This is a genomic window from Stakelama portus (assembly GCF_003171655.1).
In the GTDB taxonomy this organism is placed as follows: domain Bacteria; phylum Pseudomonadota; class Alphaproteobacteria; order Sphingomonadales; family Sphingomonadaceae; genus Sphingomonas; species Sphingomonas portus.
Genome location: NZ_QFZL01000001.1, coordinates 402,426 through 515,393 on the forward strand (window position 1 = coordinate 402,426; position 112,968 = coordinate 515,393).

General features: G+C 63.6%; 109 protein-coding genes, 2 tRNA genes and 1 riboswitch (2 of these 112 running past the window's edge). Of the genes, 46 read left to right on the forward strand and 65 right to left on the reverse strand.

All coding sequences use genetic code 11. The annotated features are described in order from the left end of the window. From fliF to DKB74_RS01785, 3 genes are all read right to left on the reverse strand, one after another. Positions 1-124: the start of a flagellar basal-body MS-ring/collar protein FliF gene (gene fliF, locus DKB74_RS01775; RefSeq protein WP_239987330.1), read on the reverse strand. Its footprint begins 1,433 nt before the window's first position; only the first 124 of its 1,557 coding nucleotides appear in the window; its start codon is at positions 122-124; its stop codon lies beyond the left edge, outside the window. Positions 125-420: 296 nt separating this feature from the next. Further along, the gene (locus DKB74_RS01780) at positions 421-1,179 is read right to left on the reverse strand and encodes a FliH/SctL family protein (RefSeq protein WP_193504337.1); all 759 of its coding nucleotides are present in this window, start codon (positions 1,177-1,179) and stop codon (positions 421-423) included. A 10-nt stretch (positions 1,180-1,189) separates the two neighbouring features. Then, positions 1,190-2,224 carry a flagellar motor switch protein FliG gene (locus DKB74_RS01785; RefSeq protein ID WP_109807054.1) on the reverse strand — a complete coding sequence of 345 codons (1,035 nt, stop codon included), beginning with the start codon at positions 2,222-2,224 and terminating at the stop codon, positions 1,190-1,192. Positions 2,225-2,318: 94 nt separating this feature from the next. Between DKB74_RS01785 and DKB74_RS01790 the strand changes: the two genes are divergently transcribed. Together DKB74_RS01790 and DKB74_RS01795 are read left to right on the forward strand one after the other, a co-directional pair. Further along, positions 2,319-5,117, forward strand: coding sequence for an SBBP repeat-containing protein (locus DKB74_RS01790; protein WP_109806391.1), 2,799 nt, complete (start codon positions 2,319-2,321; stop codon positions 5,115-5,117). Between the two features lie 5 nt (positions 5,118-5,122). Next, a complete protein-coding gene (locus tag DKB74_RS01795) occupies positions 5,123-5,539 on the forward strand; it encodes a flagellar biosynthesis protein FlgB (RefSeq protein ID WP_109806392.1) in 417 nt (138 codons plus the stop codon). A 187-nt stretch (positions 5,540-5,726) separates the two neighbouring features. On the opposite strand, the gene DKB74_RS01800 is transcribed toward DKB74_RS01795, so the two are convergent. The 3 genes from DKB74_RS01800 to DKB74_RS01810 are packed head-to-tail and all read right to left on the reverse strand — an operon-like array spanning position 5,727 to position 7,527. Further along, the gene (locus DKB74_RS01800; protein WP_109806393.1) at positions 5,727-6,149 is read right to left on the reverse strand and encodes a flagellar protein FlgN; all 423 of its coding nucleotides are present in this window, start codon (positions 6,147-6,149) and stop codon (positions 5,727-5,729) included. Continuing rightward, a complete protein-coding gene (locus DKB74_RS01805; protein ID WP_239987331.1) occupies positions 6,146-6,403 on the reverse strand; it encodes a rod-binding protein in 258 nt (85 codons plus the stop codon). The genes DKB74_RS01800 and DKB74_RS01805 overlap by 4 nt, the downstream gene beginning before the upstream one ends. A 38-nt stretch (positions 6,404-6,441) precedes the next feature. Then, the gene (locus tag DKB74_RS01810) at positions 6,442-7,527 is read right to left on the reverse strand and encodes a flagellar basal body P-ring protein FlgI (protein ID WP_109806395.1); all 1,086 of its coding nucleotides are present in this window, start codon (positions 7,525-7,527) and stop codon (positions 6,442-6,444) included. A 105-nt stretch (positions 7,528-7,632) separates the two neighbouring features. On the opposite strand from DKB74_RS01810, the gene DKB74_RS01815 reads away from it, so the two are divergent. The 3 genes from DKB74_RS01815 to DKB74_RS01825 all read left to right on the forward strand — a co-directional run bounded on the left by DKB74_RS01815 (position 7,633) and on the right by DKB74_RS01825 (position 10,129). Further along, a complete protein-coding gene (locus DKB74_RS01815) occupies positions 7,633-8,049 on the forward strand; it encodes a flagellar assembly protein FliX (protein ID WP_109806396.1) in 417 nt (138 codons plus the stop codon). Positions 8,050-8,156: 107 nt separating this feature from the next. Then, the gene (locus DKB74_RS01820; RefSeq protein ID WP_239987332.1) at positions 8,157-9,281 is read left to right on the forward strand and encodes a GNAT family N-acetyltransferase; all 1,125 of its coding nucleotides are present in this window, start codon (positions 8,157-8,159) and stop codon (positions 9,279-9,281) included. Between the two features lie 20 nt (positions 9,282-9,301). Continuing rightward, positions 9,302-10,129, forward strand: a complete 828-nt coding sequence (locus tag DKB74_RS01825; protein ID WP_109806397.1) for a proline dehydrogenase — start codon at positions 9,302-9,304, stop codon at positions 10,127-10,129. 6 nt (positions 10,130-10,135) lie between these two features. On the opposite strand, the gene flhB is transcribed toward DKB74_RS01825, so the two are convergent. The 5 genes from flhB to flgC all read right to left on the reverse strand — a co-directional run bounded on the left by flhB (position 10,136) and on the right by flgC (position 13,174). Next, complete coding sequence (flhB, locus tag DKB74_RS01830; RefSeq protein ID WP_109806398.1) at positions 10,136-11,209, reverse strand: flagellar biosynthesis protein FlhB; 1,074 nt, start codon at positions 11,207-11,209, stop codon at positions 10,136-10,138. A gap of 3 nt (positions 11,210-11,212) precedes the next feature. Then, on the reverse strand, positions 11,213-11,974 hold the full coding sequence (gene fliR / locus DKB74_RS01835) for a flagellar biosynthetic protein FliR (protein ID WP_109806399.1): 762 nt from the start codon (positions 11,972-11,974) through the stop codon (positions 11,213-11,215). A 141-nt stretch (positions 11,975-12,115) separates the two neighbouring features. After that, entirely contained in the window at positions 12,116-12,394 is a 279-nt protein-coding gene (locus tag DKB74_RS01840) for a flagellar biosynthetic protein FliQ (RefSeq protein ID WP_109806400.1), read from the reverse strand. 3 nt (positions 12,395-12,397) lie between these two features. Next, the gene (gene fliE, locus DKB74_RS01845; protein ID WP_109806401.1) at positions 12,398-12,733 is read right to left on the reverse strand and encodes a flagellar hook-basal body complex protein FliE; all 336 of its coding nucleotides are present in this window, start codon (positions 12,731-12,733) and stop codon (positions 12,398-12,400) included. 33 nt (positions 12,734-12,766) lie between these two features. Then, entirely contained in the window at positions 12,767-13,174 is a 408-nt protein-coding gene (gene flgC / locus DKB74_RS01850; RefSeq protein WP_109807056.1) for a flagellar basal body rod protein FlgC, read from the reverse strand. Positions 13,175-13,292: 118 nt separating this feature from the next. Between flgC and DKB74_RS01855 the strand changes: the two genes are divergently transcribed. The 3 genes from DKB74_RS01855 to fliP are packed head-to-tail and all read left to right on the forward strand — an operon-like array spanning position 13,293 to position 14,703. Beyond that, the gene (locus DKB74_RS01855; protein ID WP_109806402.1) at positions 13,293-13,529 is read left to right on the forward strand and encodes a FliM/FliN family flagellar motor switch protein; all 237 of its coding nucleotides are present in this window, start codon (positions 13,293-13,295) and stop codon (positions 13,527-13,529) included. Then, positions 13,529-13,933: a flagellar biosynthetic protein FliO gene (locus DKB74_RS01860; protein WP_109806403.1), complete on the forward strand. Its 405-nt coding sequence runs from the start codon at positions 13,529-13,531 to the stop codon at positions 13,931-13,933. The genes DKB74_RS01855 and DKB74_RS01860 overlap by 1 nt, the downstream gene beginning before the upstream one ends. A gap of 20 nt (positions 13,934-13,953) precedes the next feature. Beyond that, the gene (gene fliP / locus DKB74_RS01865; RefSeq protein ID WP_109807057.1) at positions 13,954-14,703 is read left to right on the forward strand and encodes a flagellar type III secretion system pore protein FliP; all 750 of its coding nucleotides are present in this window, start codon (positions 13,954-13,956) and stop codon (positions 14,701-14,703) included. A gap of 27 nt (positions 14,704-14,730) precedes the next feature. Here fliP and DKB74_RS01870 read toward each other — a convergent pair whose 3' ends face one another. Together DKB74_RS01870 and DKB74_RS01875 are read right to left on the reverse strand one after the other, a co-directional pair. Then, complete coding sequence (locus DKB74_RS01870) at positions 14,731-15,315, reverse strand: DUF922 domain-containing protein (protein WP_109806404.1); 585 nt, start codon at positions 15,313-15,315, stop codon at positions 14,731-14,733. Between the two features lie 250 nt (positions 15,316-15,565). Further along, on the reverse strand, positions 15,566-16,264 hold the full coding sequence (locus DKB74_RS01875) for a helix-turn-helix transcriptional regulator (RefSeq protein ID WP_109806405.1): 699 nt from the start codon (positions 16,262-16,264) through the stop codon (positions 15,566-15,568). Between the two features lie 88 nt (positions 16,265-16,352). On the opposite strand from DKB74_RS01875, the gene DKB74_RS01880 reads away from it, so the two are divergent. After that, positions 16,353-16,751 (forward strand): VOC family protein, encoded by a 399-nt coding sequence (locus DKB74_RS01880; protein WP_109806406.1) that lies wholly within the window; start codon positions 16,353-16,355, stop codon positions 16,749-16,751. A gap of 10 nt (positions 16,752-16,761) precedes the next feature. Here DKB74_RS01880 and DKB74_RS01885 read toward each other — a convergent pair whose 3' ends face one another. The 15 genes from DKB74_RS01885 to DKB74_RS01955 all read right to left on the reverse strand — a co-directional run bounded on the left by DKB74_RS01885 (position 16,762) and on the right by DKB74_RS01955 (position 29,729). After that, a complete protein-coding gene (locus tag DKB74_RS01885; protein WP_239987386.1) occupies positions 16,762-17,400 on the reverse strand; it encodes a PilZ domain-containing protein in 639 nt (212 codons plus the stop codon). Positions 17,401-17,461: 61 nt separating this feature from the next. Beyond that, complete coding sequence (locus DKB74_RS01890) at positions 17,462-17,917, reverse strand: hypothetical protein (protein ID WP_109806408.1); 456 nt, start codon at positions 17,915-17,917, stop codon at positions 17,462-17,464. 12 nt (positions 17,918-17,929) lie between these two features. Beyond that, positions 17,930-18,787 (reverse strand): flagellar motor protein MotB, encoded by an 858-nt coding sequence (locus DKB74_RS01895; protein ID WP_109806409.1) that lies wholly within the window; start codon positions 18,785-18,787, stop codon positions 17,930-17,932. A gap of 1 nt (position 18,788) precedes the next feature. Further along, positions 18,789-19,121 (reverse strand): hypothetical protein, encoded by a 333-nt coding sequence (locus DKB74_RS01900; RefSeq protein WP_109806410.1) that lies wholly within the window; start codon positions 19,119-19,121, stop codon positions 18,789-18,791. Beyond that, positions 19,121-19,648 carry a chemotaxis protein CheD gene (locus DKB74_RS01905; RefSeq protein ID WP_109806411.1) on the reverse strand — a complete coding sequence of 176 codons (528 nt, stop codon included), beginning with the start codon at positions 19,646-19,648 and terminating at the stop codon, positions 19,121-19,123. The genes DKB74_RS01900 and DKB74_RS01905 overlap by 1 nt, the downstream gene beginning before the upstream one ends. 10 nt (positions 19,649-19,658) lie before the next feature. Further along, complete coding sequence (locus DKB74_RS01910; RefSeq protein WP_193504338.1) at positions 19,659-20,048, reverse strand: response regulator; 390 nt, start codon at positions 20,046-20,048, stop codon at positions 19,659-19,661. Beyond that, positions 20,048-21,085, reverse strand: a complete 1,038-nt coding sequence (locus tag DKB74_RS01915) for a protein-glutamate methylesterase/protein-glutamine glutaminase (protein WP_109806412.1) — start codon at positions 21,083-21,085, stop codon at positions 20,048-20,050. Before DKB74_RS01915 ends, DKB74_RS01910 begins: the two co-directional genes overlap by 1 nt. Continuing rightward, positions 21,082-21,924, reverse strand: a complete 843-nt coding sequence (locus tag DKB74_RS01920) for a CheR family methyltransferase (RefSeq protein ID WP_109807059.1) — start codon at positions 21,922-21,924, stop codon at positions 21,082-21,084. Before DKB74_RS01920 ends, DKB74_RS01915 begins: the two co-directional genes overlap by 4 nt. A gap of 50 nt (positions 21,925-21,974) precedes the next feature. Next, positions 21,975-22,466 (reverse strand): chemotaxis protein CheW, encoded by a 492-nt coding sequence (locus DKB74_RS01925; RefSeq protein ID WP_109806413.1) that lies wholly within the window; start codon positions 22,464-22,466, stop codon positions 21,975-21,977. After that, positions 22,463-24,652 (reverse strand): chemotaxis protein CheA, encoded by a 2,190-nt coding sequence (locus DKB74_RS01930; protein WP_109806414.1) that lies wholly within the window; start codon positions 24,650-24,652, stop codon positions 22,463-22,465. The genes DKB74_RS01925 and DKB74_RS01930 overlap by 4 nt, the downstream gene beginning before the upstream one ends. Then, positions 24,649-25,014, reverse strand: a complete 366-nt coding sequence (locus DKB74_RS01935) for a response regulator (RefSeq protein ID WP_109806415.1) — start codon at positions 25,012-25,014, stop codon at positions 24,649-24,651. Before DKB74_RS01935 ends, DKB74_RS01930 begins: the two co-directional genes overlap by 4 nt. Then, positions 25,011-25,499 (reverse strand): STAS domain-containing protein, encoded by a 489-nt coding sequence (locus DKB74_RS19090; protein WP_338062877.1) that lies wholly within the window; start codon positions 25,497-25,499, stop codon positions 25,011-25,013. Before DKB74_RS19090 ends, DKB74_RS01935 begins: the two co-directional genes overlap by 4 nt. After that, complete coding sequence (motA, locus tag DKB74_RS01945; protein WP_109806416.1) at positions 25,474-26,358, reverse strand: flagellar motor stator protein MotA; 885 nt, start codon at positions 26,356-26,358, stop codon at positions 25,474-25,476. Before motA ends, DKB74_RS19090 begins: the two co-directional genes overlap by 26 nt. A 102-nt stretch (positions 26,359-26,460) precedes the next feature. Then, on the reverse strand, positions 26,461-27,300 hold the full coding sequence (locus tag DKB74_RS01950) for a class I SAM-dependent methyltransferase (protein ID WP_109806417.1): 840 nt from the start codon (positions 27,298-27,300) through the stop codon (positions 26,461-26,463). Then, on the reverse strand, positions 27,297-29,729 hold the full coding sequence (locus tag DKB74_RS01955; RefSeq protein ID WP_109806418.1) for an HAD family hydrolase: 2,433 nt from the start codon (positions 29,727-29,729) through the stop codon (positions 27,297-27,299). Before DKB74_RS01955 ends, DKB74_RS01950 begins: the two co-directional genes overlap by 4 nt. Positions 29,730-29,838: 109 nt before the next feature. On the opposite strand from DKB74_RS01955, the gene flaF reads away from it, so the two are divergent. Next, on the forward strand, positions 29,839-30,201 hold the full coding sequence (gene flaF / locus DKB74_RS01960; protein WP_109806419.1) for a flagellar biosynthesis regulator FlaF: 363 nt from the start codon (positions 29,839-29,841) through the stop codon (positions 30,199-30,201). Positions 30,202-30,445: 244 nt separating this feature from the next. Here flaF and DKB74_RS01965 read toward each other — a convergent pair whose 3' ends face one another. Beyond that, positions 30,446-32,401: a methyl-accepting chemotaxis protein gene (locus tag DKB74_RS01965; RefSeq protein ID WP_109806420.1), complete on the reverse strand. Its 1,956-nt coding sequence runs from the start codon at positions 32,399-32,401 to the stop codon at positions 30,446-30,448. Between the two features lie 254 nt (positions 32,402-32,655). On the opposite strand from DKB74_RS01965, the gene DKB74_RS01970 reads away from it, so the two are divergent. Further along, positions 32,656-34,029: an alginate export family protein gene (locus tag DKB74_RS01970; protein WP_109806421.1), complete on the forward strand. Its 1,374-nt coding sequence runs from the start codon at positions 32,656-32,658 to the stop codon at positions 34,027-34,029. Between the two features lie 114 nt (positions 34,030-34,143). After that, the gene (locus DKB74_RS01975) at positions 34,144-34,503 is read left to right on the forward strand and encodes a hypothetical protein (protein ID WP_109806422.1); all 360 of its coding nucleotides are present in this window, start codon (positions 34,144-34,146) and stop codon (positions 34,501-34,503) included. A 16-nt stretch (positions 34,504-34,519) separates the two neighbouring features. On the opposite strand, the gene DKB74_RS01980 is transcribed toward DKB74_RS01975, so the two are convergent. Next, positions 34,520-35,140 carry a response regulator transcription factor gene (locus tag DKB74_RS01980; RefSeq protein WP_109806423.1) on the reverse strand — a complete coding sequence of 207 codons (621 nt, stop codon included), beginning with the start codon at positions 35,138-35,140 and terminating at the stop codon, positions 34,520-34,522. After that, positions 35,137-37,956 (reverse strand): PAS domain S-box protein, encoded by a 2,820-nt coding sequence (locus DKB74_RS01985; protein ID WP_145960874.1) that lies wholly within the window; start codon positions 37,954-37,956, stop codon positions 35,137-35,139. The genes DKB74_RS01980 and DKB74_RS01985 overlap by 4 nt, the downstream gene beginning before the upstream one ends. 33 nt (positions 37,957-37,989) lie before the next feature. On the opposite strand from DKB74_RS01985, the gene DKB74_RS01990 reads away from it, so the two are divergent. The 6 genes from DKB74_RS01990 to DKB74_RS02015 are packed head-to-tail and all read left to right on the forward strand — an operon-like array spanning position 37,990 to position 42,668. Continuing rightward, on the forward strand, positions 37,990-39,459 hold the full coding sequence (locus DKB74_RS01990) for an amidohydrolase (protein WP_239987333.1): 1,470 nt from the start codon (positions 37,990-37,992) through the stop codon (positions 39,457-39,459). Further along, positions 39,459-40,766, forward strand: coding sequence for an amidohydrolase family protein (locus DKB74_RS01995; RefSeq protein ID WP_109807062.1), 1,308 nt, complete (start codon positions 39,459-39,461; stop codon positions 40,764-40,766). The genes DKB74_RS01990 and DKB74_RS01995 overlap by 1 nt, the downstream gene beginning before the upstream one ends. A gap of 60 nt (positions 40,767-40,826) precedes the next feature. Then, the gene (locus DKB74_RS02000) at positions 40,827-41,186 is read left to right on the forward strand and encodes a hypothetical protein (protein WP_109806425.1); all 360 of its coding nucleotides are present in this window, start codon (positions 40,827-40,829) and stop codon (positions 41,184-41,186) included. Positions 41,187-41,230: 44 nt separating this feature from the next. Next, the gene (locus DKB74_RS02005; protein WP_109806426.1) at positions 41,231-41,773 is read left to right on the forward strand and encodes a hypothetical protein; all 543 of its coding nucleotides are present in this window, start codon (positions 41,231-41,233) and stop codon (positions 41,771-41,773) included. After that, entirely contained in the window at positions 41,770-42,237 is a 468-nt protein-coding gene (locus tag DKB74_RS02010; RefSeq protein ID WP_109806427.1) for a hypothetical protein, read from the forward strand. Before DKB74_RS02005 ends, DKB74_RS02010 begins: the two co-directional genes overlap by 4 nt. After that, on the forward strand, positions 42,228-42,668 hold the full coding sequence (locus DKB74_RS02015) for a hypothetical protein (protein WP_109806428.1): 441 nt from the start codon (positions 42,228-42,230) through the stop codon (positions 42,666-42,668). The genes DKB74_RS02010 and DKB74_RS02015 overlap by 10 nt, the downstream gene beginning before the upstream one ends. Here DKB74_RS02015 and gspD read toward each other — a convergent pair. Genes gspD through gspG form a run of 5 tightly spaced genes read right to left on the reverse strand, consistent with a single transcriptional unit; the run spans position 42,662 to position 46,816 of the window. Then, positions 42,662-44,722: a type II secretion system secretin GspD gene (gspD, locus tag DKB74_RS02020; RefSeq protein WP_239987334.1), complete on the reverse strand. Its 2,061-nt coding sequence runs from the start codon at positions 44,720-44,722 to the stop codon at positions 42,662-42,664. The genes DKB74_RS02015 and gspD overlap by 7 nt on opposite strands. 10 nt (positions 44,723-44,732) lie before the next feature. Further along, the gene (locus DKB74_RS02025; RefSeq protein WP_109806429.1) at positions 44,733-45,494 is read right to left on the reverse strand and encodes a type II secretion system protein N; all 762 of its coding nucleotides are present in this window, start codon (positions 45,492-45,494) and stop codon (positions 44,733-44,735) included. Next, positions 45,491-45,853, reverse strand: coding sequence for a type II secretion system minor pseudopilin GspI (gspI, locus tag DKB74_RS02030; protein ID WP_109806430.1), 363 nt, complete (start codon positions 45,851-45,853; stop codon positions 45,491-45,493). Before gspI ends, DKB74_RS02025 begins: the two co-directional genes overlap by 4 nt. Continuing rightward, positions 45,850-46,362, reverse strand: coding sequence for a prepilin-type N-terminal cleavage/methylation domain-containing protein (locus DKB74_RS02035; protein WP_109807064.1), 513 nt, complete (start codon positions 46,360-46,362; stop codon positions 45,850-45,852). The genes gspI and DKB74_RS02035 overlap by 4 nt, the downstream gene beginning before the upstream one ends. Next, on the reverse strand, positions 46,343-46,816 hold the full coding sequence (gene gspG / locus DKB74_RS02040) for a type II secretion system major pseudopilin GspG (protein WP_109806431.1): 474 nt from the start codon (positions 46,814-46,816) through the stop codon (positions 46,343-46,345). The genes DKB74_RS02035 and gspG overlap by 20 nt, the downstream gene beginning before the upstream one ends. A gap of 33 nt (positions 46,817-46,849) precedes the next feature. On the opposite strand from gspG, the gene gspL reads away from it, so the two are divergent. The 5 genes from gspL to DKB74_RS02065 all read left to right on the forward strand — a co-directional run bounded on the left by gspL (position 46,850) and on the right by DKB74_RS02065 (position 51,738). Next, positions 46,850-47,947: a type II secretion system protein GspL gene (gene gspL, locus DKB74_RS02045; RefSeq protein WP_239987335.1), complete on the forward strand. Its 1,098-nt coding sequence runs from the start codon at positions 46,850-46,852 to the stop codon at positions 47,945-47,947. Next, complete coding sequence (locus tag DKB74_RS02050; protein WP_109806432.1) at positions 47,944-48,438, forward strand: type II secretion system protein M; 495 nt, start codon at positions 47,944-47,946, stop codon at positions 48,436-48,438. The genes gspL and DKB74_RS02050 overlap by 4 nt, the downstream gene beginning before the upstream one ends. After that, positions 48,435-49,931: a type II secretion system ATPase GspE gene (gene gspE, locus DKB74_RS02055; RefSeq protein ID WP_109806433.1), complete on the forward strand. Its 1,497-nt coding sequence runs from the start codon at positions 48,435-48,437 to the stop codon at positions 49,929-49,931. The genes DKB74_RS02050 and gspE overlap by 4 nt, the downstream gene beginning before the upstream one ends. Before the next feature lie 175 nt (positions 49,932-50,106). Next, positions 50,107-50,505, forward strand: coding sequence for a DUF421 domain-containing protein (locus tag DKB74_RS02060; RefSeq protein WP_239987336.1), 399 nt, complete (start codon positions 50,107-50,109; stop codon positions 50,503-50,505). A gap of 15 nt (positions 50,506-50,520) precedes the next feature. Further along, positions 50,521-51,738: a type II secretion system F family protein gene (locus DKB74_RS02065; RefSeq protein ID WP_109806435.1), complete on the forward strand. Its 1,218-nt coding sequence runs from the start codon at positions 50,521-50,523 to the stop codon at positions 51,736-51,738. A gap of 56 nt (positions 51,739-51,794) precedes the next feature. On the opposite strand, the gene gspN is transcribed toward DKB74_RS02065, so the two are convergent. Next, positions 51,795-52,487 (reverse strand): type II secretion system protein N, encoded by a 693-nt coding sequence (gene gspN, locus DKB74_RS02070; protein ID WP_239987337.1) that lies wholly within the window; start codon positions 52,485-52,487, stop codon positions 51,795-51,797. Here gspN and DKB74_RS02075 point away from each other — a divergent pair. Genes DKB74_RS02075 through DKB74_RS02085 form a run of 3 tightly spaced genes read left to right on the forward strand, consistent with a single transcriptional unit; the run spans position 52,481 to position 55,001 of the window. Beyond that, entirely contained in the window at positions 52,481-53,545 is a 1,065-nt protein-coding gene (locus DKB74_RS02075) for an ABC transporter substrate-binding protein (RefSeq protein WP_239987338.1), read from the forward strand. The genes gspN and DKB74_RS02075 overlap by 7 nt on opposite strands. Beyond that, positions 53,542-54,105: a type II secretion system protein GspJ gene (locus DKB74_RS02080; protein WP_109806437.1), complete on the forward strand. Its 564-nt coding sequence runs from the start codon at positions 53,542-53,544 to the stop codon at positions 54,103-54,105. The genes DKB74_RS02075 and DKB74_RS02080 overlap by 4 nt, the downstream gene beginning before the upstream one ends. A 35-nt stretch (positions 54,106-54,140) precedes the next feature. Next, positions 54,141-55,001, forward strand: a complete 861-nt coding sequence (locus tag DKB74_RS02085; RefSeq protein ID WP_239987339.1) for a type II secretion system minor pseudopilin — start codon at positions 54,141-54,143, stop codon at positions 54,999-55,001. Between the two features lie 16 nt (positions 55,002-55,017). Here DKB74_RS02085 and DKB74_RS02090 read toward each other — a convergent pair. The 5 genes from DKB74_RS02090 to DKB74_RS02110 all read right to left on the reverse strand — a co-directional run bounded on the left by DKB74_RS02090 (position 55,018) and on the right by DKB74_RS02110 (position 60,674). Then, positions 55,018-55,094 (reverse strand) — tRNA-Pro (locus tag DKB74_RS02090). A gap of 102 nt (positions 55,095-55,196) precedes the next feature. Continuing rightward, positions 55,197-56,510, reverse strand: coding sequence for an FAD-dependent oxidoreductase (locus tag DKB74_RS02095; RefSeq protein WP_109806439.1), 1,314 nt, complete (start codon positions 56,508-56,510; stop codon positions 55,197-55,199). 130 nt (positions 56,511-56,640) lie between these two features. Continuing rightward, a complete protein-coding gene (locus tag DKB74_RS02100; protein WP_161956773.1) occupies positions 56,641-57,906 on the reverse strand; it encodes a GGDEF domain-containing protein in 1,266 nt (421 codons plus the stop codon). Between the two features lie 465 nt (positions 57,907-58,371). After that, a complete protein-coding gene (locus tag DKB74_RS02105) occupies positions 58,372-59,460 on the reverse strand; it encodes an endonuclease NucS domain-containing protein (protein WP_109806441.1) in 1,089 nt (362 codons plus the stop codon). Further along, positions 59,460-60,674 (reverse strand): ComEC/Rec2 family competence protein, encoded by a 1,215-nt coding sequence (locus DKB74_RS02110; protein WP_145960875.1) that lies wholly within the window; start codon positions 60,672-60,674, stop codon positions 59,460-59,462. The genes DKB74_RS02105 and DKB74_RS02110 overlap by 1 nt, the downstream gene beginning before the upstream one ends. Before the next feature lie 350 nt (positions 60,675-61,024). On the opposite strand from DKB74_RS02110, the gene DKB74_RS02115 reads away from it, so the two are divergent. The 3 genes from DKB74_RS02115 (at position 61,025) to adhP (ending at position 64,735) form a co-directional block, all read left to right on the forward strand. Beyond that, entirely contained in the window at positions 61,025-61,972 is a 948-nt protein-coding gene (locus tag DKB74_RS02115; protein ID WP_109806443.1) for a GAF domain-containing protein, read from the forward strand. 139 nt (positions 61,973-62,111) lie between these two features. Then, complete coding sequence (adh, locus tag DKB74_RS02120) at positions 62,112-63,632, forward strand: aldehyde dehydrogenase (protein WP_109806444.1); 1,521 nt, start codon at positions 62,112-62,114, stop codon at positions 63,630-63,632. Positions 63,633-63,700: 68 nt separating this feature from the next. After that, entirely contained in the window at positions 63,701-64,735 is a 1,035-nt protein-coding gene (gene adhP / locus DKB74_RS02125) for an alcohol dehydrogenase AdhP (RefSeq protein ID WP_109806445.1), read from the forward strand. Positions 64,736-64,993: 258 nt separating this feature from the next. On the opposite strand, the gene DKB74_RS02130 is transcribed toward adhP, so the two are convergent. Then, positions 64,994-66,562, reverse strand: a complete 1,569-nt coding sequence (locus tag DKB74_RS02130) for a family 8 glycosyl hydrolase (protein WP_205007831.1) — start codon at positions 66,560-66,562, stop codon at positions 64,994-64,996. Positions 66,563-66,690: 128 nt separating this feature from the next. On the opposite strand from DKB74_RS02130, the gene lepA reads away from it, so the two are divergent. Next, positions 66,691-68,502 carry a translation elongation factor 4 gene (lepA, locus tag DKB74_RS02135; protein WP_109806446.1) on the forward strand — a complete coding sequence of 604 codons (1,812 nt, stop codon included), beginning with the start codon at positions 66,691-66,693 and terminating at the stop codon, positions 68,500-68,502. Here the strand turns inward: lepA and DKB74_RS02140 are convergent. The 3 genes from DKB74_RS02140 to DKB74_RS02150 are packed head-to-tail and all read right to left on the reverse strand — an operon-like array spanning position 68,499 to position 72,996. After that, positions 68,499-69,674, reverse strand: coding sequence for a J domain-containing protein (locus DKB74_RS02140; protein ID WP_145960876.1), 1,176 nt, complete (start codon positions 69,672-69,674; stop codon positions 68,499-68,501). The genes lepA and DKB74_RS02140 overlap by 4 nt on opposite strands. Continuing rightward, on the reverse strand, positions 69,671-71,296 hold the full coding sequence (locus DKB74_RS02145; protein ID WP_109806448.1) for a hypothetical protein: 1,626 nt from the start codon (positions 71,294-71,296) through the stop codon (positions 69,671-69,673). Before DKB74_RS02145 ends, DKB74_RS02140 begins: the two co-directional genes overlap by 4 nt. Beyond that, a complete protein-coding gene (locus DKB74_RS02150; RefSeq protein ID WP_109806449.1) occupies positions 71,293-72,996 on the reverse strand; it encodes an Hsp70 family protein in 1,704 nt (567 codons plus the stop codon). Before DKB74_RS02150 ends, DKB74_RS02145 begins: the two co-directional genes overlap by 4 nt. Before the next feature lie 204 nt (positions 72,997-73,200). Between DKB74_RS02150 and DKB74_RS02155 the strand changes: the two genes are divergently transcribed. Genes DKB74_RS02155 through DKB74_RS18495 form a run of 3 tightly spaced genes read left to right on the forward strand, consistent with a single transcriptional unit; the run spans position 73,201 to position 76,756 of the window. Next, the gene (locus DKB74_RS02155; protein WP_109806450.1) at positions 73,201-73,881 is read left to right on the forward strand and encodes a vWA domain-containing protein; all 681 of its coding nucleotides are present in this window, start codon (positions 73,201-73,203) and stop codon (positions 73,879-73,881) included. Continuing rightward, positions 73,881-74,672, forward strand: a complete 792-nt coding sequence (locus DKB74_RS02160; RefSeq protein WP_109806451.1) for a PP2C family serine/threonine-protein phosphatase — start codon at positions 73,881-73,883, stop codon at positions 74,670-74,672. Before DKB74_RS02155 ends, DKB74_RS02160 begins: the two co-directional genes overlap by 1 nt. Beyond that, a complete protein-coding gene (locus tag DKB74_RS18495) occupies positions 74,669-76,756 on the forward strand; it encodes a hypothetical protein (RefSeq protein ID WP_145960877.1) in 2,088 nt (695 codons plus the stop codon). Before DKB74_RS02160 ends, DKB74_RS18495 begins: the two co-directional genes overlap by 4 nt. Here DKB74_RS18495 and DKB74_RS02165 read toward each other — a convergent pair. Beyond that, on the reverse strand, positions 76,641-76,979 hold the full coding sequence (locus DKB74_RS02165) for a winged helix-turn-helix domain-containing protein (RefSeq protein WP_109806452.1): 339 nt from the start codon (positions 76,977-76,979) through the stop codon (positions 76,641-76,643). The genes DKB74_RS18495 and DKB74_RS02165 overlap by 116 nt on opposite strands. Before the next feature lie 110 nt (positions 76,980-77,089). Between DKB74_RS02165 and modA the strand changes: the two genes are divergently transcribed. Genes modA through DKB74_RS02180 form a run of 3 tightly spaced genes read left to right on the forward strand, consistent with a single transcriptional unit; the run spans position 77,090 to position 79,172 of the window. Continuing rightward, a complete protein-coding gene (gene modA, locus DKB74_RS02170; protein ID WP_420822390.1) occupies positions 77,090-77,875 on the forward strand; it encodes a molybdate ABC transporter substrate-binding protein in 786 nt (261 codons plus the stop codon). Between the two features lie 3 nt (positions 77,876-77,878). Then, positions 77,879-78,568, forward strand: a complete 690-nt coding sequence (gene modB, locus DKB74_RS02175; protein ID WP_109806454.1) for a molybdate ABC transporter permease subunit — start codon at positions 77,879-77,881, stop codon at positions 78,566-78,568. After that, on the forward strand, positions 78,558-79,172 hold the full coding sequence (locus DKB74_RS02180; RefSeq protein ID WP_109806455.1) for an ATP-binding cassette domain-containing protein: 615 nt from the start codon (positions 78,558-78,560) through the stop codon (positions 79,170-79,172). The genes modB and DKB74_RS02180 overlap by 11 nt, the downstream gene beginning before the upstream one ends. Before the next feature lie 26 nt (positions 79,173-79,198). Here DKB74_RS02180 and DKB74_RS02185 read toward each other — a convergent pair whose 3' ends face one another. From DKB74_RS02185 to DKB74_RS02200, 5 genes are all read right to left on the reverse strand, one after another. Then, positions 79,199-81,004 (reverse strand): methyl-accepting chemotaxis protein, encoded by a 1,806-nt coding sequence (locus DKB74_RS02185; RefSeq protein ID WP_109806456.1) that lies wholly within the window; start codon positions 81,002-81,004, stop codon positions 79,199-79,201. A gap of 192 nt (positions 81,005-81,196) precedes the next feature. Continuing rightward, positions 81,197-85,483 carry a DNA-directed RNA polymerase subunit beta' gene (gene rpoC, locus DKB74_RS02190; protein WP_109806457.1) on the reverse strand — a complete coding sequence of 1,429 codons (4,287 nt, stop codon included), beginning with the start codon at positions 85,481-85,483 and terminating at the stop codon, positions 81,197-81,199. Positions 85,484-85,516: 33 nt separating this feature from the next. Beyond that, positions 85,517-85,714 (reverse strand): hypothetical protein, encoded by a 198-nt coding sequence (locus tag DKB74_RS18500; protein WP_145960878.1) that lies wholly within the window; start codon positions 85,712-85,714, stop codon positions 85,517-85,519. Positions 85,715-85,717: 3 nt separating this feature from the next. Next, a complete protein-coding gene (gene rpoB, locus DKB74_RS02195; protein ID WP_109806458.1) occupies positions 85,718-89,896 on the reverse strand; it encodes a DNA-directed RNA polymerase subunit beta in 4,179 nt (1,392 codons plus the stop codon). 253 nt (positions 89,897-90,149) lie between these two features. After that, on the reverse strand, positions 90,150-91,619 hold the full coding sequence (locus DKB74_RS02200) for an acetyl-CoA hydrolase/transferase family protein (protein ID WP_420822391.1): 1,470 nt from the start codon (positions 91,617-91,619) through the stop codon (positions 90,150-90,152). A 230-nt stretch (positions 91,620-91,849) separates the two neighbouring features. Here DKB74_RS02200 and DKB74_RS02205 point away from each other — a divergent pair, with 230 nt between their 5' ends. The 3 genes from DKB74_RS02205 to DKB74_RS02215 all read left to right on the forward strand — a co-directional run bounded on the left by DKB74_RS02205 (position 91,850) and on the right by DKB74_RS02215 (position 96,260). Further along, the gene (locus tag DKB74_RS02205; protein ID WP_109806460.1) at positions 91,850-93,802 is read left to right on the forward strand and encodes a CocE/NonD family hydrolase; all 1,953 of its coding nucleotides are present in this window, start codon (positions 91,850-91,852) and stop codon (positions 93,800-93,802) included. A gap of 125 nt (positions 93,803-93,927) precedes the next feature. Continuing rightward, a complete protein-coding gene (locus DKB74_RS02210; RefSeq protein ID WP_161956774.1) occupies positions 93,928-95,148 on the forward strand; it encodes a hypothetical protein in 1,221 nt (406 codons plus the stop codon). Positions 95,149-95,393: 245 nt separating this feature from the next. Next, positions 95,394-96,260 (forward strand): energy transducer TonB, encoded by an 867-nt coding sequence (locus tag DKB74_RS02215; protein ID WP_109806462.1) that lies wholly within the window; start codon positions 95,394-95,396, stop codon positions 96,258-96,260. A 74-nt stretch (positions 96,261-96,334) separates the two neighbouring features. Here the strand turns inward: DKB74_RS02215 and rplL are convergent, their stop codons facing one another. The 6 genes from rplL to rplK all read right to left on the reverse strand — a co-directional run bounded on the left by rplL (position 96,335) and on the right by rplK (position 100,884). Next, the gene (gene rplL / locus DKB74_RS02220) at positions 96,335-96,712 is read right to left on the reverse strand and encodes a 50S ribosomal protein L7/L12 (RefSeq protein WP_109806463.1); all 378 of its coding nucleotides are present in this window, start codon (positions 96,710-96,712) and stop codon (positions 96,335-96,337) included. A 53-nt stretch (positions 96,713-96,765) separates the two neighbouring features. Continuing rightward, positions 96,766-97,281 carry a 50S ribosomal protein L10 gene (rplJ, locus tag DKB74_RS02225; RefSeq protein ID WP_109806464.1) on the reverse strand — a complete coding sequence of 172 codons (516 nt, stop codon included), beginning with the start codon at positions 97,279-97,281 and terminating at the stop codon, positions 96,766-96,768. Positions 97,282-97,581: 300 nt separating this feature from the next. Then, positions 97,582-97,911 carry a hypothetical protein gene (locus tag DKB74_RS02230; protein ID WP_109806465.1) on the reverse strand — a complete coding sequence of 110 codons (330 nt, stop codon included), beginning with the start codon at positions 97,909-97,911 and terminating at the stop codon, positions 97,582-97,584. 11 nt (positions 97,912-97,922) lie between these two features. Further along, positions 97,923-99,461 (reverse strand): L,D-transpeptidase family protein, encoded by a 1,539-nt coding sequence (locus tag DKB74_RS02235; RefSeq protein ID WP_109806466.1) that lies wholly within the window; start codon positions 99,459-99,461, stop codon positions 97,923-97,925. A gap of 294 nt (positions 99,462-99,755) precedes the next feature. After that, positions 99,756-100,448, reverse strand: a complete 693-nt coding sequence (rplA, locus tag DKB74_RS02240) for a 50S ribosomal protein L1 (RefSeq protein ID WP_109806467.1) — start codon at positions 100,446-100,448, stop codon at positions 99,756-99,758. 4 nt (positions 100,449-100,452) lie between these two features. Next, the gene (gene rplK, locus DKB74_RS02245; RefSeq protein ID WP_109806468.1) at positions 100,453-100,884 is read right to left on the reverse strand and encodes a 50S ribosomal protein L11; all 432 of its coding nucleotides are present in this window, start codon (positions 100,882-100,884) and stop codon (positions 100,453-100,455) included. A 224-nt stretch (positions 100,885-101,108) separates the two neighbouring features. Beyond that, a riboswitch (yybP-ykoY riboswitch) is annotated at positions 101,109-101,287 on the forward strand. An 18-nt stretch (positions 101,288-101,305) separates the two neighbouring features. On the opposite strand from rplK, the gene DKB74_RS02250 reads away from it, so the two are divergent. Then, positions 101,306-101,878: a TMEM165/GDT1 family protein gene (locus tag DKB74_RS02250; RefSeq protein ID WP_109807068.1), complete on the forward strand. Its 573-nt coding sequence runs from the start codon at positions 101,306-101,308 to the stop codon at positions 101,876-101,878. On the opposite strand, the gene DKB74_RS02255 is transcribed toward DKB74_RS02250, so the two are convergent. Further along, positions 101,875-102,264: a response regulator transcription factor gene (locus tag DKB74_RS02255; RefSeq protein WP_109806469.1), complete on the reverse strand. Its 390-nt coding sequence runs from the start codon at positions 102,262-102,264 to the stop codon at positions 101,875-101,877. The two genes, DKB74_RS02250 and DKB74_RS02255, sit on opposite strands and share 4 nt — an antisense overlap. A 99-nt stretch (positions 102,265-102,363) precedes the next feature. Between DKB74_RS02255 and DKB74_RS02260 the strand changes: the two genes are divergently transcribed. Continuing rightward, positions 102,364-102,759 (forward strand): response regulator transcription factor, encoded by a 396-nt coding sequence (locus DKB74_RS02260; RefSeq protein WP_109806470.1) that lies wholly within the window; start codon positions 102,364-102,366, stop codon positions 102,757-102,759. A 2-nt stretch (positions 102,760-102,761) separates the two neighbouring features. Beyond that, positions 102,762-106,001, forward strand: coding sequence for a PAS domain S-box protein (locus DKB74_RS02265; RefSeq protein ID WP_145960880.1), 3,240 nt, complete (start codon positions 102,762-102,764; stop codon positions 105,999-106,001). Between the two features lie 5 nt (positions 106,002-106,006). Here the strand turns inward: DKB74_RS02265 and nusG are convergent, their stop codons facing one another. The 6 genes from nusG to DKB74_RS02295 form a co-directional block, all read right to left on the reverse strand. Continuing rightward, positions 106,007-106,543, reverse strand: a complete 537-nt coding sequence (gene nusG / locus DKB74_RS02270; RefSeq protein ID WP_109806472.1) for a transcription termination/antitermination protein NusG — start codon at positions 106,541-106,543, stop codon at positions 106,007-106,009. 4 nt (positions 106,544-106,547) lie between these two features. Beyond that, on the reverse strand, positions 106,548-106,745 hold the full coding sequence (gene secE / locus DKB74_RS02275; protein ID WP_109806473.1) for a preprotein translocase subunit SecE: 198 nt from the start codon (positions 106,743-106,745) through the stop codon (positions 106,548-106,550). A 283-nt stretch (positions 106,746-107,028) separates the two neighbouring features. After that, entirely contained in the window at positions 107,029-107,283 is a 255-nt protein-coding gene (locus DKB74_RS02280) for a hypothetical protein (RefSeq protein WP_145960881.1), read from the reverse strand. Positions 107,284-107,732: 449 nt separating this feature from the next. Beyond that, positions 107,733-107,987: a hypothetical protein gene (locus tag DKB74_RS02285; protein WP_109806475.1), complete on the reverse strand. Its 255-nt coding sequence runs from the start codon at positions 107,985-107,987 to the stop codon at positions 107,733-107,735. 107 nt (positions 107,988-108,094) lie between these two features. After that, a complete protein-coding gene (locus DKB74_RS02290; protein ID WP_109807069.1) occupies positions 108,095-108,673 on the reverse strand; it encodes a YqaA family protein in 579 nt (192 codons plus the stop codon). An 81-nt stretch (positions 108,674-108,754) separates the two neighbouring features. After that, positions 108,755-108,831, reverse strand: a tRNA-Trp gene (locus DKB74_RS02295). A gap of 292 nt (positions 108,832-109,123) precedes the next feature. Here DKB74_RS02295 and rfbF point away from each other — a divergent pair. From rfbF to DKB74_RS02315, 4 genes are all read left to right on the forward strand, one after another. Further along, entirely contained in the window at positions 109,124-109,894 is a 771-nt protein-coding gene (gene rfbF, locus DKB74_RS02300; RefSeq protein ID WP_239987340.1) for a glucose-1-phosphate cytidylyltransferase, read from the forward strand. Beyond that, positions 109,879-110,970 (forward strand): CDP-glucose 4,6-dehydratase, encoded by a 1,092-nt coding sequence (rfbG, locus tag DKB74_RS02305; protein WP_193504339.1) that lies wholly within the window; start codon positions 109,879-109,881, stop codon positions 110,968-110,970. The genes rfbF and rfbG overlap by 16 nt, the downstream gene beginning before the upstream one ends. Next, positions 110,967-112,322 (forward strand): lipopolysaccharide biosynthesis protein RfbH, encoded by a 1,356-nt coding sequence (rfbH, locus tag DKB74_RS02310; RefSeq protein ID WP_109806477.1) that lies wholly within the window; start codon positions 110,967-110,969, stop codon positions 112,320-112,322. Before rfbG ends, rfbH begins: the two co-directional genes overlap by 4 nt. A gap of 176 nt (positions 112,323-112,498) precedes the next feature. After that, on the forward strand, positions 112,499-112,968 hold the 5' portion of the coding sequence (locus DKB74_RS02315; protein ID WP_109806478.1) for a hypothetical protein. 115 nt of this gene lie beyond the right edge of the window; the window shows 470 of its 585 coding nt (coding positions 1-470); the start codon lies at positions 112,499-112,501; its stop codon lies off the right edge, out of view.

The window sequence follows — 112,968 nt, forward strand, 5'->3', positions numbered from 1 at the left end:
CAATCGCCTGCGCGGCGGAGGGGTCGAGATCGGTGTAGAGAAAGCCCATGGCGGGATTGCTCCCGCGCGTCGCCACGAATGCGAGCGCCGCGAGCAGCGCCAGCGCCACTCCACCCATGATCATCAGCCTTTTGGCTCCGATCTGGTCGACGAATTTCCTGACTGCTTCCAATTCCCGCCTCGTGGCTGTTCGGGGGAGGGCGTTCTGCCCGTCACAAGAGAATTATAGGACGAGGAACGCGGCAGGTTTTGCCGGGGTAGGAAATTTTTGCCGGGGATGTTTCCGATGACGTCGGCGCAAGCGGGCAGGGCGCGCCCCGCGGCGCGTTCCGGCATGCTTGGAACATAGAAAAATCCCGGCTTTCGCCGGGATGTCGCAGTTCCTTTAGAGACGGGCAGCGGCGCTGCTGGCAGCGCGGTTCAGGCGGCGATGTCCTCGTCGCTCAGGCCGGGATCGTCCAGTTCAGCATCGTGAGCGAGCGCATCGGCATGTTCCACCCGGTCCGGCGATCCACCCGAGATGTCCGGGGCGGGTGCCGGCAACAGCGCCTCCAGTTCGGCCATGATCTGCGCGCGGCGTTCGGACCTGTCGAGCGTCAGCCCGCCCTGATCCCACAGGATTTCCGCATCGCCCACAGGGACCCGGTCATCGGGAATGATGTGGACATTGAGGCGGCGGCGGTCGGCCGCCTGGCGCGATTCCAGCCGCGTTTCGATATCGGGGGCAAGATCGGGATGGATGCGCACGCAAATTTCGGTGCCGCGCGACACCTGACGCAGCGTGCGTCCGATGGCGTCGTCGATCGCGATGCCCGGCGCGGTTTCCAGAGCGCGGGCGGCGAGCAATTCGGCGGCGGCAAGCGCCACTTCGGTCGCGTCGCCGGCCATGCTGTCCTGCGCGTCGGCGAAACGGCCGTCGATTGCTTCGATTCCCGCCTGCAGCGCATCGACCGCGCTCAGCAGCGCGGTTTCCCGTTCGGCGCGTGCCTGCGCCAGTCCCGCTTCATATCCTTCGATCCGGGCGCGGGCCTCGCGCGTATCGGCATCACTTTTCGCCAGGGCCAGTTCCGCGCGCAGCGCCGACAGCTCAAGCGACATGTCGGTCTGCGACGTGCCCTTGGTTTCGTTGCAATAGCTGAATACCCGATCAAAGGCGAAGCGTTCGACGTGCAGGTTCATCTCGCCCTCCTCACAGGATCATCGCGTCGTCGCTCTTCGGATCGACGAGCAGGATTTCGCCGCGATCGGCGAGGTTCTTGGCAAGGCGGACGAGCGAGGACTGGGCCTCTTCGCAATCGCGCGCACGGACCGGGCCCATGCCGGCCATATCCTCGCGCATCATCTTTGCCGCACGCTCGGTCATCGCGCCGAAGAACAGGTTCTTCAGATCCTCCGGTGCGCCCTTCAGCGCCAGCGCCATTTCGCGCTTGTCGGCATTCTTGACGATCGTCGCGATCGCCGCCGGCAGCAGGTTGGAGAGGTCTTCGAACGTGAACATGAGCGCGCGGATACGCTCGGCGCTTTCCGGCGCCTTGTCGTCGAGCGCCTTGAGCATCGCTTCTTCGGTGGCGCGGTCGAGCGCGTTGAACATCTCGGCCATCGCTTCGTGCGGATCGCGCTTGCTGGTCCGCGACAGGTTGGTCATGAATTCGGACTTGAGCGTCTGTTCGACCTGCTGGATGACGTCCTTCTGCACGGTTTCCATGCGGAGCATCCGCATGATGACGTCGGTGGCGAAATCGCGCGGAAGCTCGCCCATCACGCGCGCGGCATGGTCGGGGCGGATCTTCGAGAGGATCACCGCCACGGTCTGCGGATATTCGTTGCGCAACGCGCCGGCGAGGATCGTTTCGGAGACGTTGGACAATTTGTCCCACATCGTCCGGCCGGAAGGACCGCGAAGATCCTCCATGATCTCCCTGACCTTGTCGGGCGGGAGCATGCCGGCGAGCAGCCGCTCGGCCGATTCATAGCTGCCGTGAAACGCGGCCATGCTGGAAACTTCGCCGGAAAACTGGACAAGCAGATGTTCGATGACGTGGCTGGGCACCTGGCCGAGCGAGGCGATGGCGGACGAAAGCTCCTTGATCTCGTCGACCGAAAGCTGCTCCCAGATCGGCGCGCCATGATCCTTGCCCAGCGCCAGCATCAGCGCGGCGGCGCGTTGGGTGCCGTTAAAGCGTTTCAGCTCGGGCATTTCGGCGGTCGGCGCCATCATGCTCATAGTCATCGTCCCCTGAAAAAGATTCGATCCCGCGCGCATGCGAGAGCGAACTTCCTTCTATTATAGGAGAAGTGTCAGGAGGTTCGGGCGGGAGATGGCGGTAAATTTTTCGAATTCGATGGTCGGGCTGAGCCTGTTGACGGGAAGCAATGTGTTTTCCAGCGGGTTGACCGACATCACCTTCGAAAGCCGCGCCGTACGCCGCGCCAAGGCGCAATTCACCATGGAGGCGACGACGCCCCCGTGGAAGGAAGAGGCCGACACCAGTCCGCTTTCCTCCCAGGCATCCGCGATCAAGCTGCTCAAAAGCTTTATCGACCGCGCGGGAACCGGCGTCGATTTTCTGCCCGACGATATCCAGACCACTTTCACCACGTACAAGGCGCTCGACCGGCTGCGCATTCTTGCCGAAGTCGCCGCCGACAAGACGACGTCCGACGCCCAGCGCAAATCGTTGCAGACCAGCTTTGCCAGGGGGATGGGCGAGCTTCAGGGATTCCTTGCCACGGCGCCCTCGGACAAGGTCAGCCTGTCCTTCTTTCAGCCCGCGCGGAATGTGAAATCGATCGGCATTCCGGCGCCCGATCAATATAGCATCAAGGGGCCGGCACTGGTCGACCGGCGCAGCGATGCGGTTCCGGGGCTGACCGGTCAGGAGCAGTTTTCGGTCACGCTGACCAAACCGGGCGGCAGCGACACGGTCACCGTCAATCTCGCCACCGGGCCGCAGCCGCCCTCGCTCGACGATGTCGTCAACGCGCTCAACGCCGCGATCGTGGCCGTGCCGCAGACCAATCCCGACGGCAGCGTCAAGACCGACGCCAATGGTGACCCGATCCCGCGCTGGCTTGCCCGGTTCGAAGCCGAAAAGGGGGATGAAGGCTGGGGCCTGACGCTCAAGACGCCGAGCGGTATAGAGCGGGTCACGCTCGATCAGGTCGGCGCGAAGGACTCGCTGATCGTCGCGACCGGCCAGACCGCACTCGATGCGCCCACCGCCACGCAGGTCTTTCGCCTGGACGATCCGGCGGGCGCCGGCAGCCGCACGACTCTTGCCAGCGTGTCGGCGCTCGACCGCCAGGAAACCGAACGCAACGGCCTGTTGGGCAAGACGACGACCGAAACCCGGATCGTCTATGACCAGTTCGGCAATCCCGAGCTGGGCAGCGACGGCAAGGTCAAGCTTGAGAAGATCAAGAAGCCCGACGTTCAGGCCGACACCGATGCCGCGGCGGTCGCCACCGACCGTTTCGGCAACAGCTATGTCGTCGGGACGACCTCCGGCGATCTGGGATCGAACCGATCCGATGGCGACGACAATCTGTTCCTCACCAAGCTGGACGGCGAAGGCAATATCGTCTGGCAGCGAAGCCTGGGGGCAGGGGGATCGTCGCAGGGTGCCGCGGTGCATGTCGCCGACGATGGCAGCGTAACCGTTGCCGGCACCGTGAATGGCGGCTTCGGCGACATGACCACCGATGGCGACATGATGGTGGCGCGGTTCGACGAAAATGGCGACGAGCAATTCGCCACCGTCATTCGCGCAACCGGAGCCGATACGGCTCGCGCGCTTGCCGTGGCCGATGACGGTTCGATCTATGTCGGCGGCAAGGCGGCGTCGGGCGGCGGCGATGCCTTTATCGCCAAGATCGGAACCACCGGCTCCATCGTCGAACGCCGCACGATCAACATCGGCGGCAGCGAAAGCGTCAATGCGCTGGCGATCGACCAGGACGGAAATCTCCTCGCCTCGATCAACAAGAGCGGCAATGCCCAGATCTGGAAGATCGACGGCAATTCGCTCTCGACCGATCTCGGCCAGATCGACCTGGGCCGCGCCGATGCGCGCGTGATCGCGGTCGCCGACGACGGCACCATTGCGGTCGGCGGCGCCACCGAAGCGGCGATGAGCGGGACACAGGTGAACGGCACCGGTGGCGCGCGCGACGGATTCGTCGCGACGATCGATGCCAATCTGACCGGCGCGCGTGTCACGTATCTCGGCACGGCCGAGGACGATCAGGTCGATAGCATCGCGTTCCTGAACGGCGAGCTGTATGCGGGTGGGCGTACGCGCGGCGATCTGGGCGCCACCCGGCGCGGACCGACGGACGGCTTTGTCTCGCGGATCGACATGGCGAGCGGAGCGATCAATTCGACCAGCCAGTTCGGCCAGTCGCTGTTGCGGACCGAACCGGTGCGCATTGCCGCCGATCCGGGCGGCGCGACGACGGGTCTTGCTGCGCTCGGCTTCGGTCGTGGCACGATCAATCCCGAAACGTCCGAACTGCTGACGTCGCAGACGTCGCTGCGCGCGGGCGACAGCTTCTCGATCCGGGTGAATGACGGCGCGGCGCGCAAGATCACGATCGATGCCGGCGAGACGATGAAGACGCTGACCGAGAAGCTGAGCAAGATCACCGGTTCCAAGGCGACCGTCACTACCTCGCGCAGCAATGGCGAACGTTCGCTGCGGATCACCACCAAGGAAGGCAATTCGGTCGATCTGATCGCGGGCGCGGAAGGTCGCGACGCTTTGGAAAAGCTGGGTATTGCCGCGCAGCGCATCGTTACGCCCGAAAAAGTGCCGGACGACGCACCCAAGGTGCGGCCGGGCGGCACCTATGGCCTGATGCTGACCGAGGCGATCAACCTGTCGACGCTCGATGATGCCAAGATCGCGCTCAAGAAGGTGAAGGACGCAGTGTCGATGAGCCAGACCGCGTTCCGTTCGCTTTACTGGGATGACGGCAAGGCGACGATTGTCGATGGCGAGAAAAACTCCGCCTACGGCAAATATTCCACCGCGCGCGAACAATCGCAGCTCTCCAATTATCAGGCGGCGCTCGACCGCCTTTCAAACCCCACTTCCTCCAGCTTGCTAGGATTCTGACGGTCATGAGCAACACGCCCCCGATCCTCGCCGGTATCAAGACCAACATGCATTATCTGGCCGATCGCCAGCGCGTGGTGGCGGAGAATATCGCCAATGGCGAGACGCCCGGATACAAGTCGCGCGAACTGGCCCGGCCCGATTTCGGCGCGCTGGTGGATGGCGGCACCCCCGGCGTGACGCCGCCGCAGGTGCAGCTGACGCCTGCGATGCGCAGCCTGGGCGCGGTCCTCCCTGCTGGAGCGGGCAATGTGATCCGCGATACCGACATCGTCGAGACCAAGCCTGACGGCAACAACGTCACGATCGAGGACCAGCTGATGAAGATGGGCGAGATTCAGGCCGACTTCACTGCGATGGCGAGCCTCTATCGCAAACAGCTCGGCCTGTTGAAGGCGGCGTTGGGCAAGAGCGGCGGCTGACCCGCCACGGCGGTCGCGATACAATGCGCCCGGTGACCAGGCGCGCGATCCGTTCGGAGTTCGTAGCCGCGTAACGTCCCGGTCGCTTCCCATCGGAAAGGCACCGGAAAACCGCCGCGTCGGGCCCGGACCGGCGAACCGCGCATCACGCGCGGGATATGCGCCGATACCCGGTGCCGGTGCGGTGCTACAGTTTCGTGTTGATCGAGATCGGAGCCGGGGCGTCGATGCCCTGCAGCGCGCCGCGCGCGCCATAGGTCTGGCTCTTGGTGCCGGTCAGCCGCTTTGCCTCGGCATTGATCGCCGCCATCATGTCGACCGACAATTCGATCTGGCGCGTCAGGATTTCGGCATTCACCTTGGATGCGTCGCGCAGGCGCAGGCTCGCTTCGGTCAGTGCCTCGCGCGCTTCGCCCACCAGCTTTTCGGTCCAGTCGGCGGCTTCGCGCGACAGCCGTGCGACTTCGCTTTCGATGCGCCCGGCAAGGCGGATCTTGGCATTGGCGATTTCCGGCAGGTCGCGGGTGAACGGCGTGCTGGTCAGCAGCTCGCTTTCCTCTTCCATCAGTGCCGCCAGCGATATCATCGCGTCGCAAAGCGTCGCCGTCACATGCGGTCTCCCTGTTGCAGGCGGATGATCTGGTCCATCACCGTCGTGGCGAGGCCGATGCCGCCGCGCCGGGCGACTTCATTGCCCAGCTTTTCGGCGAGCACGCCGCGAAACACTTCCTCGCCATGGCCGCCCGAAAACTCGCCCGGGCCGCCCGAATTATCGAGCATCAGCTGGAACATCTGCCCCAGGAAGACGGCTTCGAACTGTTGCGCGGTTTCCGCCTGCGGCGAATGCGCCGTCACTTTGGGCATTTGCGGCCCTTGCGAGGGGGGAAGGCTGAGAGGATCCATCATTGCACCACGATTTCTGCCTGAAGCGCGCCGGCGCTTTTCACGGCCTGAAGAATTGTGATCACGTCGCGCGGACTGACGCCGAGCGTGTTGAGCCCGTTGACCAGCGACTGGAGCGAGGGGCCGTCGATCATCGCCAGCGATGCGCCGCCGCCATCGTCCACCGTAACCTGGCTGCGCGGTACGACGGTCGTCTGTCCGTTCGACAACGGGCCGGGCTGCGACACCTGCGGCGTTTCGGTCACGGTGATGGTCAGGCCGCCCTGCGCGATCGCGACCGGGCTGAGCCGCACATCGTCATTCATCACGACCGTGCCCGATGCTTCATTGATGACGATGCGCGCGGGCTGATCGACCTGGATGGGCAGATCCTCGACCTGAGTGACGAGATCGACGATCGATCCGGCAAAGCCCGGCGGCGGTGCGATTTCCACTGTCGCGGGATCGAGCATATGCGCCGCCCCCGGGAAACGGGCGTTGATCGCCCGCGTGACTCGATCGGCCGTTGTGAAATCGGGGTTGCGCAGCGCGAGCTTGAGGCTGGTCGCCGATGCGAGCGCGAACGGTATCTCGCGCTCGACGATCGCGCCGCCGGAAATCCGCGCCGACGTCGTTACGCCGCGACTGACGCTGGCCGCCGCGCCCTGACCGACAAAGCCCGAAACCGCGACCGGCCCCTGTGCGACGGCATAGATTTCGCCGTCGAGCGCGCGGAGCGGCGACACGATCAATATCCCGCCCTGAAGGCTGGTCGCATCGCCCAGCGCAGACACCTGCACATCGATCCGCGAACCGGCGCGCGCATAGGGCGGCAGCGTTGCAGTGATCGAAACCGCCGCGACATTCTGAGTCCGCATCTGGGTGCCGCGAATGTTGACACCCATCCGTTCGAGCATCGCCTGCATCGATTCCTCGGTGAACGGGGAATTGCGCATGCGATCGCCCGTCCCGGCAAGGCCGACGACAAGGCCGTATCCGACCAGCTGGTTGGGGCGAACGTTCTCGACATCGACGATGTCCTTGACGCGGCTTTGCGCCGATGCCGTGCCCGCGGGCAGGGCGGCGGCGAACGCCAGCGCGATCATGACGGTTAGAATGCGATACACGGTGTGTTCCCTGGCCGTGAAAATGCTCTACAATGACTTATAGGATGAACTGCCTGTGGAGCGTGGGAGAAAGGACGTTATTCGGTGCGCGTCGATGGCCTGACCCCGTTGATGGCACGCACGCTGGTAAGCGCGCTGCCCAAGGTCCTGCCCAGCTTCCCGGTAAGCGAGGCGGAAGCCGCAGCCGCACGCCCTCAGCCTCACGCCGCCCAGACGCCCCAGCCGATGCCCACCGTGGCGATGCTGGTCACTCTGTCCGCAGCCGATCCGGCGATCGAGCGCCGTCGCAAACAGGCGAAGAAAGCCACCGAAGGGCTCGACGTCCTCGAAACCGTCCATCGTGAATTGCTTGCGGGTACGCTCGATCAGGGCTCGCTTCGCGACCTTGCCGAATGGGCAAAGGCGATCGACGTGCCGGATGACCCGGTTCTCGCCGAAATCATGCGCGACATCGATCTGCGCGTGCGCGTCGAACTCGCCAAATACGACGTCGAAATCTAGCTCACGACCTAGGCTTTGCCGCGCATATTTTGCGGCCGATCGCGGCGCTCGCCGGCAAATATTTGTTAGGGCCTGCCCGCTATTCCCGGCGCTGGAAAGGGAAGGCGGTGTATCAGGCAAAGATCGATCCTGGCGCATGGGCGGAGGGTCCATCCGAACGCGAAATCGTGCCGGGCAGCATGCCGATCGCGGCATTGTCCAGCGACGATGCGCGGCCTTTCTACTGGCGGGCGCTGGAACGGCAGGCCCGCTGGCCCACCCAGACGCAGGATTTCCTGACCGCGCTGCCGCCATTGCTGACCGGTCAGCAGACGCGGATCGTGCATGTCCGGCGCGGCCGGCGGCTGACGGGGCTGGTGCCCCTGTGCCGGGACCCGGGCTATTTCGCGCGCTGGCGGCTTGCCGGCGTGCGTGAACTTTCCGAACCTGGCGACATCGCCGCTGCTTCCGACGCGGACGCCGCCGGACTGGCACAGGCGCTGCGTCATTTGGGCAGACCGTTGGCGATCGACAGGATCTCCGCCGATTCCAGCTTCATTCCGGCATTGCGCGCCGCGATGCGGGGGCGGGGATGGGTCGTGGTGCGACCCGCGATGCCGTGCCCCGTCATCACGCTCGACGACAGCTGGCGTGATCCGGAGGCGAAGTTCAATTCCGGGCGCCGCTCCGATTTCCGCCGGGCGATGCGCAAGGCGTCGGGGTTCGGCGGGGTGCAGCTGGAAACGCTGTCGCCCGATCTTGCGACGTTCGATGCGCTGTTCGATGAAGCGGTCGCGGTCGAGCATCGCAGCTGGAAACAGGAAGCCGGCACCTCGATCCTTGCCTGTCAGCGGCGGGAGGCGTTTTTCCGCCGTTTCCTGCGCAGCGCCGCCGCCGATGGCCGGGCGCGCATTTCCTTTCTGCGGATCGACGGTGCCGCTGTCGCGATGCAGCTCGCGCTGGTGTGGCAGGGCCGCTACTGGCTGTTCAAGATCGGGCATGACGCCGCGTTCGACAAATGCTCTCCGGGCACGTTGCTGATGCTGCATTGCCTGCGCGACGCGGCAGAGAGCGGCCTGCAGAGCTTCGAACTGCTCGGCGTTGCCGAACCCTGGATCGCGCGTTTCTGGACACGCGAACAGCGCGATTGCGTGCATGTCCGCACCTATCCCGCCAACCTGCGCGGTGGCGTCGCGCTGGCGCAGGATGGATTTCGCTGGTTCCGCCAGAATGCGGTGGGGCGCCGCACGTGAAATCGAGTGCGCTGTGGCGAATGCTGCGGGATATGCGCTATTCGCTGCCGCAGCGTCTGGGCCAGTGCCTGCCCGCGCCCGATATCGGCTCCATGCTGCGCCTGGCCATGGCGACGCGGACGCGGGGCGATGCCGTGACCGTCGGATATTTTCAGTCGGACGCCGCCGCTCCCGACACGATCGAATCTGCCTGCTGCGCGATGGCCGAACGGATCGGTGCGGCGGGGCTCGACGCCTATCTGTCGGTCAAGGCGCCGCCGCTCGGCTTTGACCAAAGCCGGATCATGGCAATCGCGCAGGCGGCCGCCGCATCGAATCTGACGATCCTGTTCGATGCGCATGCACCGAAGGATGCCGAACCGACGCTGGCACTGGCGGAGCGGCTTCTGCCCGAATTTCCGGGAACCGGTATGGTCCTTCCCGCTCGCTGGCAGCGCAGTATCGCCGATGCGCGCCGCTTTCGCGACACGAGCGCGCGTATCCGCGTGGTGAAGGGCGAATGGCCCGATCCGCAAGGCGATCGCGGCACAGACGAAGCATCCTATCTGGAGCTGGTTGCGATGCTTGCCGGACGCGATGCACCGGTGGCGGTGGCGACGCACCGGCCCGCGCTGGCGCAGGCGGCGCTCTCGCTGCTCCGTGACGCTGGAACACCGTGCGAACTCGAACAGCTGCGCGCGCTTCCCCGCCATCGTACCGGCGCAGTCGCACGGCGGATCGGCGTGCCGGTGCGCGTCTATCTTCCCTGGGGGCCGGGCTGGTGGCCCTATGCGATCGAACAGGCAGTAGCCCGCCCCTGGTTGCCGGTCTGGATGCTGCGCGACCGGATCGGTCTTGCGGATCGATAGCCGCGCTCAGCGGCGTTTCTTCGCGATCTTCAGAACATAGCTGATGACTTCGGCCACTGCGGCATAATGTTCGACCGGGATCGGGCGGTCGAGCTCGGCCTGGGCATAGAGGGCGCGGGCGAGCGGGCGGTTCTCGACGATCGGGATATTATGCTCGCCTGCGATGGCGCGGATCTTGAGCGCGATGGCGTCGACACCCTTGGCCACCACGATCGGCGCCGCCATGGCGCCATGGTCATATTGCAAGGCGACGGCGAAGTGGGTGGGGTTGGTGATGATCACGGCCGCCTCGGGCACTTTCTGCATCATGCGGCTGCGCGAACGCTGCATCTGGATCGAGCGGATCTTGCCCTTGATATGCGGATCGCCTTCGCTGTTCTTGTGCTCGTCCTTCACTTCCTGCAGCGACATGCGCATCTTTTGCATGAAGGCGCGGCGTTGCCAGAAGATGTCGAACAGCGCGAGCGCACCAGCGAGCATCGCGACCGGTTGCAGCATCGCATAGACAATCGCAAAGGCGTGCTTGCCGATCTCCGCCGGATCGATACCGACCAGCCGGTCGATCCCCGCCGCATGCGGCCAGGCGATCCACAGCGAAACGCCGCCGACCAGCAACAGCTTGGTCAGCGTCTTGGCAAATTCGACCAGCGCCATCTTGCCGAACAGCCGGCCAAAGCCCTTGGCCGGATTGAATTTCGACCATTTCGGCTTGAGCCGGGCCCAGGAAAGCGTCGGCATTCCGCCCTGTATCAGCCCGCCGATCAACGCGCAGGCGAACAAGGCGCCGAGCACCGGCATCAGCGCGCCCCCGACATGGCCGAGCACGCCGATCATGAAATTCTGCGCACCCTGTGGTTCCAGCCGGTAATCGTCGGCATTGCCCCATAGCCGGACGAACATCGCGCCCAGCGAATGCACCGTCCAGCTGCCGACGCCTGCCAGCACGATCAGCATGCCAACGAATACCGCGGCGTGCTTGACCTCCGGCGCGGTGACCGTCTCGCCGCGTTTTCGGGCGTCCTCCAGCTTCTTGGGCGTCGGATCTTCGGTTTTCTGATCCTTGTCGGGTGCCTCGGACATGGCTCAGCTCCAACCGCCCAGCATCGCGTCGCCCATTTCGGTCGCGAACATCGTCAGTACTGTGCCCAGCGTGACTGCGGTCAGCGCGAGGCCGAGCATGATGTTGAGCGGCTGGGAAATGAAGAAGACCTGGATCGCGGGCGCCACGCGCGCGGCGAGGCCCAGCGCGACGTTGAACACGATGCCATAGATCAGCAGCGGCGCGGCCAGCCCGATCGCCAGCATCATCGAACGACCGGTTGCCGCGATCGCCATCTGTGCGAAATCCTGCGCCGGCGGCAGGCCGCCGATCGGAAACAGCTGATAGCTTTGCACGATCGATTCGATCCACAGATGGTGGACCTGCATCGCCATGCAGACGAGCGCGGCCGCCATCGTCACGAATTTGGAAAGCAACGGCACCTGGCTGCCTTGCCCCGGATCGAACAGCATCGCGGCGGACAGGCCGATCTGCATGCTGATGACCGATCCGGCCATCGATATGGCATAGAACAGGATCTTGACGATCATCCCCATCGCCAGCCCGGTCAGCAGTTCCGCGATCAGCACGGCGGCGAGCGGGCCGTGATCGGCAATCGCCAGCGCGGCTTCGCTGCGCAGCGGCCATATCCCGATCGTCATCCCGAAAGCGATCAGCAACCGGATGCGTCCCGGCACTGCATCTTCGGAAAAGACAGGCAGCAGCATCAGCACCGCGCCGGTCCGCGCGAACAGGATGAAGAAGGCACTGACCAGAAGGGGGAGGTTTTCGGGAACCGCGTCCATGGCGATGGTTCAGTCAAAAAGCGCCGTTCGGACCGAGCCTGTCGAAGCCCGGCTCTTCTCCGATGGTCGGAGAGGAACGGGCGGCATCTTCGACAAGTTCACCGCGAACGCGATGTCCAAAACACGCGCAAGCCGACGGCATCATGCGCCCGCCGCCGATCCGGTGACGATCAGGTCGCTGATCTTGGCCATGAAGTCGGCCAGTTCCTGACCGATCGTCGGCAGCATCAGCAACAGCACGAACCCCATCGCCAGGATCTTGGGAACGAAGGTGAGCGTCATTTCCTGAATCTGCGTCAGCGCCTGAAGCAGGCCGATCACCACGCCGACGATCAGCGACACCAGCAGCAGCGGCCCGACGACCGCAAGCACCAGCATCAATGCCGCCTGGCCGAGTTCCAGAACCTGACTTGCGGACATGGTTCAGATCTGCATCCGCATGATGTCGGTATAGGCGCTGACCACTCGGTCGCGCACGGCGACCATGGTGTCGAGCGCGGTTTCGGCAGCGCCGATCGCCGTCACGACGTCGATCAGGTCGCCCTTGCCCGCAACCTGCATCGCAGAGGCGTTTTCGGCCGCGCGCAGGCTCTGTGCCGTGTCGGTCACCAGTCCTTCGACCATCGAACCGAAATCGCCGCCGCCCTGGGTGCCGTTGCTGGGCGCGAGCGGCGATTTCGCGCCGCCGATGCCACCGGCACCACCAACTCCCAGCGCCCGTCCATAGGCGGACGTCGCGTCCAATGCTCCGATCGACATTGTCGTTATTTCCCTGATGTTTATGAGATTGTATTACTTCAGAAGATCAATCGTCCGCATCGTCAGGCTGCGGGCCGCCTCGATCGCGCTCAGATTGGCTTCGTAGCTGCGCTGCGCCGCTTTCATGTCCGCCATTTCGACCAGGCTGCTGACATTGGGCTTGAGCACATAGCCTTCGCCGTCGGCCGCCGGGTTGCCCGGATCATAGACGCGCTGGAAATCCGACCGGTCGGTCTGGATGCGGTCGACGCGAACCTGCGTACCGCCGGTCGCGCGATCGACTTCGGCGCGAAAGCTTGCGACGCGGCGGCGATAGGGATCGCCCCCCGGCGTCGTCGCCACCGAATCCTGGTTGGCGATATTCTCTGCGATCACGCGCATCCGCAACGTCTGGGCACGCAGGCCCGAAGCAGAGATGCCAAGCGACGTCTTGAGATCCATGAACTTCTCCCGCGCCGCGCATTTGGGCGGCTCAACTCCTTTATAGGCAAAAATTGCCTGGTCGGTCGGTTCGGTCGGAAAAATCATCCTATAATTTTGGACAAAGGAGCCAACGCCCATGTCCATTCTCGACGGCATCACGGTCGAAGCGTCGATCGTGCTCGGTTCGACCGAAGTGCCGATCCGCCAGATCCTGCAAATGAGCCGTGGCGCGATGATCGCGCTCGATTGCGGACAGGAGGATCCGACGCTTGTCTATGTGAACGGCCAGCTGGTCGCGAAGGGCAAGATCCTGGTCGATGGCGACCAGATGTCGCTCGAAGTGGCCGAAGTCGTAAAGAAGTCCGTCAACTGATGGACACGCTTTCGCTGCTGCGCACGATCGGGGCGCTCGGATTGCTGCTTGGTTGTCTGGCCGGCGCGCTCTGGGCGGTCCGGCGCTATGATCTCAAGCTGCCCGGAAGAGTGACGGCGGGGTCGCGCAAACGCGTCGAACTGGTCGAGCGGCTGACGCTCGACGCCAAGCGGTCGGTCGCGCTGATCCGCCGCGATGGCGCGGAGCATCTGATCCTGCTCGCACCCGAAGGGCATCTGGTGGTCGAAACCGCGATCGTCAAAGCGGGCGCGGAACCCGAAGTCGCTCCGGCAGCGCAGCCGCAGGAAGCGGCGACCAACGACAATCTGTCGGACCTTCGCCACAGTTTCGGCCAGCTGGTCGAACAGGCGCGTGGGCGGCTGGCGACGCGCGGCAGGGGATGATGGCGATGCGGATCGTTTCTATGCGTTCGCGCGCCTGCGTGCTCGGCGCGGTTGCGCTGATCATCGGCCTGGCGCTGCCGGTCGATGCGTTCGCAACGGCTGCCGGGCAGCGCACGATCGTCACGCTGGGCGAAGGATCGCTGTCGGCCAAGGCGATTCAGCTCGTCCTGATGCTGACGGTGCTCAGCCTCGCGCCGGGGCTGTTGATGACCGTCACCAGCTTCACGCGCATGGTGGTCGCCTTGTCGTTGCTGCGCACCGGCATCGGCGCGCCGGGCGTGCCGCCCAATCCGGTGATCATCAGCCTCGCGCTGTTCTTGTCCTTCTTCGTGATGGCTCCGACCTTTGAAAAGGCATGGGATCAAGGGGTTACTCCCTATACTGAAGGAAAGATCGAGGAAGCAGAGGCGTTCAGGAAGACCGCCGAGCCCTTCAAGATCTTCATGCTGAGCCAGGTGCGCGACAGCGATCTCGAACTGTTCGCACGGATGGGGGGCAAGCAATATGCATCCCGCTCCGAAGTGCCGCTGACCACGCTGGCGCCGGCCTTCATGATTTCGGAACTGCGCCGCGCGTTCGAGATCGGATTCCTGTTGCTGCTCCCCTTTCTGGTGATCGACCTGTGCGTATCGGCGGTGTTGATGGCGATGGGCATGATGATGCTGCCGCCACCGACTATCGCCTTGCCGATGAAGATCATCTTTTTCGTGCTGGTCGATGGTTGGGCGCTGGTCGCGGGGTCGCTGATCAAAAGCTTCGGTACGGTCTGAAACGATCGACGGCGCTGCGGCAACGGGTCAGGGAAAGGTCGCGCCCTGCATCGCGCCGTGGCGCGTTTCCGCGTCATAGGCGATCTGCGCCTGAGAGATCGCGGCCGCCGCGCTGCGCGCCGCTTGCTGCGCCGTCTCGCAATCGGCTGCGGCGATGGCATCGCGCACGGCGGGAATGCCGCGCTGCGCGATATCGACATGGCCCGCCTCATGCTCGCCCAGGATCGTCAGATAGCTGAGCCAGCGCGCGCGCAGCGCATCCGGGAGCGACGCGTAATTGGTGACGCGGGGAAGCAGGATCGTCGCGCGCATACGCACCTGCGCCCGCTCGAGATCGCAACCGCCCGGCATCGTTTGCCAGCGCCATTGCAAGCGAACCTGCGTCCTGGCGTCCACCGGCTTGCCGTCATGGGTATCGGTGGGGCGAGCGGCATTGATCGCGGCGCGCAACGCCTGCGCGGTATCGCCGGAAACATCATAATATTCGATCACGATATCGTCGCGATCCGCCAGCGCCGGGGGCAAGGGTTGCGGTCCCACGCTGTCCTGCGGCGCGCGAAATCCGGCGAGCAGTACCGCTGCCAGCGCGATGCGCCGCCGATATGCCGACATGCCGATATCTCCCTTCTGCGCCGCGCAAGGGTAGGGCGGTTTGCTTCGGGAAAAAAGATGCAAGTGCCGATGGACGCGCCGAAACCCCTGGCGCGCGTCGACAAATTCCGGTCTGTATCGACGTCTGCTGTGGGAGCGACTGAAGCAGGGCCCAAATGTAGGCAATTGGGGGAAGGCGGTCAGGCGGGCAGCGGGTTCAAGCTACCGATAGCTGTCGTCCCGGAAACGATGATATCGCGGGACACCTTGTCTACTTCCTCTCGGCAAGCTCGGCGGTTCGCCATGCCTGCCAACTGCGATGCAGATCGGCCCTTGATTGCGGGATGGGTTGATCCAGCACTTCGGCAGCCACCATCCGATCGGTGCGGAAATGGCGAAACCCCTGCCGCGCTTCGCACCATCCAATCAGGATGCGCGTGGCCTCGGAGTAACCGAGGACGACCGGCCAGATCGTCCGCCTGGTTTCGTCACCATTTTCGGCGCGATAGATCAGGCACAGTTTCCGTCGTGCGCGGATCGCATCCCTGAGCGTTGCCGGGTCCACCGCCTCAATTACCGGTTCTAGGCGCGGCAGCGCGGCGGTACTCGGTGCCGTGACGAACGGCTGGAGCCGCGCAGGAATGGCTGTTGCGATCTTTGCCAGAACATCCGTCGCAGCGGGCGACAGGATGGCGTCACCGCGCTGGGCAACCCATTGCGCACCCAGAACGATTGCTTCCAGTTCCACCTGGGTGAGCATGAGTGGAGGCATGTCGTATTCGGCCGCCAGCACATATCCCAAACCGGCTTCCCCCGTGATCGGCACGCGCTGCGCGACGAGGTCCGCGACATCCCGGTACACGGTCCGGGTCGAAACCTCCAACTCGGCAGCCAGGGCAGCACCGGTCACTGGCCGCGTCGATCGGCGCATGATCTGGATGATTTGAAACAGGCGATCGGCTCGGCGCACGGGCTGGTGACTCCTGCTGACACCACGGTGTCAGGAGTGCTGCGCTATACGGCCGCCACGTTCAACCTCTCATGTGCAGGACATATTCATGAAATTCGCTTCCGTCCGCCTGATCGCTGCGGACATCGACGCTATGGTCGGCTTCTATGAATTGGTCACCGGACAGACTGCCGATTGGCTCGCGCCGCAATTTGCCGAAATCGTCACTGCGGGCGCGACGCTTGCGATCGGGAGCACAGAAACGGTGGCGGCGTTCGCTGAAGGCAGCGCGGAGCCGAGCGCAAACCGGACTGCCATTCTGGAGTTCATGGTTGCGGATGTGGATGCCGTCTTTGATCGCGTGAAAGGCAAAGGCGAACTGGTGCATGAACCCAAGCTGCTCCCATGGGGCAACCGCACCTTTCAGGTTCGCGATCCCGAAGGTTCCCCGGTCAGCGTCTTCACGCCCTTCACCGAAGCGGCCAAGGCACGCTTCCAGTCGCGATAGGCCTCACGGCCTAGTGGCAGGAAAACCGCTTGCCGTCGTTGGCCAGCCAATCGGCCAGCTCGGCGTAGGGAATCATCGTGCCAAAGGCGATCCCGACCTCGCCTTCGCCTTGCCAGCGCACGGTGAACGGGCGCGGGGGCAGGCCCGGGATCGTGATGACCGAGCAATCGGCAATCGGGTGCGCCGGATCGAGCTGGAGATGGCCGCCGCTTTGCGAGACATCGAGCAGCATCGCGTTGAACCCCTGGGACCCGTTGCTGACCCGCACCCTGCTGCGCGTGGCAAAGCGGGGAGCGCGGGGAATTTTTCCGCGCACCGCGACGGGACGATTTGCCGGTACCAGAATCGTTGCGACATCCACCGGTGCGTGAAGCTGGATTCCGGCGCGCCCGCCTTCGGTCCATACGACCGACCCGTCCAGCCTGTCACCGTTGCGCAACTCGACGGAAACCGCCTCTCCCTGCGCCAGTGTCAGTCTGAATTCGATCATCATGCCGGTGGCCGAAACATTGCGGATGCGGCAGGGCTGATCGGCGCTGCCCTGATGTTCGAGCCGGGCGATCAGCAGCGTGCTGACGCTGCGTTCGCTGCGCCGGCGCCATTCTGTGGCCAGCGGACGGACTGTCTCGTCGCTTTGCGTGGCCGACATCCTGCTCACTTCCGCTCCTGAATAGATTTGGGCTGTTGATGCCATTATAGAGCCGCTCAGGTCAGGCCGGGGCCGCATTCGTAATTGCGACGCGTTTAACTACGTCCTTGCCAAAGGCCTCGGTCGCAGCCTGCTCGACGACTGCGCGAAATCCGTCCATTCCGGGCAGCATGCCGTCGGGGCCGCTGGCGAGCGGCGTGCGATAGGTGCGCATGTTGATTGCGTGGAACAGCAGCGGAAGCCGCGCGGTGACCAACGCGGCCTTGTCCTCGGGCACTTCGAGGCTGATGTCGAAGCTCACATAGCCGCTCAGCCGTCCGTCCTCGAACACCAGCGGTGCCAGGATCTTTTCCGCCGGCACAAAGGCCGTCGGCGCGTCCTTGCCGCTTTCGTCATGGGCTCCCTCTGCCGCGGATGCCGGCGTCGGCGCCACGAACGTCACCACGGCAAATCCGGCTCCGCCGCCGACGAGGGCGCCCAGCACGAGCAGCAACAAGGGAAAGAGCAGCTTTTTCATGCGCGATCCCCGCTAGAATTTGAAACTGGTATCGCTCGGCAGGGCGGATGCCTCTCCGATGACGACGATGGTGATGCGCCGGTTTTCGGCACGGTCGGGCTGGTCGGGATAGACCGGCCTGGTCGCGCCCATCGCGACGATTTCGGAAAAACGATCGCCGGGCAATCCGCCGGCGATCAGCGCGCGGCGCGCGGAAAGCGCGCGTTCGCCCGACAGCCGCCAATTGGCATCGCTGTCGCCGCCGCCGCCATCGGTATGGCCCTCGATCGCGATCTGCCCGCCCGAAGGCGCCAGTTTTTGCGCCACCTGGGTCAGAATCGCGCGGGCATAGGGGTTCAGCTCGGCGGTGCCGCTGCGAAACATCGCCTGTCGGTCATTGTCCATCAGCGTGATCCGCAGCCCATCGCGCGAGGGCTGGATATCCACGCTGCGCTTGCCTTCCGCATCTTGCGGGATCGTATCGATCGCGACGCGCAATTCGGTCGCGAGCACGCGCTGTGCGGAATCGGGGACGTTGGCAGTGCCGCCGCGCGACGTGCCGGCCACGCCCGATTCCATTGTCGGTTCGCCTATGCTCGTGCGGTTGCTGGCTTGCGAGGAACGGCTGCGGCCGCCCTGACCGGCCTGACTGCCCACTACGTTGGTCATCGTCGTCGCAGGCGATGCGCTGGGTGAAGTCGGCGTGAAATATTCCGCCAGCCCCTTCAGTCGCGCCTTGTCCGGATTGGAGATCAGCCAGAGCAGCATGAAAAATGCCATCATCGCGGTCACGAAATCGGCATAGGCGACTTTCCAGGCGCCGCCATGATGTCCGCCGGCGACCTTCTTCACTTTCTTGACGATGATGGGCCGCTCGTTGGAAACGGCCATTTCAGCCTCCCAGTGCGCGGCGGAGGCGATCCTGTACCGCGCCGAGGCGGACATAGCCGATCGCCTCGAGCGAATCCTCGCCATCGGCGATGCGCGTCATCAGCCCGGCACATTCGTCGGCATGCTGGATCAGATAGTCGAAAGTTTGCAACTGCCCCAGGTAATTGGCGGCGAAATGCTCATCGCAGACCAGCACTTCCGCAAGCGCCTCCAGCTTTTCGCGGATCTCGATGACCTCCTTTGCAAGGACGCTGTGCAGTACCCGGGAATAGGGATCGTATCCGGGCAGCGACTGCGCGGGAACGGGCTGCGAGGGTACGGGCAGACAGGACATCAGAACAGCTCCAGTTCGCCGCGATGGGCGGCGGGTTGGGGTTTCGCGACAGGTGCGGTCTCGGCCACCTGCTGCGACACCTTGGTGCAGCGGCTGCGGCCGTCATGCGGCAGAAACTCAACCTTGCGCGCCGACGTGCCGCCGACATCGCAATGGCCGATCGTGATCGCTTCGGTTTCCATGAAGCGGCGGGCGAACGCCGCGTTGGACGAGCCGATCGATCCGAGCCCGGAAATGATGTTGGCACCGCCATAGATATGCGCGCGCAGCTGTGCCCGCGAAGCGCCTTTCCCCATCATTCCGTTGATGAGCAGTTCCATCGCATGAACGCCGTAGCGTTGCATGTCGATGGCGGACAGCGCCTGGCCTTCGCTCGGTTCGCCGAGCAGGAAGTGGTTCATGCCGCCCACTTTCGCGATCGGGTCATAGAGACAGACGGCGACACAGCTGCCGAGCAGGGTGGAGATCATCACATCCGGTTCGGAGACCACTGCGTGATCGCCCTGGATGATGGAGATACGGCGCATCCGGCAATCCTCAGGTCAGCTCGCCAAAGACGCGCTCGATCTTTTCCTTGAGCGCAGCCGGGGCAAAGGGTTTCACCACATAGTTGTTGACGCCCAGCGCCGCGGCCTTCTGCACCACTTCGCGGTCCGAAGACCCGGTCAGCATGATGAACACCGTCTTGCCGATCACGGGATCGGCGCGGACGTTCTGCAGGAACTGCAGGCCATCCATTTCGGGCATATTATAGTCGGAGATGATCAGATGGACCCGGTCGCTGCGCACCGATGCAAGTGCTTCGGGAGCACTCGCCTTGTCGCGCACGTCCTTGAAACCCAGATCCTGCAGGGCGCGTCGGATCATGGCGCGCATGCTGGTCTGGTCGTCCACCACCATCACTTTGATCTGCGATGCAGCTGGCATCAGACATCCCCTGTCAACGTATGCGTGCGGCAGGCCGCGAGGATCACCTCGGGCATGGCCGACAGGCTGAGTTCCTTTTCCACCGCCCCGATTTCCATCGCGGCGCGCGGCATTCCCCAGACGACACAGCTGTCGCGTGCCTGGGCAAGTGTGCGGGAGCCGGCCCGGCGCATTTCCAGAAGGCCGGCGGCGCCATCCGCCCCCATGCCCGTCAGGATCACGCCGACTGCGGCCCGACCCAGCGGAACGAGCGAACGGAACAGGATATCGACCGCCGGGCGATGGCCGCCCACAGGATCGCCGTCCTTCAGCTTTATCCGTCCTCTTGCATATTCCATGTGCCGTTGGCTCCCAGGAGCAATATAGACGGTTCCACGCTCCAGGCTGGTGCCATCGGTCGCTTCGACGACACGAACCGCACAATCTCCGTTCAGGCGTTCGGCAAAACTGCGCGTGAAGGTGGCGGGCATGTGCTGAACGATCAGCACCGGCGGACAATTTTCCGGCAGTGCCGGCAGCAGCGAGAACAGCGCCTCGACGCCGCCGGTCGACGAACCGATGCCGATCACCGCGTCGGACGAAGTGCCCTGACTAGGCGCTGCGGCGCGCGGCAGCGGATTGGGGCCCGCCCGCACCGCGGCACGTGCCGCCGACTTCACCTTGGCGCACAGCAATGCTGCGTCCCGGGCAATGTCTTCGGGCGTCCCGCTCGGCTTGGTCACGTAATCGACTGCGCCCAGGCGCAGCGCCTCGATCGTCACTGCCGCTCCGCGCGCGGTGAGTGTCGAGCACATCACCACCGGCATCGGTCGCAACCGCATGATCTTTTCGAGAAAGGACAGGCCGTCCATTCCCGGCATTTCGACGTCGAGCGTCAGGACGTCGGGATCGAGCGACTTGATCATTTCCCGCGCCGCAAAGGGCTCGGGCGCCATGCCGACCACTTCGATTTCCGGGTCCGCCGACAATATGCGCTTCAATGTCGCGCGCATCGAGGCGCTGTCATCGACGATCAGTGTCCGTACCGGCGCCCTCATCGCGACTCTCCCTTTTGATAAATTGTGTGTCCGCAACTGCGCATCTGTTGCGACGCGGGGCCGATCATCCGTTCCGAATGGCCGATATAGAGATAGGCTTCGGGTGCCAGCTGATCGACGAAGCGCTGCTCGAGCTCTTCCTTCGCGTCGTCGTTGAAATAGATCATGACGTTGCGGCAGAAGATCGCGTCATATTGCGCCTTGAGCGGCCATGGTTCGAACAGGTTGAGCACCCGTGCGGTGACCATCGCCCGCGCGGCATCGGCCATCACATAGCCGCCGTCCGACGGCTGCATCCATGCGTTGCGATACGCTTCCGGGATCGCCTGGACGGCGTTGTCCGGATACCAGGCGCGACGGACGGATTCGACCACCGGCGGCGAAATGTCGGTCGCCAGCAGCCGGATGTCGGCATTGCGAAGCCAGGAAGCCGCCGTTCGATCCGGGCCGAGCAGGCACATGACGATCGTATAGACTTCCTCGCCCGACGAGCATCCGGCGGACCAGATGCGGATCGGCTGGCGCCGCGCCGCTTTTTCCTGCAGCAAGGGTATCAGCGTTTCGCGCAGGTGATCGAAATGATGCGGTTCGCGAAAGAAATGCGTGTGGTTGGTCGTCAGCGCCACCACCATCTTGCCGCGTTCCTCGGCATCGCTTTCGACCAGCCGGACATATTCCGCGAACGAGGCCAGCCCATGTTGGCGAAGCCGCCGCGCCAGCCGCGACTGGACGAGCGTCACCTTCGCCTCGCTCAATGCGATGCGCGCGTCCGACTGCATGATGGCGGCAATGGCGGCGAATTCACGCGGATTGAGTTCCGCATTATGCGCCGCCGACATGACCGCTGAGCCGCCGGCGAGCGCCGCCGTGGCGCTTGCGCCGGCCGGGGTCACGCCGCCAAGTCCAGGTGCTTGGTGAGGCTCAGGGCATCGAGATCGAGGAGCAGGACCATCTGGCCTTCCTGCGACTTGGTGCCATCGGCGCCGCGTGCGGTGATCCGCACCAGCCCGGCGATCACGCTCGGTTCGCCGATTTCGACATCGGGTGCGGGCTGCACTTCCTGGCTGTTGATCGCGACGATGTCGGTCACTTCATCGACCAGGAAACCGGCCTGCTTGCCCGCGATGCTGACGACCAGGATGCACGAGCGCGGATGAATGGCGCTCGGTTCCCAGCCCAGACGCTCGGACAGGCCGACCACCGGGATCACGTTGCCGCGCAGATTGGTCACGCCCTTGATGAACGGCGGGACGTTGGGCAGCGGGGTCGGTTCCTCCCATTCGCGGATTTCGATCAGCGAGGTCATGTCGATCCCGAAGATCCGCTTGCCCAGGGTGAAGGTGACGATCTTGCGGTCGGCAACGGTGTCGTTGTTGCTCATGCTGCCATTCCTTTCGGCGAGAAACGAGTTTGCGTTGGAGAAGCGACCAGCGCTTCGATGTCGAGGATGAGGGCGATCGAGCCGTCACCCAGGATGGTTGCGCCGCCCAGACCGCGGATCGGGTGCAGGTTCTGGTCGAGGCTCTTGATCACGACTTCGCGGCGATCGTCGATCGTATCGACCACCAGGCCGACCTGTCCGGCGGTGTCGCTTTCCACGATCACCACCAGCGAGTCCTCGATCGGCCGGTCGTCGTTGAGGCCGAAAATCTCCGTCGCACGCTTGATCGGCAGATATTCGCCGCGCATGTCGATGACTTCGTTGTTCGGCGTGGTCCGCTTGACCTGACCCGGTTCGGGCTGGATCGTTTCGATGACATGGGCCAGCGGCAGCACGAAGCGCTGACCGGCAAGCCGCACGATCATCCCGTCGAGGATCGCCAGCGTCAGCGGCAGGATCATGGTGAAGGTCGTGCCTTCGCCCGGAACCGACGCGATTTCGACGCGTCCGCCCAGCGCTTCGACATTCGACCGGACCACATCCATGCCGACGCCGCGGCCCGAGATGTTGGAGATCGTGTCCGCAGTCGAGAAGCCCGGCGCGCAGATCAGCTGATCGATTTCCTCGTTCGAAAGCTGCGCGTCGGCGGGGACGATGCCCTTTTCGACAGCCTTGGCGAACACCTTCTCGCGATTGATGCCGCGGCCGTCATCCTTGACCCGCACAAAGATGCGCGCGCCCTTTTGTTCGGCCGAAAGGCGGATCGTGCCGTCGGGCGATTTGCCCGCTGCGATACGTTCCTCGGCGCTTTCGATGCCATGGTCCGCTGCGTTGCGGATCATGTGCGTCAGCGGGTCGCCGATCTTCTCGATAACGCCCTTGTCGACTTCGGTCGTGTCGCCGATCGTTTCCAGATTGATGTTCTTGCCGGTTTCCGCGCCCAGATCGCGCAGCATGCGCGGGACGCGGCTGAACGCCTGCCGGATCGGCTGGGCGCGCAGCGACATGACATTGTCCTGGATCTGGCGTGTCAGGCGCGCCAGCTCAGGCAGCTCGACGCGCTGCTGATCGGCGGACGACAGGCGATCGGACAGGATCGAGTTGCGGATCACCAGTTCGCCGACAAGGTTGAGCAGCATGTCGAGCTTGGCCAGATCGACACGGATGGTCTGCGACACGGCTTCCGACGGCTTGTCGGGGTATTTGGTGCCGACATCCCTGGGCGCATCGGTGCCGGGTGACGGCGAAGCGACCGCAGTCACTTCGGCAATCGACTGGACCACCGACAGCATCTGGTCGAGATCGCCGGCCGGATCGACCTGGGCACGCACGTCGGGCAGTTCCGGCGCCGCAGCCATTGCGACCGCGCCTTCCTCCCGCGTGATTTCGACCACTGCTTCGGGCGAGACGAAATCGAAGCAATCGCGGATCGCGGATTCCTCGACCGTTCCCGGCACGCGCAGCGTCCAGCCGAAATAGGCGGATTCGGTATCCAGATCGCGCAGCCCGGGCATATCGCCCAGATCCACGGCGATGATCTCGCCGCCCAGTGTTTCGACTTCGCGCACGACGAGCAACGGTTCGCCGGCATTTGCCAGATCGCCATTGCCCGGCACGAACCGGACCAGCCAGTCGGCAGGGCCGCCCTTGTCGCCGTCCAGCTGGGCGATATCGACCGTCACCGGTTCGAAACCGAACGGGTCGGCGTCCTCGGCGGACGGTTCGGACGCTTTGGCAGCATCCGGGGCAGGGGCCTGCGCCGAAGGCGCAGGCGCAAGGCCCTCATCCTCGTCGCTCAGGCCGCCGGCGACCAATATGCCGTCCAGGCGCGCGATCATATCGGCGTCCTCGGGGACGTCGGCCTGGCCGGTCGCTGCCGAGACATGATCCGACAGGGTGTCGAACGCGATCAGCATGACCTTTACCAGCGGCAGGGTCGGTTCGATCTTGCCGCCGCGAACCGCGTCGAGCAGGTTTTCGAAGCTGTGCGCAAAATGCGTCAGCGCGACATGGCCGAAGGCTCCGGCGCCGCCCTTGATCGAATGGACCGCACGGAACACGCTGGCGATGGTATCCGCCGAGGTGTCGCCATTCTGCATGGCCGACAGTCCCTCTTCGGCGACCGTCAGGCCTTCCGTGCACTCTTCGAAGAAGATCGCCTGGATTTCGTCGAGTTCATCGCTCACGGGCACACGCGGCGGATCGCCGCCCCCAGTTTCTCGGCCTCGAAAGGCTTGGTGATCCAGCCGGTGGCGCCGGCATTGCGCGCGCGGGTCTTTTTCTCGTCCGAAAATTCGGTCGAGAGGACCAGGATCGGCGTGCCCTTGAAACCGCCTTCGGCGCGGACCGCTTCGATCAGCTCGAAACCGTCCATCTTCGGCATGTTGATGTCGGTGATCAGCAGGTCGGGCTTCACTTCGTGCATGCGCTCGAGGCCGTGTTCGCCGTCATTTGCGCTTTCGATGCGATAACCCTGCGCGGTCAGCGACGCCTTTAGCAGCATGCGCATGCTCGCCGAGTCATCGACAGTAAGGATCAACTTGCTCACAGACTTTCTCCGGACTGAATACCGATGGCGTCGGCCAGACGGCAGCGCGTGACGCGGTCGACGAATGCGGGGCTGGGGTTGTTGATGGAAAATGCATGGCCCGACCGCTCCGCGTCCTGGCGGGCGGCGACCAGCAGCTGAAGCACGGCCTGGCCGACGCTTTCGACATCGCTGGCGTCGATCGCCACCTGACCATCGAGATCGGTCGCGAGCACCATGCGGACCTTCAGGTCTTCGGCGGTGACGGTAGTGGCGTGCGCCGGCAACCGCATCGTGCGGTCGTCGGGGGAAACGGCGGCATTTTCGATACCGTCCGCGGCCTGGGCGACGGGTTCGGCGCCTTCGGTCGCGGCGGCCTCGGCCGCTTCGGGTGCGGGTGTGGCGTCCACGCCTTCGGCAGCGACCGGATCGCCATCGACAGGCAGGATGTCCTCGAGATCGACCAACTGGGGTACGAACTCAGGCGGCTGCTGGGGAGAGTCCATTTTTCGCCTCGTCGAGTGCAGTTTCGAGTTGCTGGAAAGTCGGCGCATAGGCGCTGGGCGTCATGCGTCGGGCTATTTCGATCGCGACCTGCACCGGCACATCCTGTGCATAGGCGACGATCGCGGTCTTCACGATCGAGAAGGGCTTGCTGTCCTCCTCGATGGTCTCGTTGAGCTTGGCGGCGAGCGGGCCGACCACGCAGTAGCTGAGCAGCACGCCCAGGAAGGTACCGACCAGCGCGCCGCCGATCATCGCACCCAGGATCTCGGTCGGCTGGTCGATCGAACCCATCGTCTTGATGACGCCCAGCACCGCCGCCACGATACCGATCGCGGGCAGGCCGTCGGCCATGAGCTGCAGCGCGTGCTGGGGCCCCAGCTCTTCGTGATGGTGCTTTTCGATATCGGCTTCCATCGCCGCTTCGATCTGATGCGGGTCTTCGAAATTGACCGTCATCATCCGCAGATAATCGGCGATGAACTCGACCAGATGGTGATCCTTCACGATCCGGGGAAAGGCACTGAACAGATTGCTTTCGTGCGGGTTGTCCAGATGCGGTTCGATCGCGGTGGCGCCGCCTTTCTTGAAAGTCGAAAGCAGCTGGAACAACAGCGTCAGCAGATCGGCATAGTCGGTCTTCTTCCAGCGCGAGCCCTTGAACGCACGCAGCAGGCCGGCAACCGCCTTTTTCACCGTGGCCATCGAATTGCCGACGATGAAGGCGCCGATCGCGGCGCCGCCGATCGCCATCAGCTCATGCGGCAGGGCGTGGGTGATGATGTCCATCTTCCCGCCAGCCATCATGAAGCTGCCGAAGACACAGCCCAGAATGATTATGAAACCGACTGCGTTTAACATGACTTAGGTGCTTCGTTTCCCTGGATACGATAGAATTATAGGAAGAATTGAGGGGGCGGGGCGGGACGCGAAAACAAAAGCATGTTCCGCGCCCCGAAATGTTCAGGCCGCAGCCCTGCCGCCGATCCGCGAAGCCTCGCGATCCTGGCAATCGATGACCGCCAGATAGTTGCGCAACCGGTTGAGCTCGAGCGTCGCGATCAGGTTGTTGTCGTGCCAGGGATGGACCAGCGCGGCGATGTCGGCCGCCCAGGGCGCCGTGGCGTCGAACAGGATGCCGAGCCCCAGCACCGCCGGGACATGGGCCCAGGCGAGCGAGCGATCGGCCGAGCGCGCTTCGTCCAGAAAATCCTCGACGGCGGTCAGCACGCCGTTGCGCGGACCGCCGGCGCGATTGGCAAAGGCGAACTGGCCCGCGCCGCGAAAGCCCCGGCCGATGCGGATGCCCGGATCGTCCAGCGTCACGCCGCCGTCCCAGCTGTGCGGATGCACCCATTCGGGCGGCAGCGTATCGGGTGCATAATACATGTCGCGTCGGGCGCAGGGCCAGCTGACATCGTGCAGAAAGGCGAGCAGCGGTTTGCCGTCGCGGCGCGCCAGTTCGTCGGCGATGCGCAGTTCGCCCAGCACGGTATAGTAATTGTGATCGCCGTCGATCACCCATGCATCGATATCGTGCAGCCCCGGCATTGCGCGGTGGCTGGTGTCGGCGAGATGCGTGACACAATCCGACGATGCGGCCCATTCGGCAAAGCCGGGCTTGGGCGCAGGATCGATGCTGGTCAGCGACCCTTCATGCTGCGCAGCATGATTTGCGAGCAGTTGCGACATGCCGCCGAATTCGGCGCCGATCTCTGCAATATGACGTGCTTCGGCGGCATTCAGGCAGCCCAGGATCAGGTCGCTGAATTCCGACATCGAATGGATGAGAAGGTTGGTCATGCGGCTACTCCGCTAAGCTGCGATCGGGAACTTGCCTGCGCTGCGGGCGGGCTTGCGCTTGCCTGTTCGCTGCCGCGCTCGGCGATCGGACGAAACACCAGCGCGAGCATCATCGGACGAGCGTCCTTTCGCGGCGGCGGCGGGACCGTCATGAACGAAAAGCCGTCGTCGCAGCGGAACAGGTGCGGCGCGACCTGGTCCATGCCGTGCAGGCCGGGCAGCGCTTCCTCTTCGTCGAATCCGGGACGTTGCTTGTCGCTCATGAAACGCTCGACCGGCATGAAGATCGCGCTGTCGATCTGGACATATTCGAACAGCGCGCCGAACTGGACACCGACCGTGAAACGGCAATCGCCCACCGGGATCGGCGCGACATAATAGCCGTCATGCGTGGCGGTCGCGGTCACCTTGCCGGTTGTCGATTGCGTGCCGTCGGAAACGATGACGGGCAGGGCGATGCTGCGGTCGGCGAAATCGGCATTTTTGAGCTTCAGCCCGAAGCGGCGATGCGCCAGCAGCGAGAGTTTGAGCGCGAGCCCTTCGCCCTGCAGCTCGGCAGGCAGATACATGCGCGAAGCACCCTTCATGTAGAAGAGCCCCCGCTGACGCAGGCCGTGGGACGCGACTGCGCGGTCGAACAGCGAAACCGTCTGGTCGGTGCCCAGATTGACGTCATGCTCGAACTCGCCGAGCACTTCGAGCTCGGGCGCCAGCGGCAGGAACATCAACCGCATCAGCGCGGCGGCCGCGGCCTGGTGCCACATCACCGTGGTCGCGTGCGGACTGGTGCGCAGCACGTCGCGATCCAGCGCCTCTGCAAAGCGCAGACAACCGGCCTGAACCCGCTCGCGCACTTCGCTCTGGCGTGCCTTGATACTCGATCCCCGACGCACGGGCGTGCCGTCTTCGCCATAATCGACCACCGAACCCTGCGCGGCAGTGCTCAGCTGTTCGATCACGGCGACATTGGCACACATCGCTTCCAGCGTGTTGCCGTCATAATCGGCGGCATCGATGAAGCCGCGCTTGTCGAATCCGGTGCGGCATTGTTCGCGCAGCAGCAGGTAGCGGCCCGCGACATGTACGCCCAGCGACTCCTGCAACAGCGCATCGACTTCGTTCTGCGCGCTGCCATTATAGCCCAGGTCGACCAGCATCAGCGTGTCGCCCTTTTCCGGCTGCGCGGCGGCGCGGACATGGTGTACCAGCCGCTGCGCGAATGCGCGGCTCTTGCGCGTGATGACGCGCGTCCAGCGTGGGCCGCGAACGGCCTTCAGAAATGCTGCGCCCGACTGCATGTCGGATGTTTCGCGCGCCAGCGTCGCGATCTCGGCCGGGGTCAGCAACAGCTGCTTTGCGATCGTCGGCATGTCGGTGCCGCCTTCGGCCTCCAGAAAGCGGGCGATGCTTTCCGGAGTGCGCAGATTGGCCGCAGTGGCAGTGTAGCGGCTGATTTCGATCGCATGGGCGGGGGCAGGGTTGCCTGCTGCCGCGTGCATGCGCATCGGCAAATGCCCGTCGCGCATCAAGAAAAGATAATGGACGCGGCCGCCACGTTCGGCTTCGATCGCTGCGGCTTCATCGGCAAGCCAGCGTGCAAAACTGTGAAACACCGGCCCCAGCGTAGCGAAACCGAAACGTTCGGCGCTGTCGGCGATTTGCGGTTCGATGGCGGCAATCGTCGCGCGGTGCGGCTGCGGCGTACCGGCAGAGCCCGCGACTTCGGCATGGAGCATCGCGCCGGCAGCGGCTTCGAGACGCAGGCGCTGGGCACTCGCGTCGCTGAATTGTCGAAGGTGCAGCGTCTGCACGCCAAAGGGCTTTACGCCGTCGACATCGGCCTTGGCATTGTCGCCGATGTGCAGGATTTCCGCCGGCTTCACGTCGACTTGTTTCAGCACGTCGCGAAACAGCCCTTCGGATTTGGAAAGGCCCAGTACCGAGGAGCAGAAGATCCGGTCGATCAGCGCCGCGATCTCCTCGCCCGCAGCCGCCGCGATCAAACCGCGAAGCTGGTCGGCGTCGAGATAGGTGTCGCTGACGATGATGGTGGGAATGCCGCGCCGCTTCGCTTCCTGAATCAGCCGGACAGTGGGCGCGAAGGCGAAACAATGCCGTGCTTCGGCATCCAGTTCCTGCTGCACGGCGGCAATGCGGTCCTGCTTGCGCGCATTGGGCAGCAGCTCGGCATAGATTTCGGCAATCGCAACTTCGTTGCGTCCACGGCGGATTTTCGATGCGTCGCGGGCGCGGTGCTCGGCCCAGCAGCGCTGAAGCTTCGAAGTATCGGCAAAGGCTTCGAACAGATCGGTCGGCGCGTGCGTATCGCGCCACAACAGCGTGTCGAAACAGTCGAGCGAAAGCAGCTTGATGTCGTCGCGCCCGTCGAGCGCGTGCGGCATCGCATGCGGCAGGATAAATTCGGACATGGTTCCTCACGGAAAGCGCGCGCCCTGATGCACGCCTATTTCTTATAGGATGAGTTCAGCCTTTGCGTCGGAACCGTCTAAAATGGTGAGGTCACCGAAGGAGTATTCGATGTCCGTCAATGCTTACCAGGCGGCCCGGAGCCGGGCCGAAACTCCCCGCGCGGCCGAACAGCGCCTGATCGGCGAAATCATCGGCGACATGATGATTGCGCGCGACGCCGGACTGACCGGCGCGGCGCTCATGACGCCGCTGCATCGCAATCGTGAAATGTGGTCGGCCTTCGCCACCGATTGCGGTGCGCAGGGCAATGGCCTTCCCGATGCGCTGCGTGCGCAGATCGTGTCGCTTTCCTTGTGGGTCGATCGCTTCACCAGCGAAGTGATGGCCGGCCGCGAAAGCATCGATGATCTCATCGAAATCAATCGCACGGTTCTCGATGGCTTGCGGGGAACCCAGTCGCTCGCTGCCTGATCGGCCAGCATCCTGCGAAATGAAAGGGAGCGTACCGATGCCGGTACGCTCCCTTTTTTATGTCCGGAGCGGTGCCATCCCCATCGCGCCACAAGCGTGACGCGCAATTGACGCATTCGCACTGCACAAGCGCGCCAGGGCTGGCGGGCTCCCTTTCGGACAGCACAGAGCCCGCCGGCTCCGGAATCAAAAGAGGCCCGGAAGCAATCGCCTCCGGGCCTCGATCGTTGCGGTGTTTATCCGTTCAGAAGGACGTCCAGTCCTCCCCTCCATCGGCGCTCGGCGCGGGGCCGGGCAGTGCCTTGACCGGAGAGCGATATTCGCCCGACGTCTTTGCCGTGGCGGCAGCGGTTCTGGCCGGCGCGGTCGCTTTGTTTTCGACTGCCTTGACGCTGGCATTTGCCGGAGCCGGCTTGGTCGAGCGTGTGGCCGCGGCAACCGACAATGCCGACACATGCGTGTTGCCGACCCGGAATTTCGCGGCGCGCTCGGCGAGTGCAACCACTTCGCTCGACAGGTTGCGGGCGGCTGCCGAGGTTTCCTCGACCATGGCCGCATTCTGCTGAGTCGTCTGATCCATCGTTCCGATGGCGGCGCTCACCTGAGTGATGGCGGTCGACTGCGCCTGGTTGTCGGTGGCGATATTGCCCAGCAGCGCATGGACTTCGCTGACGTCGCCAGAGATGTTCTGGAGCGCGCCATCGACCTTCTGCACCATGTCCACTGCGGCGACGATATCGGTCTGCGTCACGGTCAGCTGATCGCGGGCGCGCTTCGATTCCTCTTCGGCGCGCATCGCGAGTGCGGAAACCAGATCGGCGACCACCGCAAAACCGCGACCGGCTTCGCCGGCGCGGCCAGCTTCGACGGCAGCGTTCATGGCGAGGACTCGCGTCTGGAACGCGATCTTGTCGAGCCCTTCGATCACGCTGTCGATGCCCTTGGCGCTTTCCGATACGCGGCCCATTGCCTGAACCGCTTCGTCCGCGACATTGCGACCGCCGGTGACGGTGGCGATGGCGCCATCGGCGCGTTCGACGGTGCGCTGCGCAGCGGCGGCCGTCGCTCTGAGGCGATCGTCCATCTGCGTGACGGCAGCGGAGGTTTCCTCCAGGCTGGCGGCATTGCCTTCGGTACGGCGCGCCAGATCCTCGGATGCAGCCGCGATTTCCTGCGAGCCGGTGCGGATGGTGGTGGTCGATTCCATCACCGAGCCGATCAGGTCGCGCAGTGCGTTGGTCGCGTCGTTGAAGTTCGCGCGCACTTCGGCATAGGCCGGCGGGAATTCAGGCACGATGGTGACGGTCAGGTCGCCCTGCGACAGCGCGTGCAGCGATTCGCCGAGCGTTTCGACGACTCGCTTCTGCTCGGCCTCAGCCTGTGCCTTCTCGGCGGCGGCAGTGGCCTGCGTCCGCGCATTGTCGCGGAATACGACCACTGCGCGCGCCATGTCGCCGATTTCGTCGCCGCGCTGATTGCCCTGGATTTCGATCGAGGTGTCGCCTTCGGCCAGACGGCCCATGCGTTCGGTCATCGCCACCAGGGGTCCGGTGATCTGCTTGCGGATCAACAGATAGATCATGCCGACGATCGACAGCAGGCCGATCGCGGATACGACGATCAGCGTCCAGATCGTGGCATTGGCATCTTCGCCCAGCGCCACCGAGCTCGCTACCGCGCGTTCGTGCACTGAGTCTGCGATCGCGTTGGCGGCGGCGTCTGCCGCTTCGAACGGCTCTTTCGAATCATGCTGCAGCACGTCTTCGGCATCGCCCAGGCGGTCCTGGTACCACAGCGGCGGGATCTTCGCCGTCTGCTTCTGATATTCCTCCAGCGCGCTGCGCAGTTCGACGAACTTTGCGCGCTGATCTTCTGCCATCAGCTTTTCGAGCGAGGCGACCGATTCATCGATCCTGGCGAAGGTGGTCTTGACGTCGCCGACCAGCGTTTCGAAGTCCGCCCGGTCATGTTCGATCACCGACATCAGCCAGAGCCGCTCGGCGCGATTTTGCGAGGTGGTGATGACACCCGCCAGGCGGATCGCTTCGGCGTCGCGGTCCGACAGCGTCAGTGCCTCTTTGGCGGTAGCGTTCAGCGATACCGCGCCCAGCCCGGCCACAAAAACGGAAAGCAGCGCCAGCAGCGAGATACCGAGAAGGATCTTCGCCGAAATGCGCAAATTGGAAAAGAATGCGAGCATGTTTGGCTCCGGCTTGTTTGGATTGATCAACGAAATGAAGGAATCAGCCGCATTATAGGATATTTGCGCGCTGACTGGCGTGCTTTGGACGCAAATGTCGATCGCCGAAAAATCGGAAGGGCCGCATTATCTATTTGAATCAGAATATTATTCAGGTATTAATCGGCCAGCCGTAGTTTCACGGATGAAGCGTGGAGTTCTGCCTGCTCGGTATGTTCCTATAATTAATGCGAACATCCGACAGGAGAATATGAATGCGTTTCAAGCCCGTTCACCAGGCGCCGATGCTGCGTGCCTCCGCGCTGGCGATTGCAGTTTCGGTTTGCGCCACGACGGCTCAGGCGCAGACCGCTGAAGACGGTGGCACGACGCTTTCGATTGACGCCGATCTGCGCGTTCTTGCCGAAGCGATCGACGGTCAGTTCCGGCCCGGATCGGCGAATGGGGAATTTCTGCTCACTTCGCGGCTTCAGGTGAATGCCGAGGCCGATTTCGGTCCGGTCGCGATCGGTGGCGAACTGCGCGACTCGCGCGCGCTTTCGATCGAAAGAGATTCGGTTGCGGGCAGCAGCAGCATGAATGCGCTCGAACCGCTCCAGGCCTGGATTGCAGTTGATTTCGCGCCGATGGGCGGCGAAGCGCGCCTGAAGGCAGGTCGCTTTACCCAATCGCTCGGATCGGGCCGCCTGATCGGCACGCCGGGCTATGCCAACAACATCGTCAGCTATGCCGGCGCGCAGCTGAACTGGAAGAATGGCGGGACGAACGTAACCGGATTCTGGGCGCATCCGTTCGCCACGCGGCCTTCCAGCGCCGCTGAACTGCGCGACAACAAGGTCGCGCTGGATAGCGTGTCCGACGGTGTGACGATCTTTGGTGCGCATGTCGCCCGCGCCGGGCTGTTTTCCGCGACGTCCGGCGAAATCTATGTCTATCGCCTTGCCGAGCATGACAGGCCCGACAGCGCGACCCGGAACCGGCATCTGACGACGATCGGCGCGCGCCTCTATCGCAAGCCGACAGCCGGCCGCCTGGACTTTGATGTCGAAGGCGCCGGCCAGTTCGGCACGATCCGCAGCAGTTCGGCTGCTTCGAATAGTACCGACATCGATGTCGGCGCAGCCTTCGCGCATATCGAAGCGGGCTGGTCCTTTGCCGGGTCGATGAAACCGCGCATCGCCCTCGAATTCGATTATGCCACCGGCGACGGGCGCGATGCCGGCCAGTTCGGCCGTTTCGACATGCTGTACGGCGCGCGCCGCACGCCGTTCGGTCCGACGGGAATTTATGGCCCGCTCAGCTGGAACAACATTGTTTCGCCGGGCGTCCGCTTCTCGTTCCAGCCGGCGTCCGACCTCGACTTTTTCGCGGCGGTACGCGGCGCATGGCTCGACAGCGAAACCGACAGCTTCGCCAAGACCGGTGTGCGCGACGCCAGCGGCAATGCCGGCACTTATGCCGGAACCCAGGTCGAAGCCCGTGCGCGTTACTGGCTGATCAAGAAGCGGCTCCGGCTCGAACTGGGCGGTGCGGTGTTCGCCAATGGCCGCTTCATGGAAGACGCGCCCAATGCGTCGGGCAATGGGGATACGCATTATGGCTACGCCGCTCTTTCGGCGAGCTTCTAAGCGGTCGTTTCAACGCTGTTCGCTGGCCGCTAGGTACATCCCCGATATCGACTTTCGTCGATATCGGGGGAATACGACGCCCATCGAAAACGCTTGGTTCTCAGGAAACGCGTTGTGGCGGCAAGCGCTCTTTTCGTTCTGAACATTGCCGAGACGGGATTGCGCAGCATTCTCGCCGCGCGGCTGTCGCTTCTTGGCGTCGATGTGATCAGCATTCGCGACCTGGACGATCGGGCGTTGGCGCGGATGGTCCGCAAGCGCACCATCCTCGTGCTCGATGACGATACGCTCGCGCGTCTGCCCGATGGCGATCCGGAACGGCTCCTTGCGCAACCCCGCTGGAGCGACATCATCATCATTTCGCAACGCTCCCCGGACGATGCGAAACATGGCGACCGCATCCGCTATATGCCGCGCGCGGAAGCTGCGGTCCAAATCGTGGAACTGGTCGAGCGCTGGCTGGGCGCCAGCTGACAGGTCGGCTGGCGTTTCAGCTGGTCTCCTTGGGAAACAGTCCTGCGGCAAAGGCAATGCGCAACGCCTCCGAAAGGCTGCGCACTTCCAGCTTCTCCATCAGGTTGGCACGATAGATTTCCACCGTGCGCGGGCTGATATCCAGATCATAGGCGATGATCTTGTTCGACCGGCCTTCGATCAGTCCCTTCAGCACATCGGTTTCGCGCGGCGACAGCTTGTCGATCTTGGCTTGTGCGGACTGGACGCGAGAGGCTTCGACACTGTCCTGATCCAGCCGCGAGAAGGCCGCATCGACGATCGACAGCAACTCCTCGGCTTCATAGGGCTTTTCGATGAAATCGAGCGCGCCTTCCTTCATCGCTTCCACGGCGAGCGTGACATTGCCCTGGCCGGTCAGGATGACGGGTGCGAAGCGGACATCCTCGCCGATCTTCTTCAGAACATCGAGGCCGCTGGAGCCGGGCATGTGAAAATCGAGCAGTGCCACGCCGGGATCGAGTTCGGGCACTTCTTCGAGAAAGGCGTCTCCGGTTCGGAATCCCCGGATCACCAGATCCGGCTGGACCGACAAAAGGCCGTGCAGTGACGCGCGAACGGCATCGTCGTCATCGACGATGTAAATGGTACGAGTCATACTTCCTCCACCTCTCCCACGGTGGGTAGGGTGAAGGAAAATTTCGCTCCGCCCTCCGCCTTGTTCTCGGCGCTTAATGTGCCACCATGTGCTTCGATGATACGCTTACTGATCGAAAGTCCAATCCCCATTCCCGAACCATCCTTTGTAGAAGTGAATCGCGCGTAAAGTTGCGTCAACAATGCGTCGGGGATGCCGGGACCATTGTCGGATACCGATATTTCGACATGATCGTCATCCAGCTTTCGGGAAGTAATTTCTATCTGTCGGCTCGTGTTGCGCGAGGTACGCAACGCTTCCATCGAATTACGCAACAAGTTGACAACCACCTGCTGAATTTGAATCCGATCGGCGAATACCAGTCGCGCCACAGGGTCGAGATCATAGGTTACCTGAATATCGAACTGGCCCGTGCCGAGCAGCACCAGTTCCGCAGCTTCCCGTAATGCCGGCTCGAGCGCTTCGGCACGCATCTCGACTTCGCCCTTGGCCAGGAATTCGCGCAGTCGACGAATGATGAGCCCGGCACGCTGGGTCTGTTCGGCGCCCATGCGCAACAGGTCGCTGACGCGCTCGGTTTCGCCGTCGCTGTCGATCAGCATGCGCGCCGCCGCGAGAAAATTGGCGGCGGCGCTCAGCGGCTGGTTGAGCTCATGGGCAAGATCGGCCGCCAGCTCGCTCATCGCGCTCTGGCGCGACACATGTGCCAGTTCGGCGTTGAGGTCGCTCATCCGTTCCTTGTTCGCCAGCTGTTCGCTCAGATCGCGGTAGAAGACCGTGAAAAGCGTCTGCCCGCCAACTCTTGCGGCGCTGGTCCGGGCCTCAACCGGGATGAGGCGGCCCGATGACGCCTTCGCGGTCAGGGTGATCGCGCGATCGACGAAGTTGTTCGCCCGGCGGAGTAGATAGGGTTCTCCGCTCGCTTCTTCGGCCTCGTCCCAGGTTGCCGACGGGATCAGGAGCGATACATGCTTTCCGATAACGTCTCTGGTCGTATAGCCCCACAGTTTCTCGGCGGCTGAGCTGAACCGCTCGATCTTCCCCTTCGCGTCGAGCACGACCATCGGATCCGGGACCGTGTCAAAGATCGATCGTAACTGCGCCTCGCTTGCGCGCAGCGCTTCCTCGCTTTCTGCGCGCAGGGTTACGTCGAGTATGACGCCGACGATCCGGACAAGCATCCCGTCGGAATCGTAATAGGCGCGCGCCGATCCTTCGATCGAGCGCGGCGAGCCATCGGGCGGAAGAAAGCGGTAGCGATAATTGAAATACTCGGCCTGCTCGTCCATCACATGTCGCAACGTTTCGATAAAGCGCGCGGCGTCCTCCGGATCGACCATGGTCAGCCAGCTTTCGAAGTCGCGGACGCTTCCGGGCTTCAAACCCAGGCGGCTTTCTGCCCCGGGGGACCATTCGAACATTCCGGTGGTAACGTTGAAATCCACAACGCCGAGCTGATGCGCCGCAGTGGCCGCAGCGAGCCGCTCCTCGCTCACCTGGAGCGCCCGAACCGCTTCTGCGGTGGGCGACACGTCGATCACGGTCAAAACCCGCCGCAAATCCCCGTTTCGGCCGGAAAATTGGTTGAGATGTTCGACCACCGAAACTTCGGTCCCGTCTTTACGAACCTCGACGAGTTCCTGGGTGTCCGATGGCGGCCGGTGGGGAAGGCCGGATGACCAGTGCGACTGGCATCGCGACTGGAGCAGCTCATATTTATTCTTTCCAACCGCTTCGGCGCCGGACCATCCGTAAAATTGTTCGCATCCTTTCGGCCAGTGCCGGATGATGCCTTCCTGATCGACGGTGACGATCGACGCATAATCGAGGGTCTGGTTGAGATCGGCCATCCGCTCATGGTCCGTGCCGACGCGGCGCAATGCCCAGATCGAGAAAGCGGCGATGATGAGGACATTCCCGATAACTACCGTCAGTTCGCGCGATGCGGGCGAGAGCAGCGAACGGTTCTCAAGCACCAATTCGATCAGCGATGGCAGTCCAGGCAAAAGCAGCATGACCGGCAGAAGCACGCGTGCCATCCGCCAGGACGGATCGGGTTCCGCCTGACCTGCAATCAGCGTCAGGCGAAAATTCCAGATTATCAATGCGGCAGCGATCGCCAGCGCAGACAATGATCCGGGGATCGAATTGGCGAACAATCCTTGTTCTCCGGCCTTGTGCGAAGACAGGAGCGCCAAGGGTATGGAAATCACCGCAAAGGCGATTGCCGTACTGGCGAAAACGGCCTTGTTCTCATTCCTGATCAGAGCGGCGCGACAGGATGCGAATGCGGAGAGTGTAAGGAGAACGAACAACGCCGTCGGATTTTCCAGCGGCAGGCTGGTAGCCTCATCGACTGCGAGACTTCCGAACAGCCCGAATAACGGAGCGCCGCCGATCACGGCTTGCACAATCGAGAGCAGCGCGATGAACGCGGTAACGATCCAGCAGCCGCAGGCGATACAATGCCGACCGAAAACGAGCGCCATGATGCCCGATCCAAGCGCGCAATAGCCGAGGGCAGTTAATGGACGTATCGCGAGATAGTGGCGGTCCCATTCGTCAGCCCAGGGAAAATGCAGTATCCAACCCATTACCGAAATTAGGCTGCAGAAAACTGCAAATAACGCGCACAGCACGCTTGCTATCACGCCGGCGGGCCATTCTTTGCCGCCTTCACTATTCTCTATGGTTAGTACGTCTTTTGTCGACACGCCTCTGGCCCCTGACCCTGGCGACCTTAGCCTAGCCAAAAAAAGGCAGCTCGGGAAACGGAAAGTGAAGCCCGGTACCGCAGCCTTATTCCGTTGCCGCAATGGCTTGCCATTCCGGGTGTGACGCGCGAGACAATGTCCGGGGCTCCCACCGACGGGGGCGTGTGGGGAGATCTGATCTTGTTGCGAATGACGATCGCGATCGGCGCGGCGGCCACGCTGATGGCATGCACGCCGGACGGTGGCGGAACTCAGAGTGCGGGCAGCACGACCGCTTCGTCTTCATCGGCCAAGGACGTGCAGCGTTATTCGCGCGATCCCTATCCCTCCACCTATCATCGCTATCCCGGCGCGCCCACGCTGGTGACCAATGTGACGATCTTCGATGGCGAGGGTGGGCGGATCGAAAACGGGTCGATCCTGTTTCGTGACGGCGTGATCGTGGCGGTCGGCACCGATATCGCCGCCGAACCCGGCGTGACCGTGATCGACGGGACGGGCAAATATCTGACGCCCGGCATCATCGATGTGCATAGTCATCTGGGCGATTATCCCTCGCCATCGGTCGCCGCGCTTTCCGACGGCAATGAAGCGACCAGCCCGACGACGCCCGAAGTCTGGGCCGAGCATAGCGTGTGGCCACAGGATCCGGGCTTTGCGCGCGCGCTGGTCAATGGCGGGGTCACCACGCTTCAGATTCTGCCGGGCTCCGCCAATTTGATGGGCGGGCGTTCGGTCACGGTAAAGAATGTCTATGCGCGCACGGTGCAGGGGATGAAGTTCCCCGGCGCGCCCTATGGCCTCAAAATGGCGTGCGGCGAAAATCCCAAGCGCGTCTATGGCAGCCGCGGGCGAATGCCGTCGACGCGGATGGGCAATATCGCTGTCGATCGCGAAACCTGGGCGCGCGCGGTCGAATATGATCGCAAATGGGACAAATATGAGCAGGAAGGCGGCGACAGTCCGCCGTCGCGCGATATTGCGATGGATACGCTGCGCGGCGTGCTCGACGGCGAAATCCTGGTCCAGAACCATTGTTATCGCGCCGATGAAATGGCCGTGGTCATGGATATGGCCAAGGAATTCGGATATCATGTGACGGCGTTCCATCATGCCGTGGAAGCGTATAAAATCGCCGATCTCCTCAAGGAAAACGACACCTGCGCCGCCGTCTGGGCGGACTGGTGGGGCTTCAAGATGGAAGCCTATGACGAAACCGACGCCAATCTGGCGATCCTGGAAAATCAGGGCGCGTGCGCGCTGATCCATTCGGACGACGAAAACGGCATCCAGCGCCTCAATCAGGAAGTCGCCAAGGCGCGCGCCGCCGGCAGGCGTGCGGGTATCGATATTTCCGAGGAACAGGCCTGGACCTGGGCGGCGATCAATCCGGCGCGCGTGCTGGGCATCGCCGACAAGACCGGCAGCCTGAAGCCCGGAAAGATGGCCGACATCGTGCTGTGGAACGGCAATCCGTTCAGCGTGTACACGCGGCCCGAACGCGTCTGGATCGACGGCGCGCTGATGTATGACATGAACGACCCGAGCCGCAGGCCGGTGTCCGATTTCGAGCTCGGCCAGCCGGGCGGGGGGAATTTCAATTGATCCGGCGTCTTCTTTTCGCGGCTGCGGCCATCGCCGCCGCGCCGCTCGCTCCCGCTGCCGCGCAGGATGTGGCTATCGTCAACGCAAAGCTGGTGATCGGCACCGGTGACGGCCCCATCGAGGGCGGTACCGTCATCGTTCGTGGCGGTCGCGTGGTCGCTGCGGGACAGGGGATTGCCGTGCCGGCGGGGATGGAAACCATCGATGCCGGCGGCAAATGGGTAACGCCGGGCATCTTCGCCGGCTTCACGCGGCTGGGCATCGTCGAAGTTTCCGGCGTCAGCCAGACGAACGACGCTGCCGCAGGGGATTCGCCGTTCCACGCCGCGATCGACGTGGCGCCGGCGGTCAATCCGCGCACGTCGTCGCTCGCGCTCAACCGTGCCGAGGGGATCACGCGCGCCGTGGTCGCTCCGGATACTGGCAGCAGCATGTTCGCGGGGCAGGGGGCGATCATCGACCTTGGCGCCGATATGGACGCCGTCACTGTCCCGCGCGCATTCCAGTTCATGGAATATGGCGAAGCCGGCTCGCGCGAAGCCGGTGGCAGCCGCCCGGCGGCCTATGCCTTTCTGCGCAATGCGTTGATGGAAGCGCAGGATTATGCCCGCAACCCGGCAAGCTTTGCCGATCGCGGGCCCGACGCCTTTCTGACCCGGCTCGACGCCGCGGCGCTGGTGCCGGTGGTGCAGGGCAAGGTGCCGCTGATGGTCCATGTCGAGCGCGGTTCGGACATTCTGGTGATCCTGGGCCTGCGCGAGGAATTTCCGCGCCTCAAGCTCGTGCTGGTGGGCGCGACCGAGGGCTGGACCGTCGCGCCGCAGATCGCGGCAGCCGGAGTGCCGGTAATCGCCAAGCCATTGGCCGACCTTCCTTCCTCGTTCGAAAGCCTTGCCTCGACTCAGTCGAATATCGGCCGAATGCAGGCGGCGGGCGTTACCGTCGCGATCGGCACGATCAACAATGACGAGAGCCATCAGGCGCGCTGGGTAAAGCAATATGCGGGCAATCTGGTCGGCCTGTCGCGCGTGTCCGGCGCCACCGGGCTCGACTGGGGCCATGCATTTGCCGCGATCACGTCCGGCCCGGCCGAAGCGCTGGGCATGGGCGACCGGTTCGGTTCGCTGCAGCCCGGGCGCCATGGCGATGTGGTGATCTGGGACGGCGATCCGCTGGAAATCGGCAGCACGGCCGTTGCCGTCTATATCGACGGGGTCGCCCAGCCGCTGGAAACGCGCCAGCAATTGCTGCGCGACCGGTATCTGACTCCGCCGGACGGGCAACTTCCGAACGCCTATCGCCGTTGAACAGGTTAGGAGTCGCGCCGCATCGTGCATATGCGCATGCGGCTATTTGGGAGTGAAGACATGACACGCTGGATATTCGCCGCCACCGCCGCCGCTGCACTGACGCTCGGGGGCTGCGGGGAATCGCCGGAAACCAACACCCTGCCGTCGGAAAACGCTGCAGTGGCCAATGATGCGATCGACAATGGCATGGCGACCAATGTGCAATCCGCCATTATCGAAATGAACGACAATACGCGCAATGTCGTGCTGGTCCGCGCGCTGATCGACGCCGGGCTGCAATGCCAGGGCGTGACCGAATCCGAACGCGTTTCGGATCGCGATGGCCTTCCGACCTGGCGTGCGACCTGCACCGACGGGACGCAGCATCTGGTGTCTTTCACCGCCGACGGGACGGCCTATACCGTCAGCCGCAACTAAGGCTGCGATACCGCTGAGACCGGAATTGGGCTAAGCGCCGCTGCATGGAGCTCTGGCCCGATTCCGAACCCGCGCCCCGGCGCGAAAGCCTGGTGAGCCAGCTGCTCGCCGGGCTGCGGGCGCGACGTTCGCCGGACGGAGCGTTGCGTGCGGAGCGGCCCGATTGGCGTTTTGCTGTGTTGGCGGGTCTGGCGATAGCAGCCGGACCGTTGGCGCTGTGGCTCAGCGCCGCAATTTCCGGCGCGTCGATCGAACGTTCCAATCAGTCGCTGCGCGCGCAGCTTGCCCCGCGTGCCGAAAGCAAGGCGCGCAATCGGGTCAGCCGGCGCGAGATCGCGCTGCTTGCGCAAACGCCCGGACTGGCCGCGACGATCGATGCGCTGGCTCGCGCGGTTCCCGCCAATGCCAATGTGCTTCGGCTCGCGCGCGCGCATGAGGGTGTTCTGGAAGTCGATATCGCTACGCCCGATCCGGACATGTTGCTGGCGACGCTGCGCAGGCATCCATTGCTTGCGCAGCTGAAAGCGGTCGGGCAGCGATCGAGCGATGGCATGGTGATCGTGTCGCTGGCCGGGCCATCGCGATGAAGCCTTCGCCGTTGCTGTTCGGCGTCGCCGGCGGGCTGATTGTCGCCGCTCTGGCTGTGCCTCAGGCGCTGCATGCGCTTGATCGCCTGTCGCGCGCGCGAACCGAACATGCCCGCCTGACTGCCCAGCTCGCTGAACCGGAAGTCCGGCCGCTGTCGCTTGTCGCGCCGCCCTGGCGCGCGCCGCAGAATGACGCCGGGGCGGCGGCGCGTGCCATCGCAAAGCGGCTGCGCAGCGCGGCAATGGCCAATGGTTTGCTGGTGGAACAAATCGCACTGCGCCGCGCACCGCAGGGGCTGGCTGCGGTCGCGGTGCAACTATCGGGTTCGGAAAAGTCCATCATCGCCTTTGTCGACGGCATTTCCCGGGAACCACCGATGATACGCTTTCGTAGCTGGGAGATCGCGCCGGGCGAGGGCGGCGGTCTGCGTTTTTCCGGCATCGCGGTGACGGCATGGCAGTGAAAACAGGCCCGCTCTGGATCGCAGTTGCAGGCATGACCCTGTTCGGGCTTGCAGCGCCATTGTTTCTCGCGCGTGGCGAAGACACGCCAGTGGCTGGCGACCGGGAGATTGCAGGCCCCTTGTCGCTGGAGCGTCCCGGTGCATTTGGCGCGCTGTATTCGCGCACCTTGTTTGCGGCGGCGGGCGATGATGCGCTTCCCGCCGACGCGCCCGATCTGATCGGCATTGTCGGGCGGCTGGGCGACGGGGCGGTTGCGCTGGTCCGGCTGGCCGATGGATCGAGCCGAACGATAGGGATTGGCGAAAGCGTCGATGGCTGGCGGCTCGATGCGCTCGCGATCGATGCGGCGTCGTTCACGCGCGGCGGGCGTCAGATCCGCGTCGCGATCGCAACCGACGACGTGTCGCGAGCCGAAGAACCGCCTCAGTAAATCCCGTCGATTTCGACTTTCAGTCGCGGGGCGGGTGGGCGCAGCAGCATCGAATGATGCTCGCGATTTTCCTGCTCTTCGGCGCGCAGCCGGGCATAGCGATCCGCCGCCGCTGCCGAAGCATCCTCGCCATTGCGCAAAATGGTGGGCTTCAGGAAAATGAACAGCGTCCGTTTGTCGTGGCTTTCCTGTCGCGACCGGAAAAGCTCGCCGATGATCGGGATCTGGCCCAGGATCGGGACCGCCGAAATCACCTGCTGATAATTGTCGGACGTCAGACCGCCGAGCACGATCGTGCTGCCATTGTCGGCCAGTACCGTCGTCGTCACCGATCGTTTGTTGGTGATGATGTCGGAGGCGCTGCTCAGTTGTACGGGAGAGATTGACGAGGCTTCCTGCGTCACGTCGAGCCGGATCGTGTCGCCCGCGTTGATCCGCGGCAGCACGCGCAGCGTGATGCCGACATCCTTGCGTTCGATCGTGGTATAGGGCGTCGCACCGGAATCGCTGGTCAGGATCGATCCGGTTACGAACGGCACTTCCTGTGCCGCGACGAATTCGCCCATGCCATTGTCGACCACCGTGATCTGCGGCGTCGAAAGCAGATTGGCGCGCGTCGAGGTCGCCAGCGCCTGTACCAGGATCGAGAAATCGTCGCCGATCGCCACATTGCCGCTAAAGCCGTCGCCCAGAAGCCGGCCGGCCGGCACGCCCAGCAGAGACAGGATCGTGCCGAGCGAGGGGCCGGGCGTGCTGAACGACGTGCCGGCGCCTTCGATATCATCGAGCACCGCGCCGCTGGTTCCCAGCTGCACCGCGAGCGATTCCGCATCGTCGCCGGTGATTTCGGCAATCGCCGCTTCGATCAGCACCTGCGGACGACGCACATCGAGCTCGGCCAGCAACTCCTCGATAGTGGCCATCATCGCGGGGGTGCCGCGCACGACGATGGCGTTGATGTCCGGCGCGGGCTGCACGGTCACGTCGGGCGTCGAAAAGCCGGCGGGCGTTTCGGTGCGCGTCGCGGAAATCTGGCCCGAACCGGCTTGCGTGGCGGTATCCATGCCGTTGGTATCGGCGCCGGTGGCTGAAGTAAGGTTGGAAAGCGCGCGCGTCGGGCTGATCCGTGCCGAACCATTGCCCGACAGGCTGCGCGCCACCGGATTGGTCGCTTCGGATTCGATGCCCAGCGTGCCGCGCAGCACCTCTGTCACGCTTTCGGCATCGGCATAGGAAAGGCGAAAGACGCGCGTCACCGGGGTCGCGCCACCCGGTTCGTCGAGCGATGCGGCGATGCGGCGTGCCTCCGCCACTGCGGCGGGCGTGCCGCGCACGATCACGACGTTGCTGCGCGTGTCGGCGGCAATCCGCGTGGCGCCGACCGTCTGTTCGCCGTTGCCGCCGCCCATCACATTCTGCAGCGATTCAGCCACCTGGGCGGCATTGCCATAGCGCAAGGATATCGTCGCAAAGCTGGAGCCGCCATCGCCGTCGAGCTGGCGTACGATGGCTTCGATCCGCCGGACATTGTCGGCATAATCGGTGACGACGATGGCGTTGGGACTGGTCAGCGGTTCGACGCTGCCGAAATTGGCGACCAGCGGCCGGACGACACGCGCAGCCTCTCCGGCGGGCACATTGGACAGGCGGATCATCCGCGTCGTCAGTTCCTGCCCTGCGGTGCTGCGGGTCGGGGCGCCGCCGTCGCGCACGGCGTTCGCCTGCGGCACGATCCGCCATGCACGGCCCGAACGCACCGCCGCGAATCCGTTGGCGCGCAGCACCGACTGGAACAGCTCCCATACCCCCGCACGCGTCAGCGGCTGGGCAGAGGTGACGGTCACCACGCCTTTGACCGCAGGGTCGAGGATCAGCGTTCGCCCGGTGATCCGCGAAATCTGTTCCGCAACATCCGCGATTTCCACGCCGCGCATGTTGATGACGATGTCCGCCGCGTCCTGCATCGGCACGGTTTGTGCCATCACGGTTGCGGGGGGCGTCAGCAACATGCCCATGGCCGCCAGGAAATGCGTGGAGATGCGAATCGAATGCACGGAAATTTCCCTAGCGGAGAGGCATGGTGACGGTCAGCCGGTTACCTTGGCGGATCACTGTGACGCTGGCGTTACCATTGGCCTGTGCCGCCTGAATCGCGGCGGCTGCGGCAGCGGGATCGTTGAGCGCCGCGCCGTTGATCGATTCGATGACGTCGCCGGGCATCAGCCCGGGCGGCGGGCTGTCGCCGATATGCAGGCCGTCCGCTCCCGGCGTCGCGTCGAAACGCTGTAACAGGCTGGCCGCATTGGCGGGCTGCGCGGGCGCGGCTGCCGCGCCGCCTTGCGGCTCCTGTGCGCCTTGTGCCTGACGCTGCTCGGGCGAAAGCGTCGGATCAGGGAAGGTCAGAGCCTCGATCCGTCCGGCATTTTCGATCACCACCCGGTCGCGCAGGATGCTGCGGATCGTGCCCTGGCTCACGCGTGCGCCGACCCCGAAACTCTCGACCGGTCCGCCTTCGACCGAAATGAAGGCGGTCGAAAGCGATGCCGGGACAGCCGCGACCACGCCCTTGAGTTCGAGCGGCAGCGATGTGCGCTGCAGCGCTTCGACACTTGCCTTGCCGAACGGAGCCAGTGCCAGGGCGGGTGCGATGTCGGTCGCCGGGGCAGCCATGCCCGTGGGAACCGTGATCGCTCCGGTGCCCGCATGCCCGGCGATCCGCCAGGTCAGTCCGGCAAGTGCGAAGGCGACCGAAATGACGACCGCGCCGGTCAGCAGATCGAGTGTCGTGCGCGCCTGACGCGGGGAAAGGGCGATTCGCGGACTCATCGACGCTGTGCTTCAACGAAGCCATCGAGCGTTGCAAGCGGCGCTTCTTCGCCCGGAGCGCGCACGGCAATCCGTACGCGCTCGATTGCGCGATCGTCGGTGGGTTCGCGTTTTTCGGTCACCAGCCACTGCTGGTTGAGCATCTCCACTAGCCCGGGCATGCCGCGCGCGCCGAGCGACAGTTCGGCGAGCCGGTTTTCGGCAACCCACATCGCCGTGGCGCGCCGTTCCAGCGCGCGGGTCGAATCGATGTGCGATTCCACGGTTCGCGTGAGCCCTACCGCCGCGATTGCCAGGACCGACAGCGCGACCAGCGCCTCGATCAGCGAAAAGCCGGAATGTTCGGGCCCCGCGCTCATGACCCGGACAGCGCCGCAGGTATTGCAGTCGCCGTCAGACCGTCGAACGTCACGCGCCAACGCTGATCGCCGCTTTCGATCGTGGCCAGCAACGGCTGTCCCGCACCATCGACGCCCAGCACCACCGGCGGTTTGACGTTCAGCGTCATCACGATCCCGCCGGGCAGTTCGTGAAAGCCAAATGCCCCACCGGTCCGCGCTACCAGACCGTCGGAGCCGTAATCGGCAAAGCCGTAGCCATGTTTCTCGACAGTGAAGGCGATCATATGATCGCCCAGCATCGCATCGTCCGCCGCCGCCTGAAGCTGGGTCGCCAGCCGCCGCGCCTCGGTTTCGACATTGGGCGCGCGCGTGACGCTGCCGATACCCAGCGATACGGCACCCGCCGCGACGCCGATAATCGCCAGCACGATCAGCATTTCGATCAGCGTAAGCCCGCGCTCACGCACGGGCACGTTGCCGCTCGGTCGATTGGAAAGCCGGGCGGGTTCAGCCTTCGATATCGGCATCGACGCCTTCGCCACCGGGCTTGCCGTCGCGACCGAGCGACTTGAGCGTGAACCGCGATCCTTCATTGGTATAGAGGAAGGGGCGTTCCCATCCGTCGAGCGCGGGGGAGGAAAGATAGCCGCCGTCCGCCCATGCGGGCGGCACCGGCGGCGTCGCGGGTTTTTCGACAAGCGCCTGCAATCCCTGCTGCGTGGTCGGGAGCATGCCGTTGTCGATCCGGTACATCTTCAGTGCCGCCGACACCGTGGTCATATTGGCTTTGGTGGTGGTGACGCGCGCCTGATCCGGCCGGCCCATGACATTCATCGCGATGATGCTGCCGACGATCGCGATGATCACCAGCACGACCAGCATTTCGACGAGTGTCAGTCCATCTTCCCCCGACGGCGAATCCTTGCGGACAATGCGTGCGGCTGTCAGGCTGTCACAAAATTGTTGGAAAACTATGCGCATCGCTGTCCCATGCGTTCGGTCGATGAAAATATGATGACATCCGACAAAGCGGTTTCAGCGGTGCCGGGTCGTGCCGACGGCGTGTGGAGCCTTGCCGGCGGCGTGCCCAGCATAGTCGAGCCCGAGGGGCCTGCAACCTTGCTGGTGCCTGCCGAATCGGTGCGAATGCTGGCGGTCGATCTGCCGCTCGCCTCGCCAGCGAAACGGCGCGAGGCATTGCCCTTCGCGATCGAAGACCGAATCGCCGATCCGCTCGACAAGGTGCATCTCGCGCTCGGCGAATCGGTCGGCGACAAACGCTATCTGGTCGGTGTCGTGCGCCGCGAGGTGATGGAACGCTGGGTCGCGATCGCGCACGAACATGGCCTTGGCCATGCCGCGATGGTGCCCGACGCGCTTGCGTTGCCGCCGGTGTCACCGGGCGAATGGTGGATCGATATCGACGACGGACGCGCGGTGGTGCGCACCGATGAAGGCGGCTTTGCCTGTCCCGTCGGGCTGCTCGGGGCCGCCTGGGAAGCGGCTCGACGCCCGGCCATTGTCCATAGCGGCGAACCGATTCCCGAAGCGATGCAGCCCGTTCGACAGGGGACGATCGACCGCGAAGCGATGGTTGCACAGCTTGCCAGACCCGCGCTCGATCTGCGGCAGGGCGCATTTGCGCGCGGCGGGGCAGGCGGCCGTTTCTGGCGTCGCGCGGCGCTGATCCTCGCAATCGGTGTGGCGGCGCATGTCGTGATCGCGCTGGGCGATACGCTGATGCTCCATGTGATCGCGGATCGCCGCGAGGCCGAAACCCGGGCGCTGGTGGCGCAGATGGCGCCGGGGACTGCGCTGGGCGACGATGTGGCAGGCGCCGTTGCCGACATGCTGCCGGTGACTGGTACGCGCGCCGTGCCGCAGAGTTTTCTGCCGATGCTGTCGCGCATTTCCGGTGCGCTCGCACCGGTCGGCGGGGGGCTCACCATGCAGGCAATGGCATTTCAGGCGGATATACTGACGATGGATTTCGCCCCTGCCGAGGCCGGAATGGCGGCGCGCATTGAAACGGCGCTGCGTTCCGCCGGTGTCTCCGCCAATGTCGCACAGGCGGCCGATGGCACGATCCGCATCACTGCGCGCGCCGCATGAGCCGGTTGCCTATCTCTGCGATCGAACCGACCTTCGCCCGCATCGGGACGTGGTGGGATGGCCTGAGCAATCGCGAGCGCTGGATGGTCGGTGGGCTGGGACTGTTCCTTGCTGCGCTCATCGTCATTTATGGCATCGTAAAGCCGCTTCAGGCCGCCCGCGCCGATGCGATGCAGCAAATCCGCACCTATGAAACCCTCAACGCGCGCATCCGCGCCGCCGGAACGCTTTCCGCAACCCCGCCCCCCGCGATTCAGGCGGGGGCGACAACCGATATATTGACGGCGTCGGCGCAGCGTTTCGGCATCGACGCTGCAGTCGCGCAAACGCCCGAAGGCGCCCGTGTCGAAATCGTGCAGGCGAAGTATGACGATATCCTCGCCTGGATCGCCGATCTCGCGACCGGCAGCAGCCTGAACCTGACGCGCCTCGACATGAAACGCGGCGCCGCGCCGGGGCAGGTCAGTGTCACTGCGGAATTCGCGCAATGAACGAAACGCTGCCCCTTTCCGGCGACGGCGCGGAACCGCGCGCGCTCCCTTATGGCTTTGCGCGCAGGCAGGGGGTGTTGCTGCGCTCTGGCGCGGACGGCGGCCCCGAATGCGTCCACCGCCCGGATGCCACGCTCGATGCGCTGCTCGAAGTACAGCGCGTTGCGCCCGGGGTGCGGTTCATATCGGTTGCGGAAGACGCCTTCTCCGCCGCGCTCGCCGCGGCCTATTCGGGCGTTGGCGGCGGCTCTTCGGATATCGACCTTGGCGATATGGACCTTGCCGCGCTTGCCGACAGCGCCGCGACGATCGACGACTTGCTCGACACGCGCGACGATGCGCCGGTCATCCGGCTGATCAACGCGCTGCTGCTCGAAGCGATCAAGGAAGGCGCGTCGGACGTGCATATCGAAACGCAGGAAAAGCGGCTGATCGTCCGCTTCCGCGTCGATGGCGTGCTGCGCGACATGATCGAGCCGCCGCGCGCGCTGGCGCCGTTGCTCGTCAGCCGTATCAAGGTGATGGCGAAGCTCGACATTGCCGAAAAGCGTGTGCCGCAGGATGGGCGCGTCACGCTGCGCATCGGCGGCCATGATGTCGATGCGCGCGTGTCGACCATTCCGACCCAGCATGGCGAGCGCGTTGTCCTGCGCCTGCTCGAACGCGGCAGCATGAAGCTGGAACTCGGCGGCCTGGGCATGAGTGAACGCGACCGCGAGGTCTTCGGTCGCCTGCTCGAACGCCCGCACGGCATATTGCTGGTCACTGGCCCCACCGGCTCGGGCAAGACGACCACGCTCTATACCGCGCTTACCCGGCTCAACGATCGCAAGCGCAATGTGATGACGGTCGAGGATCCGATCGAATATGAACTTGCCGGCGTCGCGCAGACGCAAGTCAATCCGCGCACCGACATGACATTCGCGCGGGGGCTGCGCGCGATCCTGCGTCAGGACCCCGATGTGATCATGGTCGGCGAAATCCGCGACCATGAAACCGCGCAGGTTGCCGTCCGATCGGCGATGACCGGGCATTTCGTCCTGTCGACGCTGCACACCAACAGCGCGGTCGGATCGGTGACGCGCCTGATCGACATGGGCGTCGAGCGTTACCTGCTCGCGCCGATGGTGGTGGGGCTCTGTGCCCAGCGGCTCGTCCGTCGCCTCTGCCCCGAATGCCGCCGCAAGGACGAAGCAACCGAAGCCGATGCGGTGCTTCTGGGCGGCGCGATCAAGCCGGGCAGGCAGCTGTGGCGCGCAGTCGGTTGCGACCAATGCCATGGCGATGGCTATCGCGGTCGCGCAGGCATTTACGAAGTCATCGCCGTCGACGAGAAATTCCAGTCGATGATCCATGACGGCGCAAGCGAAGCCGAACTCGAGCGCCATGCGCACGCCGATAATCCCAGCCTGCTCGACGATGGCATCGCCAAGATCCGCGATGGCACGACCACGGTCGAGGAAGTCGCCCGCGTCGTCAGGGACGAAGGGTAAGAGATGGCATACCATCTGCCCGGTTCATTGCCGTCGCGAAAGCGTGCATAGCCGCTATATGTTTGATCTTGCACCACTCCCCGAATCCGCATTGCGCGGCGCCTTGCTTGCGCTTCTGGCTCTGACGTGGATCGTTCTGGTCGTTCGATGCGTCGGGCTGCGGGCTTTTTCGAAGATGACGGCGTTCGATTTCGTCGTCACGCTGGCGGTGGGTTCGCTGGTCGCGACGGCGGCTTCGGCGAGCGGCTGGAACGCTTTTGTCCAGGCGCTGGTCGCAATCGTGCTGCTGCTTGGCGCACAGGCGTTGCTCGCCCAATTGCGGCGCTATTCGAAAACTGCGGAAAAGGCGCTCGGCAACGAACCGTTGCTGCTGATGCGGCATGGCGAGTTTGACGAAACGGCGATGCGCAAATCGCGCGTGGCCCGCAGCGACATCATCGCAAAGCTGCGCGAGGCCAACGCACTCGACCTGTCGCGCGTGCATGCGGTCGTGCTGGAAACCACCGGCGATATTTCGGTGCTGCACGGCGATCAATGCGATCCGCTGCTGCTCGAAAACGTCCGAACCTGCTGACAATGGGGAGCGTCGATGCCGGCCTATGCCTATCGCGCCGCCGATAAATCGGGCGCTTCGAAAAAGGGAGTGATCGAGGCGGTCAGTCCGGCGGCCGCGCGCGCGTCGCTGCGCGAACAGGGATTGTTGCCGGTATCGGTCGAGGCCGCCGCGCAGCGCAGCCGTGGCATAGTGCTGCCCAGCTTGCGCGGGCGCGGTGTCAGTTCGCGTAACCTCGCCACGCTGACGCGGCAGATTGCGACGCTGGTCGGTTCTGACATTTCGGTCGAAGAGGCGCTGCGGCTGGTCGCCACCCAGTCCGAACAGCCTGCCGTCAGCAGCCTGCTGCTCGATGTGCGCGCGGCAATCCTCGACGGGCGCAGCTTTGCAGTGGCGCTCGGTCAGCATCCCCGGGCATTCCCCGAATTCTACCGCGCTTCGGTCGCGGCGGGAGAGGCGTCGGGCAAGCTGCCCGGCGTGCTCGAACATCTCGCCCAATTCGTCGAAAATCGACAGGCCAATGGCCAGAAGCTTCAGCTGGCATTGCTCTATCCGGCGCTGCTCGCGACGGTTTCGTTCGGCATGATGGTGCTGCTGCTCGTCTATGTCGTTCCCGATATCGTGCGGGTGTTCGTCAGCCGCGGCGCGGACCTGCCGTTCCTGACGCGCGCGCTGATCGCGATCAGCTGGTTTCTTCAGAATTTCGGGCTGTGGCTGCTGCTTGGTATCGCGGTTGCGGCGTTGGTCGTGGGTCGCTGGTCGCGCGTGCCGAAGAACAAGCTGACGCTGCATCGGCTGTTCAACGAAAAATCGCCGCTGCGACGCTTTTCGCGCCAGCTCAATGCCGCGCGCTTTGCCGGCAGCCTCGCGACGCTTGTCGGCAGCGCGGTGCCGTTGGTCGAGGCGCTTCAGGCGGCGGCAGCGGTCACGCCCAACCATCATGTCCGTGAAAAAACGCTCGGCGTCGCGATGCGGGTGCGCGAAGGGATGAGCCTGCGCGCGGCGATGCAGGAATCGGGCGTATTCCCGACGATGCTGACTGCGATCGTCGCATCGGGCGAAGCGAGCGGCAAGCTCGCACCTGCATTGTCCCGGGCTTCGGGCGAGCTTGAGCGCGAACTCGACGCGCAGGTCTCGACTCTGGTTGCGCTCGCCGAACCGCTTGTGCTGCTCGTGATGGGCGGGCTGGTGCTGATGATGGTGCTGGCAATCCTGTTGCCGATCATCAACCTCAACGATCTGGTGACGATGTGAGGATCCGGCTCGCTACGATCACCCGGGCTGCATGCCGACGGGCTGATCGGGTCGGATCAGAATTGCGTCTCGATCGTCGCACCGGGCGGGATGCCCAGAAAGGGCAGGGTGCTCGCGCCCTCGGGCGTGGCAGTGATTTTCATGCTGCCGTCGTCCTGCAACACTGCCGAGATCAGCGCGTTGCGCCGCTGCGTAGCCGGGGTGAGGCGAAGTCGCGATTCATTTCCGATCGCCTGCGCATCGAAATAGAGCGCGGGGACCGGGCTTGCGGGTGCTGCGCTGCGCTGACCCCGGCAACTGCCCGGATCGGTGATGGCGGTTCCCTGAATCCGCTGATCCGAACCGCCGATCGCGATGCGATCCATCTTCACCTGCATCGTGAAATCGCAGCTAAAGGGCAGGCTGGCGCCCGCCAGTTGCAACAGGCTGGCATGCGCCGAACCGCTCACCTGATCGAGCACGACACGGCCCGGTCGCATCAGCATGCGCCCGCCCAGATCGGTGCCGGGTCCGGTGGCGGTCCAGTCGGCAGCGAAGCCCAGGCTGGTCAGCGAGCGCAGCGGCGCGAAGTGCCAGCGCAGCGTGCTGCCGCCCGCAATGCCCACTTCGCCGGACCACAAACTGCCCGACACGCCGGTGCGCCAGACATGGTTCTTGAACACCACGCTTGCCGGCATGGTGACCAGCATTGCCACGGCATAGGAGACTATGCCGAGCACAGCGAACAGGATAATAGAGCGACGTGCCACTGAACCTTCGCCTGGATGTGCCGTTGAACCGGCGCCGGCTGCTGCGCGCGACAGGATCGGGAATCGCAGCATCTGCGGCATTGGCATCACTCCCCTCATTCGCGGCAGGTCGCGAGGACCGACGACCGCTGGCATTGCTGCTTCCGCTCACCGGCCAGCATGCGGCGCTGGGGCTTAGCATGCGGCAGGCGGCGTTGCTCGCCGAAAGTGCCGACATGGTACAGGCATATGACACGGGTGGGACAGCCGAAGGCGCGGCGGCGGCGGCGGCACAGGCGCTGCGTCGCAACCCCGGTGCGATCCTGGGGCCGCTTACCGGGCCCGAAGTGCCCGCAGTCTCCGGCACGGTGAATGGGCGCGTGCCGATCATATCCTTTACCAACGACGCGGTTCAACGCGCGCCGGGCAGCTGGGTTTTCGGAATAACCCCGTCTCAGGTGACCAGCGCGATCCTGCGCTATGCGCGCGGTCGCGGGGTGCGCTCCGTCGCTATCGTCGATGACGGGACGCCCTGGAGTGCCGCTTCGGCGGTCGAGGCGGGGCGGATGGAATCCGAGCTGGGGATGCGCGTCGCGGTGGTTCAGCCTTCATCCGGGGCGCTTTCCTTCGCGCCGGAAGACGCCCCCGATGCCGTGCTGCTTCCCGGCAGCGGCGAACCGATGCTCGCGGTCGCGCGGCGGTTGCGCGGTTCGGGAATTCAGTTGCTCGGCACGGTGCAGGCGATCGACAATCGTCCCGACGCGCTGGAAGCGCTCGACGGCGCCTGGATCGCCGGCCCGGATCCGGAAAGGTTCGGCGATTTCGCGACCGAATATGAAGCGCGCAACGGCGGCAGTGCCGGGACGATCACCGCGCTTGCCTATGACGCCGCCAGCATCTGTCACGCGCTTCGCCAGCGCGATGCGTTGAGCGGCGAAGGTCTGCTCGCCAGCCAGGGGTTTCGCTGCGTCACCGGCGCGGTGCGGTTCCGCACCGACGGCAGCGTGGCGCGCGACTTTGCGATATTGCTGGCATCGCATGACGGCTTTGAAAAAGTGGCGGCGAGTTCGGGAGCATGAACGCCTATCCGCGCGGAGCCGGGCGCGAGTCGGGCTTCACGCTGATCGAAGTGATGATCTCGCTGGGCCTGTTCGCGCTGATCGCGGTAGCGGGCCTTGCGATGGTCGACGGCATATTGGGCGTGCAGCGGCGCACCGAAGTGCGGCTGGACCGGCTGACACAGCTTCAGCGTACGACCTATGTCGTTACGGACGATCTTGACCAGATCGCACGCGGCCCGATCGCCGGCGATGCGACGGGGATCCGCTTTACGCGGGCGGCACCGGGGATGGGCGGTGCGCCGGTGACGCTCGGCTATAGCCTCAGCGGCGATACGCTGGTGCGCACCATCGGCGGCATGCCGCAATTGCTGTTGCCGGGCGTCACTGCGGTGCGCTGGCGATATTGGGACGGCGAATGGCACGACAGCTGGCCGCTCGACGCGGATCATGCCCAGGATTGGCCGCGTGCCGTGTCGGTCGACCTGCAACTCGCGGGGCAGGGACCGGGCAGCGGCACGCTGCGCCGGATCGTAACCTTGCCTGCCCGGGTCGCGGAAGATGCGGGGCGCGGCGAATGACGCACCGGCGCCGTAAGGCCGATCGCGAGGAAGGTATGATCCTTGTCAACGTGCTGATGTTCGTCGCGATCGCCGCGGCACTGGTATTGCTGCTCGTCAGCCGCGAGGAACTGGCGCTCGATCGCGGCTTGCGAATGCGGGAGGCATCGCGCGCGCTCGCGATTGTCCGCGGCGGAGAATTGTCGGCGCTGGTCGCGCTGCGCCGCGATGCCGAGGAACAGCACGTTGCCGCCGATCACCGCAAAGAGGCCTGGGCACATCTTTCCGAAAGCGGCGCGCCGATCGAAGGCGGCAGTTTCGACCTGGCCATCGCCGACGCGCAGGGCCGGTTCAATATCAATATGGTGCGCAGCGGCGCGGTGGCGCCGGTTATCCTGTTCCGCAATATCGCCGCCTATGCCGGTGTTACGCCCGAACAGGCGCAGCGGCTGATCGAACTGATCGTGGCGACGGGACCGGTTACCGATCTGCGCCCGCTGCGCATGGCGGGCGTCGATCCGAAGGCGGCGGCGGTGCTCGAACGGCTGGTGACCGCGCTGCCGGGTGAGACGACGATCAATCTCAATGCCGCCGATCCCGCGCTGATCGGATTATTGTTTCGCGATGGTGCCATCGCCGGGCAGCTGCTGGCGATCCGCGACCGGCAGGGGTTTCTTACCGACGCGGATCTTGAGCGGTTGCAAGTCGAGATGCCGCGCGGCGCATCCTTCGCTTCGGATAGTTTCTGGGTCCGCACCCGTGCGACGATCGGCGGGACCAGCCAGCAGGAAGCGACTCTGATTCGCCGGCGCAGGACCGAGGCGGGGAAGGTCGAGGCGGTGCCGGTCGAGCGCTGGCGCGGTGCGGCGATCCCGCCCGATGCACCGCAGTTTTCCGCCGCCGCGGACGTGCGCTGAAAGCGAAAAAGGAAAATGGTCGGGAAGAGAGGATTCGAACCTCCGGCCCCTGCCTCCCGAAGACAGTGCTCTACCAGGCTGAGCTACTCCCCGACGGAGAACCGGTCCTCTTTTCGCTTTCGGGAGCGAACCGGCTTGAGCTTGGAGCGGCGCCTATAACGGTGCGCGGGGCGGTGCGCAAGCGGTTCGTGCTGGTTAGTCGGCAGCGGCGCCTCTTGCGGCCAGCATCGCGTCGATTCGCGTGAATTTCTCACGCGGGGCGCCGTCCCGGGCAGCGGCGATTTCGGCGGTGTCGATCTTTTGCCAGTCGCGAAAGGTGACGACATCGATGCCGCGTGCGGCAAGCAGCGAATCGAGGCCCGGTCGTCCGGGCTTGCCGCTTCCGCCGGTCAGGTCCTCGCCGATCTTTTCGGCAATGGCATAGCCATCGGGCTTGTTGGTGCCGATCGTGCCGGTCGGTCCGCGCCGCGCCCAGCCGACCGCATAAAGGCCCGGCGCGATCCGCCCTTCGTCATTGGCGAAGCGACCCTGTTTCTCGTCATAGGGCACGCCGGGAATCGCAGGCGTGCGATAGCCGATGCAACTGACCACCAGCCCGGCGGGAATTTCATAGGTTTCACCACTACCCTCGGCACGTCCGTCTGCCGTCAGGCGGGTGCGTTCGACGACGACGCTGTCGACCTGGCCTTGCCCGCGAATTTCGACCGGGCGGGCGAAGAAATCGAAGATGATGCGGATCGGCTTGTCCGAAGCCGCGCCCGTCGCCGCATAGCCGCGCAGATGGCTGACCGATTTGCGCTGACCGGGATCGAGCGCGTCGTCGCTTTCCACCGGCGGAAAATCGGCGGGATCGACCACCGGGGTGGCGCGGGAAAGATTGCCGAGCTCGCCCAGTTCCTTGGGCGTCATTGCGATCTGATGCGGTCCGCGACGACCGAGAAGGGTGATGGTATCGATCTTCGCCGCGCGCAATGCGGTCAGCGCGTGCTGGACGATGTCCGACCCGTCAAATTCGCTTTCGGCCTTGGCCAGGATGCGCGCGACATCGAGTGCGACATTGCCGTTGCCGATCACGACCGCGCCGGGGCCGTGCAGGGCGGGGGCGAGGTCGGCATGATCGGGATGGCCGTTATACCAGCCGACAAAGGCCGCCGACCCGACCACGCCGGGCAGATCGCTGCCCGGGATGTCGATCGTGCGATCCGCCGGGGCGCCGGTGGCAAGCACCACGGCGTCATACAGATCCTGCAGCTCGGCGACGGTGATGTCCTGACCCACGCTGACATTGCCGACGAAGCGGACATTGTCGGTCAGCGCGACGGCTTCATAGCGGCGCGAGACATTCTTGATCGATTGATGATCGGGCGCGACGCCGGTGCGGATCAGGCCGAAGGGAACCGGCAACCGGTCGATCACATCGATGCGGCAATCCTCGCCAAACGCCTTCTGACATGCTTCGGCGGTGTAATAGCCTGCCGGGCCCGAACCGATTACTGCGATATGGCGCATGCGCCTCTCCTCGAATCTGCGCGCAGCCTAGCCGCCATTCGAAAGAGGGCAAGCGATACCGCCGGAAAGGCGCCGGTCCGTATTGCCGCAACGGTGAGCGGGGTCCGAGCCGCGCTCCGGTGGCGCAATGTTATTCGGCGGCCATCAGCGATGCGGGGCGGCCGGTGATCGACGCGGCGACGACGCGGTTCCGGCCCGCCTCCTTGGCCTGATACAGCGCTTCGTCGGCGGATTTCAGAGCGTCTTCGGGCGTGCGGTGCGTTTCCGGAATCGCCGCCACGCCAAAGGATGCGGAGATCGACGCGTCATAGCGCGCGGAAAGGGTTTCGATCCGTTCGCGCATAGCCTCGGCCTTTTCGGTCGCCTGGCTGAGGCTGCAATCGGGCAGCAGCACCACCAGCTCTTCGCCGCCATAGCGGCAGGCGACATCGCTGCTGCGGAGCGATGCGATCAGCGCGCTGGCCGCGTCGCGCAGCACGGCATCGCCGGTGGCATGGCCATGTTCGTCGTTGAGTTTCTTGAAATGATCGAGATCGACCATGATGATCGACAGCGAACTGCGCGTGCGATCGGCGACGGCAGAAAGCCGTTCGAGCGCATCCTGCATATAGCGGCGATTGTAGAGGCCGGTCAGCGGATCGCGCAGCGCCTGATGCCGCAGCGTTTCGCGCAGCCGGATGCTCGACACGGCGAGCGACATCGCATCGGCCAGCGCCTCGGCAGTCGCTTCGATTCTTTTCAGCGCCGAAATGTCCTGACTGTCCGGCGGCGTCAGCTTCAGCAGGCCCTGAATTTCGCCATGGGCCAGCATCGGGATTTCGAGCACGGGCAGGTGCGAATGATGGTGTTCGCAACAAATGGTGCCGCGCCCTTCGTGATTGAGGTGGTGCTTGCCGCGTTTCAGCGCCCAGCAGCTTTCCGGCGATAGCGCAGGGGAAAGCGGCGATTCGTCGGGCCAGCTCCAGCAAATGGTCATTTCCAGCCGGTCGCGCGAATTGTTGAAGACATAGAGGCCGCCGCCAAAGCCATCGAGCAGGTTTTCCGCCGTCGCCCGAAGCACGGTATAGGCGTCGCCCGCTCCGCGCGCGCTCTGCAGCATGTTGGTCATCTGGAGCAGCTGTTCGACATCGCGGCGCTGGCGATCGGCGTATTGTGCAGCCAGGGTGCGTGCATTCACCAGCCGCTGACCCATCGGTTTGGCAATGGCGACGCATATCACGATGGCGATGACAGTGGTGAATTCGAACCAGATCAGCGTGGCGTCGAGCGGGCCATAGACGAGCAGTCCGGTGAGGCGGAACAGGATCAGCAGGACCGCCGCCAACATCACCAGCCGCGGGAACCAGTCGAGCCGACGCTGAAGCGTTTCAAGCTCGGAATTCGATTGCGGCAACATCATCGACGCATTCTGATGAAACAGCGTTAAGACTCCGTATATGGCGAGGTTAGGAATGCGCCGGAGCAACCGGGCGGCAGCGCAGCCGGGCCAGGGGGCGGGACGGAGCGACCTAACCCGAAAACCGCAATTTTACGTGCAAAGTTCGCACCGGTTCGCACCCCAACGCGCGTGCGCACGCCCGCACATGCGCGCGCGAGAGGATCGGGCGCGGGGTCGGGGGAAACATCGGGGTGGAACGTATCAGAAACATTTGTTGTAGGACAGGGGTTGGGAGGCGGCGGGTTTGCGCCCTAGTTTCTGACGTTCCCGTCAAATTTCGACGAACCCAAAACGGGACATTGCTCGGAAAATTTCTATTACCTCAATAAAGGGCGCGCCCCTCCTAGCTGAGCACGCAGGAGGGACTGCGGATTTGTTTTAACGGCTAACAACAAAATGCTGCACCTCGCAAACAGGACCAAGTCAGTTGTACAGATTCCAACGTTCTCTAAGGCGTTCGACTGTGGTGCGCCATTTTGGTGTTGTGGGCTTGCAAACGGTGTTCTGGTTCCCGAACATGCCGATCTCATTGATCGCGGCTTCGATCGGAACCGAGCGGAGCCATTTGACTGGGACGAAATACTCCATGCGTTCGGGGTCCTCGATAGCCTCCCGATGGTACGTGCCCCCTCGCAAAACATCCGCCGCCGGTTGCTCCACGCCGTCAACATCAATCTTGAACTCGGTTATCGGTTCACGTGGACCTACAACTTCGCCCACGCCCACAAAGCCGTAGCCAGGTGCCTTCACCCAGACGTGGTCGCCCGGAGAGAGTAGGTTGAGGGTATTGCTATACCACGTCCCGCCGCCGCCACTGATGAAGCCGTACTTTCGCCCTTCAGACCAATCGCGCGTCTCACTATGGCCAAAGCAGGCATAGAACTGCCCGTTCCAAGGCTCACGCTCCCTCGGACCTCGCGAAGTCGGCGTAGAAGCGCTGACCTGCGTGTGGACCGGATCGACCAGCCAAGTTCTGCTCAGCAGTTGCTGCCCGCCATGATCGAACACCTGGAAGCAAAGAACATTGATGGCGATCCCCTTGTCACCGAGATAGCGCACGATCCTCTCGCTACTTTCGTCGAGATGCGTTGCGACGATGACAACCTGATGGCTTTGGTTGAGTTCGTCCTCATCGAGTGCCTGTCCAAAGCGAGCGCGGAAATCGGCCGCCAGGTCCCGGCCTGGTGCGAAGCGATCATAGATCGCGGCGATGTCATCAGCTTCCAGATCTTCGACCCAGCATGCATAGTCTAGCGCCTGAGCTACCACCTCTCGGGGTGTCCGATCGCGTTTGAGTTCGATGAGAACGAGTGCACCATCTGGGGCAACTGCTAGAAGGTCGAGCCTTCCCGTCACCGTCCGCTCCTGACGCCCTATAAGCATCCATTCGTCGGAGAGAATGCGAGGGGCAGCAATGATCATATCCTCGAGCAGACGCTCGGAGGGAAACGTCGCTTCGGGAAGCGAGGATGGCTGATCGGAGACTGTCCAAAGAGCGGTACGTTGGGGCATTAGGTGTGTTGCCTCCATTCCAAGGCAGTGTGCGAATGCTCGCTCACATGAACGAAAGTCCTGCCTTCTGCCTGTACCGCGCGGATCACGTACTCTGATGGATGATCGTAGCTATTGGGTCCGGCGGCGGCGGCGAATTGGGAGGCATTTGGCAATGCACTGAAGAGCGTAAGGCTGAAGTTTGCGCGTGAACCATGGTGAGGCAGAGCAAAGACGTTCACTTTGTCTAGAAGGCGGCGATAGTGCTGGATGAAGGCATCTCGGCGTCGAAAGACGTCCAAATGCATATCACCCGTGCAGAGCCAGCCTACTGCGCCACGATGGCGTTGACGCGAGAACCGCGAAAATCGGTAGTGACGGTCAGTCCAGGAAAACCAGGCGCCGCTCTTAACCGGTCCAGCATACAAGGCCATCGAAACCAGATTATGATCCTTCCAGATCACGTCGTAACACTCTTTGAGCTCGGTTCTCAGTCTCTGGTCCGCCAAGATGACTTGCAGAAAGTCTGCATCGGAGTGCTTCCCGCGAAAGCGCTTGATGAGTTCCGCTTCGAAGGCGGCCAACGCTGATTTCGACGGTCTGTGCGCGTGGGGAGACAATATCCAGTCCAACGGTTGGCCCGCCCAAAGATGCAATGTTGCCCCGTCCTCCAGCCGCTGCACCGTTGGATTTTCCGGATAATGGGCAGTCCCGTCACCGTCGGGTGGAGCGACAGGCTTGCCAACCCATTTGGATTTTATTGGTCCATCACCTCCGCCATCGCCAACTTCAGGAATGAAAGGGCCATCACCGCCTTCATCGTCGTCGTCCCTCGGCTCGATAAACGTGATCCGCTCAACGCCACGCTCGCGAAACCAGCCCTCGATGTCATCCAGAAAGGTTAGAAATCCACCTGTCAGCGCCCCCATTGCGGCATCATGCGCTACGGCAACGATCCGGTCGATGTCGCGAAGGTAAGGCAACACGACCTCCTCCACGCGGGCTTTCGCCAGCAGGCTGTCGATCCCGTTGACGTGATCGCTGTCCAGATGAGACAGGAAGAGCAATTGCAAGTCACCCTGCGCGGCGACAATCGCAATCTCACGGTCGCGTGCGTGGGTCTGGTTAGACCCGCAATCGTAGGCCCAATGCAGGCTTCCCCCTTGAGTTTCGAGAAGCCCGCTCATCAACCCACCTTGGCCGACGGGGTGCTGGATCATTGTCACGTTCATCATGCTCAACCTCCGCCGCACAGGCATGTGATCGCATTGATCAGACTGCAAATCTTCTGACCGATCCACTGGTAACGGCCTCGGACTGCTCACAGCAAAAGCAGCCTGCTATCAACGCGCCTTTCGTTCTTTTGGTCTCTAACGACTCTGGGATAAAAGTGGCTACTTTCTGCGGCCCAGAACCGCAAAGCGGACCTACCGCTGACGGCCCAGTTCCCGGCAATCACATCGCCGCCACATATCTAGCGCCTGTACGCCTGCTGAGCGCGTGTAATTTTTGCTGACCGTTGCGAGATCCGGACCTTGCTGTCCCGAAACTCGTCAACCGGCGTGAAATGGATTAGGCTGGGGGGATGGCAGCCCAGCACGAAGATTCCGTGGAGGCGGTGTTGCACTCGTCCTCGAGTGCCGCAAAGTCGTTTGTCGCGGCCAGCTGGTGTCGATCGGGCCTCAAACACGGGCTCGATGCAGGCGATGCGCGGGCGCCCGAGCTGATTTCGGGCGCCGACCTTACGCAGCGGCGACAGCGTCACGAATTGATGCTGGAAGTGGCGCGCCCGCTGCTCGACCAGTTGTTCCAGACCGTTGCGGCCACCGGTTGCGCGGTAATGCTGTCGGATAATGACGGCGTCATTCTCGAAGCGCGCAGCAGCGCGGGCGATCGCGCAATGTTCGACACGGTCGGGCTGACGCCGGGCGGCGTCTGGAGCGAGAGCCGCGAGGGGACCAACGGGATCGGGACCTGCCTTGTCGAAGGCCGGCCGGTCATGATCCACCGCGACCAGCATTTCGCCAGCCGTAACATCGGTATCAGCTGCATGGATGCGCCGGTCCGGGATGCGGCGGGACAGCTGGTGGGGGCGCTGGATATCTCCAATTGCCGCGACGATCACACCGCCGCGATGGGCGCGCTGGTCCAGAAGATCGTTCAGGATGCCGCGCGCAGGATCGAAAGCGGCGTGTTTCGCCGGTATTACGAAGGGCATCGCATCATCGACGCGAACCTTCCCGGTGGCGATGCGGCATTGCTGGCGGTCGATCGCGACGATCTGGTCATCGGCGCCACGCATGCGGCGCGCCATCGCTTCAGCCTTACCGATGCGTGCCTGACCGGGTGCCGCAGCGCTGCCGAAATCCTGGGCGGCGAAAGTGCGGCATCGTTTCGCGACTCGGAACGCGCGGTGTTGCGACGTGCGCTGGCGCAAGCCGATGGCAATGCCACCCAGGCTGCCAAAACGCTCGGAATCGGTCGGGCGACGCTGTATCGGCGGATGGAAAAGGTCGGTCTGGCGCGCGGCTGACGAGCCGTTCTTCCAACCTGTCTCGATAGCGAGACAGTTTCGCGCCGCGTCGCGCGGGCGCCTCTTCTCAGCGTCGCGCTTTCGCGAAACCATCCTCCTCAAGACCGGAGCATCCGGCGATCTTGATGAGGATGAACTGATGGACATGCAAACCAATCCGGCGGCATCGATGACCGCGCCCTTTGCAGAGAAGTATGACAACTTCATCGGCGGCAAATGGGTGGCGCCCAGGGACGGGCGCTATTTCGACAATATCTCCTCGATCACCGGCAAATCGGTCGGCAAGATTGCGCGCAGCCAGGCGGTCGACATCGATGCCGCGCTAGACGCCGCCCATGCCGCGAAGGATGGCTGGGGCCGCACCAGCGTCGCCGAGCGCGCGCTGGTCCTGAACCGGATCGCCGACCGGATGGAGGACAATCTCGCCAAGCTGGCGGTCGCCGAAACCTGGGACAACGGCAAACCGCTGCGCGAGACGATGGCCGCCGACATTCCGCTGGCGATCGACCATTTCCGCTATTTCGCGGGCTGCATCCGCGCGCAGGAAGGCGGCATTTCGGAGATCGACCACGATACGGTCGCCTATCATTTTCACGAGCCGCTGGGCGTGGTCGGCCAGATCATCCCGTGGAACTTTCCGATCCTGATGGCGGTGTGGAAGCTCGCCCCGGCGCTGGCGGCGGGCAATTGCGTGGTGCTCAAACCCGCCGAGCAGACCCCGGCATCGATCATGGTGCTGATGGAACTGATCGGCGACCTGCTGCCCGCCGGAGTGGTCAACGTGGTCAACGGGTTCGGTGTGGAAGCGGGCAAGCCGCTCGCCAGCAGCAGCCGGATCGCCAAGATCGCCTTTACCGGTGAGACCACAACCGGCCGCCTCATCATGCAATATGCCACCGAGAACCTGATCCCGGTGACGCTGGAACTGGGCGGGAAGAGCCCGAACATCTTCTTCGAAGACGTCTGCCGCGAGGATGACGACTATCTCGACAAGGCGATCGAAGGCTTTGCGATGTTCGCGCTCAATCAGGGCGAGGTGTGCACCTGCCCCAGCCGCGCGCTGGTCCATGAGAGCATCTATGACCGCTTCATGGAAAAGGCGATCAAGCGCGTCGAAGCGATCAAGGCGGGCAATCCGCTCGACATGGAGACCATGATCGGCGCGCAGGCCTCCTCCGAACAGCAGCAGAAGATCCTCTCCTATATCGACATCGGCAAGCAGGAGGGCGCGCAGCTGCTGACCGGCGGCGAAGCGGCGCGGTTCGAGGGCGAGATCGCGGACGGCTACTACGTCAAACCCACCGTGTTCCGCGGCAACAACCGGATGCGCATCTTCCAGGAGGAGATCTTCGGGCCCGTCCTCTCGGTCACGACTTTCAAGGATCAGGACGAGGCGCTGAGCATCGCCAACGACACGCTCTATGGTCTGGGCGCGGGCGTGTGGAGCCGGGATGCCAACACCTGCTATCGCTTCGGCCGTGCGATCCAGGCCGGGCGCGTGTGGACCAACTGCTACCACGCCTATCCCGCCCACGCGGCGTTTGGCGGTTACAAGCAGTCGGGCATCGGGCGCGAAAACCACCGCATGATGCTCGACCACTATCAGCAGACCAAGAACATGCTGGTCAGCTACAGCGCGAAGAAGCTCGGCTTCTTCTGAGGCGGCGGCGCGGTGCGGCGGACATTCGCTGCACCGGCCCCAAACCATAAAAATTCAGGAGAGATGTCATGAGCAAGACCATGAAAGCTGCCGTCGTGCGCGCCTTCGGCGAACCGCTGCGGATCGAGGAGGTGCCCGTTCCCGAAGTCGGCCCCGGCACGATACAGGTCGCGATCCAGGCCTCGGGCGTGTGCCATACCGATCTGCACGCGGCGGAGGGCGACTGGCCGGTCAAGCCCGAACCGCCCTTCATTCCGGGGCATGAGGGTGTCGGCTTCGTGTCCGCCGTGGGCAAGGGCGTTACCCATGTGAAGGAAGGCGACCGGGTCGGCGTGCCCTGGCTCTACACCGCCTGCGGCCATTGCGTGCATTGCCTCGGCGGGTGGGAAACGCTGTGCGAAAGCCAGCTCAACACCGGCTATTCGGTCAATGGCGGGTTCGCCGACTATGTGCTGGCCGACCCCAATTATGTTGGCCACCTGCCCGACAATATCGGCTTCAACGAAATCGCCCCGGTGCTGTGCGCAGGCGTCACGGTCTACAAGGGGCTGAAGATGACCGACACCAAGCCGGGCGATGCGGTGGTCATCTCGGGCATTGGCGGGCTCGGCCATATGGCGGTGCAATATGCGGTGGCGATGGGGCTGAACGTGGTGGCGGTGGACGTCGACGATGCCAAGCTTGACCTCGCGCGCAAGCTGGGTGCAAAGGAGACGGTCAACGCCCGGACCGACAATGACCCTGCCGCTACGGTGAAGCGATTGACCGGCGGCGGCGCGCGCGGCGCGCTGGTGACCGCCGTCAGCGAGAAGGCGTTCGAACAGGCGGTCGGCATGATCGGGCGCGGCGGGACTGTTGCGCTCAACGGTCTGCCGCCGGGCGATTTCCCGCTCAACATCTTCGGCATGGTGCTGAACGGCATCACCGTGCGCGGCTCCATCGTCGGCACCCGGCTGGACCTTCAGGAATCGCTGGACTTCGCCGCCGATGGCAAGGTGGCGGCGACCATCTCCACCGCCCGGCTGGAGGACATCAATTCGGTGTTCGACCGGATGCACAAGGGCCAGATCGAAGGGCGCGTGGTCCTCGACATGACGCAGTAAGACCAGGCGACATACCGAGCGAGACGGCGATCACGCTGGAGGGCCGAGCGCTCCACCGCGTGATCGCCTGTGCGCGGATCGGGGCTGTTTCGGCAATCTGGCGCAAGCCCCGGCGCCCTATGGCATCGCGGCGGACGCGGTCATGCTGCTCTTCGAGACGGTTCGGGAACGCATCGCGGAGTTTACGCCGGCCGATGCGGTCTGACGGCGCCACGATCCAGCCGGATTACGGGCGCGAAACCGCGCTGGAGGCCATGTCTACATTTCGGCCAGGTCGATCATCGCGAGAAGTTTGAGCGTGTTGCCGAAATAATCCCCATCCTCGACCGGAATCGCGACCATTGCAGCCCATAGGGCATCCATCCACGCCTGATCGGCCTCCGCATCGCCGCTGCCGGCAATCGCCCCGGCCGCGAACATGGATATCCAGCCCGGCTCGCCGGTCCACTGGCCGTCTGTCGGGATGCTGCCGTCCAGCCGATAGGTTGACGCGATCCTGGCGGGATCGCCCCCGGTCAGGGTCCGGATCCAGAAATTGATGCTTCTGAGACTTTCGCCGGCGCGGGGATCGCGGCTGCGCCTGTAGTCGGCCGCCAGCCGATAGGGGTAGCGCAGCGCATTCCAGGAATAATAGCCGTCATAATCGCCTTCCAGAAAGCCCGGATCGGCGGGGCGCGGGTTGTCCGGCATACCGACCATGAAGTCCGGGACGAGGCCCGTATTCGGCGCGTAGTGGGCGGAAATATCGCTCCAGACCGCATATCCCGCGCTGCGGATCTCGTCCCATCGGCCGGCATCGCTGCCGCCTGCTTCGGCAAAAACCGTGAAATTATAAGGCATGAAGTCCGACGATCGCGAGGCGACGTCGTAGACATCATAGGTTGCCCAGTCGCCCAGTTTGACGAGGTTGTGAACGGTAATCTCCCGTTCCAGAATGGCTTGCCTGACCTCGGCCGCGTCCGCCGCATATCCGCCCCATCGCTCGTCGGCCAGATAAAGCGCCAAAGCGATATCGAGGTCGCCGTCGCTCGCGGTGGAATCGCCGTCGGGCGCGTCGTTGCAATCGCGGGTCTGGTTCCATGCCATAAGGCCGGGGCCGCTTGCGGCTGGATGCAGCCGGAAGAAGGCGAGCATTTCGTCGAAGAGCATTTTCGAGCGATTGTCGCGATCCGCCATCCGTGCCAGGGCGAGCATGCCATAGCCGTGGGCTTCCGACACGGTCAGCGTATTGGGTGCGCTGTCCCCATAGGTGTCGCGGCCGTCGCCTGCCGTGTCGACATAGGCGCCGCCGCACCCTTCGCGAAGATAGACGCGCTTCCAATCCTGCCAGAAGCTGTCCAGCGCCGCCCTGCGTTCTGCGAGGGTTGCGGTGGGGTATATGAGGGTCTCTGCCGCCACGGGCGGCGGGGATGGTGGAGGGGGGGAGGGCGCCGGTGGCGTGTTGGCTGGCGGGGTGGGCGTAGGCGATGCGCTATCCTCTCCCCCGCACGCCGTTATGCAAGAGAAGGCGAGCAGTGAATATCCCAATCGCGACCAGAGCTTTGTCTTCATATGCATTGTATCCTGCACCCTTTCCGAGCCCGCAAACATCCTCGCTGATGGTCCAATACTATGCCGATGGGCGTGGCAAGCCCTGCTCCCCTGTGGCCGCCGCCCGGCGCCATCGCTTTTCCCACGGGCAGGTTGCGGCATGACCTGACGTCGCTCGCCGAAGCCGCCCTTGTCGGCATGCCGCACGACATCAAGGGGCAGGCCGACCAGATCGGCGATATCTCCACGCTGGCCGATCCGGCGGTGGTGCAGCAGCTGCGCGAAGGGATGCAGCATCCGGATTGAGCGCGATTCGGGGGCGCGGCGTCCCCGACTCGTCCGGCCCGACTCGTCCGGCGCGGTTCGCCATCGGCCTGCTACCAATTCCTCTCCCCAAGCGCCTGCACCCCTGCTAAGCGCGCGCGATGTCCACTGAACGTTCCAAGATCCGTAACTTTTCGATCATCGCCCATATCGATCATGGCAAGTCGACGCTTGCCGATCGCCTGATCCAGCGTACCGGCGGGCTTACCGAGCGGGAAATGAGCGCGCAGGTGCTCGACAATATGGATATCGAGCGCGAGCGCGGGATCACCATCAAGTCGCAGACGGTGCGGCTGGAATGGAAGGGCTATACGCTCAACCTGATGGACACGCCGGGGCATGTCGACTTTGCCTATGAAGTGTCGCGGTCACTTGCGGCGTGCGAAGGCGCGCTGCTGGTGGTCGATGCCGCGCAGGGTGTCGAGGCGCAGACGCTGGCGAATGTCTATCAGTCGATCGAGCATGACCATGAGATCATCCCGGTCATCAACAAGATCGATTTGCCCGCCGCCGAACCCGAAAAGGTGAAGGCCGAGATCGAGGATATCATCGGCCTGGACGCGTCGAACGCGGTGCTGGCGAGCGCCAAGAGCGGGATCGGCATCGACGAGGTTCTCGACGCCGTGATCGAGCGGATTCCGGCGCCCGGCGGCGACGCGAATGCGCCGCTGAAGGCGATGCTGGTCGACAGCTGGTACGACCCCTATCTGGGCGTCGTCATTCTGGTCCGCGTGATGGACGGGGTGTTGAAAAAGGGCCAGCAGGTCAAGTTCATGCAGGCCGGGACGATGCATCTGATCGATCGCGTCGGTTGTTTCCGGCCCAAGCTGACGCAGCTCGACGAACTGGGGCCGGGCGAGATCGGATTTGTCACCGCGCAGATCAAGGAAGTCGCGCAGACCATGGTCGGCGACACGATCACCGACGCCAGAAGGCCGACCGACAAGCCGGTGCCGGGGTTCAAGGAAGTCCAGCCGGTGGTGTTTTGCGGCCTGTTCCCGGTCGATGCCAATGATTTTGAAAAGCTGCGTGAGAGCATTTCGAAGCTTCGGCTCAACGATGCCTCGTTCAGTTTCGAAATGGAAACGTCGGCGGCGCTGGGCTTTGGCTTTCGCTGCGGATTCCTGGGGCTGTTGCACCTCGAGATCATTCAGGAGCGGCTGACGCGCGAATATGACCTCGACCTGATCACGACCGCGCCGTCGGTCGTCTATCGCCTGCAGCTGAGCAAGGCGGCGGGCGAGGCGGAGGCGCAGGTGATCGAGCTGCACAATCCGGCCGACATGCCCGATCCCAACCGGATCGAGGAAATCGAGGAGCCGTGGATCAAGGCGGTCATCTATGTCCCCGACGAATATCTGGGGTCGATCCTGAAATTGTGTCAGGACCGGCGCGGCATCCAGAAGGACCTGACCTATGTCGGCGGGCGCGCGCAGATCACCTATGAACTGCCGCTCAACGAAGTCGTGTTCGATTTCTATGACCGGCTGAAATCGATCAGCCGCGGCTATGCCAGCTTCGATTATGAGCAGATCGGGCTGCGCGCGGGCGATCTGGTCAAGATGAACATCCTGGTCAATGCCGAGCCGGTCGATGCGCTGAGCATGATCGTCCACCGCAGCCAGGCCGAGGCGCGCGGCCGCCATATGTGCGAGCGGCTGAAGGACCTGATCCCGCGCCACTTGTTCAAGATCCCGATCCAGGCGGCGATCGGCGGCAAGGTGATTGCGCGCGAAACGATCGCGGCGCTGCGCAAGGACGTGACCGCAAAATGCTATGGCGGCGACATCACCCGCAAACGCAAGCTTCTGGAAAAGCAGAAGGAAGGCAAGAAGCGGATGCGCGAATATGGTTCGGTGAGCATCCCGCAGGAAGCGTTCATCGCCGCGTTGCGGATGGGGGACGAGAGCTAGGGGGCTTCTTTTTCGGGCGCCTGCCCGCGGCGGTCACGCCTCATCGCTTCGATGGTGGAGTCGCGGCTTTTCCGGTCGCCCGATAGCCATTGCGGAATTGCCGGGTCGTATTGACGCGGCAATGGCGGCGGCGGCGCTGCGAGGACGGTGATCGGATCGTCGTCGTTTGCCAGGGGCTCCAGCAAGGGCGCTTCCGGCACGACGTCGCTGTCCCAGTCGGCATAGGGCGAGCGCGGGGTGTCCCTCGGGTCCAGCGGGGCCTCGGCTCGATAGGGGCTCTTGTGCGGGTCCGCGTCCGGTTTGTTGAAATGACCCAGCACCATGCTGAGCAATATTAACCCCATCCACCAAGCCTGGAGGGGTACGCGCTTCCACCAGGGTTCCTCGCTGCTTTCGAGCTTCAGTTCCCAACTGCCGACGCGGGTCATGTCCAGCTCGGAACGGAGCATAGGATACCAGCTGTCGATCGTATCGAGCAGCGCGGCGATTTCATGGCGCGGGACCCTGCCCAGCCGGCTGCTGCCGTCATGGGGCGTCGATAATTCGGTCCATGCGCGGTGAAACGCGCTGCCCGGCTCCCTGGCGGCGTCGGCAAAGTCCAGGTCGTTCAGCCGCTCGACGAGATAGGTCGCCGCCATATCCTGCCGATAATCGTCCTCGTGGTTCTGCCACCTGAAGAACGTGACGACAGGGCGCACCAGCGGTTTGGAATAGGGAAAGGCGCGCGCGACGACATGGCCGAATATCTGAGCCGCCCGGTCGAATATATCGATCTTTTCCAGTCGCGGATCCTGTTGGATCGTGAGCCACTGGCGCCGCATCCACAAGGCGGTTTCCGCATCGGGAAGCGCTTCGGGGTCGGCTTTCGACAGCGCATCAATCAATGCCGTCGCAACCTGGTCGTAATAGGCGAAATCCCCCTTAGCGGTGTCTGTTGCAGGCGCTGGGCTGCCGGCTGGCTCGCTGAGCTCAGGCACCGGCTCCATTCGATCCCGATCGTGCGGGGTGCCGGCAGACACTGTCTCGAACGCAGCGCGCAATTGGCGAAACGCTTCCGGGTCGCTGTCCGGATCGATGGCTTTCAGCGCGGCTGCATAGGCGCGACGTATCTCCTGCTTGCTGTCGGTGGGCGCGATACCGAGCAATCTCCACGCGGCGCTGCGCGTCATCATATCAGATGCGGCAAGGATTCGGCGTCATGCTCCAGCGCATAGCGTTCGAGCGCGATCCAGGTTTCGCAAACACGACTGTCCATTCCCCGTCCGGAAAGGGCGTCAACTACTTGGGATTCGCTCAGCTTGAGGTCCGCCATCAGAAAGCTCAACTGCTCGTCCGGCAGATTGAAACCTGACGGGAAGTCGGTGTTTTCAACCTCGGTCGTGGCTAGTGCGCGCGCAATCAGACTCCGCTGGCGACGTTCGAATTCCAAGGGGAAGGCCAGGTTCGGTAATTCGGTGCCCGGGCGGTTGACGAACATCGCGGCACATGCCGCGGGGTTACCGTTGCGAATGAATTCGGCGCGATCGATTTTCAGCTGGACCATCTCGCGCTGAAGGTCGGGGGCTGCGAAGGGGGCGACCTTGCGATAGCGATCGAAAAATGCGGCGAAGAGCTTTCCCTGCAACAGCCCGGTGCCACCGCCCTCACGCAAGGCGTCACTGCGCGAATCTCGCGCGATTGCCAGCAACGCAGGATGATCGAACAGGTCGCTGAAACTCAGTTCACCACCGAACAGTTGCTTAAGCGCGTAGTCGATATCGGCTTCTTCGTGCATCGGATCGAGCTGACGATCCGCCATCGGATAGGGTGGCGGCAGATTGATATGTGTCGACGGATCGACTGGACCCGGATCGCTATCGCGCCCGAATATGGCGATGCCGAACAACAGCAGCACCAGCCCGATCGCAATGACATGTCCCGACCAGTTGCGGCGATTGAGGCGTTTCTCCCAATATGCCACGCGCTCGGTATCGAGCAGCGGTTCGAGGCGGCTGTGATCGTGGCGCAGCTTCCCCAGTAATTCGCCGACCTGCGTCCGGCTGACCGAGCCCGCCCATTTGCTGTCGAGCGTTCCGCGCAGATCGCACCAGGCGCGGTGATATTCGTTGCCGCGAGTCGAAATGGTTTCGAGGAAGAAGGTGTCGCTGCGGCAGGCGAGCAGATATTCCACCACCGGCGCGCGATGCACCGTGTCATGGTCGTAGCGCCAGCCGAAGCGCTCGACCACCGGATCGACCAGCGGCGCGGAGAAGGGAAAGCTCTGCGCCACCAGATGCGCGATATTGGTTTCCGCCGCGGCATAATGGCCGATCTGTTCGAGCCGCGGATCGTCGGCGATCAGACGCCACAATGCCAGCATCTGCTCGCTTTCCTCGGGCGTTGCCAGCCGCGGTTGTTCGCGCTCGGCAAGCAGCATCGCGGAAAGTTCGTTGCCAGCCGCGTCGATCCTCTCGCTGCTGGGCGGGGCCCAGGGGCTGGCGGGTTTCGCATCGGGTCGTGGGGCAGGGTCGGGCGGCGTGTCCGGCAACGGGCCGCTCGGTTCCGCCGGGGCGGCGCCCCCGGTTTCGGGCGCCATATCGGCTGGCAGATCGGCCCCATCCTCCCGCGCATCCTCGTCGTGCCATTGCGCTTCGGCCATGGCGTGATCGAGCGCGGCGCGCAGCGCGACGAAGCCTTGCGTATCGTTTTCGGTGTCGATCGCCTTCAGCCTTGCGGCATAGGCGCGGCGGATGGCGCGTTTGTCCGACGTCGGTGCGAGCCCCAGAACCGCCCATGTGCCGCGCAGCGTCGTCACAGGAAACGCTCGCCTTCGATACTGTCGAGCGCGGTCGTGAGCTGTTCGCGCACTTCCGCGATGGTGCGCGGGTCCTGGGTATCCAATGCCGCTTCGAATTGCAGCAGCCAGCGGTTCACCAGATCGCGCCGGTCGCCGATGAAGCTTTCATAGCAGCGCTGCGCGCGTGCGATCACGGCGGCGTTGACCGCTTCGTCGCGGGGATAGACCTTGAGCTCGGCCAGCGCGGCGCGGCGTTCGGCCAGTTCGGATTCCGAAATCGCGCCCTCTTCCTCGACGATCACCAGATTGCGGGCCTCCCCGGTTTCCGGCTCCTTCACATCGACTTCGAGCAGGCCGCTCGTGTCATAGGAGAAGCGGCATTCGACCACGACATGGCCGGCGGGGCGTGGCGGCACGGGAATCCGGATCTCGCCCAGCTTCACATTGGCGGACACCAGGCGCGATTCGCCCTGATAGATGCCGAATTCGATGACGCGCTGATTGTCCTGCAGCGTCTGATAATGGCCGACGCGGCTGGTGGGGATCACCGTATTGCGATCGATGATCGGCGAAAACAGCCCGCCATGAAGATTGCCGCGGGCATCGCGTTCGGTATGTTCGACGCCCAGCGTGAAGGGGCAGACATCGGTCAGCCGGATCTCGTCGAGCGCCGAATCGCGGGCCAGCAGCCCCGCCTGAACCGCCGCGCCCAGCGCGACGGCATGATCGGGATGGACCGTGTGGTTGGGGAAACGGCCGAACATGCGCGTAATCGCGCGACGGACGACCGGCATCCGCGTGGCCCCGCCGACCAGCACGACTTCACTGAGCGAATCGACGCGAATGTCGCTGTCGCGCAGCGATCGCAGAACCGGTTCGCGCAGCCGCGCGATCAGCGGTTCGACATGTTTTTCGAATTCGTCGGCGGTTACCTCGGTCGAAAATTCATTCTCGCCCTGCACAATGGTGAAGGGCGCCGAAGCGCCATCGGTAAGCGCGCGCCGCGTACGCTCTGCAGCGGCGCGGAGCAGTTCGTGCAACTGCCCGGTTTCCACGCCGGTCAGCTTGCGGTCGGGGTCGATCCGGCGACGGACCAGTTCGATCAGCGCTTCGTTGAAATCTTCGCCGCCGAGCCGGTTGTCGCCCGCGCTCGCGCGGACTTCGACAATGCCTTCAAACACTTCGACGATCGAGACGTCGAACGTGCCGCCGCCCAGATCGAAGACGAGAAAGGGTTCCTGTTCGCGCAGGTGCACGCCGAACGCCAGCGCGGCGGCAGTGGGTTCGTTGATCAGCCGCTTGATCTCAAGCCCGGCCAGTTCGCCCGCGCGGCGCGTTGCGCGGCGCTGCCGGTCGTTGAAATAGGCGGGGACGGTGACGACCGCACCGGTCACTTTTTCTCCGGTATGGCTTTCGACATCCTCCTTGAGGCTGCGCAACACCAGCGCGGAAAGATCCTCGGCGGAGAAATTCTGCTTGCCGAGCCGGACGGTCGCCTGCGTGCCCATGCGGCGCTTGAAGGCAGTCGCCGTGTCGTCGGGATGCGTCGGCTGGCGGTCGCGGGCGGCCATGCCGACGAGCAGCGACCCGTCGTCGCCCATGCTGACCGCCGACGGCGTGAGCAGGTCGCCCAGTGAGTTCGGAATCAGTTGCGGCGCGCCGTCCTTCCAGATCGCGACGGCGCTGTTTGTCGTACCCAGATCTATGCCGATGATCATGTCGTCCCCCGGCAACTTGGTAGCGAGGCGCGAATAGCCACGCCAGACCCATTTTACACTTGCCGTTAGCGGTCGTGCATCGCGCCCGATTGCCGCGGATCGCGGCGCCTCCCGGCGCTTCTTGCAGGCGGGGGCCACATGTTTCATACTTCGCCTGCTGTCGATTCCGGGAGGGGGTTTCCGGGTCGATCGCGGGAGGGCGCGATGAATTTGATTCCCGACGTGGCGCTTGCTGAAAACAGCAGCCAGCGTCTGCCATGCGTGGTGGTTCTCGACGGTTCGACATCGATGTCGCAGAACAATGCCATTGGCGCGCTCAACGACGGCCTCCGGCTGCTCGAACAGGATCTTAAAGCCGACGATGTCGCGCGCCAGCGGGTGCGGATCATGGTGCTGCGCGTCGGCGCGCCGCAGGATGTCGAAGTCGTCACCGACTGGACCGACGCGATCGAATTCGAAGCGCCCGAGATCGAAGCGAACGGCATGACGCCGCTCGGCCTTGCCGTGCGCCGCGCGCTCGACGAGATCGAGGACGAGAAGGATCGCTATCGCGAGCACGGCATCCCCTATAACCGGCCCTGGCTGTTCATCCTGACCGATGGCGAGCCAACCGATGCCGATTGGGAAACCGCCGCCGCCGAATGCCGGGCCGCCGAAGAGGCGGGGCATGTCTCTGCATTTTGCGTGGGCGTGGGCGACGCCAATATGGACAAGCTGGGTCGCTTTTCGCAGCGCCAGCCGCTGGCGCTCAAGGGGCTGGCGTTCCGCGAATTCTTCCTCTGGCTCAGCCGATCGGCCCGTGCCGGATCGAAATCGGCGCCGAGCGACACGATCCAGATGGCGGCGCCGCAGGATTGGGCCGTGGTTCCGGGCCGGTCCGACTGATGCTTGCGGCACCTGCCTGGCGCATGGCGGGTACGTCGATCACCGGTCCGTCGCATATGCAGACGGGCACGCCGTGTCAGGACCGCTATCGGCTGCACGTCACGCAATCGGGTGCGCTGATCGCGGTGGTGTCGGATGGCGCCGGTTCGGCACGGTTCGGCGGGGAAGGCGCGGCGTTGCTGTGCGACCGGCTGGTGGCGCGGCTCGACCGGCATCTGCGCGCTGGCATCCGCAAGCCGATCACGCGGGCGAGCCTGATGGGCATTTGCCGGGCGATATGTGAGGGCGTCTCCGAAGCGCGCGAAGCGGCGCTGGCGCTGGGCGAGGAACAGGGCGTCGGGCTGGAGGCGTTTCACGCGACCTTGGTCGGTGCGGCGATGCTGCCACGGCAAGGCGGGATTTTCTTTCATATCGGCGATGGTGCCGCGCTCGCGATCGGCGGCGATGGCGAACGCTGGCAGATGTCGGGGCCGCGCAACGGCGAATATGCCGATACGACCTATTTCTTCACCGAGCCCGACTGGCGGCGCAACCTGCGCTTTTCGCTGATCGATGAAGGCTATGACACGATTTTCGTGATGACCGATGGCGTTACTGATCTGGCGCTGTCGGCGCGGCAGGGCGCGCATGAGCCGTTCATGCCCTTCTTCCGCCCGATCGGCCGCTATCTTGCCGGAGCGACGCGCGAGGAAGGCGAGGAGGCGCTGAGCGCGACGCTCGACAGCAGCGCGGTGCGCGAACGGACGTCGGACGACAAGACGCTCGTCTGGGCACAGGTGGCCGGGACATGACCGAAGTCTATCTGGGCAAGGGGAGCAAGCGGCGGTTGCTCCATCTGGGCAGGCTGCTGGGCGAAGGTGCGGCGGGCAAGGTCCATTCGATCGCCGAAATGCCAGGATCAGCGGCGAAGATCTATCATGGCGAAGCCGAATGCCGGCGATATGAAGCCAAGGTCGATCGCATGCTCGCCAACCCGCCCGAACTGGCGGCGGCGGTGCATGAGGGCAAACGCTATCCCCAGATCGCCTGGCCCGAAGCGAAGCTGTACGACAAATCGGGCCGGTTCATCGGCTTTGTGATGCCGGAAATCGATTTCCGGCGATCGACCAGCCTGGTCAATCTGTTGCAGAAGAACAGCCGCCGGGTCGAAAAGCTGTCGGACTATTATGGCTATCGCGTGTTGGTGGCGCGCAACCTGGCTTCGGTGTTCGCCGAACTGCATCGCGCCGGCCATCACATGATCGACATGAAGCCGGCGAATCTGCGCTTCTATCCCTCGGTCAGCTGGATGGCGGTGGTCGATACCGACGGGTTCAGCATCGGCGGGGACGGGCGTATTCCCGCCGAACAGGTGAGCGATGAATATATCGCGCCCGAAAGCTGGAAGACGGCGCCCGCCGAACTGGGCGAGCAACAGGATCTGTTCGCGCTGGCGGTGATCATCTTTCAGTTGCTCGACAATGGCGTGCATCCCTTTGCGGGCAAGCCGAGCGCAGGGGCGGGCGCGCAGCCCGCCGATCTGCAGACGCGCATTCTGAAGGGGCTGTACGCCTATGGCGCCACACCGCCGGACGATGTGGTGCCGAGCGCGGCGAGCATTCACAAATCCTTCCGCCGCGCGACGCGGACCTTGTTCGACCGCGCGTTCCTGACCGGCACCAGCCGTCCTTCGGCCGCCGAATGGCGCGACCATCTCGACACGCTGATTTCGCAACTGGTTCCCTGTGCGTCCAAGCCCAACGAACATGCCCATTTCGGCATGGGATGCGGGTTTTGCGCGCATGACGCCCGCATCACGGCATCGGCGCAAAAGCCCCGTCGCCGCCGTGCGGAGCGCGCGAAGCCGGTGCAGCCCGCCGCTGGTTTTGCAGTGGGGCCGGGCGGGCGTGGTACCGTGCCGATCCGGCAATTGCCGGTGCTTACGCCCCCGCTGCGCCGCCCGGTGCGACCGCGCGGCATTGGCGTGCTGGGCAGTGTCATGGCGCTATGTCTGGTCCTGTTGGGGACGATGTTGCTGGTGCCGCAGGACTGGTGGGCCATGGCGCATAACGGCGGTGTGGCGGTACGCGGATATGCCGATCCGGCGATCGAGCGCGTGGCGAGCTTCGAAATTCCCGACGATCCGCGCTATCCGGTCGACCGTTTCGATGGCGGCCGCGAATATCTGGTGATGCCCGGCGACGGCACGCTGACCGCCGATCTGCGCGACGGGCCGGGCGAGCAATATCCGCTGGTCAATCGCCTGGGCATGCACGAAAATGTGATCGGCCGTGCAAGCGCGCGCGGACCGGATGGCCGGCTCTGGATCTGGATCGTCCGGGAAAGCGACGGGTCTCCCGGCTTTGTGCAGGAAACGGCGCTGGTCCCTCAGGAAACCGGATTCGCCACCGACATGACCGATTACGGATCGCTGTGCGGCACGCCGGGATCGGGGGCGAAGGCATCGCTCGATTGCGCAGTCGGTCGCGCTTCCGGCCTTGGTCGCAAGGTCGCCGAGCAATATCGCAGCGCGATTGCATCCTCGCGCGGCTATGACCGGATTTCGCTGACCGAAAACCGGCGGAACTGGGGAAACGACCTGCGGCAATGCGCAAGCACCTTCGATCCGGAGCCGTGCCGGATGCGAGTCAACCGGCGACAGGTGGACCAGTTCAAACGCGCCGGGGCGGCCGGCGAGATCGCCGATGCCGCGCCGACAGATGCGACGATATGGACCCCGAAACAGGACGCCGACCAGTCCAAATCGGACGGCGCGATGCTCAGTCGGGTGGTAGACTGTCCGAAATGCGACGATAGTCGGCCGTTGTCGTTAGCGAGTCAGCGTGCCGCTCTAGCGCGCGATAGCTATTCAGAACCGCCCAGCCTCGCTCCGTAACGCTGGCGCCGCCGCCGGGGATGGTTTCGACCAGCGGCGCGGCGAAACAGCGATTGCAGGTATCGACCAGCAGCCACGCGCGACGATAGCTCATGCCCAGCGCACGGGCGGCGGCGGAGATCGAACCGGTGCGGTCGATCGCCTCCAGCAACGCGGCTTTGCCCGGTCCGAACGCGATATCCGGACCGGCATATATCTGGATCTTGAGCTTCAGCCGGGCGATGGCGGCCTCCTGTCGACGGAGCCTGAGCTATATACAGCAGAATATAGCCTGGCTATGCGGGCGACGATGGAAAGCGGCTTGCGAAACGCGCGGTGAAGGCGCGCAGACCCATGCGGATGGCGTCGATCGCTGTTGCGGTCACGATCGCCATTGCCGCAATCGTCGCGCTACTATGGTCGCCGCAGCGGAGCCGGGAGGGGCCGGTCGTGCTGGCGGCGGCGAGCCTGCAGGAAGCGATGAGCGAAGCTGCGGATGCCTGGGCGGCGCAGGGGCATGCGCGTCCGCGCCTCAGCTTCGCGGCGTCCTCCGCGCTTGCGCGACAGGCGGCCAATGGTGCGCCGGCCGATCTGTTCGTTTCGGCCGACGAGGCGTGGATGGACGATCTGGAACGCAGGGGGGCGATCGCGCCCGGCACGCGCGCGACGTTTCTGGCCAATCGCCTGGTCCTGATCGCCGGCGTCGGGTCCGCCACGTCGGCCGACGGCGCAGGTGGCAGCGATATTGTCGCACTGCTGGGTGCCGACGGTCGGCTTGCCATGGCCGATCCCGATGCGGTTCCGGCGGGGCGTTATGGCAAGGCCGCGCTGCGCCATATCGGCCAGTGGCAGGCGCTGGAGCCGCGCCTTGCCCGGGCGGAGAATGTGCGCGCGGCGCTGGCGCTGGTCGAACGCGGCGCCGCGCCGCTGGGCATCGTATATGCGACCGACGCCGCCGCCGCGGACAAGGTGCGCGTGGTCGATACCTTTCCCGAGGATAGCCATCCCCCGATCCGCTATCCGCTGGCACGGCTGCGCGCCTCGACCAATCCCGATGCCGAGCCATTTCGCCGATTTCTGATGTCGCCCGACGCTGCTGCCATTTTCCGGCGCCACGGCTTTGTGCCGATGGCGGGCTGAGCGATGGACAGCGGCCAGTTCTGGACGATCGTCGTCCTGTCGCTTCAGGTGGGTGGCGTGGCGATCCTCGCGACGTTGCCGATCGCCTTTGCGCTCGCCTATCTGCTCGCGCGCGGGCGGTTTCGTGGCAAGCTGCTGCTCGACGGAATCGTGCATTTGCCGCTCGTCCTGCCGCCGGTGGTGACGGGATGGCTGCTGCTGTTGCTGTTCGCGCCATCGGGGCCGTTCGGCAAAGTCACCCAGGCGCTGTTCGGCGCCACCGTGTTGTTCCACTGGACCGGCGCCGCGATCGCAGCGGGCGTGATGGCGCTGCCGCTGATGGTGCGGGCGATGCGGCTTTCGATCGAAGCGGTCGACCGCCGGCTGGAGGATGCGGCGCGCACGCTGGGCGCCGATCGCCGCCGGGTTTTCGCGACGATCACGCTGCCGCTCAGCCTGCCGGGCATATTGGCGGGCGCCGTGCTGGGATTTGCGCGCGCGCTCGGCGAATTCGGCGCGACGATCACCTTTGTTTCGAACGTGCCGGGCCAGACCCGGACGCTGCCGCTCGCGATCTATTCGGCGCTGCAACTGCCCGATGGCGAGGGAATGGTGTGGCGGTTGGCGGCCGTGTCGGTGCTGCTCGCGCTGGCGGCTCTGGTTGGCTCTGAATTGCTTGCGCGGCGCGCGGGCAGGGGGCTGCATGTCCTTTGACATCGCCGTCGCATTGCATCGGGGCGATCGCGAAATCGCGTGCCGGATCGCGGCGGGCGAGGGGCTGACGATCCTGTTCGGCCCTTCGGGTGCCGGCAAGACCAGCATATTGCATATGGTGGCCGGGCTGTTGCGCCCCGATCGCGGCCATATTCGCGTCGGCGACAGCCTGTTGTTCGATGCCGAGGGCGGAATCGACGTGCCGGTGGAGGCGCGGCGATGCGGCGTGGTGTTTCAGGAGCCCCGGCTGTTCCCGCATCTGCGTGTCGCGGCGAATCTGCGATATGGCATGGCGCCGGACGTCGATCTGGCCGATCGCATTGCGGAACTCGATTTTCTGGGGATCGGGCATTTGCTCGACCGCTGGCCGCGCACCTTGTCGGGCGGCGAGGCGAAGCGAGTGGCGATCGGACGCGCGCTGCTGTCCGATCCGCAATTTCTGCTGCTCGACGAGCCGCTATCCTCGCTCGACCCGGCGCGGCGCGAAGAGATCATGCAGGTGATCGAGCGGTTGCGCGACGTCGTGCGCCTGCCGATCCTGATGGTGACGCATGATCGGGAGGAAGCCGAAAGGCTGGGGAGCCGCATCATCGCGATGGCGTGACGCGGCTCCGGTCGCAATTGGTCGGTTCAGGCGGCGTAAGCGTGCCCGGCGGATGTTTCGGCGGGGCTGCCCCGGCGGGCCGTCCTCGGTGCCGAAGCCTTGTTCCCCTGGACCGAGAAGCGTGCAGCCTGACGCGCCAGCGCTTCGGCTTCCGAAAGCAGGTTCCGCGCCGCTGCCGAGGTTTCCTCAACCATCGCCGCATTTTGCTGTGTCGCGCGATCCATGGCGCCGATCGCGGTGCTGACTTCGCTGAGCGCGGTCGACTGGGCGCGATTATCCTGTGCCATCGTCGCGACCTGGCCATGGACTTCGCCGACATTCGTCGAAATATCGGCAAGCGCGCCATCGACCTTCTGCACCATGTCCACTGCGGCGACGATATCGGTCTGCGTCACGGTCAGCTGATCGCGGGCGCGCTTCGATTCCTCTTCGGCGCGCATCGCGAGCGCGGAAACCAGATCGGCGACTACCGCGAAACCGCGACCGGCTTCGCCTGCACGACCAGCCTCGACGGCAGCGTTCATTGCCAGCACGCGCGTCTGGAACGCGATCTTGTCGAGCCCTTCGATCACGCTGTCGATGCCCTTGGCGCTTTCCGACACGCGGCCCATCGCCTGAACTGCTTCGTCGGCGGTGGTCCGCCCGGTGGAAACCACTTCGATTGCCAGATCGGCGCGTTTGCGTGTCGCTTCGCCCGCGCCGGCATTGGTCCGCAGGCGCTCGTCCATCTGGGTGGTCGCTGCGGCAGTCTGTTCGATGCTGGCGGCATTGCCTTCGGTACGGCGCGCCAGATCCTCGGATGCAGCCGCGATTTCCTGCGAGCCGCCACGAATGCCTTCGGCGCGCAGCTTCACTTCGCTCACCAGCTCGGCGAGCGATTCCACAGCGGCATTATAATTCTTGCGCAGCGCGTGAAAGGCAGGCGGGAATTCGGCGTCGATCGTGGCGGTCAAATCGCCTTCCTGAAGGCGCGCCAGCGCCGCTTCGACAGTGGTCAGCACATTGCGCTGGCGTTCCGCCTCGGCGCTGCGGATCGCGTCGGTTTCATGCTTTTGCGCAGCGGTGGCGCGAAGATGCTCCAGCGCGCTTGCCATGGCGCCGATTTCATCGCTGCGATCGCGTCCGGGGATATCCGTCGCGGTATCGCCATCGGCGATGGCGGTCATTGCCGTGCCCATGCGCGAAAGCGGACGGAACAGCGACCGGCAGGCAAAAAAGGCTGCGGTCCCGATCACGAGCGCGACGATGATCGAAACCAGCGCCATGCGGAAGCTGAGCGCGCGCAGTTCGGCGATCAGATCCGCCTTGGCAAGGCCGACATAGAGCACGCCGATGGTTTCTCCGGCGGCGTTCTTGATCGGGTCATAGGCAGTGAAATAGGGCTTGCCGAGAATATCGGCCTGGCCGCGAAACGGTTCGCCACGCCGCAGCACCGCATCGAATGTCGGACCGGCGGCCAGTTTGGTGCCCACGGCGCGGCTGCCGTCGTCCTTCATCACATTGGTCGAAACGCGGGTATCGCCGCTGAACACCGTGGCAGTCCCGCCGACCAGCTGCTTCACCTTGTCGACCGGCTCGTACCAATTGTTGAGCGCGCGATCGCCGACATAGAGCGTGTCGCCGTCGCGGCGAAATTCGGCGCCATATTGGTGGATCACTTCCCATGCGACCCGCATATTGGTTTCCTGCTGCGCCTCGGCCTTTCGCGTCGCATTCGCCGCGGCGAGATTATAGGTCACCAGAAAGCTTGCGATTGCCAGGACTGCGATTGCGAGGAGCGTAAGAAGCGTCGTTTTCGCGGCGAGCGACAAACGGTTCAGCCAGTTCAACATCGATGGAGGGCTCCGACCGGGAAGGATTGCGGTGCGCGTGCGGACGCGCGTCAGTCCCAATTATAGAGCGGTCCGGGGCACCGGGCCGGGTCGAAACGGCCAAAATACGCCATTCGGGCAAAGAAAAAGCCGCCGCCCGGATGACCGGACGGCGGCTTTTCTGTTTCGTTCAGGCCCGAAGGGCCCGGGCGATCATTCCTTGTTGAGGTAATCGCCCGCGGCGGCATCGCTGCCGTCGCCGGAAACTTCCACCTTTTCCAGCGCATCCGAAGTGACGCGAGCGTCGTTCGGATCCTGCGCCAGTTCGGCGGCATGTTCTTCGGCGGCGCTGTTCGGTGCGATCAGCGCTTCCTGCAGCTTCTTCTGCTGGGCACGCAGCGCCGCGTCGCGCGACGAAGCGGCAATGCGCATCCGGTTCATGCCCGCGCCGGTACCCGCCGGGATCAGCCGGCCGACGATGACATTTTCCTTCAGACCGATCAGCGTGTCCTGCTTGCCTTCGACCGCCGCCTGGGTGAGCACGCGGGTGGTTTCCTGGAACGAGGCGGCCGAGATGAACGAACGCGTCTGCAGCGAAGCCTTGGTGATGCCGAGCAGCACCGGCTTGCCCTGCGCGGGCATCTGACCCGGCGAGAGCTTTGCATTGGTTTCGTCCATTTCGTCGCGATCGACCTGCTCGCCCGGCAGCAAGGTGGTGTCGCCAGCTTCGGTGATCTCAACCTTCTGCAGCATCTGGCGAACGATCACCTCGATGTGCTTGTCGTTGATCTTCACGCCCTGCAGTCGATAGACTTCCTGGATTTCGCTGACCAGATATTCGGCCAGCGACTCGATGCCGAGCACTTCCAGAATGTCGTGCGGATCGGGGCTGCCGCCGATCAGGTTGTCGCCACGCTTGACATAGTCGCCTTCCTGAACGTCGATCACCTTCGACTTCGGCACCAGATATTCGACGACATCGCTGCCATCCTCAGGCTGGATGCCGATCTTGCGCTTGGCCTTATAGTCCTTGCCGAACACCACACGGCCCGAGACCTTCGCGATGATCGCGTTTTCCTTGGGCTTGCGCGCTTCGAACAGTTCGGCGACGCGCGGCAGACCGCCGGTGATGTCGCGGGTCTTGGCGGACTCGCGGGCAACACGGGCAAGCACGTCACCGGCCTGAACCGTGGCACCGTCCTCGACCGAAATCACCGCACCCGGCTGCAGCATGTACCGACCGGCTTCTTCCGCGCTGTCGCCCGTCAGGGTCAGGCGCGGACGCAGATCTTCCTTGCTGCGGGCGGCGCCGCGGTAATCGGTGACGACGCGCTGGGTGATGCCCGTCGCTTCGTCGGCCTGTTCGGTCAGCGTCTTGCCGTCGATCAGGTCCTGATACTTCACGATACCGGGGTTTTCCGTGATCACCGGCGCGGTGAACGGATCCCATTCGGCCATGCGGTCGCCGGCGGACACGATGTGACCGTCGTCGAACAGGACATGCGCACCATAGGGAATCTTGTGCACCGCCAGTTCGCGGCCTTCGGTGTCGAGGATCGCCAGTTCGGCCGAGCGCGACAGAACCACGCGGCGGCCACGCTGATCGACGATCATGCGCACGTCGCGGAATTCCACCTTGCCGTCGACCGGAGCTTCCAGATTCGACTGTTCGTTCAGCTGTGCCGCGCCGCCGATGTGGAAGGTACGCATGGTAAGCTGCGTACCCGGTTCCCCGATCGACTGCGCCGCGATGACGCCGACCGCTTCGCCGATATTCACCGGCGTACCGCGGGCGAGGTCACGGCCATAGCATTTGCCGCAGACGCCGATCTTGGCTTCGCAGACCAGCGGCGAACGGATCTTCATCCCCTGGACGCCGATCGCTTCGATCTGTGCGACCATGGCTTCGTCGAGCAGCGTGCCGACCGGGATGACGACTTCGCCGGTCTTGCTGTCGACCACGTCCTCGGCCGTGGTGCGGCCCAGAATGCGTTCGCCCAGCGAGGCGATGGTGCTGCCGCCCTGAACGATCGCCTTCATTTCGAGGGCGCGTTCGGTGCCGCAATCCTCTTCCATGATGACGCAGTCCTGCGACACATCGACCAGACGGCGGGTCAGATAGCCCGAGTTGGCGGTCTTCAACGCCGTATCCGCGAGGCCCTTACGAGCGCCGTGGGTGGAGTTGAAATATTCAAGAACGGTCAGGCCTTCCTTGAAGTTCGAGATGATCGGCGTTTCGATGATCTCGCCCGACGGCTTGGCCATCAGGCCGCGCATGCCCGCGAGCTGCTTGATCTGCGCCTGCGAACCACGGGCGCCGGAGTGCGCCATCATGTAGATCGAGTTGATCGGCTTTTCGCGGCCGGCATCGGGGCCGTCCTCGTACTTTTTGACGGCCTTGATCTCGTCCATCATCGCGGCCGCCACCTGGTCGCCGCAACGGCTCCAGGCGTCGATCACCTTGTTGTACTTTTCCTGCTGGGTGATCAGGCCGTCCTGATATTGCTGCTCGTAATCCTTCACCAGCGTGCGGGTTTCGTCGACCAGACCATCCTTGGCGTCCGGAATGATCATGTCGTCCATGCCGAACGAGATGCCGGCCTTGAACGCGTGCTGGAAGCCGAGCGTCATGATGCCGTCGGCGAACAGCACCGTCTCTTTCTGGCCGGTGTGGCGATAGACGGTGTCGATGACGTCGCCGATTTCCTTCTTCGTGAGAAGACGGTTGATCGTGTCGAACGGCACACGGTGCGACTTGGGCAGCTTTTCACCGATCAACATGCGGCCCGGCGTGGTTTCGACGCGCTGGAAGTAGGTATTTCCTTCCTCGTCGGTCTGCGGGACGCGGGTGGTGATCTTGGTGTGGAGCGTCACGACGCCGTTGAACAGCGCCTGATGGACTTCCTCCATATCGGCCATGATCATGCCTTCGCCGGGCTCTGCTTCCTTCTCCATCGAGAGGTAATAGAGACCCAGGACCATGTCCTGCGACGGCACGATGATCGGCTTGCCGTTGGCGGGGCTGAGGATGTTGTTGGTCGACATCATCAGCACGCGCGCTTCGAGCTGGGCTTCGAGCGAAAGCGGCACGTGGACGGCCATCTGGTCGCCGTCGAAGTCGGCGTTGAAGGCCGAGCAGACGAGCGGGTGCAGCTGGATCGCCTTGCCTTCGATCAGCACCGGTTCGAACGCCTGGATGCCCAGACGGTGGAGCGTCGGCGCGCGGTTCAGAAGAACGGGGTGTTCGCGAATGACTTCGTCGAGAATGTCCCAGACTTCCTTGCGTTCCTTTTCGACCCACTTCTTCGCCTGCTTGAGAGTCATCGACAGACCCTTGGCATCGAGGCGGGCATAGATGAACGGCTTGAACAGCTCGAGCGCCATCTTCTTGGGCAGGCCGCACTGGTGCAGCTTGAGTTCCGGACCGGTCACGATGACCGAACGGCCCGAATAGTCGACGCGCTTGCCGAGAAGGTTCTGACGGAAGCGGCCCTGCTTGCCCTTGAGCATGTCGGACAGCGACTTGAGCGGACGCTTGTTGGCACCGGTGATGGTGCGGCCGCGGCGGCCATTGTCGAACAATGCGTCGACTGCTTCCTGCAGCATGCGCTTTTCGTTGCGGACGATGATGTCCGGCGCGCGCAGCTCCATGAGGCGCTTGAGGCGGTTGTTACGGTTGATCACGCGGCGATAGAGATCGTTGAGATCCGACGTCGCGAAGCGGCCACCGTCGAGCGGGACGAGCGGGCGCAGTTCGGGCGGGATCACCGGCACGACGTCGAGGATCATCCATTCCGGGCGGTTGCCCGAATCGATGAAGCTTTCGACGACCTTGAGCCGCTTGATGATCTTCTTGGGCTTCAGCTCGGACTTGGTGACTGCCAGTTCTTCGAGCAGTTCCTTGCGCTCGCCTTCAAGGTCGAGATCCATCAGCATGATCTTGACCGCTTCGGCGCCGATACCGGCGGAGAAGGCGTCTTCGCCATATTCGTCCTGCGCGTCGAGCAGTTCGTCTTCGGTCAGAAGCTGGAACTTTTCGAGCGGGGTCAGGCCCGGTTCGGTGACGATATAGCTTTCGAAATAGAGCACGCGCTCAAGCTGCTTGAGCTGCATGTCGAGCAGCAGGCCGATGCGCGACGGCAGCGACTTGAGGAACCAGATGTGCGCGACGGGGGCGGCGAGTTCGATATGGCCCATCCGCTCGCGGCGGACCTTCGACACGGTGACTTCGACACCGCATTTTTCGCAGACAATGCCCTTGTACTTCATGCGCTTGTACTTGCCGCACAGGCATTCGTAATCCTTGATCGGACCGAAGATGCGCGCGCAGAACAGGCCGTCACGTTCCGGCTTGAACGTGCGATAGTTGATCGTTTCGGGCTTCTTGATCTCGCCGAACGACCAGGAACGGATGCGGTCAGGCGACGCAATGCCGATCTGGATCTGGTCGAAGGTTTCCGGCTTTGCGACCGGGTTCGCGAAATTGGTCAGTTCGTTCATATTCTTTCGTCCCTCTAGAGGGTGAATTTTCCGTCAGCGCTTCAGGAGCAGCAGAACCGTGACAATGAGGGAGATCAGCGCCAGCGCGCATCCCATGACGATTAGAGTAAGGTTATCAGCACGATAGCCGCTTGACACCACACCCAAACCGGCAGCCACAGAGACCAGTCCGAACGCCCATTTCGGCATTCGCCGCGACGGAAACATTTCGGTCTGAGCTCCGTTAGCCATTGCTTACTCCGCCGCCTCGGCCATGCCGTCTTCGTCCGCTTCGTCGACGCTCTTCAGCTCGACGTTGAGGCCCAGCGACCGCATTTCCTTGACGAGCACGTTGAAGCTTTCGGGGATACCGGCTTCGAACGTGTCGTCGCCCTTGACGATCGCTTCATAGACCTTGGTACGGCCGATCACGTCGTCCGACTTCACCGTCAGCATTTCCTGGAGCGTATAGGCGGCGCCATATGCCTGGAGCGCCCACACTTCCATTTCGCCGAAGCGCTGGCCGCCGAACTGCGCCTTACCGCCCAGCGGCTGCTGAGTGACGAGGCTGTACGGCCCGATCGAACGCGCGTGGATCTTGTCGTCGACCAGATGGTGCAGCTTGAGCACATACTTGTACCCGACGGTCACCTTGCGGTCGAAACGGTCGCCGGTGCGGCCGTCGAACAGGTCCACCTGACCCGACTTGTCGAGACCCGCGAGGGTCAGCATGTCGGCAACGTCCTTTTCCACCGCGCCGTCGAACACCGGAGTGCCCATCGGAACGCCCGAACGGACATTCTGCGCGAGGTCGAGCAGTTCGTCGGTCGAACGGGAGTCGATCTGCTCGACATAGCTGTCGCCATAGACCGTCTTGAGCATTTCCTTCACCGCTTCGGGGGGCTGGCCCGCCTCAGGGTTCGGATTGGCTTCGCGCCATGCGTCGAGCGCATCGCCGATCTTGCGACCCAGGCCGCGCGCGGCCCAGCCCAGATGGGTTTCGAAGATCTGACCGACGTTCATGCGCGAAGGCACGCCGAGCGGGTTCAGCACGAAGTCCACCGGAGTACCGTCCTCAAGGAACGGCATGTCCTCCTGCGGCAGGATGCGGCTGATGATGCCCTTGTTGCCGTGGCGGCCGGCCATCTTGTCGCCCGGCTGCAGCTTGCGCTTCACCGCGACGAACACCTTGACCATCTTGAGCACGCCCGGCGGCAGCTCGTCACCACGTTCCAGCTTTTCGCGGCGATCCTCGAACTTGTCGCGGATCTTCTTCACCGCCTCGTCATACTGGCCCTTCACGGCTTCGAGGTTCGCCTGCATCGCATCGTCTGCGACGGCGAACTTCCACCATTCGTGGCGATCGACGCTTTCGAGCAGATCCTCGTCGATTTCCGCGCCCTTCTTCAGGCCCTTGGGAACCGCCGTCGCCGTCTGGCCGAGCAGCATTTCCTTCAGGCGCGACCAGGTGGCGCGGTTGAGGATCGTGCGTTCGTCGTCCGAGTCCTTCTTCAGGCGCTCGATTTCCTCGCGCTCGATCGCCATCGCGCGCTCGTCCTTGTCGATGCCGTGGCGATTGAAGACGCGAACGTCGACGATCGTACCGGCAACGCCCGGCGGCAGGCGAAGCGAGGTGTCGCGCACGTCGCTGGCCTTTTCACCGAAGATGGCGCGCAGGAGCTTTTCCTCCGGCGTCATCGGGCTTTCGCCCTTCGGCGTGATCTTGCCGACCAGAATGTCGCCCGGCTCAACCTCTGCACCGATATAGACGATGCCCGCTTCGTCGAGGTTGCGCAGCGCTTCCTCGCCGACATTGGGAATGTCGCGGGTGATGTCTTCCGGCCCGAGCTTGGTGTCGCGCGCCATCACTTCGAATTCATCGATGTGGATCGAGGTGAACACGTCGTCCTTCACGATGCGTTCGTTGATCAGGATCGAGTCTTCGTAGTTGTAGCCGTTCCAGGGCATGAACGCGACGAGCACGTTGCGGCCCAGCGCCAGTTCGCCGAACTCGGTCGAGGGACCGTCGGCGATCACGTCACCGGCCTCGACGATTTCGCCGACCTTCACCAGCGGACGCTGGTTGATGCAGGTCGACTGGTTCGAGCGCTGGAACTTCATCAGCGTATAGATGTCGACGCCGCTTTCGCTGGCATCAACTTCGCCGGTGGCGCGGACCACGATACGCGTCGCGTCGACCTGGTCGACCACGCCGGCACGCTTTGCCGCGATCGCCGCGCCCGAATCGCGCGCGACGGTTTCTTCCATGCCGGTGCCGACGAACGGCGCTTCCGCCTTCACCAGCGGCACGGCCTGACGCTGCATGTTCGATCCCATCAGCGCGCGGTTGGCGTCGTCCTTTTCCAGGAACGGGATCAGCGATGCCGCGACCGAAACCAGCTGCTTGGGCGAAACGTCCATCAGCGTGATCTGCTCGCGCAGCGCCATCAGGAATTCGCCGCCCTGACGCGCCGAAACCAGTTCCTCGACGAAGCTTCCGTCTTCGCTGAGCTCGGCCGACGCCTGGGCGACAGTGTGCTTCTGCTCTTCCATCGCCGACAGATAGACGACCTCATTGGTCACCTTGCCGTCGATGATCTTGCGGTACGGCGTTTCGATGAAGCCATATTTGTTGACGCGGCTGAACGTCGCCAGCGAGTTGATCAGACCGATGTTCGGGCCTTCCGGCGTTTCGATCGGGCAGATACGGCCATAGTGGGTCGGGTGAACGTCGCGGACTTCGAAGCCTGCGCGCTCACGGGTAAGACCGCCCGGCCCGAGCGCCGAAACGCGACGCTTGTGCGTCACTTCGGACAGCGGGTTGGTCTGGTCCATGAACTGCGACAGCTGCGACGAGCCGAAGAATTCACGCACGGCAGCCACGGCGGGCTTGGCGTTGATCAGGTCGTTCGGCATCACCGTCGACACATCGACCGACGACATGCGCTCCTTGACCGCGCGTTCCATGCGCAGCAGGCCGACGCGATACTGGTTTTCCAGCAGCTCGCCCACCGAACGCACGCGGCGGTTGCCGAGATTGTCGATGTCGTCGACTTCGCCCTTGCCGTCCTTCAGATCGACCAGCGTCTTGACGACCGCGAGGATATCCTCGGTGCGCAGCGTGGTGACCGTATCCTCGGCATCGAGGTCGAGGCGCATGTTGAGCTTGACGCGGCCGACGGCCGACAGGTCATAGCGTTCCGGATCGAAGAACAGGCCGCCGAACAGCGCTTCTGCGGTTTCGAGCGTCGGCGGTTCGCCGGGGCGCATGACGCGATAAATGTCGCTGAGCGCCTGTTCGCGGTCCTCAGCCTTGTCGACCTTGAGCGTGTTGCGGATCCACGGGCCGGTGGTGACGTGATCGATGTCGAGCAGTTCGATGCGATCGATACCCGCCTTGTCGAGCTTTTCGAGGTTTTCGGGCGACACTTCGTCGCCGGCCTCGATATAGATCTCGCCGGTCTTCTCGTTGATCAGGTCATAGGCGCTGTAGCGGCCGAAGATTTCCTCGGTCGGAATCAGCAGGTCGGTCAGGCCGTCCTTGCCGGCCTTGTTCGCGGCGCGCGGGCTGATCTTCTGACCCGCGGCAAACACGATTTCGCCCGACTTGGCATCGACGATGTCGAAGGTCGGCTTGACGCCGCGCCAGTTTTCCGGCGCGAACGGGATCTGCCAGCCGCCTTCGCCACGGACGAAGGTGACGCGGTTGTAGAAATAGTTGAGGATCTCTTCCGAATTGAGGCCGAGCGCATAGAGCAACGTCGTCACCGGCAGCTTGCGCTTGCGGTCGATACGGACGTTGACGATGTCCTTGGCGTCGAATTCGAAATCCAGCCACGAACCGCGATACGGGATCACGCGCGCGGCGAAGAGATATTTGCCCGAAGCGTGCGTCTTGCCGCGGTCATGGTCGAACAGCACACCCGGCGAGCGGTGCATCTGCGACACGATGACGCGTTCGGTGCCGTTGATGAAGAAGGTGCCGTTCCCGGTCATGAGCGGCATGTCGCCCATGTACACGTCCTGCTCCTTGATATCGAGGACCGAGCGGGCTTCGGTATCGGGATCGACTTCGAACACGATCAGGCGCAGCGTGACGCGCATCGGCGCGGCATAGGTGATGCCGCGCTGGCGGCATTCGTCGGTGTCGAACTTGGGCGGTTCGAGTTCGTAATTGACGAAATCGAGCTCGGCGGTGCCGGCGAAATCGCGGATCGGGAACACGCTGCGCAGCGTCTTTTCCAGGCCCGAGACATAGCCGATCGACGGATCGGAGCGCAGGAACTGCTCATAGGATTCGCGCTGAACCTCGATCAGGTTCGGCATTTCGACGACTTCGTGAATGTCGCCGAAGATCTTGCGGATGCGGCGCTTGATCGTGCCGCTCGAGCCTGAGCGCATTACCGCGCCGTTTTCGATCGCCTTGGATGCCATGGAGTGTGTTCGCCTCGCTCGGTCAAAAATTCGTGCCCGTTTGCTGTCGGGGGCAGGGCGCAGTGCCATTCCAACGCGAAAAAGCCGCAATTCTCCCGGTTTTCAGGAAAACAGCAGCTTCAAGCGACTTGTTGGAACCCCCAACCGACAATTCCTATGATCCGCTGCGCAACGGCGGCTCATTTCCCGTCAGATGGAGTTGAAAGGGCCATATAGGGGGAATGTTGGATTTCGTAAAGGGGGCGATGGCGTTTCAGACGCGCATCGACCCGGTTTCGATGAACCGTTGGTGCCATGCCAGCGCTTCGCCGCACAGCATCGGCGTCTGTTGTCCGAACGATCCCTTGCGCGCGCGGTCGTAATAATCGCGCAGCATCGGGCGATAGTCGGGATGCGCGCAATTTTCGATCACCAGCTGCGCGCGCTCGCGCGGGGCGAGGCCGCGCAGATCGGCCAGCCCCTGTTCGGTGACGATCACCTGAACATCCTGATTGATGTGATCGACATGGCTGACATGCGGCACGATTGCCGAAATCGCACCGTTCTTGGCAATTGAGGGCGTCAGGAATACCGAGATAAAGGCGTTTCGCGCGAAATCGCCCGATCCGCCGATGCCGTTCTGGATGCGCGATCCCATGATGTGCGTCGAATTGACGTTGCCATAGATATCGGCCTCGATCATGCCGTTCATCGCGATACAGCCCAGCCGGCGGATCACTTCGGGATGGTTGCTGATTTCCTGGGGGCGCAGGATCACCTTGTCGCGGTAGCGCGCCAGATCGGCATTGAGGCCGAGCTGCGCCTCGGGGCTGAGCGAGAAGGCGGTGGTCGACGCGACGCGCAGCTTGCCCGATGCAAGCAGCTCCAGCATCCCGTCCTGCAGCACTTCGGTATAGGCGGTCATGTCGTCGAACGGGGAGTCGATCAGCCCGGTCAGCACCGCATTTGCGATATTGCCGACGCCCGATTGCAGCGGCAGTAGCGAGTGCGGCAGCCGCCCGCGTGCGACTTCATGGCGGAAAAACTCGATCAGATGCCCGGCGATCGCCTGCGCACAATCATCGGGCGGCGCGAACGGCGCGTTGCGATCGGGCGTGTGGGTTTCGACGATCGCGACGATCTTTTCGGGATCGCAGCGGAAGCGGGTTTCGCCGATCCGCTGATCCGCGCGCACGATCGGGATCGGCACGCGATTCGGGGGCAACGCAGTGCCGTAGTAAATGTCGTGCATCCCCTCGAGCGCCAGATTCTGCCAGCTATTGACCTCAAGGATCACTTTCTGCGCGCAATCGATCCAGGTCTTGTTGTTGCCGACCGAGGTGGAGGGTATCAGCGATCCGTCTTCGCAAATGCCGGCGACTTCGATGATCGCGGTATCGAGCGGGCCCAGAAACCCTTCCCACGCCATCGGCGCGACCTGGCTCAAATGCATGTCGAAATAGTTCATTTCGCCGCGATTGATCTTCTCGCGGGCGATCGGGTCCGAATTATAGGGCAGGCGAAACTCGATGCCGTCGCATTTCGCCAGCGCGCCATCGAGTTCGGGACCGGTCGACGCGCCGCTCCAGATACGCACCGAAAAGGGATCGCCCGCGTCATGCGCGGCTTCGATCCGCGCGGCGAGCGCGAGCGGAATTTCCTTGGGATAGCCCGAGCCGGTGAAGCCGCTCATGCCGATTGTCGAACCCGGCGTAATCAGCGCGGCGGCGTCGTGCGCCGACATCACTCGGGACCGGAGGGACGGGGCGGCGATACGGCTTGCGCTCACGGGCTATCCTCTTGTGACTTGTGCATCTCTTAAAGGCGGCGGGGCAGGGGTGGAATGCGCATTTGCTCATGGCGGATGCAAAAAGGTAAATCGCAAGATACACTATATCACGCGTTGCGCTTTGCCGTGGATCGGGCGTAGCATCGCGCCGACGCCGTCGGCCGGCTGCAAAAGGGGAACTATCGATGAAATCACGCTTCTTGCTGATCGCGAGCCTGTTCGCGATGACAACGACGCCGCTGTCGGCGCAGACCGTCGATTCGTCGATATGGCCGCAGGGCGGGGATATCCCCGCCGATTTCTCGGTGCCGACCGACCGCTATGATTATGAGCGGCGCGAAGTGATGATCCCGATGCGCGACGGTGTGAAGCTCTATACCGTCATCATGATCCCCAAGGGCGCGCATGATGCGCCGATCCTGCTGACGCGCACGCCCTATAACGCGGCGGGCCGCACGTCGCGGATGGACAGCCCGAACATGTTGTCGATGCTGCCGCAGGGCGACGAAGTATTCGTCCGCGACGGCTATATCCGCGTGTTTCAGGACATTCGCGGCAAATATGGGTCGGAGGGCGAATATGTCGTGACGCGCCCGCCGGTGGGGCCGCTCAATCCGACCGAGACCGATCACACCACCGATGCCTGGGACACGATCGACTGGCTGGTCAAGAACCTGCCCGAAAGCAACGGACGGGTCGGCATGCTCGGCTCTTCCTATGAAGGCTTCACCGTGGCGATGGCGCTGCTCCATCCGCATCCGGCGCTGAAGGTCGCGGCGCCCGAAAGCCCGATGATCGACGGCTGGATGGGCGACGACTGGTTCCATTACGGCGCCTTCCGCCTCGCCAATATCGGCTGGATCGCCGGTCAGACGGGATATAAGGGCCGCGGCTCCGAGCCGCCCCAGGGCATCTGGGAGGATTATGACCAGTTCCGCCGCGTCGGATCGGCGGGCGAGTGGGCAAAGCGGTCGGGGTTCGACCAGCTGCCTTTCTGGAACCGGATGAGCGAGCATCCGGCCTATGACGAATATTGGCAGGGGCAGGCGCTCGACAAATTGCTCGCCAAAAATCCCTCGCACGTCCCGACCATGTGGATTCAGGGGCTGTGGGATCAGGAGGACATGTACGGCGCGATCCACAGTTTCGAAGAACTGCAAAAGGCCGGCGCCACCGACAATAATTATATCGTCATGGGCCCGTGGCGGCATAGCCAGGTCAATTATGACGGCTCGTCGCTGGGGCCGCTCAAATGGAAAGGCGATACGGCGACCGAATTCCGGCAGGATGTGCTCCTGCCCTTCTTCAATCGCTATCTGAAGGATGGTGCGCCCGCTTATCAGCCGCCGCGCGCGCTGATCTACAATACGGGTGAAAATCACTGGGATTCGCTGCGGCAATGGCCGCTCGCCTGTCAGGAGGATTGCGGCGCGAAGCTGACGCCGATCTATCTGCAGAATGGCTGGGGCCTGTCCTTCTCCAGGCCGGGCGGGTCGGGCGAAGACAGCTATGTCAGCGATCCGCACAATCCGGTCCCCTATATCGCGCGGCCGCTCAATTTCGGCGATCGCCAGCGCTGGACGACATGGCTGGTCAGCGACCAGCGGCATGTCGACGGGCGTCCCGACGTGCTCGTCTATACCTCGCCGGTGCTCGACAGCCCGGTGCGGGTGTCCGGCGCGCCGATCGCCGATATCCTGGCCAAGACGACCGGCACCGACATGGATGTCGTCGTCAAGGTGATCGACGTCTATCCCGACGAAGTGCCGTCGAACATGGAAATGAGCGGCTATGAGCTGCCGATCGCGCTCGACATCTTCCGCGGTCGCTATCGCAACAGCTTCTCCAATCCCGAACCGATCCCGGCGGGGCAGGTGCAGCGTTATCGATTCCGCCTGCCGACGGTGAACCATGTGTTCCAGCCGGGGCACCGGATCCAGATCCAGATCCAGTCGAGCCTCTTCCCGCTCTATGACCGCAATCCGCAGAAATATGTCGACAATATCTTCTTCGCCCAGCCGGAGGATTATCAGAAGGCGACGATCAGCGTCGAACGCGGCGCGGCGAATGCCAGTGCGGTGTGGCTGCCCGTCGTTCCGGTCGATCAGTCGGCCGAAGTCGCTCCGGGTCCGAAATAAAAATCGGGTATTTGTTGCGTGAACGGCAGATGAACGCGGTATTTCATCGCTCCCTGCCGTTCACTTCATCGTGGTTTTGAGTAATCACGGGAACTGTAGCAAGGGGATCGTATTGTCCCCTCGCTATGAACAAGACGCGATATTATGCACAGACGGCTGCGGTGGCGTTTATTGCTGCACTGGCCGTTTCCGCCCCCTCGGCTCAGGCCCAGGATGCTTCGTCCACCACGACGCAGAGCCCGCCCGCGACGCAGTCTGTGCCGGTACCGGCGGTTTCGCCGTTGCCGCAGATTCCGGCGCCGCGGATAAGCCAGCCGTCCCAGCCCGCGACTACGCTTTCCGCGCCGACGGTGCCGCAGAGCGCGCCGAGTCCCGCCACCGTATCGTCGCAGGCGCTCCCCAGCGGCGTGGGTGATCCCGAATCCGCTACCCCGGTGAATCAGGCTGCTGTTGCCCAGATCGAGGAAGAGCGCGCTGCAGCGGCGCAAGCTGCGGCAGAGCGCCGTGCGGCGGCCCGCGAAGCTTCGCGGACATCGGCGACGGCCAGCACCGCTGCTGCTGCGCCTGCGACGTCGGTCGCGAGCGAAACGGCCGCTACCAGCGGTCCCAACCTCGCCGACAGAGCGCTGACGCTCGACGCGGGTGCCGGCTCGGTCGCGCCGCTGAACCAGAGCATTCAGCAGCAGGTCGGTCTGGAGCAGGCGCAGCCCGCTCCGGCTCCGGCGCCGGCTCCGGTGGCCGATCAGGCCTCGGCGGCGAATGACGGTATCGGCGACGACGTCGCACTGTGGGGCGGTCTTGCACTGATCCTCGGCCTGGGTGGCGTAGGTGCCGCTGCGGCGATGCGCCGCCGTTCGGATAGCGCCGAAACCACCCCCGTGGTCGCCAAAACCGAGCCCGTCCGCGAACCGATGCCGGCACGCGACAGCGAACCCGTAGCTGCCAGGCCTGCGATGGCGCGCACGACGCCTGAACCGGTGGTGCGGGAGCCTGCCCGCATGGCGCCGTCGGCGATGCCCGCTGCTGCGGTGGCGACAGGGTCGGCCGCCGGGATGGGCCGCCACCAGATCGCGGCGATGCGCGGCCCGACGTCGGACAACCCGTTCCTGACGCTGCGCAACCGGATGAAGCGCGCGCGCTTCTATGACCAGCGCGAACGTGCGGAAGGCATGGCGCCGGTCGAACACCGCGCTGTGGAGCAGGCCAGGGCTCCGGCGGCGGCCAAGGCCACGGCGCCTGCGCGCAAGCCGATGGCGGATCCGGTCGCTCGCGCAAAGGAGAAGATCGGTTCGATCACCGATGCTGCCGCGTGGCAGATCGGCGGAAAACCGTCCTATTCGAGCTAAGTCACAGCTCTACCGCGCTACCAGTTGCGTATCGTAGCGCAGGGGAGGGGGCGATCCGGTCAGGGATCGCCCCTTCTTTTTTGCGTGAACATCGCCGAGCCCGACAAGGATCGCACGCCAAGGTTCGGCCTAAAGGCACAATAAATCGGATATGGATTTGTAAAATAACCCCGATAGTATTTACGAGAATTCGCTTTCAGCGGTGAATAGCCGCGAAGCGATCCCGGGATGACAGGGGGGTATTGATGCATTTCGGCGTGATGATGGGATTGTCGCTCGCTATTTTGGCCGGGCAACCGGAAACTGCCCGCGATCCGGAGATATTGCAGCGCGCCGGGCCCTGGAACCTGCATTATGACGAGGATGCCTGCTATCTCATCCGCAGCTTCGGCGAGGGGCGCGACCAGGTCACCATACGCATGGCCAAATACGGCTTTGGCGATACGTTTGATTTGCTGCTGGTCGGCAGCCGGTTTCGGGATGGATCGGTATTTTCCGACGTCCGACTGGCCTTTGGAACCAATGGAACGCCTTTTGAAAAAGGCGGCATTTACGGGACCGCCGGCGATTCGCGGATGGTGATGCTGAACAGTGTCCGCATGGACGGATATAGCGGCGATGCCGACGACGAAGAGGCTCCGCCGATCACTGCCGAGCAGGAAGCGGCGATGGATCATATCGTCATGTCGGGCCGGCATTGGGGCGCCATCCAGCTGCAAACCGGGCCGCTCGACAAGCCGATGGCAGCATTGCGTCAATGCGTCAGCCATCTGGTCGAAAAGTGGGGATATGATCCGGAAGTCATTACCGGTCTGTCGCGACAGGCGAGGAAAGCGCCGGGTTCGCGCGACTGGCTACTGTACACCGATTATCCCGATTCTGCGCGCATGCGCGGCCAGAACGGCTCGATTCTCGTCCGGCTCGATGTCGATGCAACGGGCAAGGTGACGGGATGCAAGCTGCTGGAAAATGCCGGCCTGCCGCAATTTGGCGAGATTACCTGTCGCCGCATCGAGGAGCGGGCAGTGATCGAACCTGCACTGGACGCCAATGGCAATCCGGTTCCGGATTTCATTATCCAGCGGGTCAACTGGCAAATGGGCCGCTCCTGACCCGGATGCACGAAAAAGGGCGGCCCGTTTCCGGACCGCCCTTCTTTTCGTAGCTCGCAACGAGCCGTACGAGCTTACTTGAGCTCGACGGTGCCGCCGGCTGCTTCGATCTGAGCCTTGATCTTTTCGGCTTCGTCCTTCGACACGCCTTCCTTGACGGCCTTGGGAGCGCCTTCGACCAGCGCCTTGGCTTCGGTGAGGCCGAGACCGGTGATCGCGCGGACTTCCTTGATCACGTTGATCTTCTTGCCACCGTCGCCGGTGAGAACAACGTCGAATTCGTCCTTCACTTCTTCAGCAGCCGCAGCAGCGCCGCCGCCAGCCGGGCCAGCAACCGCAACCGCGGCAGCAGCCGAAACGCCCCACTTTTCTTCGAGCATCTTCGAGAGCTCGGCAGCTTCGAGAACGGTCAGCTCGGAGAGCTGGTCGACAATAGCATTCAGGTCAGCCATTTTGATTTCCTTCGAAAAATCAGATTAATTCAGGGTAATTGGTCGCAAGCCGCTTATGCGGCGTCCTTCGCGCCATAGGCGCCGAACACACGCGCAAGCTGACCCGCCGGTGCCTGGGTGACAGAAGCCAGCTTCTGCGCCGGAGCCTGGATAAGGCCGACGATCTTGCCGCGCAGTTCATCCAGCGACGGCAGCGAAGCGAGCGCTTTCACGCCTTCCACGTCGAGCATGGTGCTGCCCATCGCGCCGCCGACGATTTCGAGCTTGTCGTTCGTCTTGGCGAATTCGTTGACCACCTTGGCAGCAGCCACGGGGTCGACGGACGTGGACAGCGCCGTCGGACCGGTCAGCAGGTCGGAAAGACCTGCGTAATCGGTGCCCTCGAGCGCGATCTTGGCAAGGCGGTTCTTGCTGACCTTGTAGCTCGCACCGGCTTCACGCATCTTGTTGCGCAGGTCCGTCGACTGGGCGACGGTCATGCCAAGGTTGCGGGTGACAACCACCACGCCAACCTCGTTAAAGGTGCGATTCAGCTCGGCAACGGCTTCGGTCTTCTGGGAACGATCCATGCCGGTCTCCTCAATATGGGCCCCGAAAGGCCCGGTTGCGTCGAGCGACGGGCGACATGCCCGAAGCCCTCGTCCGAGGGGCATGATCGTCAGCGCCAGGGTTTCCCCGGGGCAGACCCGAACGCGACCATCGCTGGCAGCGGCCGGAAAAATCCTTCCCCGTCTCGGCGAGAAATCAAGACCGGCAGATTCCGGTCACTCGCTGTCTCGGACGGATGCCGACGGAGCAAGCTCCATCGGCGAAGCGCGCCAATTAGCGGCGCACCCGTGAAAGTCAAGCGAAACGCGCGTTAAAAGCGCCTAGTGGGCGGGAGCCTCGCTCCGGTCGACGCGCGACGTCATGCCGGTTGCGGCGGCGTCGTCGAGCATCATTTCATCCTCGCGCAGACCCGTGCTCGTGTTGCCGACGGGTGCGGCGGCGGGGGGCGTCGCGCTTGCCGTCGGTTCCGCCACCGGTTCGGCTTCCGGTTCGACGAAATTCGCCATCGGCGTATCATAATTGATCGTTTCGACCACTTCGCCGGTGCTGTTGTCCGGTTCGGTGACATCTTCGGTCTTTACCGAGCACCCGGCGAGCGAAAGCGCCGCGACGAGCGCGAGCGGAGCAGTCCTGAGCATCAGTTTCGTCATCACCCTTCTCCTCAGCGGTCGGCGATCTGTTGGGCCTGGGCGCGGCTTTCGATCTTGTCGGCAAGCTGTGCGTCCCAGCCATAGGGATCGTCGAGAAAATACATCGTCCCGTCAGAGCCGACATAGGACGTCCAGTAAAGCAGAAATACCGAGACCGGAGTCTTCAGCGGCGCGCGCACCGTTTCGCCCGACGCAATGGTCTCGTCGATCTTTGCGACCTGCCAGTCGGGATTGTCGGCAAGCAGCAGCCGCGCCAGCGCCGCCGGTCGCGACAGGCGGACACAGCCATGGCTCGCCAGACGATCGGTCCGGTCGAACGCGGCCTGTGCCGGCGTATCGTGCAGATAGACGGCATAGGGATTGTCGAAATCGAACTTGTAGCGACCAAGCGCGCTTTTCGATCCGGCGCGCTGTTGCAGCCGCGTCTGGCCATTGCCCAGTTCGATCACGCGGAAATCATTGGCCGCGAGATAGCCGGGGCGCGCCCGCTCCTTGGGCCAGAGTTCGTTGGCCGCGATCGAGGAGGGCACATTCCACGGAGGATTGAGCACCACGCTGGTGATCGTCGAAGAAAGCATCGGCGTTTCATGCCCCGGCGATCCGGTGACCACGGTCATCGATCCGACCGGATCGTCGCCCTTGAACAAGGTCAGCACTGCCGCGGCGATGTTCACCTGAATACGGTTCACCGGCAATTCGCGCGGAATCCAGCGCCAGCGCTCCATATTCGCCATGATCTGGCGAATGCGATCGCCCACCGGCACGTTGATCGCGCGCAAGGTGGCAGGCCCGACGACACCGTCGACGGCCAGACCATAGCGGGCCTGGGCACGCTTCACCGCTTCGGCAAGGTCCGCGTCGAACAATTTGGGATCGGCGGGGTCTTCCGCGGTCAGCGTGGCGACGGTGATCACCTGGCTATCCTCGATCGCCAGCCGCTTGCGCAGTGCCTCGACGCGCGGATCGCTGTCGCCCTCGCGCAGCGAAGGGCCGGTCGCCACGGCCTGCCATCCGCCCGCCGCTTCGATCGAGCGATAGCGGGCAAGCCCGTCGCGCAATGCGTCATAGCCGGCATAGGGCGGCGGCAGCGAACGGATCCACTGCGCCAGCCGATCCTCGCGCACTGCCGCGACGAAACCGGGAAGCGGGTCATATTCGGCCGGACGCAGGCCCCAGTCGGATTCGAAATCCTCGGGCGCCAGACGGCCGCTATGCACTGCCTTGGCATAATCGAGCGCGGCGCTGACCAGTGCCGGACCGCCGCTGGGCAGAGGCGGGGGCTCGCTGTAGCGCAGCCCCTGGGTCAGATAGCGTTCGGCCAGCAATCCGGCGAGTTCGGTCTGTTGTCCGGCGGTGAGCGTCGGCAGTGCGACCGGCGCGGAAGCAGCCTGTTGTCCGGGCAGCGGTTGCACGATCGGGCTCGGCGCTGCGGTCGGCACCGGAGAGGGGGCAGGCGATGGCGTGCCCGATACCTGCGCGGCGGCAGGTACGGCGCCAAGTGCGAGTGCAGCCGTGGCCGCGATCCAGCGAATGCGCACGGATCGGGTCATTCCAGTCTCCAATTCACTACTCCCTCGATCGGCCGTCGTGGCGGCTGCCCGGCCGTGCCCTGTCGAACCTATGCAATATCCAGCCTGAACACGCCAGCGAAGGCGCGCTTTTTCCTTTTCGGCCGATGGCGGTGTTCAATCCCGGTCTATCGCAAAAACAGATTGTTTTTAACACGATAGGCGGGCGTTCGGTTCCCGGATCGCGTGCCGGGCCCGGATCGGGACATGAAAAAAGGGCCGGGGTTTCCCCCGACCCTTCGTTCGTTGCTTTCAGTTCCTCCCCGAAAGCTCGTTTCAGGCAGCGCCGACTTCCGCGACGTCCACCTTCACGCCCGGGCCCATCGAAGACGACAGAGCGACCTTGCGCAGATACTTGCCCTTGGCCCCCGAGGGCTTGGCCTTGACCACGGCATCGACCAGCGCATCGAAATTCTTGCGCAGATCGTCGTTCGAGAAGCTGGCCTTGCCAATTCCCGAATGGATGATGCCGGCCTTTTCGACGCGATATTCGACCTGACCGCCCTTGGCGGCCTTCACCGCTTCGCCGACGTTCATGGTCACCGTGCCCAGCTTCGGGTTCGGCATCAGGCCCTTGGGGCCCAGAACCTTACCCAGACGGCCGACGACACCCATCATGTCGGGGGTCGCGATGCAGCGATCGAAATCGATGGTGCCGCCCTGAATGGTTTCCATCAGGTCTTCGGCGCCGACGATGTCCGCACCGGCTTCCTTGGCTTCATCGGCCTTGGCGCCCTTGGCGAACACGGCGACGCGAACGGTCTTGCCGGTGCCGGCGGGCAGCGTGACGACGCCACGGACCATCTGGTCGGCGTGACGCGGATCGACGCCCAGGTTCAGCGCGATTTCGATCGTTTCGTCGAACTTGGCGGTGGCGTTGTCCTTGACCAGCTTGATGGCTTCATCGACGCCGTGCAGCTTGTCGCTGTCGATCGTCCAGGCCTTCTGCTTCTTGCTTACCTTAGCCATGGGATCAGCCCTCCACCACTTCGAGGCCCATTGCGCGGGCGCTGCCTTCGATGATGCGGGTCGCCGCTTCGATATCGTTGGCGTTCAGATCCTTCATCTTCAGCTCGGCGATTTCGCTGAGCTTCGATCGGGCGATCTTTCCGGCGGAAACCTTGCCCGGCTCCTTCGAACCCGACTTGAGGTTCGCGGCCTTCTTGATGAGGAAGGTTGCCGGCGGCGTCTTCGTGACGAACGAGAACGAACGGTCGGCATAGACGGTGATGATCGTGGGGATCGGCATCGCCTTTTCCATGTCGCCGGTGGCGGCATTGAAAGCCTTGCAGAATTCCATGATGTTCACGCCGCGCTGACCCAAAGCGGGGCCGATCGGCGGCGAGGGGTTTGCGGCGCCCGCGGGCACCTGCAGCTTGATATAGCCGGTAATTTTCTTGGCCATCTCTACTCACTCTGTTGCTGGTGTTGGCGTCGCGGAAATCCGCGCCGCAGCACCGGTTCAAGTTTAGCGGTCCGTGCGGCCGTCCCGTCGGGGCGACCTCCCGCAAATTCCATTGCGCCGCAAATTCCTTTGCAATGCCATGGAAGCGCGCGCCTGTAGCGTAAGCCGTTGCCAAGTGCAACTGCGCGTCGATACTTGCGATTGCGCGGATCGCGGACTAAACGCAAGGCGTCATCTGGGGAGTAGCCAGTCGTCCGCAAGGACGGGCTCCGTCGTCAACATACTCGGTCGAGAGGCCGTGGCGCGGAGAGGGCGGCATTGTCCGTTCAGGCGAGACCAAATGGCATTGCACCTTCGCCCCGGCCGGGCGGAAGGCGCGATGCCGTTTGTTCGCCTGTCGCCCGGCCCGGAGATTTTTTGCATGGAAGCCTTTCTTACATCGACGGCGGTCGTCGCGCTTGCCGAGATCGGTGACAAGACGCAGCTGCTCGCGATTCTGCTCGCGACGCGGTTTCGCAAGCCGGTGCCGATCATCCTCGGCATTCTTTTCGCGACACTCGCCAACCATTTCCTCGCCGCGCTGGTGGGGCACAGCGTCGCGTCGATCCTGCAGGGCGACTGGTTTCGCTATCTGATCGCGGCGTCGTTCATCGCCATGGGGCTGTGGACGCTGATCCCGGACAAGATGGACGAGGATGACGCGCCGAAGGCATCGCGTTTCGGTGCCTTCGCGACAACGCTGGTCGCGTTCTTCCTCGTCGAAATGGGCGACAAGACCCAGGTTGCGACGGTGGCGCTCGGCGCGCAGTTCGACAATCTGTTCTTCGTCACTGCGGGCACGACATTGGGAATGATGATCGCCAATGTGCCGGCGGTGTTCCTGGGCGAAGCGTTGCTGAAGCGCGTGCCGATGCGCACGGTCCATCTGGCCGCCGCGGGATTGTTCATCGTCATCGGCCTTTGGGTGGTCGCCGAAACGGCGGGGCTGATCTAACGCACCAGCCGGTGCAGCGCGCCTTCTTCCAACAGTCGTTCGACGCAATCGACGAGTTCGGTCGTGTCGAACGGCTTGGTCAGATAGGCGTTGGCACCGGCCTCTATCGCCGAATCGATGTCGCGTTCGCGGCGATGCCCGGTCAGCATCAGGATCGGCATCAGATAGGTCGCGCTGCTTCGCCGCAAGCGGCGCAATATTTCGATTCCCGGCATGCCCGGAAGCGCGCAGTCGAGAATCACGAGATCGGGCGGTTTGAACGCGATCGTCTGCAACGCCAGCGCGCCGTTCGGGATTACGCCGACCAGATGGCCCGCTCGCGTCAGTGCTGCGCTGAGCGGCACCGAAATAAGCTCATCGTCCTCGACGGAAATAATACGCGCCATGAAATCCGGATCTCGTGTCGCCGCGCAAGAGGTGCGCCGCTCCCTCTATAATAGAAGGAACGAAGGCACCCCGTGCGTGCCTGTAACGGGAGTTGCCGCATGGCCCGGATCATTATGGCCGAAGACGACGAACTGGTTTCCGGCGTGCTGCAGGTCAAGTTGATGGCGGCGGGACACGCAGTCGGCGTGGTCGACAACGGCACCGACGCGCTGGCGGTGATCAGTGCGAAGCTGCCCGATCTGGTAATCCTCGACTGCAATATGCCCGGCATGCCCGGGGTCGAACTGGTCCGCGAAATGCGCCGGTCCGACCATATGTGGAACATCCCGGTGATGATGCTGACGGGGCGACGCAGCCGGGCCGACATGACCGCCGCGATGTATGCCGGGGCGGACGAATACGCCACCAAGCCGTTCGATCCCGACGACATGGTCTTCCGCGTCGAGCAATTGCTCGAAAGCTTCCGGAGCGGCGGTCCCGAACGACGCGCGTGACGATGGCCACGACATTCCAGCGGCCCGCCGAAGCGCGTGCATTTTCGCTCGCGCGGCTGGCGGTGCCCTTCGCGATCGCGATCGTTTACGCAACGATTGCCTGGGTCATGACGCTATTGTCGGGCCGTACCGAGCGCGTGGATGTCGTGTGGCTTCCCAATGCGATGCTGCTAGGCATCATGTTCTGGCGTCGGCTGGAGGGCATGTACTCCATCGCGATCCTGTGCCTGATCGCCAAAACGACCAAGAACCTGCTGATCGGCGACGATTTCCTGACGGCGGCAGGATACAGCACCGCCAGCATCGCCGAGGTTCTGATCGCGGCGCGTCTGGCCTGTATCCTGTGTGCGGGGGCGCCGCGATGGAATGATCTCACCCAGCTGTTTCGCTTCGGGATCGCAGCCGGGGTGGTGGCACCGGCGATTTCCGCCACCGTTGCCGCACTGGCGCTGGCGCAACCTCTCGGAAGTTTTGACTCGCATGTCTGGCTGGACTGGTTCACCACCGCTGGTCTTGGACTGGCGATGGGAACCCCGATCTTTGCCATCCTGATCGAATCGGCGCGCGGGCTCCACCGCGTCCCAGGGGTGACACTGGAACGATGGCTGCTGATCCTGGGTGGCGTGATTGTCGGCACGCTGGTGATTTTCACACAGACGCAATTCCCGTTGCTGTTCCTCGCCGGACCGCTGGCGCTGGTCGCGGCGTTTCAGCTGGGCGCGGCCGGGGCGGCATCGGCAACGCTGGTCATTGCTCTGATCGCCGCACTGGCGACGTCGCACGGCTATGGACCTATCCAGCTGGTCCACGGCACGCTGCATGACCGGGTGCTGGTGCTTCAAAGCTTTCTGCTGACGATATTCCTGTCGGCACTGCCGGTGACGGCGGCGCTATCGGCCCGTGCGCGTCTTGCCCGGGAGTTCGCCGAGAGCCGGGATTTCGCGCAATCGACGCTCGATGAGATCCGCGACATCATTTTCCGTACCGATGCCAAAGGACGTTGGACTTTCCTAAATCCGGCCTGGGAGCGGATCACCGGCGCTCCGGTCGATCAATCGCTCGGTCGCCCGATCCGCGAATGGATGCCCGAGGATACCGAACTCGACCGCACTTTCGTCGAACAGGTGATTCAGGGAGAACAGATCGAGGCGCGATTCGACCAGAGTTTCCGCTATGCCGATGGCAGCACGCGTCAGGGCGAAGTGCATGTCCGCGCATTGCATGATGCCGATGGCGCGCTGATCGGCACGATCGGCAATATCCGCGACGTTACAGAAGAGCGTATGGCCGCGCAGGCGATTGCCGAGGGGCGAAGACGTCTGCAGACGCTGGCCGATGTTTCACCGGCGGGCATCCTGCGAACCGATCCCGAAGGCGGGCTGACCTTTGCCAATCCTGCATGGGAACACGTGAGCGGTCTGCGCTTCGTTGAGGCGCAAGGCGTTGGCTGGGCCCGGGCATTGCATCCGGACGACGCAGGGCGCGTGCAGCAGGAATGGGGCGAAGCCGTGCAGGCGGGGCGGAACTACACCGGCGAATTCCGCTTCGTCTGGCGCGACGGAACGGTGCGCTGGGTTGCCGCATCGGCAGCGCCCGAAGTCGATGAGCAAGGCAATCTTGCCGGATTCGTTGCCATCACGCTCGACATCACCGATCGCAAGGCAATGGAGCGCGATATCGAGGCTGCGCGGGCGCAGGCCGAGGAAGCGGCGCGGGCCAAGTCACGCTTTCTGGCGAATATGAGCCACGAGATCCGCACGCCGATGAACGGCGTGATCGGTTTCACCGATATGCTGCTTGCCGGCGAACTGAGCGACGAGCAACGCACCCGCGCCGAGGCGGTGGCCGGTTCCGGCAAGGCGATGATGCGGTTGCTAAACGATATCCTCGACCTGTCGAAGATCGAGGCGGGGCAAATGACGATCACGCCTGAGCCCTATGAGATCGCGCGCGTCCTTAATCACACCGCAGCGCTGTTCGAACCGGTAGCCAGGACCAAGGGGTTGGCGCTCCGGACGGAGCTTTCCGCCGATCTGCCGCCGTTCGTCCGTGGCGACAGCCTGCGTGTGCGCCAGATCGTGGCGAACCTGATCGGCAATGCTGTAAAGTTCACCGAGCGCGGCGGTGTGACGCTGAGCGCAGAAGTCGAAACTGGGCGAGGGGAGGCGTTGCTTGCCATATCCGTGAAGGACAGCGGGATCGGCGTGCCCCCTGAGCGGCAGGCAGCGGTTTTCGGGGAATTCACGCAGGCCGACGACGGCACCGCGCGCGTTTATGGCGGGACCGGCCTGGGCCTGTCGATCAGCCGCAGACTCGCCGAATTGATGGGCGGGACGCTTACACTGGAAAGCATCGTCGGGCTCGGTTCGGTCTTTTGTTTGCGCCTTCCGCTGGAAATTGCGGAGGGAGAGGCCGGGGCAGCGCCACATCCGCTCCATGCGGCCCCCGAAATACCCGAAGCTATCCCGGCGCGCGTGCTGGTGGCCGAGGATCACGATATCAATCAGCAGCTCGTGACAGCGATGCTCGAACGGCTGGGGGCAACGGTGACGCTGGTGAAGGACGGCGGCGAGGCAGTCGCTGCGGTTGTGCAGGCGCACGCCGAGGGTGCGCTTCCCGATCTGATGCTGATGGACATGCAGATGCCGGTACTCGACGGGCTGGAAGCGGCGCGGCGTATTCGGGCGTCAGGGATCGACAGCGAAATGCTGCCGATCGTGGCGGTCACTGCCAATGCCTATGGCGAGGATGTCCGTGCCTGTATCAATGCCGGGATGCAGGCACATGTCGCCAAGCCGTTGCGGCTCGACGCGCTGGCGTCGGCATTGCGTCGCTGGGCGAAGGCCCCCGGTGCCACGCCGATACATGCGGATGTGGCGTCACCTGCAGGGCAACGCGAAATCGATCCGGCGCTGGCACCCATGTGGCCGAAATTCGAAGCTTTATGCGAACGTTGCGCTCAGGCCGCGAACCGGGTGGCAGAGGCGCTGCCCGATGCCTCTCAAGAAATTCGCGAGGAACTGTATCAGGCGATGCACAAGCTGGCCGGATCGGCGGCGCTTTTCGGTGAAACCGAGCTGGGAGATGCAGCGCGTGCCGTGGAGGACGGGGTGCGGGGAGAGACCGAAAACGGCGATGCCGGCCTCCCGCTGGAGACCGGCATAGCGCATTTCATGGCCGCGCTCGTTCGGATGCGCGGCAATTTAGACCCGGACGACGGACGCGGGCGGCCCATCGGCTGAGCAGGTTACTTGCTGAGTTCGACCTGTTCGAAATCGAGTTCGACCGGCGTCGCGCGGCCGAAGATCGAAACCGACACCTTGACCTTGGCCTTGTCGAAATCGAGTTCCTCGACAATGCCGTTGAAGCTGGCGAAGGGGCCGTCGAGCACCTTGACGCTGTCGCCGATCTCGTAATCGACATTGATCTGCTGCTTGGGCGCGGCCGCGGCTTCGTCACGGGTGTTGAGCATCCGCGCGGCTTCCGAATCGGGAATCGGCTGCGGCTTGCCCGAAGAGCCCAGGAAGCCCGTCACCTTCGGCGTGTTCTTTACCAGGTGATAGATGTCGTCGTTCATCGACAGCTTGGCGAGGACATAGCCGGGCATGTGCTTGCGCTCGGACTGAACCTTCTTGCCGCGACGCACCTCGGTCACGGTTTCGGTCGGGACTTCGATATCCTCGACGAGCTGTTCGAGGCCCATACGCGACGCTTCCGACATGATCGCGTCGCGAACCTTGTTCTCGAATCCCGAATAGGCTTGGATGATGTACCAGCGGGCCATGATATTACTCCGCGAGGCTCAAAAGGCCGCGCACGATGACATCGAAAATCGTATCGACGCCGAAAAAGAAAATCGCGAGCAGCGACGTCATGATCATTACCATCACCGCAGTCATGATCGTTTCGCGCCGCGTCGGCCATACGACCTTCGCCGTTTCGGCGCGTACCTGACGCATGAATTCGACGGGAGAGGTTTTCGCCACTGTGTCACTCGCTCGTTAGTTTCTCCGGCGCGGGACACAGGGCCGCTGCCCGTCCCTTCGATCAAGGGAACCGGTGCGGCCCATCCACGCTGTCGGATTGGGACCGGTATCTAGCGAGTTGCAGTGCCGCCTGCAAGCGGGGATGGGGTTTCGTTCCGCAGCAGCCGATCCTGTGCCGGGCGCGCGGGGTGATCGCCATCCGGAATCGCGGATATCCGACAACGAAAAAGCGCGCCGACAGGGCCGACGCGCTCTTTGGTTCTGTCAGGATCGGCTGAAACCCCTAGGGGCTTTCGGGTTCGTCATCACCGAAGATGTTGATCGCGCCGGTGACTTCGAGAATCCCCACCACCACGACAACGGCACCGAGGGCGTATAACGGCGAAAACCCGGCGATCTGCTTGTTCGATTTTTCTGCGGTCGTCGATGCCCGTGACAGCGACAGGTTGCTGGCGTTGACCGCCTGCGCAACCGGTGCCGCCGCGATCATTGAAGTTGCAGCGGCCAACGCTGCGATTTTTCCAAGTTTCATGGCCACGTCCTTCCCTTTAAAATGGTGGATTGGTCGAAACGATTCAAACGTTACAGCAATATCCGGCCATCTCAAGCAATGTTGTTGCGGCGCGGTATAGAAATACTGTCAGCAGAGCGCTGCCTGCGACGGGCCGAGCGATATGGGTTTGACCCAGTCAATCGAGCTGGTCTTCGACGCGTTGCTATAGTGGACTGCCGATTCGTTTGCGCAATATAGCGACTGGAAGTACGCTGAATCGGCTGGCAACTATCGCCGGAAGCACGAACAGCGGGAAATTGAACGCGCAGGCCCGTTCGCGCATCTGGGATATGCTGACCGGCAGGGGTCCGTCATGCTTACCGGGCGGCGCGACCCGCACGAATCGCGAACCCGGATCTCCCGAAGGACCTGACACAAAAAGAAAGCGCGCCGGAATGACCGGCGCGCTTTCCGAAACCTGAATTCACGAAATACTAGGGGCTGACAGGCTCCGGCGCAAGATCCGTTTCGTTGTCATCGGTCGTTACCTGATAGATGGTGTAGCCGACGACAATGCCGCCAACGATGATCGGAATGATGACCGACCCCGCAAAATCATTCTTCTTGCTCTTGGCGCTGGTCGAAGCACGCGACAGGCTGAGCGAGCCCGCGTCGACGGCCTGAGCGACCGGAGCCGCAACCACCATTGCCGCAGCCGCTGCAAGCGCCAGTTTCTTTCCAAATGTCATAACCGCGATCTCCCTTTTTCGTCGCAGAATCAAGCCGCAGACAAACTGTTTCGTCTTTCGTTAATCGAAGCGTGTGCCGTAATCAACCCGCTTGTTGCAATGCGAAATTAAAATAATGTAACCAGTGCGAAACCAGCGACGAGCAGTGCCAGAAAGCCCCATGCGAACAAATCGAGACGCTTCTCGATGAACGCCTGAACCGGCTCGCCATAGCGTTTCAGCAACGCCGCTATCAGAAAGAAACGCGCGGCGCGGGTAACGGTTGCAGTCAAAATGAACAAAGGGAAGCTGAAGCCGGCGATGCCGCTTGCGATCGTCACGATCTTGAACGGAATCGGAGTCAGCCCCTTCAGCAGGATCACCGCCGCGCCATATTCCTGATACCAGTGGCGAAAGCTCTCGATCTTGTCGGTCATGCCGTACACGCCGATCAGCCACTGGCCGACGCTGTCATACAGCGCATATCCGATGAAATAGCCCAGAATGCCGCCCAGAATCGATGCGATCGTACATATGGTGGCGATGAAATAGGCCTTGTCGCGCCGGGCGAGGATCATCGGCACCAGCATCACGTCCGGCGGGATCGGAAAGAATGAGCTTTCGGCGAAGGAAACCGCCGCCATCGATGCCGTCGCGTGCCGATGATGCGCGAGACGCAGCACCCAATTGTACATTCCCCGGAACATGAACTTCCCTTTTGCGGTCGCGCCTTCATCCCATACAGGACGCGTGGCGCGGTTCAATCTCGGAAACGGCGATGCGGAAGATGGCAGGGGCGCTCGGATTCGAACCGAGGGCCTTCGGTTTTGGAGACCGACGCTCTAACCAGCTGAGCTACGCCCCTGTGCGGAGCGCGCATGTAGCGTCCCGCCCCGCGCTCGGCAAGCGTACATGCGCATCGATGGGCCGCAACGGCGATAATCGCTTGCCCGGCCATGGCGGCCTGCCTAATCCCCGGACGTCGGGCGAGGGCGTATATTGTGCCGTTCCGCGCCATGACCTGTTGCGTTTCGTCGCCGAATCAGCCGATTTCGGTCAATCGACAGGGTGTCGCTGATGTCCCCGAAGTCCATGCGAATGACGCGGATGCCGATGACGTGGATACCAATGCGCGGGCCGCGCCGAAGGAGCCCATCGTGACCAAGGCAGTGATATTGGCGGGCGGCCTGGGCAGCCGAATCGGAGAGGAAACCTCGATTCGACCCAAGCCGATGGTGGAAATCGGCGGGATGCCGATCATCTGGCACATCATGAAGATATATTCGACGCACGGCATCCGCGATTTCGTCGTCTGCCTTGGGTATAAAGGCTATATCCTCAAGGAATATTTCGCGAATTACTTCCTGCACACCGCCGATGTCACGATCGACCTGGAGAAGAACTCCATGGAGGTGCATCGTAACTGGAACGAAGGCTGGCGGATCACGCTGGTCGAAACCGGTGCCGACACGATGACCGGCGGCCGGCTCAAGGCGGTGCGCAACTATCTCGATCCCGACGCGCCGTTCTGCCTGACCTATGGCGACGGCGTTGCGGCGATCGACATCGCCGCGCTGATCGCATTCCACAAATCGCATGACGGGATGGCGACGGTTACTGCAGTGGCGCCGCCCGGACGGTTCGGTTCGCTCGAGACCGAAGGCGACCGGGTGACGAGCTGTCGCGAAAAGCCGCCGGGCGACGGCGGGCTGATCAATGGCGGCTTCTTCGTGCTCGATCCCGGCGTGATCGATTATATCGACGGACCGGATACGATCTGGGAGCGCGGCCCGATGGAGCGGCTCGCCGCCGACGGGCAACTCTATCGCTATCGCCACGATGGGTTCTGGCAGCCGATGGATACGCTGCGCGACAAGCTGTATCTTGAGGAACTCTGGAAGACGGAAGCGCCGTGGAAATCCTGGTAGACAGCGAATTCTGGCGTGGCCGCCGGGTGTTCCTGACCGGCCATACGGGGTTCAAGGGCAGCTGGCTGGCGCTGTGGCTGGCGCGGATGGGCGCGCGGGTAACCGGGTTCGCGCTTCCGGCCGAAGACCCCAGCCTGTTCGATCAGGCGCAGGTCGGCGAGCTGATGACGCATGTCGAAGGGGATATTCGCGACCTGGCGGTGCTGGAAGCCGCGATGCGGGCGAGCGAACCGCAAACGGTGTTTCACCTTGCCGCGCAGCCGCTGGTCCGCAAATCCTATGAGGATCCGGTCGGCACCTATGCCGTCAATGTTCAGGGCACGGTGCATGTGCTCGATGTCTGTCGGCGGTTGCGCGGGCTTGAATCGGTGGTCTGCGTCACCAGCGACAAATGCTATGAAAATCGCGAATGGGTATGGCCCTATCGCGAGAACGACCCGATGGGCGGGCACGATCCCTATAGTTCCAGCAAGGGTGCGGCCGAACTGGTGATCGCGGCCTATCGCCGTTCCTATTTTCAGGCTGCCGACAGCGCGGGAATCGCTTCGGTTCGCGCGGGCAATGTGATCGGCGGCGGGGATTGGGCGCAGGACCGGCTGGTGCCGGACATCATCCGCGCGCTGATCGCAGGCACCCCGGTACATATCCGATCGCCCCAGGCCGTGCGCCCGTGGCAGCATGTGCTGGAGGCGCTGGGCGGCTATCTGGCGATCGCGCAGCGGCTGGCACAGGGCGAACGGCAATTTGCCGATGCATGGAATTTCGGCCCCTCGGACAAGGATGTCCGCACTGTCGGCTGGATGGTCGAACGGCTGGTGCGCAGCTGGGGCAAGGGAAGTTTCCTGCTCGACGAAGGGCCGCAGCCGCACGAGGCCGAGCTGTTGCGCCTCGACAGTTCGAAAATCCGCGCCGCGCTCGACTGGCGCCCGGCGATGAACGTCAAAACCGCGCTCGATTGGGTGGTGCGGTGGCACCAGTCGGTACGCGACGGCGCCCGCCCGCGCGAAATCTGCCACGAACAGATCGACGAATATCGCGCGCTGATCGCGCCGAACGAGAAAGAGCCCGTCCGATGACCGATCTCGCTGCGCTTCGCGATGCCGCGAACGGCCTGTCCGAAGCCGAATTGCGCAAGCTGATCGTCGATCTGACCGGGCAATATGCGCGCGATTTTCACGGGGCGAAGGACTTCGTGCCCGGCGAAAGCCCGGTGCCGGTTGCGGGCAAGGTCTATGGCGACACCGACATGCAGCTGCTGGTCGAAAGCGCGCTCGATTTCTGGCTGACGACGGGCCGGTTCAACGCCGAGTTCGAAGCGAAGCTGGCGGAGCGCATCGGCGTACGCCATGCGATCACCGTCAATTCGGGCAGTTCGGCCAATCTGGTCGCGTTCAACACACTGACCTCGCATTATCTGCGCGCCGATGCGATCAGGCCGGGCGACGAAGTCATCACCGTCGCCACCGGATTTCCGACGACGGTGAACCCGGTGCTGCAATATGGCGCGGTGCCGGTGTTCGTCGATGTCGATATCCCGACCTACAACATCCAGCCGGAGATGATCGAAGCGGCGGTGACCGACCGGACGCGCGCGATCATGATCGCGCACACGCTCGGCAATCCCTTCGACCTGGCCGAAGTGATGCGCGTTGCCGAAAAGCACAATCTGTTCGTGGTCGAGGATTGCTGCGACGCGCTCGGTTCCACTTATGACGGGCGGCATGTCGGCACCTTCGGGCATTTGGGTACGCTCAGCTTCTATCCCGCGCATCACATCACGATGGGTGAGGGCGGGGCGGTGTTCACCGACAAGCCGCGTCTCAAGCGCGTGATGGAATCGATGCGTGACTGGGGCCGCGATTGCTGGTGCGCGCCGGGGCAGGACAATACCTGCGGCAAGCGGTTCGCGCGGCGGCTAGGCGATCTGCCGTACGGATATGACCATAAATATACCTACAGCCATTGCGGCTATAATCTGAAGATCACCGACATGCAGGCGGCGGTCGGCGTGGCGCAGCTCGACCGGGCCGACGGCTTCATCGACGCGCGGCGGCGCAATTTCGCGCTGCTGACGCAGATGCTGAGCGATCTCGAAGACGTGATGATCCTGCCAAAGGCTACGCCGGGCAGCGATCCGAGCTGGTTCGGCTATCCGATCACGCTGCGCGAGGGGCTTTCGTTCACGCGCGACGAACTGGTCCAGTATCTCAATGCGAAGAATATCGGCACGCGGTTGTTGTTCGGCGGCAATCTGACGCGCCAGCCCTATATGAAGGATCGCAACTGGCACGTGGTCGGCGATCTGGCCAACGCCGATATCATCACCGAACGCTGCTTCTGGATCGGCCTCTATCCGGGGCTGACCCCGTCACATCTCGAATATGCCGCCGGCGCGATCCGCGATTTCATTGCGGGGAAGCGCGGCTGAGTTCTGGAAGTGCCTTACGTGTGTGCCGCCGGTCGGTGAGGGCAGGTTCCATAGTTGTTTGAACGGCAGCTAACCCCTCCCGTATGAAAGCTTGCCGTTCCGGATGCGAAACAATTGCAGACGCACTATGAATCGGTTCTATTTGTCCGACGGACCGTTTACATTAAAGTGAGATTATGGCCGCGCTCAAAAACCGGCTCAAGGCAGCTGCATTGGGCTTTGGCATTACGGTTGCGCCGTTGGCCATTGTCGCAATAGCGCAGTTCATTTTCATGCCACAGATTGTCGCGGCTGGGGAAGGTCTGGACAGTAACGATAAGGCTCTGGCGCTTTCGTATCAGCAAATGTTGTGGTTTACCGCGCATACTATTGTAGCGATACTATTCGCGATTTACTGGTTTCTGGTGGCTTTACTCGGGAAAGGGCAAATCCTGAGATGCAGGGCAGCTAATAGAATTCTGAATTTTTGCGTCGTCGCGTATCTGACGATAACTCTATACTCGATTTTGCTCTGGACCGACGGCGAAGGGGCCGTATGCTCTTTTCTAGGTATTTCTGACACGGACGCACTCCCCTATGTCCTCGACGCCATGTCATCATGCGATAGTTTCTTTTTCGATATCACCCAATTTTTAGGGTTCGGCCT

What these genes read in the sequence shown, in the direction of transcription:
- DKB74_RS01855 (WP_109806402.1), top strand. Translation starts at nt 13,293, where the DNA reads ATGTCCATTCTCGACGGCATCACGGTCGAAGCGTCGATCGTGCTCGGT.
- DKB74_RS01825 (WP_109806397.1), top strand. Translation starts at nt 9,302, where the DNA reads ATGCTGCGGGATATGCGCTATTCGCTGCCGCAGCGTCTGGGCCAGTGC.
- nusG (WP_109806472.1), bottom strand. Translation starts at nt 106,543, where the DNA reads ATGGCCCGCTGGTACATCATCCAAGCCTATTCGGGATTCGAGAACAAG.
- DKB74_RS02255 (WP_109806469.1), bottom strand. Translation starts at nt 102,264, where the DNA reads ATGGCGCGTATTATTTCCGTCGAGGACGATGAGCTTATTTCGGTGCCG.
- DKB74_RS02140 (WP_145960876.1), bottom strand. Translation starts at nt 69,674, where the DNA reads ATGATGACGCGCAGCGCCGCGTGGAGATTGCTCGGTATCGCGCCCACC.
- DKB74_RS01965 (WP_109806420.1), bottom strand. Translation starts at nt 32,401, where the DNA reads ATGCTCGCATTCTTTTCCAATTTGCGCATTTCGGCGAAGATCCTTCTC.
- DKB74_RS19090 (WP_338062877.1), bottom strand. Translation starts at nt 25,499, where the DNA reads ATGGACTCTCCCCAGCAGCCGCCTGAGTTCGTACCCCAGTTGGTCGAT.
- DKB74_RS01925 (WP_109806413.1), bottom strand. Translation starts at nt 22,466, where the DNA reads ATGAGCAACAACGACACCGTTGCCGACCGCAAGATCGTCACCTTCACC.
- DKB74_RS01980 (WP_109806423.1), bottom strand. Translation starts at nt 35,140, where the DNA reads ATGACTCGTACCATTTACATCGTCGATGACGACGATGCCGTTCGCGCG.
- DKB74_RS02000 (WP_109806425.1), top strand. Translation starts at nt 40,827, where the DNA reads ATGACACGCTGGATATTCGCCGCCACCGCCGCCGCTGCACTGACGCTC.
- rplL (WP_109806463.1), bottom strand. Translation starts at nt 96,712, where the DNA reads ATGGCTGACCTGAATGCTATTGTCGACCAGCTCTCCGAGCTGACCGTT.
- adhP (WP_109806445.1), top strand. Translation starts at nt 63,701, where the DNA reads ATGAGCAAGACCATGAAAGCTGCCGTCGTGCGCGCCTTCGGCGAACCG.
- DKB74_RS02155 (WP_109806450.1), top strand. Translation starts at nt 73,201, where the DNA reads ATGAATTTGATTCCCGACGTGGCGCTTGCTGAAAACAGCAGCCAGCGT.
- DKB74_RS02060 (WP_239987336.1), top strand. Translation starts at nt 50,107, where the DNA reads ATGACGGCGTTCGATTTCGTCGTCACGCTGGCGGTGGGTTCGCTGGTC.
- DKB74_RS02080 (WP_109806437.1), top strand. Translation starts at nt 53,542, where the DNA reads ATGAACGCCTATCCGCGCGGAGCCGGGCGCGAGTCGGGCTTCACGCTG.
- DKB74_RS01910 (WP_193504338.1), bottom strand. Translation starts at nt 20,048, where the DNA reads ATGCCAGCTGCATCGCAGATCAAAGTGATGGTGGTGGACGACCAGACC.
- rplK (WP_109806468.1), bottom strand. Translation starts at nt 100,884, where the DNA reads ATGGCCAAGAAAATTACCGGCTATATCAAGCTGCAGGTGCCCGCGGGC.
- DKB74_RS01955 (WP_109806418.1), bottom strand. Translation starts at nt 29,729, where the DNA reads ATGTCCGAATTTATCCTGCCGCATGCGATGCCGCACGCGCTCGACGGG.
- DKB74_RS02235 (WP_109806466.1), bottom strand. Translation starts at nt 99,461, where the DNA reads ATGACCCGATCCGTGCGCATTCGCTGGATCGCGGCCACGGCTGCACTC.
- DKB74_RS02105 (WP_109806441.1), bottom strand. Translation starts at nt 59,460, where the DNA reads ATGCCCCAACGTACCGCTCTTTGGACAGTCTCCGATCAGCCATCCTCG.
- DKB74_RS02025 (WP_109806429.1), bottom strand. Translation starts at nt 45,494, where the DNA reads ATGAGTCCGCGAATCGCCCTTTCCCCGCGTCAGGCGCGCACGACACTC.
- DKB74_RS01795 (WP_109806392.1), top strand. Translation starts at nt 5,123, where the DNA reads ATGAGCAACACGCCCCCGATCCTCGCCGGTATCAAGACCAACATGCAT.
- DKB74_RS02215 (WP_109806462.1), top strand. Translation starts at nt 95,394, where the DNA reads ATGCATTTCGGCGTGATGATGGGATTGTCGCTCGCTATTTTGGCCGGG.
- DKB74_RS18495 (WP_145960877.1), top strand. Translation starts at nt 74,669, where the DNA reads ATGACCGAAGTCTATCTGGGCAAGGGGAGCAAGCGGCGGTTGCTCCAT.
- DKB74_RS02115 (WP_109806443.1), top strand. Translation starts at nt 61,025, where the DNA reads ATGGCAGCCCAGCACGAAGATTCCGTGGAGGCGGTGTTGCACTCGTCC.
- DKB74_RS01785 (WP_109807054.1), bottom strand. Translation starts at nt 2,224, where the DNA reads ATGAGCATGATGGCGCCGACCGCCGAAATGCCCGAGCTGAAACGCTTT.
- DKB74_RS02100 (WP_161956773.1), bottom strand. Translation starts at nt 57,906, where the DNA reads ATGTTGCCGCAATCGAATTCCGAGCTTGAAACGCTTCAGCGTCGGCTC.
- DKB74_RS01880 (WP_109806406.1), top strand. Translation starts at nt 16,353, where the DNA reads ATGAAATTCGCTTCCGTCCGCCTGATCGCTGCGGACATCGACGCTATG.
- motA (WP_109806416.1), bottom strand. Translation starts at nt 26,358, where the DNA reads ATGTTAAACGCAGTCGGTTTCATAATCATTCTGGGCTGTGTCTTCGGC.
- DKB74_RS01990 (WP_239987333.1), top strand. Translation starts at nt 37,990, where the DNA reads ATGTCCGGGGCTCCCACCGACGGGGGCGTGTGGGGAGATCTGATCTTG.
- DKB74_RS01895 (WP_109806409.1), bottom strand. Translation starts at nt 18,787, where the DNA reads ATGGCCGTTTCCAACGAGCGGCCCATCATCGTCAAGAAAGTGAAGAAG.
- DKB74_RS01810 (WP_109806395.1), bottom strand. Translation starts at nt 7,527, where the DNA reads ATGATCGCGCTGGCGTTCGCCGCCGCCCTGCCCGCGGGCACGGCATCG.
- DKB74_RS01915 (WP_109806412.1), bottom strand. Translation starts at nt 21,085, where the DNA reads ATGAGGGCGCCGGTACGGACACTGATCGTCGATGACAGCGCCTCGATG.
- adh (WP_109806444.1), top strand. Translation starts at nt 62,112, where the DNA reads ATGGACATGCAAACCAATCCGGCGGCATCGATGACCGCGCCCTTTGCA.
- DKB74_RS02290 (WP_109807069.1), bottom strand. Translation starts at nt 108,673, where the DNA reads ATGTTCCGGGGAATGTACAATTGGGTGCTGCGTCTCGCGCATCATCGG.
- DKB74_RS02265 (WP_145960880.1), top strand. Translation starts at nt 102,762, where the DNA reads ATGGCCACGACATTCCAGCGGCCCGCCGAAGCGCGTGCATTTTCGCTC.
- lepA (WP_109806446.1), top strand. Translation starts at nt 66,691, where the DNA reads ATGTCCACTGAACGTTCCAAGATCCGTAACTTTTCGATCATCGCCCAT.
- DKB74_RS02150 (WP_109806449.1), bottom strand. Translation starts at nt 72,996, where the DNA reads ATGATCATCGGCATAGATCTGGGTACGACAAACAGCGCCGTCGCGATC.
- fliP (WP_109807057.1), top strand. Translation starts at nt 13,954, where the DNA reads ATGCGTTCGCGCGCCTGCGTGCTCGGCGCGGTTGCGCTGATCATCGGC.
- DKB74_RS02130 (WP_205007831.1), bottom strand. Translation starts at nt 66,562, where the DNA reads ATGCTGCATCCCTTCGCGCAGCTGCTGCACCACCGCCGGATCGGCCAG.
- DKB74_RS02200 (WP_420822391.1), bottom strand. Translation starts at nt 91,619, where the DNA reads ATGTCGGCGCACGACGCCGCCGCGCTGATTACGCCGGGTTCGACAATC.
- fliR (WP_109806399.1), bottom strand. Translation starts at nt 11,974, where the DNA reads ATGGACGCGGTTCCCGAAAACCTCCCCCTTCTGGTCAGTGCCTTCTTC.
- gspG (WP_109806431.1), bottom strand. Translation starts at nt 46,816, where the DNA reads ATGCGCATAGTTTTCCAACAATTTTGTGACAGCCTGACAGCCGCACGC.
- DKB74_RS02015 (WP_109806428.1), top strand. Translation starts at nt 42,228, where the DNA reads ATGGCAGTGAAAACAGGCCCGCTCTGGATCGCAGTTGCAGGCATGACC.
- DKB74_RS01970 (WP_109806421.1), top strand. Translation starts at nt 32,656, where the DNA reads ATGCGTTTCAAGCCCGTTCACCAGGCGCCGATGCTGCGTGCCTCCGCG.
- DKB74_RS01790 (WP_109806391.1), top strand. Translation starts at nt 2,319, where the DNA reads ATGGCGGTAAATTTTTCGAATTCGATGGTCGGGCTGAGCCTGTTGACG.
- rplA (WP_109806467.1), bottom strand. Translation starts at nt 100,448, where the DNA reads ATGGCTAAGGTAAGCAAGAAGCAGAAGGCCTGGACGATCGACAGCGAC.
- DKB74_RS01780 (WP_193504337.1), bottom strand. Translation starts at nt 1,179, where the DNA reads ATGAACCTGCACGTCGAACGCTTCGCCTTTGATCGGGTATTCAGCTAT.
- DKB74_RS02050 (WP_109806432.1), top strand. Translation starts at nt 47,944, where the DNA reads ATGAGCCGGTTGCCTATCTCTGCGATCGAACCGACCTTCGCCCGCATC.
- DKB74_RS01870 (WP_109806404.1), bottom strand. Translation starts at nt 15,315, where the DNA reads ATGTCGGCATATCGGCGGCGCATCGCGCTGGCAGCGGTACTGCTCGCC.
- DKB74_RS02210 (WP_161956774.1), top strand. Translation starts at nt 93,928, where the DNA reads ATGAACAAGACGCGATATTATGCACAGACGGCTGCGGTGGCGTTTATT.
- flhB (WP_109806398.1), bottom strand. Translation starts at nt 11,209, where the DNA reads ATGTCCGAGGCACCCGACAAGGATCAGAAAACCGAAGATCCGACGCCC.
- DKB74_RS01890 (WP_109806408.1), bottom strand. Translation starts at nt 17,917, where the DNA reads ATGAAAAAGCTGCTCTTTCCCTTGTTGCTGCTCGTGCTGGGCGCCCTC.
- DKB74_RS01920 (WP_109807059.1), bottom strand. Translation starts at nt 21,924, where the DNA reads ATGTCGGCGGCGCATAATGCGGAACTCAATCCGCGTGAATTCGCCGCC.
- DKB74_RS01860 (WP_109806403.1), top strand. Translation starts at nt 13,529, where the DNA reads ATGGACACGCTTTCGCTGCTGCGCACGATCGGGGCGCTCGGATTGCTG.
- rplJ (WP_109806464.1), bottom strand. Translation starts at nt 97,281, where the DNA reads ATGGATCGTTCCCAGAAGACCGAAGCCGTTGCCGAGCTGAATCGCACC.
- flaF (WP_109806419.1), top strand. Translation starts at nt 29,839, where the DNA reads ATGTCCGTCAATGCTTACCAGGCGGCCCGGAGCCGGGCCGAAACTCCC.
- DKB74_RS02205 (WP_109806460.1), top strand. Translation starts at nt 91,850, where the DNA reads ATGAAATCACGCTTCTTGCTGATCGCGAGCCTGTTCGCGATGACAACG.
- DKB74_RS01905 (WP_109806411.1), bottom strand. Translation starts at nt 19,648, where the DNA reads ATGCGCCGTATCTCCATCATCCAGGGCGATCACGCAGTGGTCTCCGAA.
- DKB74_RS02085 (WP_239987339.1), top strand. Translation starts at nt 54,141, where the DNA reads ATGATCCTTGTCAACGTGCTGATGTTCGTCGCGATCGCCGCGGCACTG.
- gspE (WP_109806433.1), top strand. Translation starts at nt 48,435, where the DNA reads ATGAACGAAACGCTGCCCCTTTCCGGCGACGGCGCGGAACCGCGCGCG.
- DKB74_RS02230 (WP_109806465.1), bottom strand. Translation starts at nt 97,911, where the DNA reads ATGACGAAACTGATGCTCAGGACTGCTCCGCTCGCGCTCGTCGCGGCG.
- DKB74_RS01885 (WP_239987386.1), bottom strand. Translation starts at nt 17,400, where the DNA reads ATGTCGGCCACGCAAAGCGACGAGACAGTCCGTCCGCTGGCCACAGAA.
- rpoB (WP_109806458.1), bottom strand. Translation starts at nt 89,896, where the DNA reads ATGGCATCCAAGGCGATCGAAAACGGCGCGGTAATGCGCTCAGGCTCG.
- fliE (WP_109806401.1), bottom strand. Translation starts at nt 12,733, where the DNA reads ATGTCGATCGGAGCATTGGACGCGACGTCCGCCTATGGACGGGCGCTG.
- DKB74_RS01950 (WP_109806417.1), bottom strand. Translation starts at nt 27,300, where the DNA reads ATGACCAACCTTCTCATCCATTCGATGTCGGAATTCAGCGACCTGATC.
- rfbH (WP_109806477.1), top strand. Translation starts at nt 110,967, where the DNA reads ATGACCGATCTCGCTGCGCTTCGCGATGCCGCGAACGGCCTGTCCGAA.
- DKB74_RS18500 (WP_145960878.1), bottom strand. Translation starts at nt 85,714, where the DNA reads ATGGCTAACGGAGCTCAGACCGAAATGTTTCCGTCGCGGCGAATGCCG.
- modA (WP_420822390.1), top strand. Translation starts at nt 77,090, where the DNA reads ATGCGGATGGCGTCGATCGCTGTTGCGGTCACGATCGCCATTGCCGCA.
- DKB74_RS02250 (WP_109807068.1), top strand. Translation starts at nt 101,306, where the DNA reads ATGGAAGCCTTTCTTACATCGACGGCGGTCGTCGCGCTTGCCGAGATC.
- DKB74_RS02035 (WP_109807064.1), bottom strand. Translation starts at nt 46,362, where the DNA reads ATGCCGATATCGAAGGCTGAACCCGCCCGGCTTTCCAATCGACCGAGC.
- DKB74_RS02260 (WP_109806470.1), top strand. Translation starts at nt 102,364, where the DNA reads ATGGCCCGGATCATTATGGCCGAAGACGACGAACTGGTTTCCGGCGTG.
- DKB74_RS02160 (WP_109806451.1), top strand. Translation starts at nt 73,881, where the DNA reads ATGCTTGCGGCACCTGCCTGGCGCATGGCGGGTACGTCGATCACCGGT.
- DKB74_RS01805 (WP_239987331.1), bottom strand. Translation starts at nt 6,403, where the DNA reads ATGCCCAAAGTGACGGCGCATTCGCCGCAGGCGGAAACCGCGCAACAG.
- modB (WP_109806454.1), top strand. Translation starts at nt 77,879, where the DNA reads ATGGACAGCGGCCAGTTCTGGACGATCGTCGTCCTGTCGCTTCAGGTG.
- DKB74_RS02095 (WP_109806439.1), bottom strand. Translation starts at nt 56,510, where the DNA reads ATGCGCCATATCGCAGTAATCGGTTCGGGCCCGGCAGGCTATTACACC.
- DKB74_RS02110 (WP_145960875.1), bottom strand. Translation starts at nt 60,674, where the DNA reads ATGATGAACGTGACAATGATCCAGCACCCCGTCGGCCAAGGTGGGTTG.
- DKB74_RS02180 (WP_109806455.1), top strand. Translation starts at nt 78,558, where the DNA reads ATGTCCTTTGACATCGCCGTCGCATTGCATCGGGGCGATCGCGAAATC.
- rpoC (WP_109806457.1), bottom strand. Translation starts at nt 85,483, where the DNA reads ATGAACGAACTGACCAATTTCGCGAACCCGGTCGCAAAGCCGGAAACC.
- DKB74_RS02285 (WP_109806475.1), bottom strand. Translation starts at nt 107,987, where the DNA reads ATGACATTTGGAAAGAAACTGGCGCTTGCAGCGGCTGCGGCAATGGTG.
- DKB74_RS02065 (WP_109806435.1), top strand. Translation starts at nt 50,521, where the DNA reads ATGCCGGCCTATGCCTATCGCGCCGCCGATAAATCGGGCGCTTCGAAA.
- flgC (WP_109807056.1), bottom strand. Translation starts at nt 13,174, where the DNA reads ATGGATCTCAAGACGTCGCTTGGCATCTCTGCTTCGGGCCTGCGTGCC.
- DKB74_RS02185 (WP_109806456.1), bottom strand. Translation starts at nt 81,004, where the DNA reads ATGTTGAACTGGCTGAACCGTTTGTCGCTCGCCGCGAAAACGACGCTT.
- DKB74_RS02005 (WP_109806426.1), top strand. Translation starts at nt 41,231, where the DNA reads ATGGAGCTCTGGCCCGATTCCGAACCCGCGCCCCGGCGCGAAAGCCTG.
- DKB74_RS01840 (WP_109806400.1), bottom strand. Translation starts at nt 12,394, where the DNA reads ATGTCCGCAAGTCAGGTTCTGGAACTCGGCCAGGCGGCATTGATGCTG.
- gspI (WP_109806430.1), bottom strand. Translation starts at nt 45,853, where the DNA reads ATGAGCGCGGGGCCCGAACATTCCGGCTTTTCGCTGATCGAGGCGCTG.
- gspL (WP_239987335.1), top strand. Translation starts at nt 46,850, where the DNA reads ATGACATCCGACAAAGCGGTTTCAGCGGTGCCGGGTCGTGCCGACGGC.
- DKB74_RS01900 (WP_109806410.1), bottom strand. Translation starts at nt 19,121, where the DNA reads ATGTCCTGTCTGCCCGTACCCTCGCAGCCCGTTCCCGCGCAGTCGCTG.
- DKB74_RS02010 (WP_109806427.1), top strand. Translation starts at nt 41,770, where the DNA reads ATGAAGCCTTCGCCGTTGCTGTTCGGCGTCGCCGGCGGGCTGATTGTC.